Raw genomic sequence first — 115,343 nt, forward strand, 5'->3', positions numbered from 1 at the left:
CGGCGTCATCAACTAATGGCTTGTCACAGTGATTTTGACCGGTTGGGTCAGTCGGTCAGATTAGCTCCGGCAGAGTTCTTGGGATCAACGAGGAGTTCGATACTGCGAGCTGTCCTTGGCAACCTTTTGATAAGTCCGGCGGTCTCGAGCGATCGCACCATTTGGTGAACCGAAGGCGGGCTGACGCGGAAATATTCCTGCATGTCGGCTTCCGCCGGCGGCCTTCGGTGAAGCTTCGTATAGAGGTGAATGAAGGCGAGGTACTGCCCCTGCCTGGGCGTGAAGGTTTTTGCCGAAGGACTTACGCCGGCCATCCGATTTAGTTGTTCGTGCGTGCCTCTCGGGGAGGCAGGCATGAATGTACGCTATCGGGTCGAACTCAGCCAAGTCGAGCGCGGCGAACTCAAGGCGCTGCTCAGCGGCGGCAAGCATGCGTCCCGCAAGCTCAAGCGCGGCCAGATTTTGCTGGCTGCCGATGCCGGGGCCGGCGACGAGGAGATCGCCAGGAGCGTCGGCGTGAGCGGCTCGACCGTGTACCGGACGAAGCGCCGCTTCGTGGAAGGCAATCTGGAACGGGCGCTGAGCGAGGGCCGCGACCCGGGGCGGAACGCAAGCTCACGGGCAAGGAAGAAGCCTTGCTGGTGGCGACCGCCTGTGCGGCCCCTCCAAACGGTCGCGCCCGCTGGACGCTCGATCTGCTGGCGGGTGCGCTCGTCAGGCTCACCGAACACAAAAGCCTGTCGCGCGAGACGATCCGGCGACGTCTGGCGGAGAATGACCTCAAACCCTGGCGCAAGGACATGTGGTGCATTCCACGGGTCGACGGCGAATACGTCGCCCGAATGGAGGACGTGCTCGATCTCTATGCCGAGGCGCCCGATCCGAGCAGGCCGGTGGTGTGCTTCGACGAAAGCCCCGTGCAGCTCATCGGCGAGGTCCGTCGGCCAATTCCGCCAAGGCCGGGCCGGCTCGAACGTTACGACTACGAATACCGGCGCAATGGGACGGTCAATCTCTTCGTTCTCCTCGACGTGCATCGCCCCTGGCGGAAGGTCAAGCTCACCGAACGGCGAACGGCAAAAGACTATGCTCAATGCATGCGCGACCTCGTCGACATCCATTATCCCGATGCCGAGATCATCCGCGTCGTGCAGGATAATTTATCGACCCACTCCGCCGGCGCCCTGTATCAGACGTTCCTGCCCGCTGAGGCACGGCGCATCCTGCGGCGGATCGAGTTCCACTACACCCCCAAGCACGCAAGCTGGCTCAACATGGTTGAGATCGAGATTGGCGTCTTGCGGGGACAGTGCCTCGCCCGCAGGATCGACGACCCCAAGCGGTTGCGCCACGAAATCTCCGCCTGGGAACGGCAGAGAAATGCTGCCCGCTCCCGCATCAAATGGATGTTCACAACAGAAAAGGCCCGCGCCAAAATGGGACGCGCCTACCCAAACGCTTCCAAAGAGTCATAATCACTGTGCAGAAATACTAGTAGTTTCATCGCTTCCGCGGCACTGACGATGCCGCGCCCACCGGCCACGACGAGAACTGGGCATCTCAATTGCCGGAGCACTCGCAAGCGACGGGTGAGACCACTTCCTCGTCAGGGGCATCTGCAGTTCTCGTAAGCCAGTCGACAGACGCCAGCATGCGAGCGAGATTCCACAGACCGCCGTCACAGACCGCTGCGGCCACACGACCGTCAAATGCGGCGAGGTCGGTTGCCAGGGCGGCGGACAGCCCGTCTCCGTAGACGCCAATTCGAGTTGCATCAACGTCAGACCGGGTCGATAAATAGTCCATACAGCAAGACAAGAACATGTCCGATTGACTGCGTCGAGCGTCTGAGAGGTCATCATGAGCGACCACCAGGACGGACATGCCTCTATCCGTCACGACGGGCAACAGCCTTCCGAGCAGTATCGTTGCTGTTTCCTCTTCCGTGCTGATGCAAAGGATTGCTGGGGCGCTTGAGGTGCGATCGCCAGCGGGCAAATAGTAGGCTGGGATCTCACAGTGATCGCAGCACTTAACTTGTATTCGCTCGATGTTCTGTTTCAGCGCGCCAAATTTTTGAATTACGGCGTTGATCGTGCCCGAAACGCCTGCGCTTCCTGAAGAGTTTTCACAAGCTAATCGCCTGGCAACCTCGAGGGCGGTTAGCGCGCATAGCCAATCTTCTGCCGCCTCATCAAGGTTTCCTTTCTCTAAATTCGTATCACCGAGAAGGCGGTGGGCATCTCCGATGTTTGTCCATCTTACGCTCCATTCACTTTGGCTTATGGTTGTGCAGGCGGCCTCGAGATTGTTGAGGAACGCGGCCGCACCCCAGCGCGTCGATGAAAGATCTCCTCTCACCTGAGGCCACGCAGCGCCGTCCATCCCATTTGCCCCATAGTATGGATCATAATGGATAGCCGGCTCTGCCAACGCCAGCTTAGCTCCACGTCTCGCAGATATTACCTGGCAAGGCCGGAGAAACTTCTCATTATTGCGCGCTCTTTCGCCGAAATTCTGCCTTTGCTCGCGAGAGCGCGCAGTTTTTCGTCCGGCCAAGTATCAGCCTTCCACTGCTCGAATCGATCCGAGGCTCAGTAAATTCGAGCGGTTTGGGACAACTGCCTTTGCTAGGAGTGGCAGACGCGAATGATGGCTCCACTTATGAACTTTGGCGCCACCATGAAAGGGGCCTAAAGCGCGCATTAGTTAAGCTGATGGATCGTCTGAACGCCATTTTGTTGATGCCTTCGAGAGTTCTAGGCGAGGCTGCTCTTGGAAGACCCTCGCTCCTGTTCGTTGACGAGCAGGCTTCGAGCCAAAAGCGAACGTGAGAATGCTTCGACGTAGTCCTCTGCGGGTGCGCTCACACAGCGCCAGGCAAGGAAACGGCCTCAGCGGCTCCGGGGGGATATGCTGAGGCCGTCCCTACGCCTCGCGGGCAAGCCGGAGGCGGAGCCAAGTTGACGTTGGACTGCTTTTTTTGTTCGAGCGAGCGAGACTATTCAAGTCGAACGTTCTCGGCGGACATTTTGCCAGCACGTCCAGCCCTTATCTCGTAGCTGATCTTTGCACCCTCTGCCAGCGCGGTATAGCCGGCCTTTTCAACAGCCCGAATGTGCACGAAGACATCGGGGCCGCCATCATCAGGCTTTATGAAGCCGTAGCCCTTAGTCGGGCTAAACCATTTCACGGTACCTACTGCCACCACACCACTCCAAATTGATTAAGCGGGATTTAGCCAGAGTTCCTGCTGAGCATCAAGACCATCTCCAGTGCGAACCTTGTTGTTTGGCCGAGCGGTCTTCGCTAGTGACTGCGGTGAAGACTTCACGCGATCGCCGCGACTGCCGATCTGTCATCTCCGCGCGCAGGCTCAACGAGCAACCGGGGACGCTCTCAGACCGGAATGTTCTGTCTCATGTCAATCGATGTCGCGGCTGCCGCAAACGGCGTTGTCGCATTCTCGACGTTTGCCGCAATCGGGCCGAGCTCCGGCTGACATGCGCGCCTATTAATGTCCGCAAAAGGGATCCTCGCTCGACTCCAATCAAAGGAGAACAAGCTGGTACAAGACTTGCTGTCCTGATTACGGACCGCAACGTTGGAGAAGCGCATGTACAATGTCCTCCGCCGCAACAAGTTTCCCGACGCCGCTCAAGCCAACACACAGCTCGCTACTCTCAGCTATAGAACCACGGACTATCCTATCATTCGATGCACTAACGCTGCGCTCAGCAAGCATACCGCAAAGAGCCGCATGCTCTTCAGGCTAGGCGCTGACCTGCGATGCAGAGATCGGGGCTGTTGCCTGACTCGCGCTAGACTGGCTCGCCCCCGCGGACGATCCGGATCGGCCGAGCTTTGTACAGAGCTTAGGTGCCCATCTCCACTGTCCTGGGAAGTAGCAGGACGGCCACATCACGTCGATCAGCTCCATTTATAGAGCGGATCGGCGCGTTGGACTGTCCTGTCCTGGACTGCGGAGGCTTCGATCCCTAGACGTTGCTTCACGCGAAACGCGGCCGGTGGCGAGAAATGACGCTGTCTCGGATTTAGTGACGGAGAACCAAGAAGCGGGATGGAACTATGTAAAGGAGGCGCATCAAACGACGCAAGTCCAGCCTCCTTATCCGAGGTCATGAGGTCGCTATGAGCATGTTCAGCTTCATCGAATGCGCAAATCGAACGCAATCTCTCCCGCTATTGTTCGACCTTCTTGTGAGCGGCGCGAGCAAGGAGGGTTTCAATGAAGTCGCTTACGCAGCAGTGACCTTTCCCGAGCCGCTTCGCCTGCCCCGCTGCGCGCCGCCCCTCATTGCCGTGAGCTTTTCGGCCGATTGGTGCCACCGCTATCTAGATCGCAAATACTACGCTGTTGATCCGGCGGTCCACCGAGCGCCAATGTTTTCGGGGCCGTTTCTCTGGGAACAACTTCGCCAACGATGTAAATTAAGACCAGACGAGCAACGCGTATTGGAGGAATCCAGACAGGCAGGCCTGAAGCATGGCGTCAGCGTGCCCTTGTTCGGCGCTTTCGGGCGCGTATCTGTGGTGTTATTTGCATCCCAGCTCGACGATGCCGATCCTCAGGGCCAAGTGCCTCGATTAGCGGCGCTGGCCTCTAATTTTCACCTCGCATTTTCGGAGATCGCGCCGCCAGCGGATAGTAGCGGCGATACGGAAGAGATTTTGTCCGAACGGCAAAAAGAGTGCTTGAGCTTGGTGGCTAAAGGCAAGTCGTCCTGGCATATCGGCAAGCACCTGAACATTAGCGAGAATACAGTGAATTTTCACATTAGGAGCGTGCGCCAGAAAATGGGAACAAGGACACGCACGCAAGCGCTCCTTAAAGCCATTCAGCTTGGTCTCATTGACTGCTCCGAAATTGACTCCACCCCAAGCGAACAGGCTAGTCCGCTACGGCGAGGGCGCGTTAACAGGTTCCGGTGATGCCTCTCCTTCTAACGAAGCCGATGTTCTTTGAACATTATCGTCCTATTTTTTCATCTCGATCAATCGCTAACCTTGGTAGTTGACGCCGGAGCTGGATGAAAGCGCCAGGGGCCGACGGCGGCCTCGTCAAGGAGCTGAAGGAACGCGCCTTTCGAACAAAAGTATCAGTATAAGAGACAAACTGACGATTGGACTGTATCTGTTTAGCCAACGCTCTGCGCTTTGCGTGGCACCCGGGGTGGCTGCGAGGTGCTATCAGTCAGCCAATGCGCAGCATCACGTGTGACACCCGCGTGAGGCAGCTCCTTCGCATCGTACCATGGTTGATTCGATCTTTTTCGAAGGACTGCGCCGTAGCTTAAGTCAACATCAACGCGTATATAGATCCCACTATGTTTTTCTTCAACTCGCATACCGATCACCGCGCTTCCCTCCATGCTTCGGACGCCGACATGCTGAGCGTCGAAGCCGCTCGCAAGGTCGAGCACTTTCTTAGGCATCGCGATGGACACAAGGAAACTCCCCTTGTTTCTTTGGCGGGCCTTGCTCGTGGGATCGGAGTTGGTTCGATCCATCTCAAGAATGAAGGTCATCGTCTCGGCCTTGGGAGTTTTAAAGCGCTGGGCGGTTCTTATGCTGTGATCCGCCTAGTGCTCGAGGAAGCAGCTCGGAAGCTCGGTCGCAATGTTGAGCTATCCGAATTGCACGCATCTGACATTCAGGCCGTCGCGCGAACCATGACGGTCTCATGCGCCACGGATGGCAACCATGGCAGATCCGTTGCTTACGGCGCAAAGCTGGTTGGGGCAAAATGCGCCATTTTCGTTCATGCAGGCGTGAGCAACGAGCGCATCGCCGCCATTGCTCGCTTTGGCGCGCAGATGATCCGCGTCGAGGGCAACTATGACAATTCAGTTGCTGAGGCAACTCGAGTTGCGGCAAAAAGCAGTTGGATTACGGTGTCTGACACGTCCTGGCCCGGTTACGAGCGCATCCCGGGGCTGGTGATGCAGGGATATACCGCCCTATTGAGTGAGGCTCTGCGTCAATTGCGTGAACCTCCAACTCATGTGTTCGTTCAGGCCGGCGTTGGTGGACTCGCCGGCGCGATTTCCGGACATTTCTCGATCCTGTTCGGCAAGGCGCGGCCGTTCTTCACGGTTGTCGAGCCCTCACGGGCGGCGTGCCTCCTCGAAAGCGCGCGAGCCGGGCATCCTGTCAAAGTGGATTCCGGGCAACCCACCGTAATGGCAATGCTCGAATGCTACGAACCTTCGCTCATCGCCTGGCGCATCCTTTCGCGCGCAGCTGACGCGTTCATGACCGTCGACGACAAGGACGCAATCAGCGTAATGAAGCGGTTGGCAAATCCGAACGATAGCGATCCAGCTGTTGTTGCTGGCGAAAGCGGTGGTGTTGGCCTTGCAGGGTTAGTCAAGGCTGCGTGCAATCCAACTCTGCGCGCCAAGATTGGGCTTGGACCGAATGCACGAGTTTTCCTGATCAACACCGAGGGTGCGACCGATCCTCGTCTTTACGAAAAGTTGGTTGGCATGGCGCCTGCGCACGTGATCGCCAAAAACAACAGGTCTATCAAGGAAAGGTCGACAAATAACGCAAGCTCGTGAGCCTTTAACGGTCTGCGCGCCTGCTCGCATAGAAGCGGTTGGCCGACTTTTGCTACCGCCACGATAGCAACTTTATTCTCCGAATTGTCCCGAAGGTCTCTCTTTTGCAACCCGCTTACCCTCCTCACGCTGCCGATGAGGAAAGGCGTCGGTGCGCTATAATGGGCAAATAGTGCCCCGGTCGCATAGAACTTCTGACCATTAATGTGATAAGCGTCGCCATCAGGGGTCATCGTCGTCTGGCAAATGCCGATATGCTTGCTTTTGGCTTCTGAGACCGCGTTGCCAAAACGATAGCCTTGCAAGACCTGACCAAACCAGAAGTGCTTCTGCTCTTCCGAGCCAGTCAGTCCCAATAGGTCCAGGACTCTGAGATGACTTTGCGGAATCTACCCAAGCGAGGGATCTGCGGCCGAGATGATCTTGAGCACTTCTGCAACCGTCACGGAGGAGACGCCGGCCCCACCATAAGCCTTCGGTACGGTGATGCCCCAAAGACCGCTTGACGAAAAGCGATCAAGCTCGGCTACCGGCAGATGCGGTTCCCGATCGCGCGCAGCAGCTTCGAGCGCTAGTTCGGCGGCCACTTTGTGCGCAGTGTCAATCGCCTCCGTATCAGAACTGATGAGTTGCGCCCTTGGGACGACATGGAATTCCGGCTCTCGCCCGGCTCGATCGGCACGTTCAACTAGTATAGTCATGAAGAACTCCCAAGGCCGGATAGGTCGCCCCCCGGGCTGGCCGACGCCTTGACCTGCGTTCCTCACCTTAGCCTGATGGCCCATCTGTTGCGGCATGGAGACGTTTCGGAACTGGCGTTCGACCTATTCTCCCCCTTCGTAAAAGAGCTCTAGCGGCAGGCCGACCAGAGATTTTCCGATCCAGTCCCGAGCGATGATGTTCGATGGGCCCATGGCAATGGCCGCGCGCGCGTCGCGAAAGGAACGTTCGATCGGCCCTCGGTGATAGCCGTAGCCTCCGGTCACTGTTAGCGCAGCGGCTGCAACTTTGTTCGCCACCTCGGCGGCATGCACCTTGAACTCGGTTAGCGAGATCAGGATTTCGCTCTGCGGCTTGCCGGCGCGCCAGAGTTCGTCCAGCCTTGTTGCCAGTTCGAGCCGCCACGGCCGCAATGATTCGACGAGCACCTTGGCCGCACCGAGCTCCTGCCGGATCGCTTGGTAATCCGCAAGTCTCTTGTTCCGATCCTTGTGCACGAAACTCTCAGTGTGCTTGACGGCGGCATTCAACGCGCCGCGGGCAAGGCCTTCCCAGACGGCGCCGAGCCCGATCAGATAGACGGGTGAGACACCATTGTAGATGATTTCCTTGCCTTGCCCTTCTGCGCCGAGCCGGTCCCGCCGCTGTACCCGCACGTTGTTGTAGTGGATGGGCCCCGAGTGATTGGCGCGCACGCCGAGGGCGTTCCAAGGCTTCGATTCGATCCCCGGAGACTTGCCGTGCACGATGAAGAGGACAATGTCGGCCTGATCTTTGGCGCCGGGCGTGCGTGTCTGGACCACATAGAAATCGGCCTGACCGGAGCTCGTCGTGAATGATTTCCTCGCATCGAGCAGATAATCGTCGCCATCGCGTGAGGCTTCGGACAGATTGTACCACCAGTGTCCGCCGGTCGCGCGTTCGCTGGTCGAATATGTGCCAAGAAGGGTGCCGTTCTTCGCTTTGAGCCAGCGTTCCTTCTGGTCATCGTTGCCATACAGGTTGACCGTCTGAGCCGCGCCGACATGCATGACGTAGACGAGGCCCGTCGATGCATCGACCTGACCAATGCGATAGGCAGCTTCGGCGAAATCCGCATGGCCTAGGCCAAGACCGCCAAACCGGGTCTCGTTCAAAACGCCGGTCCAACCCGCTTCCGCCAACGCCTTCAGATTCTCTTTTGGAAAGCGGCTTTCGAGATCATTGCGATCAGCATTGGTTCTTACGGTCGCGTCGATGGCAGCATCCAGCCGAGAATAGAGGTCGAAGTTCTGCACCAGCTTGGCTGTAGCCATAGTCAGTCTCTCCTTTTTCCAGCGAATTCAAGCCACGGCGTGCGTCAGCACTTTCCTTCTGCACTCAGTTTGGACAGAGTCCCGAAGTAAGCGCGCCTTAATGTCGTCGCGGGTGCGCAAGGCGATTGATGCGCAGGACAGGACGCTATGGCCGTTCCCGAAAACGACTGCATGGGCCGAAAAGCGTAGCGCGACCGCCGAATTCCGTTCAGCTACCAGGATCGAGAGGCCCCGCTCTTTGTTGAGCTGCTTCGAGGCTAGGAAAATGCTCAACAACGACCTTCAAGCACGGGAACGCCCCGGACCGAACTAACTTAGCGGGCGACGCATGTACGAGGTCGCAACCATCAAAGATGATCCGCCCGCCGGCCACCTGGTCGCATCGCGCCGGCAGGAGTCCCGAGATTGACTGAAGGGTTGTCGCCTTGCCCCCTCCGTCGGCGCCGAGCAGAGCGACGACCTCGCCGCGCCGAACCGCCAACGATGCCTCGGTTGCGGCAGGGATAGCGTTGTTGCACGTCGCCGCCATGAGCGCAAACGTTCCATTCGGCCAACGCTCGCTGCGCCACGTTCTCGCCTCCGGGAACGGAAAGGTTCTTCGGGAGTCCCCTCATCCAGACGAAGCGCACTCTCTTCCGTCACAATCCCAGTCACTTGGCTGCCTCTCCTTGCAGCGCCTATTCGGCAGCCTCAGCGCGCACGAGTTGGTTCGCTTCGAGTTCGCGGACCAGCGGGATTACGTGCTTGCCGAAATACTCGACCTCTTCCTGAAAATGGAGGAATCCGAGCAGGATCAGATCCGCACCAGCGCCCTTGAGCTCGATAATGCGTTCGGCGACCTGTTGCGGGGTGCCAATCAGGTTGGAGCGGAAGCCATCATTGTATTGAACAAGATCCTGAAATGTGGATTTGGCCCAATTGCCCTCGCGCTCCGGGCTGGCATTACCGGCATTCTGAACCTCATGATGGAAGCCACGTACTGCATCGGGGATCGCCTGCTCGATGATCTCACGCAACACCTCCTTCGCCTCGTCTTCCGTTTCTCGGACGATACCGAAGGCGTTGATTCCAATCTTGGTTTGCCAGTTTTTGCCGAAGGCCTTTTCCTTGGTCCTGATGTCCTCAACTTGGGTCTTCAGAGCATCTGGCGTGTTGCCATTGGTGAAATACCAATCGGACACGCGAGCTGCCATGTCCCGGGCTGCCCGCGAGGAGCCACCCTGAAAGATCTCCGGTAACGGATCGAGCGGCTTTGGCTTGAGTGAATAGTCGTTGAACCGATAGAAGTCGCCTTTCAGGGTAAACGTTTCCTCGGTCCAAGTCCCGCGAAGCGCGTTGATGAATTCCTCCGACCGGCGGTAACGCTCGTCATGATCCAACCAAGGCTCGCCGATCGCGTGGAATTCGCCGCGAAACCAGCCCGATACGATGTTGACCGCAACGCGCGCATTGGTGAGCTGGCTGATCGTCGCAATCTGCTTTGCGGCCAGCGCCGGGTTCCAAGGCCCTGGAAGAAGCGCAGCGATAACCTTGAGCTTCTCGGTCGCGGCAAGGAGCGCCTGGGAGAAGCTGACGGACTCGTGCTGATTGTCGGCGCCATAACCTGCAGTGAATCGGATCTGACTCAAAGCATAGTCGAAGCCGGCTTTCTCGGCGATCTGGGCAAGCTTGCGATTGTAATCGATATCCCAGCTGGTTCGTTGCTCAATCGAAGAAATCACAAGGCCGCCGGATACGTTCGGCACCCAGTAAGCGAACTTGATTGGATTCTTGTTCACAGTCATCCTGGTTGTCCCTCAAGATTTAGGCTTGCGCGGAGAAGAGCGACGATCTGAGACGGGCAGCGCCCAGCCGTCACGCCCGTTGAAACGGGCGCGGCTCACGTGCTATTCACAGACGTCGTCTAAGCTATTGGTTCAGGAAGAACGACATTCGCCTCGGACTCAATCCGAGCCGCAATACAATGGCGCCACACGCGTACGCCCAAACGCACCGGCAAGCCGCGGACTCCGTCAAATCACTCGCTTGGTCGACAGTGCTGTTACGCATCAAGAACGTCCCTGGTCGGCATCATTCCTCATTATCCTCTCAGAGAACTTGCGTCCGCGCGAGTCGAAGACAAACTATTTTTCCGGCGGTTGAGATAATCCGATTTTGTAATTCTTCGTCAAACGCGACATTTGTTGCGCGAATGAGACGCTCTCCTTGAATGGAATGCTACATTCTTGTCGCCACGATCGCGACCACAACCAGATTATCGGCGGAAGGAAAGTCGCTCCTCTTTCAACAGCTCGAGTTTGCATCCCTCTTCGCGCTTAAACTTTCTCGCAACTATTCGCTATGCCGCCCTTCGAGGCTCTGCCATCGCCAGCGCGACGAGGGGTAAGGATCATAATTGCTAGATCCAGATCAAGCGCGACTTATTCCGAAGATGTCAGGACTCGAACATTCAAGGAGATGGCCCGAGGCTCGCAAAGTTGGCACGTGTTTTGAACGAGAGACCTCAACCAGAACAGCTCACTGGGAATCGAGGTGTTATCGCACAAGATCAGTGCCTGCCGTCGACCTTGATGTGCGACGCTTACTAACTGCCCGCGATCTCGAACGCAGCTGTTCCTGCCGAGCGTGTCCCAAGAGTTCCTCTCGTTGCAAACTCGAAAAGTTCGCTAGGTCGCTTCCTTCGAGGACTGTTGCAGGCCCGCGACGCCTATCAACGCGAACACACTCGTAGCCTGCTTTAGGGGCGGCGTGATGACGCTCCCAGATCGACGAAGCAGCGAAGCCCGCCAAGGAGATCCGATTGAAGGGTCAACTGGCGAGCGTTCGTTCTGAAGCGGTCGTAAGCGCAACCATGTGAGGGACGAGAAGAGCTTGGAACGGAAACGAAATGCGGCCGACGACACTCCATTGGTGCATCCGCTCTGTGCTCGTTCAGAGGCACCCGGGGTGCGATCTAGTTTTGTAACTTTAGCGCTCAAATAGAGACTTGGAAGAGGCATCATGACAGCGGAGACGGGCATCAAATCTGCGCACGCAAAAACGCAGGCAACCACCGTTTGGACGCTTGTGCTGGGCTTTGCCGCAGACCCATTGGCGCGATGGAGTTGGCCTGAGCCAAACCAATATCTTGCGAGCATGCCTCAGTTCGTTAAGGCCTGCGGCGGACGAGCATTCGAGCATGGAACGGCATACGTGACGGAAGGGATTCGCGCGGCGGCCCTCTGGCTGCCACCCGGCGTGCAGCAAGATGAGGAGGCGCTCGATGCAATTATGGCTCACTCCCTACGCCCGGAGATCACCGAGGATATGGCACAGCTACGGCTGGGAATGGCCGAACATCATCCAGCCGAGCCCCATTGGTATCTGCCTCTCATTGCCACCGATCCGAACTGGGTGGGAACGGGACTTGGCACCCTGCTGATGAAACACGCTCTGAAACGATGTGATTCGGAGGGCACTGCCGCCTATCTCGAAAGTTCAAACCCCGAAAACATTCCCTTTTACGAGCGTCACGGCTTCAAGGTCATTGGTGAGATACAGCATGGCGATTCGCCGCCGCTAACGCCAATGCTCCGGACGGCCCATTGACCGAAATTCGGCGCAGAGAAGCTTCGCGCGCTCCCGTCAACGTTGTTGTTCCGCAATGCCTGACGGTCAGTCGTGTTGGAGGATCTCGCAAGCGGCTTGCAGGTGCTTTCTCCCGGAGAAGGCCCACCCTGGTCTTCCCACAATACGCCAGTAGCAAAGATGGCTTGCCAGCTGTGCGCCAATTCCAGCAATGAGACGCTCCGCGCGCTCGAAGTCGCGACGGCCCGAATGCCTACCGAAGCCTGCCGCCTTCGATATGGCACGCTGCCTGCTCTGTTCACGTCTCACCACGTCCCTCGGCGGGCATAGGGAGGACTCGGCGCTTTATCGTTTCAGGGCGTCAGGTCGGCTCGGGCCTGGTCGGCGCGTCCTACTCAAAAACAGGTGAAACGGTAAGCTCTGGGACCGCGATGGCCGCAAGCTGTCAGCAACTGACCTTTGCACTATGGGGCCGAAGCTGTAAGCCTCTCGTCAGCATGGGCGAGATCCTGAGAAGGTGGCCCTTCATGTAGATGCTAGCAGTGCGGGCGCTCAGATCGGCACGCCCTTCATAGCTAGAGGCTGCAGCCGTTTTTGAGGGCGGATCGTGCGTGGCGCCCATCACAGCTCAAAAGGACATCTTCGAGGCTAGCACCCCAGGGAGCAACGACAACGCGCAGATCTCTGAGGCCCGACTATCACGGAGCGAAGTCGAGGATAACTGCCTTCAGTCGGCGTGTCCTTTGCTGGCACAGCAATGTTTGTCGTGGATCTGTTCAGGCCGGCCAAGTGCCTGGATTTCGGCTGCGACAGCAACTTGTTTCTTTTCAATCGGAATCACTGGCGCTCGACGATTTTCGTTCCTCGAACGTCGCGTCAATGATCTGATAAAACGCCATAGGGCTATTGGCGACCTCCCACACCGCCAAAATGATGTGATAGCCGCTGCGTTTGGGTAGCTCACACGTGTGCACGGTGAGCTTCGGAGGCATCAGATTGGCATTCGGATCCCAGAACGGCTGGCCGAGATGCTCAATCGTGCAGAATGGCTTCAGCTCGAACTGCGCGCGCGTGAGAGGGATTGATGGATTCCAGCCTATCCGTGTGATGAAGTAGTTCCAACGACGTGTTAGTCGAACCGTGCTGTATTCCCACTTGAAATTCTGCTTCGCGCCCGAGCGCAGCCGAATCTTCTCCCAGCGCGTTGGCGTCTGCTCATCGAGCAACGGCACATCACCGCGAACGCTACTACCGGCGATGTGGCCATCCTTTGGTGGCGTCGCGTTTTGCACGTCGGTCGGTGCGATCGAGTCGAGCAGCCCCCCGTCCACGGCCGGAAGAACTTGCCGCTTTCCATGGCATTTGCTCTCCACAGATTAATTGGACAATCTTTGTTCCTGTGCTGGGTACACAGCACAACGCGTGAGGCTGGTTCGGTGAGACGACCTTGTGCGTACGCGCTCGTAACGGCGAGCAGCGATACGGCGCTAGTCAAAAGTGTACTGGACCGGTGTCGAATTACATAGCTCATGGTTCTTCTCGCAATTGACGAGTTTGTCTTTGAAGAATGGCCGCGAAACTGAAGAAGGTGGCCGCGGGTAAGCAACAGCAGTTGCCCGGCAGTGTCGCCGCCGCTGCAGATCCTTAGCGCGCACGTCGCGATCGCAGCGCGCATGGTGAACCGCGCGCTCAGCTCTCGTGTCACCCTAGAGCTTTTCTGATGACTGCGCGCGTGCTGGTCAGCTTGGCAGTACAACGCTTGGGGTAATGGCTTCATGTACTTCTCTTTAGCCATAAGGAACTCTCGATCAGCTCTCCTTCACTTAAGAATCAGCGTGAGTTTTGGGTTCGGCGCCCTGTCGGATGACAAGCCACCTGGAATGTCGCGGTGCGGGGCGACCACGGCGGGTCACCATGCATTGAGGCAGACGGGAAGCTAAGTCTTCTCGCACTTTCGCGAAGCTCGGCCACGTTTCAGTCTGGCAGTCATAGCCGCCGCCTTCTCCACGCAAAAGCCCCAAGCCAGTAATTGAAGGTGACCGCGGTGCAGTGGCGAAATCTTCCCAGGTTCGATCGGCCAGACAAAACGATAGTGCGACATCTATGGCATCGGTTTGAACCCAATTGAGCAATCGTCATCTGAATTCGTCTGACAAGTGCCGCTGATGTTCTCGCTGCAACTAGCGTGCCGTTGGCGCTTTGCGGCTGCTATACGAGCGATGTCACGACATGTTTCACGCTGCGCCGAACCCACTTTGTGTCGGTCCGCCCGCATAGTGGCACGAAGCCGACGTCGACCAGGGAGAGACCAGCGGCGATGCACTCGCGCGGGATGGCTCAGTTCCTGCATGGCGGCAGGCCATCATGTAGCGAGCGCTCTCTAAAGAATAGTGCTTGGTAGTCGTATTGAAAGAGTCGGAAGTCTCACGTGATGCGCAAGGCGTCTATTGCTGCTGTTGCAGTGTTCGTCTCATTCCATGCTATTGCAGATGACAATTTGATGACGGCAGCCAGACAGAGTTTGAAGCCGATTCCCTCTGCGACCCCCACGGTTAAGGACAATCCTGTCACTGCCCAGAAGGTCGAACTCGGTAAGATGTTATTCTTCGATCCTCGCCTTTCGGCAAGCGGGATCATTAGCTGCAAGACCTGCCATAATCTTGGCACCGGTGGGGTCGACGTCGGTCCGACCTCAGTTGGCCACGGCTGGCAAAAGGGAGCGCGTCGCGCGCCAACCGTCTACAATTCGGTGTTTAATGTCGCGCAGTTCTGGGACGGACGCGCGCCGGATCTCAAGGCACAAGCCAAGGGACCCGTTCAGGCGAGCGTCGAAATGAATGCGACTCCGGATCACGTGTTGAACACGTTAAACTCGATGAAAGACTATGTCAGGATGTTCAAGCAAGCGTTTCCGGATGATACACCAGCTATTAGTTTTGACAATTTTGCGAAAGCACTTGAGGCTTTTGAAGCAACTCTCACAACGCCGGCGGCTCCGTTCGATCAGTACCTTAATGGTGCCGTCGACGCGCTGGATGATCAGCAGAAAGAGGGATTAAAGCTGTTCATGGAGAAGGGATGCGCTTCTTGCCACAACGGAATCAATATCGGTGGGCAGGACTTCGTACCGTTTGGTGTGCTTGAAAAACCCGACAGCAAACTGCTTCCCGCGGCCGACAAGGGACGGTTCGCAGTCACCAAGGTCCTCAGCGACGAGTACGTATTCCGCGTTGCACCCTTGCGCAACGTCGCTTTGCGGGCTCCCTACTTCCATTCGGGTCAGGTTTGGACGCTCAAGGAAGCCGTAGGTGTTATGAGTGAAGTCCAGCTCGGTGCCAAGCTCAGCGAGAAGGAGAACAGCGATATTGTTGCTTTTCTCAATTCACTGAGCGGGCGCCCACCCAAGATCGCGTATCCGATATTGCCGACGCGCCCAACGGAGACACCGTCCCCATCATTAGGCCCATAGTGTCGTTCTCCGTACTCCACGATCACGATCACGCAGGTTATCAAATGAATATGCGTCAGGTCGATCCTCCCAACTGTCTCGTTTGGCGCGACCGCTAGTCTCAGCGAGCCGCAGGCCCCAACTGCTGTTCTGGCTTCTCAAGGAGCCGCACTGGATGTTGATAACGAACTGAACAGCATCGCACGATGGATTGCGAGCTGGTCAACGGAGGTCGGATGAGCACGGTCATTAAAAATCTGCTTGCCCGAAAGCAGAAGCTTATCGAGCAGCTTGATTCGGCCCAAGATGTTCGGCAGCGCGAAAGGATCGAGCAACAGCTCGAGCAGATAAGAACCGCCCTGGATTTTCTTGATCGGCCTAATCAGGTGAGCAAGTGAAGCCGCGAGACCGAAGCCGAGCGAAATCTGATATGGAGTTTTGGCTTTCAAGCCAGGGCTTGTTCTGATCACGTCCGCCGTGCCTCAGCACGTCATCACTCCCCTGATAGGCCATATGCCGCCGAAGACGTGCTGCCAACATTAGCTGAGCCTTTCCCGAATTAACTCGCTGCGGCGACATCAAGCTTAATGCAGGCGTTTGGTTGCGGCGGTTCTGAGGGGCGCTAGGCTCCGCAGACCGGTCATTGCTCGTCCGGGTCCAGCCGAGCCGAGGTCGCCGCGCCATATACTCGGCGCGGCGCTTCGTTCGTTGGAAGGCGTTATCGGGCGAGCTGCTGTTCCTTACTCGGGCTGGTCGCCCTGGGGCAACCCGCAGGGACAGGGAGCGGCGGAGCCGCTACAGTTGCGCGACAACTGAATGGTCGGGCGCCCAATCACTCTGGCGCGATCATCGCAAGGCCAGCTTCGATTACTGAGATTTCTTGGGTTATCTGCTCGACGGCTTGTCTTGGATCGATGCCCGTGACGCTTCTTAGTTGCCTCAGCAGCTCCCGCCGATGCGCAAGAAGGTCCTCTAGCGCGTCACGATCCCTTAGCCTGACATAGCCCTTGACAATTAACTCAACCGAAAGCGACATCTATCTCTCAAACAAACAGTTGCTTTGAATGGCCCATTTACCAGGTCACGACAGTAGCATGCAGCATTGCACAGCGGAAACCATAACCGGTAATGCTAACGAGCGAAGCTCGTTGTCCCGCATATCGAGGGCGCTCATTGTGCTGCAGCCGCGGAGCTGCCTATGTTTCGCGTAGCCGGCTGCTTCGCGGCAAGGGGCCGCCGCTTTCAGAGGCGGTGGCCCCGCCAACGCGAGCGACCATTGCACAACGACAACCAATGACATGGGTCGGCGCCATTCTATCGTTCGCAACTCCTCTGTCGAAAGGCGCTGGCATACGGCTCAACGAAAGGAAGCACCTGCGTCCTGACATATGTCCTTCTCACTCGAAATCAGCCGCAGGGCGGGTTTGGTCGCCGTTCTCCGCACCACGCGAGGGTCAAATCAGTTCAATCTGCACTTACCATGCAGTAAAGCTAGGCCTTCGCGTTTCCTCCCGCTTAAGCCGACGGAGGTCTTTCAGCTTTAGACGGCTCTGCTGGGTACGCGATCGTATTGATCCATGACATTGTGGCTAGCCCGACCTGTATCCAGCACGAAGCCGCGGTCAGCAGGGCTGCGAGTCCAACAGGAGCAAGATCTTTCCTATCATGCCCAACGAAGGCACGCTGGTTGCGGAAAGGGATGGCGATGTCTGTTAGGTGACAGAGTCGGTAGCAATCGTAGCCGCAATATTCTCTCCGCGTTGCTACATCTCGCAGGTAACCAGGACCTAACGGCCGAGAACAGGTCGTGCAGGTTTGCTCGCCGTACGGGGTTCGGTCATTCACCAGGATGGCTTTCATGGTATAGCCCATTAGGGTAGTCCGTCCGGCCTGAGATTTTGCAACGATTCGAGTTTCGAAAGCGTGCCAATCTCGGGCGACCGCAGATCACATGCGGAAGCGCAGGGTTGACGCGTATTCCTCGACTGTCGCGCAGTAACACCGCCTATGGCCCGGGTGGACGCTCAAGACGCATCGCGGCAATGCAATCTCCCCCAAGGTCTGTGTACACGGGGATTAATTAGGCCGCTCGCAACCAGCGAAGCCATTCTTGATCGGCCTCTCGCCGCGCCTTGAACCGCGTGATGCATTTCTTGGAACAAAGCGGCGTTCGCCAGCAGTAGTAGCGGATCAGACCGAACCTTCCACCGCAGACAGCACAGCAAATTCCTGGATCATGTTCTGAATGATGGAAGCCATTACGCATTCTCGCCTCCTATGGCGGTATTAGGTGGATATCCTTGCCCGGCGTTTCAGCACTACGCGCGCAGGCAACGTCGGCCGACGCCAAGCTGCCGGACGGTACGGAGGTCCGCGCAAGCGTTTGATGTGCATCGATTTGACGAAGCAACCACTCCATGGAACGGCTTCGCCGAGGTTAGTGACTATAAGCGCGATCCGATCTTGATTGCTGCAATCCGGCGCGAATTTGAGCCTAAATCCTGCGGCTCAAAGCCGATTTCTGGCGAATTTTAACTTGAATTGAAATGACGTGCATTTTGCCTGCACTAGAGGAAGTAAGCGCCAACTCGCACTGTCAAAGGGCAGCAAACCAATTGCCGTCCCAAGCTGCTCGATCAGCGTCATCACTGCGGGCAGCTGAGATGTGACCGCTGTGTTTGATGTGGCGAACTCAAGTGCATGCCTTACTGAGGAAGACGGACGGCAAGTCGTATGAAATTATGGCGTGGCGTTTTGTGTCGCAGCGCTCAGAAAAGGTGAGATTGCGGACGGCAGACAAATTGCCGCACAACCACCACACGACAAGATTGGCCGGATCGGACAGAAACAGGACGGCCACCCCTCGATTGGCACTTGTTTCGCTATGCGCAGAGTCGGGACGCCCGCGCTCTTGTTCAGCAGTGATCTTCGCGCGTGATGATCATCCCGTTTTACCACGCGGCGTCGTGGCGGTCGATGTGGTCGCTAGAGCTTGATCGCCCCTATGACGTGCTCACTTACGGCTTAAGAAGTAGGTTATCGATCAGCCGTGTCGACCCGACGTAAGCCGCAGCGCATAGAGCCGCAGGATGGCTCAGGGGACTCGAGGCCGGCTCAAGCGTGTCGGCATCGACCAGCTCGAGGTACTGCAGCCGGTCGACTTCGTCCAAATGCCGCCTAGCGATCGCGACGAGCTTCTCGCATTGGCGCTCGCCGACACGAAATTCAGCCTCCGCAGCGAACAGACCGCGACTGATCGCAAGAGCCCTCCGGCGCTCTTCTTTATTGAGGTATCGATTGCGGCTGCTCATGGCGAGCCTGTCCGGCTCCCGAACGGTTGGCACGGTGACGATCTCGATCGGAAGATTGAGATCAATTACCATCCGCCGCACGACAGCGCATTGCTGGAAATCCTTCTGTCCGAAAAATGCGATATCCGGCTGCACCATGTTGAACAGCTTGCAGACGACGGTTGCGACACCTCGAAAGTGTCCCGGCCTGAACGCCCCGCACAATGATTTTGCTAGTTCGCCGGGTTCAAGAAAGGTCTCAAACTGAACCGGATAGACCTCCCGTGCCTCTGGAGCGAAGACGATCGCGACACCGGCATCGCGACACAGCTTTTCATCGCGCAAAAAGTCGCGCGGATAGGTGCTGAGGTCCTCGGTCGGCCCGAACTGAGTGGGGTTGACGAAGATACTTACGACCGTGACGTCGCACTGTGCACGACTTGCCTCGACCAACGCCAAGTGGCCGTCATGCAGATAGCCCATTGTCGGCACGAAGCCGACACGTTTGTCACGCGCTTTTGCAAGAGCGTCACGAAGCTCAGCGACCGTCGTAATCGTTTGCATGTTCGAGCTTGACATCAGGTTGGATCGGAAGGCGCCCAATTTGCGATCGCATCGCTCAACCCTACAGGAAGCCGATACGATTCTTGTGCCGCCGGGAATGCACCATTGCGGACATCTGCGGCCCAGCGGGACAGCGCCTCCTGCAATAGCCGAAAACCCTCGACATAGGCGCGGACGAATTTGGGCCGATGACTTTCGGTCAAGCCGAGCACATCATGGAATACAAGCACCTGGCCGGAACAACTGGGACCAGCCCCGATCCCGATCGTCGGTATCGTCAGGGACTCGGTCGCTCGAGCGGCGAGCTCGGCCGGGATGCCCTCCAGGACGAGAGCGAAGCATCCGGCCTCCTGCAGACTGTGGGCGTCGTCGAGCAGACGCAAGGCATCATCGGCTTTCCGGCCCTGCACCTTGAAACCACCCATCATATTGACGCTCTGCGGCGTCAGGCCGAGATGGCCCATCACTGGAATCTCGCAATCGATCAAGGCGCGTACCGTGTCGGCACGCTTTGCTCCACCCTCGAGTTTCACGGCATCGGCCCCCCGCTGCAGGAAGCCTCCGGCGCTGCGAATCGTCTCCTCGGGACTGAGGTGAAAGCTTAGAAAGGGCATATCGGCAACAAGCAAGGCATGAGGCCTTGTGCGCGCCACGGCTTCGAGGTGATGGTTCATCATCGCCATACTGACCGGTAGCGTATTGTCGAAACCGAGGCAGACATTGCCAACGCTATCCCCGACAAGGAGAATGTCGACAATGGGGTCGGCGATGCGAGCCGTGACCGCATCGTAAGCGGTGGTCATAGCAACACGCCGCCCCTCGCCTTTCCACTGCTGCAGCACTGGAATCGTGACGCGTTCAATAGGCCGGTCCGAAATGTGGCTCATCTTAAGTTTGATCCGTCAGCCGATCCGCATAGCTGGAGTCGTCGCTTGTCAGGAAGACAGCAGAAAACCGCCAGTGGCGAGCCGAAAAGACAAATGTGCGCCTCAAAAGTCAAGAACAGACGCAGCTAAACATCCAAATGGTAGCGCGATCATCAAAGGAAGGTCCTGCTCGCCATCGGATAAGGTCGGCCCGGTTCGTGGCGCGCGTCCATCTGCCAGAGAAGAAGCGGTCCCCCTCACTCGCACTGAGGACTCCGCCAAGGCGCGAGGTTGAGGTCGAGACATCTCTCACTTCCCTATATGAAATTGAGCTGCAGGTGCGAGCGCCAAACTCGACCTCGATGACTTGGGTCTTCATGCGCGGCGCAGGAGGTGAAGACGAGGACGTCGGAGAAGAGGGCGATGCCGGGGACAGCGTAAAGGCACTGCCGGAACATGCGCAGCGGCGGCCTTAGCGCACCAACCGGCAGCACGCGAACAATTGGCTCGCGTACAGCCCTTCACGCCGCGTTTACGGCCACCAATCGTCGGCGCGTCGTAGTTTTCGGCGACGCGCCGCTGCTTTTCCTACGATATCCGACGGCGCCAAGTACCCGTCGAGACACTCCAGCCTAAAAAGTTCGCAGCTCTGCCGTGCGAAGGGCTTGGATACGAGTACCACTATTAGGCCCGGCGGCTGGCCGAATTCGTTTCCTGATGGAGAAGCGTCCATGAAGTTCACTGTACCCTGCGCTACTCTGTCAGCCGATGGCTGCGTATCGTTGGCCCTGGGGCTCGACCGACTTGTGCAGCTTTGTCATTACGCTCCATACCGGCAGATGGTAAGACGCCGCGGTTCGTTCAGAGGGACGTGGTGCAGCGCCTCGATGAGAAATGAAGCCAAGGCCGCACAGGAAGCCGCGTGTTTGGCCCTTCCATGTGGCTTCGCCATCCGGTCTTTCTCAGGTGAAGCGGTCATTGAGGTCCTCTTCGATGACCCCCGCTGCGTATAACTGATCGAGCAGGTCCGCGACCGCAAGTACGCTGGTTGCGTCTGTCGTGACCCGCCTAACCAGCTCCGACGCGGTGCAGTTGCCGCACGCAATGAGCTCCCCAACGGAGATCGGACCGACGTCGTCGAGCACCCGGTGTTCCTTGTTACGTGAGCGGAGATGAAAGTACTGGTTTCCTGGTTCGTATTGCAAATCCCTGCGGAAGCGGATCGGCAGGTCTGGGGCTGGGCTATCGAGCATATGTTGATCGATCATACTCTGCATCCCCTCCTTAAACTCGTCAGGCGTCCTGAAGAAATGTTGACCCAGGATGCGGTACCCGAGGGGCCAGCGTTCGCTACCCGGTACCGGCGTGACCAGTTGTAAACGCCCCTGCCGCATATTGACGAGGAAGCCCGAAACACACGCGATGGTCGTGTGATCGCGCTCCAGGATGGCGATTGCATCATCTTTGTCGACGACCCTGAGCTTCTCCTTCCGCTCGAGCGCACGTCCTGTCAGAGCCTTTGCGATCGGCGCCTGCTTGCCCTGCAGGATGAGTTCGACTCGCATCAGTTCCTCAGGCGAAAATGCCGAGTGGATCTCATTGAGATGTCTTGTGCTCAGCACGGAAAAACGATTCGTCGTAGTTCCATGCAGGTTGAACAGTTCGAGCACTCGCCTCGTGAGGGCCTCATCCTTGAGCGGGACTGCCGTCGTTGTTTGCGGCAATGTGCCCGTGATCTGATAGTAGTCGAACAGAAATCGGTCGTAGTGTGGATTGTCCATAGGCTCTGTGGCCCAGTAGCAGAAGCCAGTACGGGCCGCCGGACCAAACATCTCGCTCGCGACGCCGACCACGCCGCGCCAAAGCTCTGCATGCTCTTTGCTATACTCGTAATAGCCTTGAAAGCTATCGGCCGAGAGTCCGCAGAACCAACAACCGACGCTGCAGCCTTCGCTCAGCTCGAAAGCGAGAATGGGATGGGTGACCGCCGGCGCCGATTTGCCCAATTCGTCGCTGCAACGCCGAATTTGGCGCTCACGCCAAGCATGAAAGCGAGGATTGATCGTCGACATTCCGCCTTGGTCGCGCAGGAGGTCGCGATGACGCAACATCTCGCCCATATGCTCGTCCCACATCATCGCCAGCGGCCACGGGGCCGACTCCGGCTTAAAGCGATATTTGACGTAACCCTCGCGCCAGAGCGGCAGCATCTCCATCGGGTCAACCTCGATGCCGTAGCGCTCTGTTACAGCCCGGGGGGCGTCGGTGTTCTCCGAAAGTGCCCTACGGAACTCTAGGTCACCGGCCAGCCGCTCCATGAAGCGCTTGACGTGCGAAAACGCGTGTCGCCGCTCGGGGGTGAGCCGGTCAACAATCTGTCGACAGTGTTCGCTTTGACCGTACGGGTGCGCCCCTAAACCGTCATCTTGTAGGCCTGACCGCATGATCTCACCCCCGACGAGGTTTCCTTTCATGCGACCGAGACAACAATAACAACAATAAGGACGACCGCAGCGAAGCTCGGGAACACTTCCGCCACTTGCATAGTGCTCGTCGGCAGGTCCATAGCGCAATTAGCCAAATCACGGGTTTGTACAAGACTGCTCAATGCTTCAGCGCCGGAACAGTGCTTGCGGCCCGCAATAGATTTTGGCTTCTTTTCCCTCGACTTCTGTCGGCGGTCCACCCGGATGTAGCTCTTAACGTCATCAAGGGTGAAATCGTAGTCGAGGCTCTTTGCCATCGCTACAATCGGTGCAAGACCCGTAGCAACTGGTTTGATACTTTTAAGCAGAGTACCTTTTTTTCCTAAATCGTTGACGAAATGCTCGACGTCGGTTTGCGACATAACTTAGCTCCGCGCCTTTGCTCGAAATTGCCGATCGACCTGGCCCCGCTCTCGAAAACAATCGGTATGGCGCCCTAAACAAAGCAAGTCGCGTGCCGGCCTGAATTGTCAATTTATTGCGCTCTGGTTGACCGTACCCATCGTCAACTTACCGAAATTTCGTCGCGAACCGACAATCCGCCACCACGCAGGATGAGGTGTCGATGTCATGTGGATGAGGTCGGTACGCCGATCTTGGCCGGTGATCCGAGACGTTGCATCTTTGTAGGTCCGCTGGGACAGGCGACGAACAGCCACGGTTCAGATCAGCGTTCGTAATTTGCGGGCTGGCTGAACGTATAGCGGGTTGCGTCGGCCCGGATCGGACGCGCGCCAATTTCAGCGCTTTCTCAGTCCTCTACTGACGCCTACGGCAGGGTCGGGTTTTGGCGATTGCGATCATCCCAACAGCGCCGAGAGGTTAATAACGCTCGCTTTCGCGTTCTATGCCCGCAGTGCTTCCTTTCCAGCCAGCGCATCCGCGGCATCCCAGATGCCAGCATAGATTTCATCGAGATCTGCCGCAGTCGCGCAGTACGGCGGCATCACGTAGACCGTATTGCCGAGCGGCCGCAGCAGCAGATTTCGATTCTTGAAGAAGGCGTGAAGCTTGGACCTATGTCCGCAAGATAACCCGAATCGCTCGTCTTCAGATCAAGTGCTGTAATCGTGCCGGTTCGACGAACATTTTCGAAGCGTGCATCGGCCCGGAACGGTTCAAGTGCCTGTTCTTGCATCACGGCGATCGCCGCCGCGCGTTGGCGAGTATTGGGATCTTGCCAGAGCTCCAGATTGGCTCTTGCGGCCGCGCAGGCCACAGGATTTGCGGTATATGAGCTCGAATGAAAGAAAGTACGCGTGCGATCTTTCGAGTAGTGGGCATCGAAAATATCCGCGCGACAGAGTGTTACCGCGAGGGGAAGCGCTCCTCCGGTAATGCCCTTGGAATAACAGACGATATCCGGTGTGATATTGGCTTGCTCGCAGGCGAAGAGTGTTCCCGTGCGGCCCCAGCCGGTCATGACCTCATCGGCAATGAACAGGACGTCCGATGCCTCGCAGATCCGCTTCATCTCCCTGAGTACCCAGGCTGGATACATCAGCATTCCGCCGGCCCCTAAGATCAGAGGCTCCGCAATAAAGGCTGCCGGAATCTCGTTTCGACATGCGGACTCAAGGGCGTCCAACGTCTCCTGTTCACGACCTGTTGCGGGAAACGGGACTGAGGTGACGTCGAACAGCAAGGGTCCGTACGCCTCGTTGAAGACACCGCGGGCTCCGACCGACATCCCACCTATTGTGTCGCCATGATAGGAATGTTGCATCACGACGATGCGGATTCGTTGCTTGCCTACATTATGCCAATAGCCAAGCGCCATTTTTAGCGCGACTTCGACGCTTGCTGAGCCGCTGTCCGAGAAAAAGACATGCTCGAGCCCGCGGGGCGCCAGCTTCAGAAGCTGCGCGGCAACTTCCTCCGCAGGATCGTGGGTATGACCGGCAAAGATAATCTGATTGAGCTTGCCTGCCTGTTCCTGAATTGCGCGCACAATATGTGGATGGCAATGACCATGCGTCACCACCCACCAGGATGAGATTGCATCGATGATACGGCGACCATCCGAAGTGTGGAGATAGGCACCACTTCCACGAACAACCCTCGTCATTTCGTCTTGAAGAGCGTGTTGCGTGAACGGATGCCAGATCGGAGACTTATTCTTTGGCATGCAAGTTGAAACTATCTGCCCGAAATGAGGTTATGAACGCCGCCTGCAGCGTATCGGGGGTGAGGGGAGAGAGCCATGGCAATCGTCCTAGCCAACGCACCCGGCCCATCTCGCGGATGACGGTCTGAGTTTCGGCGTTTCTTTCGCCAATGAAGGCCATCCCGAGAATGGGGATCTCACGTTTTCGGAGAGCCTCTATCGAGAGCAGTGAGTGATTGATAGTGCCCAGCTCTGTACTCGCGCAGAGCACAACAGGAAGCCGCCAGCGCTCGAACACATCGATGTAAAGTGTATCGCCACTCAGCGGCACCATCAGCCCGCCCGCGCCCTCGATGACCAATGGCTGTCCCCCGTGTCCGGCACCTCGAGCGAATTTGCATCAAGGCGAATTCCATCGACCTCAGCAGAGTAGTGGGGCGAAGCGGGGGTTCGAAGGCGGTAGCACTCTGGGATGATGCGAGCGGCCGACAAGCCGCCTAACCGTGCGACTGTCTCGGTATCGGACTCTCCGTCGAGGCCAGCCTGGATCGGTTTCCAATAATTTGCGCCGAGAAGGTTCGCGAGCCCAGCAGAAAACACCGTCTTTCCGATCCCGGTATCTGTGCCCGTCACCACGATCCTTGAACTCATTGAAGTCTACCTTCCGTCTCCTCGACCAGAGCATCGAGCATTGCGCGTACGTCACTCTCGGCGACATTGAGCGTCAGCGACACTCGCAGGCGGGCCGTGCCCGTCGGCACGGTTGGCGGGCGGATTCCACGGATGTCGAAGCCGCGAGCCTGCAGCGCAGAGGCAAGCCGCATCGCACGCGCGTTGTCGCCCACGATGTATGGCACGATCTGCGAGTCCGACGGACTTGTCCAACCGCGCTGCTTGATCTGCCCATGTGTGAACGCGACCAGTTCGCTGAGGCGCTGCTGACGCTCGGGTTCCTGCTGCAGGATCAGAATCGCCTCTCGAACGGCGACTGCGAGCAACGGCGAGGGAGCGGTGGCGAAGATAAATGGACGGCACCGATTGACCATGAAGTCTCGCAGAATGCCGGATGCCGTGACAAGCGCCCCCGCAGCGCCGAGCGCCTTGCCGCAAGTATGAACGATCAGGAGATTTTCTCGTCCCTCGTAGGAGGCGGTGAGCCCCCGTCCCTTCGCACCGTAAACACCTGTGGCATGGGCCTCATCCACCATCAGGAACGCATCATGCCGGTCGGCGAGCGCAACCAGCTCTTTGAGCGGCGCGAAATCGCCGTCCATGCTGTAGAGACTTTCGGCCACGATCCAGATGCGGCCAACTCCGCCCTTTGCCCGCCAGTCACGAATCGTGCTTTCAACCGACTCTGGGTCGTTATGCGTGCTCATCCGAAAGTCAGCGCGGCCGGCTCGCGCACCTTCATGGATGCTCGCGTGCACCAGAGAATCGAGAACGAGCAGATCGCCTTTCTGCGGCACCGTCGTCAGGACTGCAAAATTTGCGACATAACCGCTGCCAAAGAAGAGCGCTGCTTCGGCACCAAAGAAATTGGCAGCTTCGGCTTCCAGACTTTCGTGTTCCTCGCAATTGCCGCGCAGCAGCCGCGAACCGCCGGCCCCGATCGGTGTGCCGGCTTCGATCGCTGCCAAGACGGCGTTCTTCATGCGCGGCGCGCTCGCGAGCGCCAAATAGTCGTTTGACGTGAAATCGATTCCTGCACGCGGATTGAGGCTCCGCAACCGGTGGGCTTCTTTCAGGACGTTCAAGGCCGAAATATATGGGGCAGCTTTTCCCGGGTGGACCGAGTTCATTGTGCACTCCCAGGGCTTTGAAATCGCGCAAAATTCTGGCCAGCACGCAGAAAATCGGCTTCGGTTGGCCGATTGGCGATCAAACCGGCACTGTTCGATTTTCTCGATCGACGAGCACAATGCGGGGTCTGAACGTCTGGGCCTCCGCCTCATCGAGCAAGACGTAGGCAAGGATGCTGATTTTGTCTCCGGGCAAGGCAAGTCGCGCAGCCGCACCGTTCAAGTCTACGGTACCCGAGCCGCGCGGCGCTTCGGTGACAAAAGTGGCGAACCGCGAGCCGGTTTCGACGTTATGAATTTCCACGCGTTCGTTCACCAGGAACCCTGCCGCGTCCAGCAGCGCGCGATCAATTGAGATTGACCCCTCATAGTGCAGATCGGCTTCGGTCACCGATGCGCAGTGAATTTTTCCTTTCAACAAAGTAATCTGCATTTCTCACCTAATCTTGAAGGTCTTTACACGAAGCGCTCGCTGCCCGTATGATTCAGGCCAGGGCGGATGTGATGCCGAGCTTGGTCAGCAACTTTGCGTCGCGGTCCACTTTCTGATTTTTCGTGGTCAACAGCACGTCGCCGATAAAAATTGAATTTGCACCTGCCAAAAAGCACAAGGCGTGCAATTCGTCGGTCATGTCATGTCGCCCGGCGGACAATCGAATCACGCTGTGCGGCATCATGATCCGGGCGGTTGCGACCAGACGCACCAGCGCGATCGGATCGGGAGCCGCCGCGGTATCAATGACAGGAACCCCCTTGACCTCGTTCCAAAGATTGATCGGCACGCTTTCCGGAGGCTCTCGGAGGTTGGCGAGCAGGACGAGCATGTCGAGGCGGTCCTCAACACGCTCGCCCATACCGATAATGCCGCCGCAGCAGATCTTGATGCCCGCTTCGCGTACGTGCTCAAGCGTGTCAATCCGGTCCTGCAGCGTGCGGGTGGTGATGATCCTGCGGTAAAAATCAGGCGAGGTGTCCACGTTGTGATTGTAGAAGTCGAGCCCCGCCTCGGAGAGCAGCGTCGCCTGTTTCGGCGTCAGCATGCCGAGCGTGACGCAGGTCTCCATGCCAAGATCCTTGACCGCGATGACCATCTCGCAGACCCTATCGAGATCGCGGTCCTTAGGACTTCGCCAAGCCGCAGCCATGCAGAAGCGGGTCGCGCCCGCCTCCTTGGCACGCTGCGCAGCCGCAACCACGTCGGCGCAATCCATCAGGCGGGTTGCTTTCACCCCTGTCTCGTAGTGCGCGCTCTGCGCGCAGTAGCCGCAGTCTTCCGGGCAGCCGCCGGTCTTGACGCTGAGCAGGCTCGCTGTTTCGACGTGGTTTGGATCGAAGTTGTTGCGATGAACGCTTTGCGCTCGAAACATCAGCTCAGCGAAAGGCAGATGATAGAGCGCCTCGGCCGCGGCGCGCTGCCATTCCCCGTCCACCTGCACGAGCTCGCAGCCTCCGTTTCGGTCAACTCCCGCACAAACGTTCATAAGCATCGAGCCCATAATCATAGATAATCGCGCGAATTATCTATCGTCAGCGACATTGGATTGATGCTAGTCGATGCATTGTCGGGGCGCACGCATTTTTCCAGTAGATAATCTATGATGAGCGAGAACAGGACGACCGCAGGACGCATCGCCGAATCGATTGGTGAGCGCATTATCAACGGCGCGCTGCAGCCAGACTCCCCACTTCGGCAGGATCATGTCGCGCGGGAATTCAACTCAAGTCACGTCCCGGTGCGCGAGGCTTTTCGACAATTGGAGGCTCAACATCTTGTTGTGAGTGCGCCTCGCCGCGGCGTGCGGGTTGCTCCGCTCGACACGAATTCGGTGAAGGAGATCGCCGAGATGCGTGCTGCACTCGAGGTGGTCGCGCTGCGCAATGCAGCTCCAAAGCTCTCATCGGTCCACCTGGCACGCATCGAACTCGCCCTCATTGAAGGTGACAATGCCAAGACCATTGAGGATTTCGAGATGGCCAATCGGGCCTTTCACTACGCTCTGGTTGCACCCTGTGCGATGCCGCGACTGCTCGCCAGCCTTGACGAACTACAGCTTGCGAACTCTAGGCTAGTGTTCGCGATGGCGCGGACGGCCGGCTGGCGCCCACGGTCCAACCAAGATCACCGCCTCATCTTGCAGGCCCTGCGAGGGCGCAACCTTGACCAAGCCTGTAATCTGCTCGCGCGTCACATTCAAACCATTGAGCGCCTGGCCCATCCTCCTGATCAAGAAACGCCCCTGCCGAGGTGAGTTACGGAGTGCGGGGTACAACAGCGAACAATTTATCATCAAGCAACGATGCAGCAGAGTGCATTGCGCAGCGCACGATCCCAAGTTAGTTATGCGCCGCATCCCTAATAGCACTCCTAGAGCCAACCATGATCCGTCACATCGTTCTATTCACCGCCAAGGATGAGGCGCACATTGACCGGATCATCGAAGGCCTATCGGTTCTCACGAATATCCCGCATGCAAACCGGCTGGAGGTTGCTCGCAACCGCAAGAGCGACCAGCTCGGTAACGACATCGACGTTATCGTTTATGGTGAGTTCGAGAGCGAGGCGGCACTCGCAGCCTACAAGGCGCATGATCTTTACCAGGAATTGATCAGGCGAGTACGGCCGCTGCGCGAACTGCGGTTCGCGGCAGACTATTGTGTATCGACCGATGTGCGGCTCCTCACTCGCCGCTCGGTCTCTGCTGGCTGAGGCTAAGCTGACCGCCGGTCTCACGAACTTGCCTCCGATCGAACCTCGCTCTCGCTTGGCGGGTCACAATCGGAGGCGCGCGAACACCACTCGCTGGTGACTGATAGCCAATGCATGTCCAAGAGCTGCAATGGATCGCCCCTGTCACGGCAATGCGCCGCCTCGCCCGCCGCTCCCATCTTACATTTCTTGATAGCGCATCAAGCCACGGGATCCTTGGGCGCTACTCGTATCTGACCTGCGATCCGTTCGGCACCTATATGGTCGCGGACGGACGGGCAAGTTGGAACGAGCGAGCTCTTGACGGTGATCCATGGGACGTCCTTCGCACGCTGCTTGCTAACTATCCGCAAAAGCATCGCCCTGATCTGCCGCCATTTCAGGGCGGGGCGGCCGGATACTTTGGTTACGACCTGAACAGGACGTTGGAGCGATTGCCAGTTCCGGCAGCCTCCGAACACCGCTTGCCGCAATCCATTCTGCATTTTTATGACGTGGTCGTCAGCTACGATCACCACGAGAACAGATGCTGGATCGTTTCTACAGGGTGGCCGGAGCAGGATCCCGCGCGCCGAGCTGCGCGTGCACGCCATCGAGCCAATGAGTTCGCAGCTCTTCTTGCTACCTCAAATCCGGCGCGGAATGACGCCTATGGCGCGGTCGGACCATGGCACTCGAACTTCAGCCGCGAGGGCTACATGGCGGCGGTCCAACGCGTGATCGACCTGATTCAGGCCGGAGACGTCTTTCAAGTCAACATCGCGCAGCGTTTTAGCGCGCGCTTGCCGACCTCATTTGATCCCGTTGCCTTCTACTGCCAACTGCGGTCATTGAACCCGGCACCGTTTGCAGCGCTTCTGCGCTACGGCACTCTCACCATTGCATCGAGCTCGCCGGAGCGTTTCCTGAAGCTCGACGGGCGAGGGGTGGAAACGCGCCCCATCAAAGGCACGAGCGCGCGGTCTACCGATTCCAAGGAAGATAAGCGTCGGGCTCAACTCCTGGTCACCTCGGACAAAGATCGTGCCGAGAACATCATGATCGTCGACCTCTTACGAAGTGATCTGTCACGTGTATGCACTTCGCATTCAGTTGACGTTCCAGCGCTGTGCAATCTCGAATCCTACGCCTCGGTGCACCACCTCGTGTCGGTCGTTACGGGTGAACTCGAAAAAAGCCAAGATGCGGTTGCCCTTCTTCGCGCCTGCTTTCCGGGCGGCTCCATCACCGGAGCGCCGAAGGTGAGATCGATGGAAATTATTACCGAAATCGAGCGAGTGGCGCGAGAGGTCTATTGCGGGGCGATCGGCTTCATCGCCTTCAACGGCCACATGGATACGAATATTGCAATCCGCACTGTCACGATCGATGGCGGCTTGGCTGTGTTTCACGCAGGGGGCGGGATAACGGCGATGTCGGATCCAGCGGCCGAATACGAGGAGACAATCGTAAAGGCACAGCGAATGTTTGACGCATTTGCCACAGATTCTACCGGTGATCCTTGATTGTCATCATCGACAACTACGATTCCTTCGTCTTCAACATTGCCCGCTACTTCCGCAGGCTCGGTGAAGCAACGGAAGTGGTCCGAAATGACGTGATCGGCGTCGGTGATATTGCTCGTCTCAAGCCGAGCGCCGTGGTCATTTCCCCCGGCCCCTGCTCCCCATCAGAGGCGGGAATATCTACCTCGATCGTTCGCGAACTTTCAGGCCGTGTCCCGATCTTCGGCATTTGCCTTGGACACCAGTGCATCGGGAGTGTGTTCGGCGCACAGGTGGCACGTGCACGTCGCCCCATGCACGGCCGGTCCTCATACGTCACGCATGGCGGCGCAGGGCTATTCGAAGGACTGCCTTCTCCTCTCTGCGTGGGGCGCTACCATTCCCTTATTGTTGAGATCGATCAGTCACACATCTCACACCTCATAGTAACGGCGCGCTCGGACGAGGGCGAGATCATGGCCATTGCGCATCGCGATCAACCGACTTTTGGCGTCCAGTTCCATCCTGAATCGATACTGACCCCACAAGGGGATGCTCTGCTGAAGAACTTTTTGCGACTAACAAAGAGCTTTCGAGCTTGAGGATAGGCTTTTCTATCGCACGCCTCGCCTCACTCAGACAGCGGCAGCCGCAACACCTCAAGTCGTATCGCATTCTCAGCAAGCTGTGTCCGCCAGCAGCCAAAAGAGAACGCTTTCAGCAGACGCGACAGTCGTTTACATCGCTTGGGCGCGGCCGGTCACTATTACGCACATGTCCTGGCATGGCTTTATGCCGATCTACGTCTTTTCGCCGATGAGACTCGTCCGTATGTGAGACGCAGTTAGCGAGGAGAGGCGGCACCTCACTCAAAACATTCGGTACGGAAGACGACAAAACATCTTGCATCTCACGCGGCGTCAGATTGTAGGCTTTCATACGCGGCAACTGACAATCTTCCTCAAGCGGGACCTTACAAAAGCGTGAGAGAAAACTTCGTGGATTCGCTGGATGTCATCGGCGTCGGAATCGGTCCGTTCAATCTCAGCCTAGCAGCGCTGATTGAACCTACACCTCTACGCGCACTATTCCTGGAGAAGCGCGAAGCATTCTGCTGGCATCCGGGGATGGCGCTTCCAAACAGCCGCCTACAAGTATCGCCGTTCAAGGATTGCGTGACCTTGGTAAGCCCTACCAGTCCCTATTCTTTCCTAAATTACCTCGCACACCACGGGCGGCTCTACAGTTTCATCAACAAACGCAACGGCTCGACTTCGCGGCGGGAGTTCACTGACTATTATCGGTGGGTCGCACGTCAACTCGGCACGGTCCGCTTCAACGAAGAAGTCTTAGACGTTGCCCCCTTCAGGGACGCCTATCGCGTCAGTACGAGCACAACTTCATACCTGGCGCGCGCCGTGGTGATAGCAGTTGGCGTTGAGCCAAAGATCCCCCCGTGCGCTAAACCGTACATTGGCGACAGCGTCTACCATGCGGCCGATTATCTTGACCGTGGCTCACCTCGACCGGACGAGCATGTGCTCATTGTGGGAGGTGGTCAGAGCGGCGCGGAGATTGCCGAGCACATGCTCAATCGCGCCGATTCTCCTCGGATAACCTGGGTCACTTCGCGCTCAAACCTGTTTGCGATGGACGATACCAGTTTCGTCAACGAGGCCTATATGCCCCGTTACAGCCGGCGCTTTCACGCCCTGCCGCTTCAGCACCGCCGTGCCATCATCGACAATGAAAAGCTGACAAGCGATGGCATTTCAGCCGAATTGTGCAATCGGCTCTATGACGTTCTGTATGAACGAGAGGTGGAAGGTGCATTGTCTGAGAGTTTCCATTTACTCCCCAGTGTCGTCGTCAAGCACATCACGCCGCTCAACAAGCGCTGGCAAGTAGATCTGACCGGTCTCACGAAGCAGCAGCATCACAGGATCGTCGTTGATCGCATAGTCCTCGCTACGGGCTTTCGGCCGCGCACTCCCCTCTTTTTGCAGTCGCTCCTTAGCAACGCGCACATGGAGGACGACCTGCCCGTGCTCGGCCCTGACTACGCGGTCAGCTTCACGCAGAACATGCCAGGACCGGTCGATTTGCAGAATCAAAGTCGTCTCCAGCACGGATTACAGAGCGCAAACCTGTCGCTGGTGGCTTACCGCAATAGCCTCATTATCAACAGCCTCCTCGGACAGCCATTCTATGTCGATCAATCGGGGCAACTCCTCGGCGGCCACGAGAGTCCGGCCGAGCAGAACGCCGTGTTCGATGCAATGACAATGGCAGAAAAGATGAGCGCGATCATATGAGCACGGCACGGTCCTCTATCTTGCGTATCGCCGATGTGCCCCCTGCAGCTGCAGACCGCCTCGCTTGCAGACTGCCCTACCGCGCTTCCGGACCATTTTTGCTCGCATCGAGCGTCATTGCTGCAGCCTATGGCACGAGCTTCATATTGCCGGAATATATGGAAATGCTCGGTATGGAGCGTGACGTCGTGGGCTCCATTATTTCAAGTGGCATGGTTACAACAATCGTGTGTTGCTGCCTGGCAGGTCGCCTGGCTCAGCGTATTGGAATTATGCCGACGATAGCTGCCGCCTCGATCGTGATGGCGCTGGCCATGGCAGCCTTTGCCGCTGCAGTCGTCGACGCGCGAATCGCCTATGCAGGCGGCATGCTCGTTGGCGTGGGGTGGTCCGTATTGTTCATCCTGTCGCCGCTGCAGATCATCCGTCATCTACACCCCACGGCGCGTATCCAACATCTGACGATCTTGTCGGGCGCGCAGATGGCCGGCCTTGGCCTAGCAGCTCCGCTCGGCCACTTCTTGGCAGAATACACAGGCTCAATGGCGATCATGTACGTACTGTTCGCGATCGCCTGCGTCATCGCAGCCATCTGCGTAGGCGTGGCGCGACGCGCCATGTTGAGCATCCCCTCAGTACCTATGCCGCACATCGAGGTCACCTTGACCACGGCTGTCGCTCTGCTTCGACACGCGACGGCCGCACCGATCGTCATGATAGTGGTTGCGGCCTGTATCTTCTCGGGGCTGTCAACCTATCAGAGCGCCTATGCAGCATCACGTCGGCTTAATCCCGACCTCTTCTTCCTGGTATTCACCCTTACCAGCGTGGCGCTTCGGTTTTCTGTCGCCCACATGCTGGACCGCATGCCTGTACACCGCCTTGCGCTCACGCTCTTTATCGCGACCGGCGCCTCATTGGCGTTGTTAATTGTCAATACTGAGAACAGTCTGCTCTATATCCTGGCCGCCACAATCTTCGCCACAGGATACGGGCTCAGCTATTCCACCCTTAACGGAATGGCCGTCAATCTCGCCGGCGAGCGTGGGCTCTCCGTACCAGTTACCTCACAGATCTTCACCTTAGCCTATTTTCTCGGGTTGTTCGGCTTTCCGTTCCTTGGAGGGCAGTTGATCCGCGAATTTGGCCCCGATGCGATGTTGCTCACGCTATTGGGTGCGACCGCCTTCAACGGAGTGCTGGCAACCACACTCCGCCCAAAGGCAAGAATTGGCTCTCTGTAACCTCAAAAAAGGAGCTCGCAAAATGCTGACCGACGCACAAAAGGCGAAATGGAATCAGGATGGATATCTTCGGCTCGAAGGCTTCTTTGATGCACCTACGCGCGACAATATTTCTGATTTCGTCGAGGACGTCTCGCGCTGGGACGTAAGCGTCGACAAATGGATGATGTGGTTCGAGAAGACCGGTGATGATCGCAAAATCGTCTCAAAGGTCGAAAACTTCTTGGAATACCATGACGCTCTACGCCAGACGCTCCTTGCCGACGGTCGTATCTTCAGCGCGATCGAGAAGTTACTCGATGAAGACACGCGGATGCTCAAAGAGCTGCTGATCTTCAAGTATCCTGATAGCGGCGGGTACCGCCCACATCAGGACATATATCATATCCCCCACAAGCTCCCGGAGCGAATGGTGCATGCCATAGCAGCCATTGCGATCGACGATTCGGATCCCGACAATGGAGGTTTGTTCTTCACTCCGGGGCGCCATAAGGAGGGTGTTTTTCCCATGGATGCGGGCGGCGTCATCAACCCGGACGTGGCCGAGAGCTTCGAATGGGAACCGGTGCCGTGGAAGGCCGGCGATGTGTTTATTTTCGACGACTACGCGCCCCACTACTCACTACCGAACAAGAGCGATCGCTCTCGCCGCACGCTCTATTTGGTGTTCCAGCGGGCGTCTACTGGGGGGCCTGATCGTGCCGAATACAACCGTATGAAGCGTGCCTATAACCCGCCTGAGGGCAAGGTATCCGAGCTTGAAGATCTGAAAACGCCTAACGGCATATTCTATCGCGAGTGATCGCAACTCATAAGGAAAGACGACGTGTATACGAAGCAGATCGATCGCTCCCTAATGCGAACCGAATATGGCGTGCTGGTTTGTCGCCTGCTGGAGCATTTGCCGGATGATCTCAGCCCCGAGTTTGGTACCTCGGTCGTTGAGGTCGCACCCGGCGGCGCGGTCGATCTGCACGCGCACCACGAGCACGAATTGTGGGTTCTGATTTCCGGTGAGGGAGAATTCGAAGCTGGAGGTCAGACTCGCTCGGTGAAGGACGTGACCTTGTTCTACATGCCACCACATCAGATGCACGCTATCCGCAATCGCAGCCAGGAGAACACCCTGAAATTCCTCTCTATCTGGTGGGATTGACATGCGCACCTATTTCGTATGTCCAGCCCCCCTTGCCCTAACGGCAAACTACATCTCGGTCACATCGGCGGTGTGTACTTGCTCGCCGATATCTTCGTGCGCTTTCAACGGATGGCCGGCCATCGCGCGCACTACATCACGGGCGCAGATGAGCACGGCACGTATACGCTCGTAAAGGCGCGAAAGCTTGGGCAGCCCGTTAGCGAGGTCGCGCAAAAGCACATCGACGAGATCCTACAGTGCCTGCGTTCGGTGCACATCACGCCTGATGTGTTCGTTCGGACGTCCAGCGAGGTCCACAAGGACAATGCTCTGGCGATTTTCCGCGAGTTGCAGGAGGCCGGGTACGTCCAAATCCACGAGGGTGTCCAACTCTATTGCGAGCACTGCGATGAATTTGTCGCGGACTCCCTGGCAGCCGGGAATTGTCCGGCATGCAACTCCGCCACCGACAGTAATCTGTGTGAGAACTGTGGCCTGGCAATTCGCCACGACACGTTATGCAACGCCCGGCATACGACGTGCGGCCATAATCTTGTACTAAGGCGCATCGAGCAGGCCGTGTTCGATACGCCCCGCCTTGCCCGGGCGCTCGACACAGCCATCGGACAAAGCGCCTGGCCCGAGCCCATACGGGATAAGGCGCGAGCTTGGCTTGCCGGCGATGCGCATGGTTTACCGATGTCGCGTCACTTCAGTCATGGTGTAGAGCTGCTGCATCCCGATGATTTGTTCGGCCAAACCCTGCTCACATGGTTTGAAGGCTTATGGTGCTTCGAGACCGGAATTCGCGAGCAATGCGCCAATGACTTTCTGAGCGCAAAATCAACCATGCACGACCCTAGCACCCGACTTGTATTTTTCATGGGCCAGGACAACCGCTTCTACTACACGATAGGTGTGTCCGGCGCCCTGCTCGCGCGTGGCTATCCCATTCCCACAAACCACTCGATCCAGGATTTCTACAAGATCGAGGGCGAGAAGTTTTCCACCAGTCGCGACCATGCGCTTTGGGCCGACGAGGTAGCGCGCGAAGTGGACTCCAATGTACTTCGTTACGCGCTCGCTCGGATTGCACGACCATTCGGCCGAGGCGAAAACGAGTTCGATGTTGACGGGTTGGTCACGGCGGCATCCCACCTTCGGATTTGGGAAGATGCACTGCGCCAATATGCCAACAACGCCAAAACATTGGACACTAGACGTCTCCGATCTCGTCTACGCATCCTTGCTCAGCGCTACGCGGACGCAATCGAGGAACTCCGATTTTGGGATGCGCTTGATATCGTCGATAGGTACTTCGAGCTAGCCGATTTTGCGCGTGACGACAGCGGCCTGTGGAACGCCATGGAGATTTCGCTGTTCCTGAGCCTACTGTATCCTGTGGTACCTGAGCTTTCGATCCGATATGGCCGGCATTTCTTCGGTGCAGCCTGGCAGCCGTCCTTCAACAAACTGGCAGCCAAAGCTGGCCTGCCACCAAGGATCGACTTTCCATGCCTCAGCGCCGCGGTGCCCACGCATTTTATCGCATCGTACAATGAGCGTTTTCGCAAGCGCCAAGCCGAGCAATATCAATGAACGAGGAAGCAATGAACCTGCGTATCTCGGCCCGCAGCTCCCTCGCTCAGGGCTTTGCGCCGTTCAACTACTCACGTGCGAAGCACGCCATCAATTTCGGGTACGGGCTCCCCGATCCGATGATGTTCTCGCAACTTGCTTGGCCGGATGCATTTGACCCAGATACGGGTGTCGCCCCTACCGATCTGCCTCAGTATACGGATGCGATGGGCTTGCCCGAGCTCCGAACAAAGCTCGCGCAGCGCTATGGTGTGCAGCATGAGGAGGTTATCCTCACCGGTGGTGCTTCACAGGCCTTGCAGTTGCTTGCCGAAGCTTGTCTCGATCCGGGCGATGTCGTTTTGACCGAGGACCCCTCTTATTTGGGCGCACTGCGCATCTTTTCGATCATGGGGGCAACCATCCTCCAGCTCGGTATGAGCGCCGAGGGTGTCGATCTGGATGAGCTTGAAACGACGTTACGTCGCAATGGCCGGGTAAAGCTCTTCTACACGACTCCAGCATTTCACAATCCGACTGGGCGCCAGATATCGCGCGCCCATATGGCACGGGTTGCGGCGATGCTAGCCCAGCACGGGGTGGCGTTGGTACAGGATCTCGTCTATTCGGAGTTGCCATACAACGATATAGCTGATTGGCTGCCACCGGGCGGCAATGTCATAAATGTACACAGCATCTCCAAGGTCGCCGGACCGGGGTTACGGGTCGGCTGGGTGCTTGCAGATTCCGATGTAATCAACAGACTGGCACACCTCAAATGCGACGGCGGCGTCAGCCCTATCGCCAGCAATATCGTCCTATCCTTGCTGCAGTCGGACGCACTTGATACGCACATTGCGCGATTGCGCCAGCATTATCGTGCCAGGCGGGACAGCATGCACACGCTACTGCAGGGTAGCGGCCTTTGCGAACCAAAATATCTCGTTCCAAGCGGTGGTTTCTCGTTTTGGGTACGCCTCGCCCCTGGAATTCAGGCTGAGACTTTCATTGAGGCTGCGCGCTGCGAGCACGACGTGCACCTCGTGCACGGACGTCATTATGGCCCACGAAGTTGCCAGCAGGTACGCCTGTGCTTTAGCTACCTGCCGATGAATGTAATTGAAGAGGGACTGGCGAGGTTGGATAAGCTGCATGCTAGGCAGTACGGCAGATCCTTATGAACGCTCGCCGAAAACGGGCGATTCGAAGTGTGACGTAACCGCTTTTCTGCCTAGCGGTCACGCGCCAATTCAATACGTATGCGAGTTCCAGAAATGGTAACAATAATATCCGTGCAAGTAGCCCCTGCGTCCCGAACGGTAGGATGACGTCTAACGGTCCGGGCAATGATTGGCTTCCGCTATGAGCGAAGCGACCGGCCGAGCAAAGCCCAGCTAGGCCAACCAGCTCGGCGAACACCAGCGCAGGATTGTGGGCGATCGCACCGACGGTGCATCGAGTGCAACCAGTCGCGGAGGGTTCAAGATGGCAGCGGCCAAGATGCCGCCGACTTGACGCGACCAATCTACGGATTCGATCGAAGAGTGGCCTGAGCTCGCGTTTCATTACGCCAAAGAGACGGCACTTCTGGCCGACGATCAAGACGCGGCGCTGCCCCGATAAACCAGCTCCTCGTCGTAACAGTGCGCTCGATAATGTGGCCGGCAAGATGCCAGTCGCTGCTTTTCGATGACGCCGCCGAGCGTGTCATCGTCCTACGCTCGCCAGCACCGCCCTGCTTGCAGCACGAGCTGGCGCCAGGGGCACAGCCGGTAGATGGTGGCGACGAGTGCAGACATCAAGCTCAGATAACGCTGAGCTTTGGTTTCCGATGTAGTCGTTTGGGGTGCTTCCGCGCGCCCCTTCCATCCACGCGGCGCGCTGACTACCGTCGGTGTCCGAGCGGGATGCCTAGTTTTCGCGCCTTCTGACGCAGCGATCCGGCCGTTCGCTTTGTAAGCTTTGCGATTTTCGTAACGGGTGTTTTCGCCTTCGAGTGTGCACGCAGTTCCTTCACGTCCGTCTTCGTGTACTCGCGACGTACAACCTTCTTAGTCAGCGTCTTGGGCATAGCAACTCCGTTGGCATTCTGTGCACAGATCTAGCAGGGATGAAGTGGAGCTGCCAAGCATGCGTAGGTTGTATGCGCAAGGCCTCCTACCCATCGGATACCCCTTACTTTCTTCGGAGTTTAGCGACGGCCCATCTAGATACGAGCCAATTTTGTAGATGGGCCACGCGAATATGTCACTGGTAAGTAAAAATCTGGGCGATACATATTGATTGCGCACGGACCAAATCTCGAACAGCGTTCCGAAAAATACTGCTCTAGAGAAGTCTGCGCTCGATTCGGACCTCGCGCTGGTCCAGGTCCCCTAAAGATCCGGCCAGCAATTTCACGCTGGTCTTTGCGAGATCGAATGTGCGAGTTCGCTTACGCCTTCTTCAGCCAGCCAATCTTGCTTTTCAGGAATTGGAAGCCCAGCACCTGAAAGGCGGCATGTTCCTTGTTGTCCCTGCCATAGCCGTGACCGCCAGCCTCCGGCTCGTAGAGATAAGCCTCATATCCCCTGAAGCTTGGCGACCATCTTACGGGCGTGTCCGGGATGGACGCCTTCGTCCCGGCGTGTGGTGGCGATCAGGATCGGCGGATAGTCCTGCCCGGGCTTGGCAATATGGTAGGCGGAATAAGTCTTGAGCCATTCCCATTCCTCGGGCTTGTCAGGATCGCCAAATTCCGCGATCCAACTCGCGCCCGCGAGCAGCTTCGTGTAACGACGCATTTCAATCAGCGGGATGGTGCAGAACAGCGCGCCGAAACGCTCAGGGTACCGCGCCAGCATATTGCTGATGAGAATGCCGCCGTTCGATCCGCCCTCGGCCGCGATCCGCTTTGCGTGTGTGACACCGCGGCGGACGAGATCGGCGGCCACCGCCGCGAAATCATCATGGGAGAGCCGCTTGCCGGCGAGGCGTCCAGCATCGTGCCACCGCGTGCCGAACTCGCCGCCGCCGCGCAAATGCGCCTGCACAGTGGTGCCCCCGCGCTCAAGCCAGAGCTTGCCGAGCGCGGAATTGTAGTACGGCTTCACTGAGATGCCGAACCCGCCATAACCGCTCATATGGACGGGCGCTTCGCCGGTCTCCCGTTTCGGACCGGTCTGCACATAGGGAATACGCTCGCCGTCGACCGAGATCGCCTCGTGCTGGGTGACCACGAGACCATCAGCCATAAAAGCTTTCGGCGCCTCCTTCAGCACGGCTGGACTGGCGACGCCCTGCTCCAAGAGCATCAGTAACGGGGCGTGAGCGGATCCTGGATCTTTGCGAGCAAGTCACCATTGCTCTCGGATGGATCGCGATCAAGCGGCCAGACATCTACGTGGCCTATATCGGGGAGCATGCTTAGCTGCTCGCGGCTCCAAGTCGCGGTAGATGGTGTGCAGATCTCGAACACGGGCCGCTGCTCGTCCAGGATGGAGAGCACAAGCTTACCGCCCGACCAGAAAAATCCCTGCAGGGCTCGCCGCGGGCTCGCCACAAAAAGGACCGCGAAATTGCGCTTCCCATCGAGAAAGGCGGTCAAGGATATGCCGACCAGGGTATCGGCCGGGTAGATCACTCCGGCGATTGTCGCAGCCGAGCGGAGCTTCACCGCGAGCCAGTTCTGATGTGCCTGCAGCCAGATATCGGTAGGAAGATCGAGCTTGATGTGCGCCCCTGACTCGCCATGTCTGGGAATTGAAGAAATTGAGCCGATCAGCGAACCAGACGCGTTGCTCTTGTCCGGTACGATCGATCCCGCAGCTGACGCCCATACCATCGGACGACGTCTCGAACACCACGGTCGCGCGCTCGATGAGTTCACCTCGACGCCACAACCGGACGGTCCTCGCATAGCCCGACACTGTCGCCATGCCTTCGCCATAGGCGCTGGACAACAGCAGCGTGTCCTGATCGACCCAAGTGGCACTACTCTTGGCTTCCTCAAGCACAAAACCATCAGGCACAAAACTCTTCGTAGCCATGTCGAACTCGCGCAGAGCCACAGCATCGCTGCCGCCTCGTGACAGAGCGAGTATCACTTGCGAGCTACCAGGCAGCATGCCAATCCAGCCTACAAGCCAGTCCTCGCCTTCAATTGCCGCGAGCCGATCCACATCGAGTAAAACGTCCCATGACGGCTTGGGCTTTCGAAATTCTTCCAAAGTGTCCGCCGCCAGAGGCCGCGCGGATTATTGGCATCTTTCCAGAGATCGTAGAGATGCTCGCCGTGCCGGCTGACATAGGGTATCTTATCCGCCCGGTCGTAGATCGAAGCCAACGCCTCGCGGTCCCTCGTGAATGTTCCTCCGCCGAAGACCTGTAAAGTTTGGCCATTCTGCTGCGCGACAAAGTCGAGCGCCCGCGCGCCTTCTATCTCTTTCAGCCACAGATAGGGATCATCATCTGGAGCGGAGAGCGTTGGCTTTCCACGAACTGTCTGTTCTATCGGCGAGCACGCTTCAGACACAATTCACTCCATCGTTAGCACCAACCGCGCTCCGATACGCCGCCGATGCATGCTTTCTCGAGCCTTCGGTCTACAACCTGACGCGCCAGCAGCTTCAAGCTCATTCATTCGAACAAATAGCAGGCAAGGTCCGCGTCTCAAACTTTGCACGACCTGAGGAGCGAATCATCACCGCATCAAGAGAGGATTGAGGCTGATGATCGTTTAGATCGTCGCTTTATGTGAGGGGACAGCTGGCGGGAAGGTTAGGGAGGCGCTGCGAGCCTTGCCCCCTTGTGCTCAAACGTGGCGAACGACCGGTTCTCGATGGGCGGCCGAGTACGAAATTTCTGCAGCCGGAGCGCCGACGACGCTGATCGAGAGTGTCTTTCCGCCAGTAGCGTGTGCGATCCCAGAAGGACCGACGACTCTCATCTCTCCTCAAGTTGATTAAGAGACTGCTCGCGCCTCATTCATTCCGTCAGGTCGAGACATCAACAGACGATCGCGGCCGGGACCGAAAGCGAGATCTTGCCGCATCAGCGGGGTTCCTTCGTGAAACTGAAGGCAGCAATGACTGACCATCGACCCCTCACGATGGTCAGCAGGGCCCGGCCGCACCGCCGTGCGGGCATCACCGACCGCCATGAGCGATTCAAAAACCCTGGACTGAGCGCATCAAGCGCAATGACCAGGTCGAATTCCGCGCATGCTAACTCGGCCACCGGCGCATTGAGCCATGAAGCGGTACCGGAGCATTCGACACCGACTTGCCATAGGGGCGCACCATCGTCAAATCTTCGCGCGAGCGCGGCGCGGGGTGGCTCATAGGTGCCCATCTTACCAGCCGTAATTCAGTGACTACGGCGATGTCAGAAATCCAACAAGTCTCAGCATTCTCCCTTTGGGACGGTCGCTGGCACGCGCGTTCTCTCGTCAGGCAAGATGCGCCCCTCTTCCGCGATCGGCACGCCTTTTGCTGGGATGAGACGAACGCCCCGCGACCAATGCTTGCTCGCACCGCACTGCGCCTGGAGTTCACCATGAGACCTGCTCGTTGTCATATCGTTCTGACGATAATCACACCAGACTTCCCTTGGATGCACTCCGATCTCTGCACACGATGGGTAGCCTTTGTTGATGATCATCGAGGCATTTGACCGCACAAGCTGCATCACGGACGTATCTGGAGGACCGCGCGGCTTTGATCGCGTGATTTTCAAATTCCTCACCGCCACGCGGCCCTTGGCTGGCCGTTTTCCTGAAAGCGTAGTCAATCCATGCTTAAAGTGACATCCATAAGCCAGGCTTCCCAGAACTCGATCGTTACGATTGATCGTTTTTCTCTATGGCTTGCTTGCTTACGCGGCCTTTCTCGTCACGATCGTCTACGCTGTCGGATTCGTAAGTCGCATAGGCGTACCGAAGACAATTGACACGGGGCCTGACACGTCGGCGATCAATGCGCTTTGCATAAACACGTTGTTGATGGCTCTATTTGCCATCCAGCACACTGGCATGGCACGCAAGTGGTTCAAGAACCGGTGGGCGCGATATGTGCCGAACTGCATTGAACGAAGTACTTACGTGCTCATGGCGAGCCTCTGCCTCATGTTGCTATTCTGGAAGTGGAGGCCCCTTCCGGCCGTTGTTTGGCAGGTCGACGACCCCGACGTATTCGTAATGATCACGACGCTATCGTTCATAGGCTGGGCGACGGTGTTCGCCAGTACGTTTCTCATCGATCATTTCGAACTGTTCGGACTGCGTGACGTCATCGCCAATCTCAGGGGTCTGGGCATACCGGCGCCGCAGTTCAAAACGCCGCTTTACTACAAGTTCGTGCGACATCCCATCTATCTCGGTTTTATCATCGCGTTCTGGGCCGCGCCGGTCATGACAATCGGGCATCTACTGTTTGCTATTGTGACCACCATCTACATCTTTATCGGGATTTTCTTCGAAGAGCGGGATCTTCTCAAGCAGTTCGGGGACCAGTACGGTCAATACAAAAGACAAGTCGGCATGCTCATCCCTCGGCGCAAATCGGGCTGATAGGGACCAGACAGAGAATGGGAGCTCGCTACCAAAAGTGCATCACCAAATTCACGATCCACAAGGAGACCAGTGAGCTCGCGCGGACGATCTCAGGCGCCCTGTCCGAAGTGGCTGAAGGCGCACCGTACCTTGAGCACTCTGACGTTCGCTGCTGCGCAGGCAACAAGGCATCGCCGATGGGGTCACGCTCAGCATAGCAAATTGTTTCGGAGTGTTCCCGCCACAGTGCTGTAGACGCCGTCAGGATATCGCGCGCCACTCTGAATGGGCCGATCGCCTATACGGCATCCCCGCTTATTCTATCGCAGATGAGCACGACAGCTTCGAGGAAAGCACACTTGCTGTCGTCGCGCATTCAAACGCATTCGTGCCACACTCCAGTTGTTGTCCGACGCGAAAGCATGCGGGCGCTCAACGTCCATTAACGAGCTTCGACACAGCCACCTACCTCCATTGTCGAAGCTACCGCACGCATCCGCCCCAGATCGACGCGTGAGGTGTCGTAACGTTTAAGCGTACAACCTGACGCAGCGTGCGAATCAAGCGGATTCTTCCAGAGTGAATGTTGCAGAGCAGTTACAGCAATTTGCGTTGGCGCTGTTATGACGCGCGCAGGCAGGGGCCACTAAAGGAAATGAAGCTCGAAATGAAGAACTTGTTGCTTATGACTGCGAGCATCGTCGCACTCACCGCTGCAGCGCCTGCATTCGCCGCGGATCTCGCTGCACAACCCGTCTACACGAAGGCGCCACCGCCGCCGGTCGCGGTCGCGCTCTACGACTGGAGCGGCTTCTATGCTGGTATCAACGGCGGCTGGGGTTCGAGCCATAACTCCTGGGATTTTGCAGGCACGAACCCTGAGGGCTCCCACGACGCAAGCGGCGGCACGGTCGGTGGGCAGATCGGTTATCGCTGGCAGATCGGCCAGACAGTGCTTGGCGTCGAAGGCCAGGGCAACTGGGCCGATTTCAACGGCTCCAATGTCAGCACTGCCTTTCCAACCAACAGGAACCAGACAAAGATCAACGCGTTCGGCTTGATCACTGGTCAGATCGGGTATGCCGTAAGCAACGTACTGCTTTACGCCAAAGCTGGCACCGCGATCGTTGGCAGCAGCTATCAGGTTAACTCCGTTGCTTCAGGCACGCAGCTTGGGAGCGCGGACACGACACGTTGGGGCGGCGTCGTTGGCGCCGGATTCGAGGTCAACTTGACGCCGAACTGGTCAGCTGGCCTCGAGTACGACCATGTGTTCATGCCGACGAGCGACGTGAACTTCACCGCTGCGGGTGGTGGCACGTTTGGGAACGATCGCATCCGCCAGGATTTTGATCTCGTGACGGCGCGTCTCAATTACAAGTTTGGCTGGCCCGTAGTTCTCAAATAACAATCTCCTCACCTCCAAACGGCAATCGAGAGCTCCGGCCCTTTGGCCGGGCTCTTTCTTTAGTTTAATTTAAGCGCGCAAGGTCACCTAAGCGCCTCTATTTCTTCGAAAGCTGGCGGCTCAAAGGTATCGCCTGTTCGTTCTGACGGTTGAAGGATGCGTTTGCCTTGGTGTGAGCGCACGGAGTGCGCAAGGCGCTATAGTGTCCATCAACAACTACGCTAGAGGCGTGTTACTACCACTCTCTGCTAAAGCTTGAACTTCCTGCGTCCAGCTAAAATGGTCCGCACACCACGACTGGCGGCTTCTTCTACCTTGATAGCATCAATCCCGATGATGTGGCTTTTGGCAATGACGGCACACAACTGAGGACATTCCCGGTATGCCTGCGAGCCACGGCTACACCGCCTCTTCGGGGTGATCTACAAGCGCGACGATGTGTGATCTGCATTATGGGCCCGCGCTCGATTGGAACGAGAGCACGTCAATGTCGCTGATCGCTCGCGCATGTTGGATCGAGCTTGCGGCCATCATCTCGCAACAAAATCGACCCGCGCAACTTAAGGCACATTTCACAGCGTGACGCATTTTACGTATCCCTTCGGCGGCGATCGCCTTGTTCGGTTCGACAAGCTGCCTGAGGGTGTGACCTTAAGTTTAGCCTTAAGGTCATGTGGCGAATGCAGGTGAAGGTATTGGGCGTCGAACGTCGGCGCCGCTGGAGTTACGACGAGAAGGTTCGTCTGGTCGAAGAGACCGTGCAGGCCGGCGAGACTGTTTGTGGGGTGGCGCGGCGGCATGGCGTGGCACCGAGCCTATTGTTCACATGGCGTCGGCAGGCACGCCAGGGCCGCCTGGGCGGTGATGCCGTGCCAGCTCTCGTTCCTGTCGAGATCACACCTACGCCGGCTCCGGTATTGATCAGCACGCCGCAACCGGCGTCTTCACCGCCTGCACAGCGCGCAAGGGCTGGAATCATCGAGATCGAGCTTGGCGGTGGCTGGTGTTCGCGTTGACCGGGACGTCGACGGTGAGGCGCTGCAGCGGGTTGTTGAGCTTTTGAGACGGCGATGATCCCGATTCCGAGCGGCGTCAGGGTTTGGATCGCAACAGGCCACACCGACATGCGCCGCGGCATGCAAAGCCTGACTCTTACGGTTCAGGAGAGCTTGAAGCGCGATCCCCATGTCGGCGATCTCTATATCTTCCGGGGTCGTCGCGGTGACCTGGTCAAGATTCTCTGGCACGACGGATTAGGCATGTCGCTCTATGCCAAACGCCTGGACCGCGGCAAGTTCATTTGGCCGGCGGCGTCGGCCGGCGCGGTATCGATCTCGGCGGCGCAAATGGCTTACATGCTCAAGGGCATCGACTGGAGGAATCCCCAGCTAAGCTGGCGGCCGCAGAGCGCAGGTTGATCCAGAAAAATCTCCCGGCTGCCGGCATTTTGGGGAGTCCAAACGCATTCAATCTGTGATTCACTGCGTCGCATGGATGCCGACCGCGACGCTGATCCGGATGACGTTGCCGCGCTGAAAGAGGCGCTCGCTGTCGAGCGCGCGAAGGGTTTGGAGATCGCCGCCGAGCTCGCGGTCGCCCGCGCGAAAGCGTCGGAAGACGAAGCGCTGATCGCACAGCAGCAGTTGCAGATCGCCAAGCTGAAACACCAGATCTATGGGCAACGGTCGGAACGTTCGGCGCGGCTGATCGAGCAGTTGGCGCTGACGTTCGAAGAGCTGGAAGCCGACGCCACCGAGGACGAGCTGGCGGCGGAACGAGCCGTGGCCAAGACGACGACGGTGCGCGGATTTACGCGCAAGTGCGCCGAGCGCCAGACCTTCCCTGAGCACCTTCCCCGGGAGCGGGTGGTGATCGAAGGACCTACGGCTTGTGAATGCTGCGGCAGCAATCGCCTGCGCAAGCTCGGCGAGGACGTGACGCGGACGCTGGAAGTGGTGCCGCGCCAGTGGAAGGTGATCGAGACGGTCCGGGAGAAGTTCTCCTGCCGCGACTGCGAGAAGATCAGCCAGCCGCCGGCGCCATTCCATGCCATCGCCCGGGGATGGCCGGCCCGAGCCTCCTGGCCATGATCATGTTCGAGAAGTTCGGCCAGCATCAGCCCTTGAACCGCCAGGCCGAGCGCTATGCCCTGGAAGGCGTGCCGATCGCACTGTCGACCATGGCGGATGCCGTTGGGGCGGTCTGTGCCTCGCTAGATCCGTTGCTGCGCCGCCTTGAGGCCCATGTGATGGCGGCCGCGCGTCTTCATGCCGATGATACGACCGTGCCGGTGCTGGCCAAGGGCAAGACCGATACGGGCCGCTGCTGGATCTACGTCCGGGACGACCGGCCGTTTGGGGGCACGGACCCGCCGGCGGCGATGTTCTATTACTCACGCGACCGCAAGGGCGAGCATCCCCAGGGGCATCTGGCCCGGTATGCCGGCATCCTGCAGGCCGACGCCTATGACGGCTACAACCAGCTCTATCTGGCCGGGCGCCAGCCCGAACCGATCCGGGAAGCTGCCTGCTGGTCGCATGGAAGGCGCCCGTTCTTCGCCATGGCCGACATCGAAGAGAATGCGCGGCGCAAGGGCGTCGGAAAAAAGGAAATCCCGCTCTCTCCGATCGCGATTGAGGTCGTGCGGCGGATCGACGCGCTGTTCGAGATCGAACGCTCGATCAACGGCAAGAGCGCCGAGGAGCGCCTTCAGGTGCGGCAGACGTTGAGCCGGCCCGTGATCGAAGACCTGCAGGTCTATATGCGCGAACAGCTCGCCAAACTGTCCCGCGGCCATGACCTGGCCAAGGCGTTCAACTACATCCTCAAGCGTTGGGCGAGCTTCACGCTGTTCCTGGAGGACGGGCGAGTTTGCCTCTCGAACAACGCCGCCGAGCGAGGCTTGCGAGGCATCGCACTTGGCCGGAAGTCCTGGCTGTTCTGCGGATCTGATCGCGGAGGGCGGCGCGCCGCAGCCATGTACAGCCTCATCGTCACAGCGCTATGCCGAGTGCGGCATAGTAGAGAGCGTTTTTAGATTGGCGGCGCGTGGTTCGGTACCCAACACGAGCACTCGCGAGGGGCGCCGGTAATCTAAAAACGTGTTGGACGAAGCCGCGGGCACGCCGCTGCAGCTATGGGTGTTGAATCACTGCGCCGTTATTTGTGAAGCGTCGTGATCTGGACTGGAGACAAGTCCAAAGCGGATATTATCCCGAAAGTACTGGGTGGAAGCGACATCTGGGAAACGAAGTAACCGAAAAATGCGAAGCGCCGGAGGTTTGACGTCGGAAGAACGACAACAGGGCATCTATCGGCTGCCACGGCGGCCGGAAGAATTGCGAAATGGAAGGTGGCGGTTCTTGGTTGATCGAGGTCTCGCATCAAGAAGTGTCCGGTGAGCGAACGGCACTGAACGAACCTGGCTGCAAGACCTCGACGCACACCATGTGGCCTTGATGACAGGATGGACATTGACGCAAGGAAGCGGCATTGCAGTGCTCAGCCTTCTCGGGGCAATCGGATTGCTCTTCCGGCTCCGAATGAGCATCTGCGGATATCAATCCGAGCAGTTCACGGCAGCGAGCGAGCTTTTGCTTGCGGTAGCGGTTACCCAGAAATCCATAGTAGCGAATACGTTTGAAGCCTTCGGGCAGGACATGGATGAGGAAACGCCGAATGAACTCCCCGGCGTCCAGCGTCATTACTTTCTGCTGGCTTCCGTGGCGGTAATCCTTCCATCGAAAGCGTACTTTGCCGTCTTCGATATCGATGACACGGCTGTTGCTGATCGCTACCCGATGCGTATAGCGGCCGACATAGTGCACAACCTGTTCGGCGCTGCCAAATGGCGGCTTGGCGTAGATAACCCAATTGATTCTGCGGACATCGTTCAGATAACGCTGAAACGCAGCCGGATCACGCAACGGTTCCAGCGACGAGAAGAATTGTAGCTCGCCGGTATCGAACGACTTTTGCAAGGCGCTGAGAAATAGGCGCCGGAACAGACGGGAAAGCACGGCCACGGGAAGAAGAAGCCGGGCCGGCACGCGATCCAGCGGCTACCATCCGGGGACAGTCCTCCTCCAGGAACGACGCAATGGAGGTGGGGATGGTGAAGGAGGTTCTGGCCCCAAGTATGAAGGACAGAAAAGAACCCGATCTCCGCACCGAGGTGCTTGGGGTCGGCAGCGATAGTCCGCAAAGTCTCTGCAGCTGTGCGGAACATAATATCGTACACGGTGCCGGCATTCTGGAATGCGATCGCTGCGATTTGGTCGGGTATGGTGAAAACAACGTGAAAATACTGCGTATCGAGAAGCTCCGCTTGTCGGTCCTCGATCCATTCTGCCCGCGCGAGCGATTGGCACTTGGGGCAGTTGCGCGAGCGGCAGCTATTGTAGGAGATCCGCCGCTCTCCGCAGTGATCGCACTGCTCGACATGGCCACCGAGCGCGGCCGTTCGGCAGCGCTCGATCGCCGTCATTGCTGCACGCCGTTCGGTCGATAGAGACCTCCAGTGCTGCTCGCGCCAGGCAGCACCATAGCGGCGGAAGATATCCGCCACTTCCGGACCTGAGCGTCCCATGGGGCCGCCGTCAGAAATGTTCAGGCGGCGGCGGTGGTGGTGCCTTAGGGATTGGTCGCGGCAGCAGCTCCAGCGGGCTGGTCGCCGCGCAGACTTTGTTCGTGGCTATCCGGAGATATTGCGCGGTTGTGGACAGGCTGCGATGGCCAAGCAAGAGCTGGATGGTGCGAAGATCGGTGCCGGCCTCGAGTAGATGAACGGCGAAGGCATGCCGCAGCGAATGCGGCGTCACGGGCTTGGCAAGGCCGGCTAACCGATGCGCCTTGCTGCAGGCGTCCTGCACCGCGTTGGTCGATATCGGCTCGTTGGGGATACCGCCGGGAAACATCCACGTCCTCGGCCGGACGGCGCGCCAATAGTCGGTCAGTGTCTCCAGCAACCGTGCCGAGAGCATGACGTAACGGTCCTTCTTCCCCTTGCCTTGATCGACACGTAGCACCATCCGCTGTCGGTCGATGGCCCCCGGCTTTAGGCGTACCGCTTCGGAAATGCGCAGACCGGCGGCGTAGCATGTTGTCAGGATCACTTGATGCTTGCGGCTCTCCACGCAGCCGAGGAAGTGCAGCACCTCTTCGGGGCTGAGGATGACGGCGAGTGTCTTGGGCGCCTTTGGACACGGAATGATGAGGTCGAAATCCCATTCGAAGCCGAGCGTGACACGGTACAAGAAACGGAGCGCTGAGACGGTCACGTGGATCGACTTCGGCGCCAACTTCTTCTCGTTCGTCAGATAGACTTGGTAGGCGCGGACATCTTCCGGCCCAAGCAAAGCCGGCGACTTCGCAAAATGGCGGGCGAACTGCGAAACCTGCAGCAGATAGGAATCCTGCGTATGCGGTGACAAGTTGCGGATCTGCATGTCGTTTATCATGCGTAACCGAAGCGGGGTCATTGAAGGCTCCTTGGCAAAAAAACGAAAACTGCCCGAGGGCAGCAACGCCATCTTGCTCGAAGCCAAGCTTATGAACGCTGCAAATTACGTCTCACCATGGCACGCCAAAGCAGTTACAGTTGCTTCAGCCGCATTCCTTCATCCGACGATGGGCCACTCTTGCCGAGTGTTCTGCCGCGGAGCGGCTTCGTCCAACGCTGTTTATGCCGCCCGCCGAACTATGCCGAACGGGTTTGGTATGGCACGTCGTTGTCACGGTGGCGTCGTCGATCGCGTGCACGGCAGCCCCATTCCATTCGGCATAGTCTGGTCGTTCAAAGCGCCTCGAGGAAGGCGAGTAGGCGGTCGTTCGGCTGGAATGCGGGTTCGCTTGCCGCGCTCGTACGGCTTGAGCTTCGCCAGAGCAGCTTCCTTGAGGGCGAGGTGGGCGTGCAGGTACGTCTGCGTCGTCTCGACCGATTCATGACCGAGCCACAGCGCCGATCACGGAGCAGTCGACGCCGGCTTGCAGCAGTCCCATCGCAGCGCTGTGCCTCAGCACGTGCGGCGACACGCTCTTGGCCTTCAAAGACGGGCAACTCTTGTGAGCGACACGAACATGCTTTCCCAGCAGCGACTGGACGCTGTCGGCACTGAGCCGGCCCCCGTGCACGTTGGGGAACAACGCTGTTGCTCCTTTCCGCAACGGTTCCTTGAGCCATGCCTGGAGCGCACACCGAGCGAGTGTGGTCAGCGGAGTGGTCCGCTCCTTCCGCCCTTTACCGACGCATCGTACGTGTGCGCCAGACCCGAGGTGGACGGCATCCCGGTCAAGGCCAGTGAGCTCTGAGAGGCGTAAGCCCGTCTGGGCCGCGACCAGCAGCAAGGTGTGATCGCGGCCGCCAAGCCACGTCGTTCGATCGGGCGCGGCGAGAACCGCCTCGATCTCGGGGCGCGTCGGGAAGTGCACCTGTCGCTTGTCGTGGCGCTTGCTCGGTATGGCGAGCACGCGCTGGATCAGCGCACTGTGTGCCGGTTCCTCGAAGGACACGAACCTGAAGAAGGATCGGATGGCGGTCAGACGCAGGTTACGCGTCTTTGCGCTGGCGCCACGCCTTACCTCGAGATCGGTAAGGAACGCGCCGATGAACGTTGCATCCAGATCGGCGAGCGTCAGGGCCGATGGGGACTTCCGCAGCCGCACCTGTGCGAACATGAACAGCAGCCGGAACGTGTCCCTGTAGGAGGCGATCGTGTTGCCGCTAACATTGCGCTGGCGCATGAGGCGCTCGGTGAAGGAGCGCTCGATCAACGTGGCGACATTGCAGGCGGGCTTCATGGCGTCACCTCCCATCGCCGATCGAGACGCCGCGCCGCTTCTTCCATCAACTCGGGGCAGGCCGAGAGATACCAGTAAGTATCGCGCACGCAGGCGTGGCCGAGGTAAGTGGAGAGTACTGGGAGTTGCTGCTCGACATCCTTGCCTTCGCGATACCAGTCGAGCAGCGTCCGGATGGCGAAGCGATGACGGAAGTCGTGCACGCGTGGCCCGGTACGATCACCTGGGCGCCGCAGCCCGATCTCTCGGGACAATCGCCAGAAGACGCGATGAACGTACTGGTGCAGCAAGCGGCCTCCCTGTTCGGCAACGAAGAAGGTCTAGCCGCAGCGTGATCCAAGCAGCGCGTCGCGCCGGTGGGCGTAGTCGCGCAGCGCGGTTCTCGTCGTCAGATGCAATGGCACGAGCCGCGACTTGCCGAACTTGGTCAGCCGGACCGTCAGCACGCCGGCGTCGAGGTCGACGTCATCACGCTCCAGGCCCATCGCCTCGGATATACGCATGCCCGTCACCGCGATCAGCCCGAACAAGGTATGGTAGGTCCATCGGCGCCCGTCCGCTGGCGGCAGAGTCAGCACTGCCGTCAGCAACGCGTCGATCTCCGCGTCGCTGTAGACATAGGGCTTGGCGCGGTTCCATCCCGGCAGCATGCCGACGGGCGGCACCTCCGTTCTCGGATCGAAGTTGGCGACATGGTGCGCGAACCCGCGCACGTCGCTCAATCGCAGCGCCCAGGGATGCATGACGATCCGGCGGCAGCGTTGCCCATTCCATTGCCAGCTTCGTCGTGATGATCCTGGCTTTGCTTCTCCAGGAAGGCGACGAAGTCGGCGAGCCGACGGGTCTGGTGCTCGTACTTGTATCCCAGTCCCTTGCGCATGCTCAGGTACTTATCGAGTACGGAGCGCAGATTGGTCATTGCACGCCTCCCGGCCAGGGCAGGCTCAATGTTCTCAGCGCATCGATGTCGACCTTCGCGTAGATCCGGGTAGTGTCGTGGTTCTCGTGCCGCAGCAACTGTCCTATCTCCGACAAGGTCGCGCCAGATCGGAGAAGCTCGGTAGCGAGACTGTGTCGGAAGATATGGGCGCCGCGGTGTGCGCAACCTTCGATTCCAACGCGATCGAGAGCGGCCTTGGCGATCATGGTGATCGCACATCCGGAAGCAAAGCCTACGTGTGGCGCGAGTGTGCGGACGAACAACCGTCGGCACGATGACTTTGGGCGGCCATTGCGCAGATATGCAACGATGGCCGCGCCAACGTCTGGCGGTATCGGCATCCGTGCACGCTGTCGGCCCTTGGCGCGAACGAGCATCTCGCTGGCGCGCCAGTCGATATCATCGAGGGTGAGCGTCGCGACCTCGTCGGCCCGCAGGCCGAGCTCGGCCAGCAACAACAGAATGGCGTAGTCGCGCCGCCCCATCACCGTCGCTCGGTCGCAACCGTCGAGAGCCTTCCGCACCTGAGCGGCAGGCAGATAGGTCGGCAGAGTTGCGAGCTTCCATCGTCGCATCGATGGAACGCAATCCGCCAACGGGCGCGCGTTCAGCTCCCGATGGTGGAGGTAACGGAGAAAGGCGCGCAACGACCAGCACATCGCCTTGCCTGTTCCCGGGCTCCAATCCTGGGCGTGGCGCTCAATGTAGCGGATCACGTCCTCTTGGCTGATCCTGCACAGGGCGGCGGCGCCGCCGGAGCACACCTCGTGCAGGAACCTGCGGATGACCGGGAGATGGCGGACGATGGACCTCGGGGCCAAGCCGCGCTCTGATCGCAGGTAGGCATCGAACTCCCTGAATATCCGTTCGTGCGGGGTGAGAGGCGGCAGCACCAACGGCGCGATCGCGCCTTCCCCGCGCAACACCGACAGCCATCGCTTGAGCGCGGCCCGGTCACCGGGTTGGATAGACTGCCTCCTGCCTCGATGTCGGAGGTACCGCTCAACGACCTGCTCATTGAGATCGACCAGCTTATAGCGATGGCCCGCGATCCAACTCAGGAGCCCGCCAACCACGTTGAGGCAACGCCACGCGCCGTGCCGAACGAGCTTCTCTTCGACGAGACGAGCGGCGTAGCGCTCGACGAGCTGTCCGTGCGGCCCGCTTCTGAGACGCTGGTACAGCCGGCTTCTGTCCAAGTACTCTTCAATTTCCATCTTCCTGTACTCCGCTGTTGAAAGCGGAGGCACAGAACGAACTATGCCGAACCGACCAAACGCCGGTCAGCGAAAAATCTGGGGAAAACGACCCGAGTCGGCATAGTTCGGCGGGCGGCATAAACGGCGAAAATGAACGGCATCGACCCGCAGGCGTGGCTGACGGATATCCTCGCCCGGATCGCCGCCCATCCGGCTCATCGGCTGGACGAGCTTCTGCCCTGGAATTGGACGTCAGCATCAGCGATCTCCGCTCGAGCGGCATGACCACCCACGTCAACAAGGTCCATCACGTCACCACCATCACCCAGGTCGCGAGGGACCTCGGCGAAGACGAAGATTGGCTGCGAGACGTCGCCAATGAAATGGAGATCGAGGACGGAGCCATATGGGTCTATGGCGTCGGCGAAGACGGTGTCCAGGCGTTCACCGACTTCGGCATCGAACGCCTCATCGAGCTCATCCAAATTTACAAAGAAGATCCGGAGTTGCTTAAGCGCTGGCCGTCAGAATAATCCAACCGAGCCCGCGGCCTACGCCGGATGCGTACCATTTTACGCACCTGACGATCGCACCTCTACAGGTCCATCGCAGGCAAAATTCATCGCGCACGATATGGTCCGAGAATCGTGTTCGATATGCATATCCTCTACCCCGCGTATGGGACAACTTGCTGACGCGTAGTTCGAAAAAACCATGACATGGTTTCACGCTTCTTCGGGGCCTTCAGTGTTGTGCAGGAGGCGACTCTCCCGCGAGCCTAGAATATCGAACGATCTGTATCATAAGCCATTTTCACACGTTCCTCTCGCTCCTATGCGCAAATGCCTCGAAAGACCATTCGTACGCATGTCTTTCAGTACGTGATCTTGTCCAGCGCGCTAGATGTCCACCGGCACGGCACAACTCGTCAGCTCACGAGGCCTTATTGAGTTGCAGCATAATCAGTCGAACTGACTAGTAAGTAGATGTCAGGGGATTGGTGGTAACCTGCACAGCCATTTGAGGGCCCCGGCGGCGCACTCGTTCGTTAACAGAAAATAACTGGCCGCGTTTGTGGCGGCGTCCTGCAAGCGGACGCGATACCAGTCAGGCTACCATCGGCGTGGCCAACGCGGGCTCCGTAAACTCAATAAGCCCAAGACGAATTGCCTTTACTAGACCACTAGTCCGGTTCGCCGTGCCGAGCTTTCGTATTGCGTTCTTAACATGAAAATTCACCGTATTCTCGCTCACGCTCAGTATCTTGCCGATTTCCCAGGACGATTTGCCTTCCGCGACCCACCGCAGGCAATCCTTTTCGCGCTCGGATAGGCTCACTTTTCCGTCTGAGGTGCAGTCCGAGGGCTTTGCGATCTCCTCAAACGCAATATGAAAGTGCCAAGCCAGTGCCTTGAGGCGCCTCACATTCGTCCGAGGATCGGCATCATCAAAACGGGAGGCGAATGAGACCACTGATATTCGTCCTGGTGGCCCAAATAGTGGCACGCCAACACCATTCTTCAGGCCTGCCTCTCTGGCCTCCTGTAGTACACGTTGTTCACATGCCTGAAGTCGATATTCTTTGGCGAGCTCATCCCATAGAAATGGCCCCGCAAACATCGGAGTCCGTCGGACCACCGGATCGATGGTGTAGTACTTGCGCTCCAAATAGCGCTGGCACCAGTCGGGCGGAACTTTCATGGCCACCAGAGGTGGTGGACATCCCGCTAGACGGAGCGGCTCCGCAAAAGTAAGTGCTCCGTAGACGATTTCAGTAAATCCCTCTTCGCTTGCAGAGCTCACAAGCAGGTCAAACAGCGCTTTGAGCGATTGCGTTTTGTTAGCGCATTCGACGAAGCCGAAGAGATTCATTGGCGCCTCACGCGATCAAGCCAGAAGGCCGTTGTGCGCCTTTCGATTGAATTTGTTTCAGCCGGAAGTTCGTTGCATTTTTTGCACGCTCCAGCTCGCAATGCGGACGCGCGACTGCGCGGATAGCTACGGTCGGAACGGAGCCTTCAGCGCGGTACCGGCATGGGCACATTGTGGATATGGGCACAATCGGAACGCCTGCGCGTTTTCGCCGGTTTGCATGGCGATGTCCAAGTTTCTTTCGTCGGCGCCCAAATGATGGTGGATCGCGCGGGAGACGCCTGCGCACATATTTCGCGCTAGACTGAATGGCGTTGTTGGACTTCCCGCTATGCCAAACAAACATCAGTCGGCTGTTCAATTGCCCGTGGGGAGAGATCCAGAGTTCCGGCGTCAGCCAGGCTTCTGAGCAGCAGTGCACAGATCGGGTTGATGATGCCGCGCTCCAGTTCCTTGATGCCACGATCAAGGGCCCGCTTGCGGGCGAAGATGAGTTCGTCTGGACTGTATCGCCATTTGATTCATGCGTATCTCGACGACGAGCGTATAGCTTATCGGCAGCGAGCCGACATCGGCCAACACGCGATCTTCGAGGCGATCGGTGGTCTCGAATCCAAACAAACCAAGTTCGGGTAGATAACGCGGTGCATTTGCTGCACTCATTGTCTTGCCGTCGAACGACTCGCGCACGTCCACCGCCCCGTTCAATACGGGCCGATCGAATCGGTTGACACTGGTCACTGTCCTTGCGCCTGCAGACATGGGCGACAAGCTGCACGGCGGTTCGGGCAAGGTCCGGAAACCGATCGATGTAGATGACACTGAGCATCCGTTTCTCCAAGAACTTTGAAGGACCGAAACAAGCTCAGCAAGTGTCATACCACTCGCGCTCCGGGGGACTAGCCGTCAAGACAAGCACTTGAAGAGATTGACGCGTCCTAAGAGTTGATGCACTGCGACATCCGTCCGATTTACAACAGCGCTGTTTGCACCAACCACGACACCCTAGGTGCAGATCAAGGAATCTCGAGGTACCGAGCGGTTTACGATCTCCTCCCGCACCAAAAGCTGAACGAGTGGGCTAGGCAATGCACGCACGCGAGCGACCGAAGCTCTTTCGATTTGCGCCGGACGATGCAGGTATTGCCGATCCAGTATCTCATCGCCAGGTCCGTGACAAAACCTGTCGCCGATAACGTGCGCGGCGGCAGCTTTCAGCGGTCCCATGATCGAGACGAAAAGGCCACGGCAGCATCCTGGTCAACAGGATCATCGACGCTTCGCGATTTGGGCGGTCGTGCGTTACGTATTGAATTGTTTGCCGCAGAGTTGCGCTGACGTTCATCGATCAACGATGTGAGCGCTCGACGCTCAAGCCTTCGCTCCAGCTCCGCCAACCCTGCTTTACATTCGGCGACAACCGATTGGGCGCGAAGCAGCTTGATCTTGAGCTCGTCCTGTTGCCTTGGTATTTTCTCAAGATCCCAATCGTCCTGCATCAGCTCATTGATCATCTGGAAAGCACCGATTGAAGTCCGCCGCTTAGCTTCACGAACCCAGGCTCCGCATGTCGCAGATGCCCCGCCCTACCGGGCTAAAAGCGACGCAAACGATCGTTCTGAGGACGCCTTTACGCTGGCGCGCACCATCTTTGAGGACCGCCACTCGTTGCGAGCTCCTTACACTGCCCGGCAAACCGGAGCGCGATCCGAAGATGGCAGAGTTCGCGACGCAGGCGCACGGCTTGGAAAGCGCATCAGGAGACCTCTGCAAGTTTCGTCTGAACACCTGGATCGGGTGCCGAACGAGCATCATGGTCACAAGTGGTTTCGTCACATCTTCAAGCAACCGGCATGCCAATGCCGGTTGAGCGTTTTATGAAGAAGCGATGTCTGTTTTCCCGCAGCACGTAGTTGCAGGCGGTGCTGTTGTCGCGCTTGAAACAAACGACGTCTTGAACGAGACAGCCAACGCCGCAACCACAACTCACTATGGCAACGGTCAATTTAGAGAGAAAGATTTTGCGGACCTCGGCCCGAATGCTCTCACCATTTTTGAGCGGTGCGTTGTTGTGTGAGACCATGCTATCGCCCGCCATGGCGCCGATGATGCGAACGCGACCGCAGCGATAAGATCGTGTCAGCGAGGGCAAAGGAAGCTGAAGCGCGCAATCCGGGGCAGCGTATTCATGAGGAAGACAGCAGAAAAAACGCCCGCATCGCGGCCTCGTCGGTTGGCGAAATGGGTAGCTGGCCGTCAACTCACCGACGAACTCGCCGCAACTGCAACACTCGCCACCCCGATCGCGCTCACGCAGGTCGGACAGATCGCGATGATGGCGACGGATCTGGCCTGGATCGGCCATATCGGCACTGAGGCAGTGGCGGCAGCCGCGCTTGCCGGCATGATCTTGTCGGTCGGCGTGACCTTCGCAGCCGGTGTGACCTCGGCGGTGGGCCCGCTGGCGGCCCAAGCATGTGGTGCCGCGGACGGAGCTCTGGTACGGCGCTCGGTGCGCATGGGGCTATGGGCACGTCGCCCCGGAACAGGATGTCGAGCGCCTCCGAGCAGCCATTTCGCCCCTCTTGCGGCGAAGGACTTCTCGGCCGCGGAGAGCTCGTCGGAGACGCGCCCGATGTCGGCCCCGGCGACGGCGGTCAGAAGCCGCTCAAGCGCAGGAACGAAGTCCTCGAAACCGTCGGCGCACATCGCGCGTAGCGGCTCCAGGCGACGGATGTTCTCGATGCGAGCCTTGAAGTCCGCCGAGGCGCGGTGCGCCGCCTGCCCAGCCACATCGGCGTCTGCTGCAGGGACTTTCTGCCGGTCTCGGCATCGTGCTCGGCGATCGCGGCCGTGAGACGTTCGATCTCGTTATCGATGGCCTTGACGTCCTCGTCGATGAATTCGAGTTCTTTTGCTGCGGCGTCCCGGCGCGCCATCTCGGTACGCCGCTTGGTCTTGAAGTCCAGGTTTGTCGCGCGCGCCGCGAGCCAAGTCGCGCGTTTTGCGATCCACTCCTCCCTGATTTTGGCGCTTCTTCAAGGGTGCCGAGGACGACCCGAAGCGCCCTCAGAGCTTCGAGCCTGAGGCGCATCTTTCGGATGGTTTCGCTGATGTTGCGGTATGTCTGGATCGACTCGCGCAGCTCCTTGATGCCGATCGGACTGTCCTCGAGGATGTAGTTCCGCACGAACTGCGTGGCCGTCTGGTTGTGGTCGAGCGTCATCGCGTTGACGATTGATTTCTGCAGGGCGCTGGCGTTCTGCTCGCCATAGGGCGAATGCGGCAGAAGATGGCGCATGTACTCGCGGACGTAGTCGCTCGCCCGGTCGCGATGATTGACGAAGTTGCCTTCGCCGACCGCCGCGACGATCCGGGCTCGCACGTCTTCCCACTGCGCCGGGAACTGCGACTTCCCTCGCTGTTCGATGAAGTCCTTCGAGCTCAGAACGGCTCCGACGGCGACGAACAGCGCCAGCACGGTTTCCCTGCTGTCGGACTTGCGCTTCAAGCGCCATGCCGATCGTGACCGGCGGTCGATCGCCTTCCTTGTCTTCGAAGCCTGCCTGGCATGCTGCTCTTGCGCGACCGGCCGCACGTTGAAATTGTCCACGTGCACCTCATTAGGCTGCCTGAAAGGCCGTAACTACCGGGCCATCCTTTCGAGAAGCTGACGAGCCAGGCCATCTCTGCAAAGCGCCTGGACGAAAAAAAGCCCAGGCTATCTGTATCGCCCCCGTGCTGGCAATTGAGGCTAGCAGCGGCGTGACGCGCCTTGCCTGTTCTGGCAAAGCGCTGCCCTACCGTGCGCCGCCAACTTCAACGAACCTCTAACGCGCCTAATTCTCAAAAGCTGGCGAGACCCGCCGCAATTCACAAAACCTAAATCGATCCGTGTGGACCGCTTGTCGTCGAAGCCGAGGAAGGACGCAACCTTGTTAGGGCGGGGGGGCGCACTCGAGTTGTCAGGTTTGAATTGGCTGGGATGCTTCGCTCACGTTCGGCGGCAGCGGCGCCCTTTGCGATGCACTGGATGGTCGCTCTGAGCCGCGCCGGCTTGTGGATGAGCCGTCACGCCTTCATGTCTGGGCGGCGCTCGAGGCTGATGCATGTGACAAAAGGAATAACGCCAGGACCAGCATCCTCGTGCAACAAGCTTAGCTGGGCGCGCAGTTTCCTTCTATTCCTCGATGGATCGCAAGTTCAACCGGATCTACTGCGGCATTCTTCCATTGTTCATCACGAAGCTTTTGGCTGCCATCCATCATTGAAGCGCTACTCCTGAACTTTTCGCGCACCCACCGTTTCGCAAAAATTCGGGGCGGTGAACTGCAAGCGACGGGCTGCTTGCCAGGGGCGGCAGCTCGCGCCGCGACAAGCACATTGTACTTGCAAATAGCCGTTCATCCGGGCTGAACCGATTGCCGCTCGACCACCCTGGGAACATGAGGCGCGCGTGACCGCCTGGACTTCTGCATTCAGGGGGCGACGGAGAAGCTGTCGGCACTTGATTGTCAGCATTGAAACCATTGTCAGCAAGTTGACGCGACAAACTCTTACGAATTCCTGCAAAACATACGAACTGAGTTCGGCATGCGGCTTGCTCTGTTTCTGACACCACCACCAATCGCAGGGCGGTGATCTTCGGGTCGGACCAGGCGCGCGTTGCCGCAGTGTCTGCCCCGACGATTTGCCGTGCGGCGATACTTTAAGGAGCCGGCTGTAGACCGGCAAAGTGCAAGGCAATCTTTGATGCGATCCAGAGTTCTTTTTTGGAGTGCTACGACAATGGCGCTCGTTGCAAGCGGTGCAGCCAGGGCGAACTTTGAGCGAGAAGTGCAACTGCCGCCGGCGGTATGGAACTGGTCTGGAGCCTACATTGGCGGACACGTCGGCGGTGGGTACGGCCGAACCTCCTTCAGCAATCCATACGGTCCATCAATCTATGGCGGCGCCGTCGATCTCCCATCGTTTGTCGCAGGTGGCCAGATCGGCTATAATTGGCAGACCAACAGCTGGGTGTTTGGCATCGAGCTGGATGCCAGCGGTGCTGTCTCCGAGGGCACAAATACATGCCTTGCCCCTTCGGGCTTCGTTGTGAGCGCAAACTGCAAGGCAGGTCCGAGCCTCTTCGCCACCGGGACCGGTCGCGTCGGTTATGCCTTTGGCGCGCTCGGGCACACCCTGGCCTATCTCAAAGCAGGCGTAGCCTGGCAAAACAATCGGGGCGATGTGGTCAACAACTATGAAGGCGGCTGGCCACAGGGCAAAACGCATTTCGACGATGGTCGTCTCGGTGGCGTCATCGGTCTGGGCGTCGAGCAAGCCTTTACGCCTGCATGGTCGGTGAACGTCGAGTATGACTATCTGCATTTTGGCGGACCGCGTGTCGCGACCGCTTCGACAGTCCAGTTTCCGCCGTTTGCAATTCTGCCGGCGAACACAACCAGCCTGACCAGCAACTATCACATCGGAAAGATTGGCCTGAACTACCACTTTGGTGCGGACCCAGAGGCCGCACAATGGTCCGATGCGCCGCTGTATGCGAAATCAGCCGGCAGCGTACCACCCATTTCCTACGCGCCCGGCTGGTCGTTCGAAGGCGGCTCGCGGCTCTGGCTGAGCCGCGGACAATTCCAGTGGGATCACAGCGCAGTGCCGTATGGCTGGCCTAAAGACCCCAGTGTACTGGTATCGAGGCTCACTTATCATGGACTGGACGGATTTTCCGGCGAGCTATTCGGCCGTGTTGACAGTCCCTGGAGCGTGTTCCTGAAGAGCAATCTGGGTATCGGGCGCTTCGACAAAGGGAAGATGAACGATGAAGATTGGCTGCCCCACAAGGGACGGTCCTACCAGGACACCCTTTCAGGTCAGTCAAATGGAAGGTTCGCGTATTATGCGGCCGACGTCGGTTACGATTTCCTGCGCGGTACCGACTACAAGGTCGGTGGATTCTTAGGCTGGACCTATTACGGTCAGAGTTCGGACACGAGTGGTTGCGTTGAGTTCGCTAATCCGCGGAATCGATGTCTGAAGCCGGGTGACAACAGGATCGTTGGCAGCGAGGATACTCAATGGAATGCGCCTCGAATCGGCCTGAGCGCCGAAACCATGCTGACCGAGCGCTGGCGTTTGAGCGCCGACGTCGCCTACCTGCCATGGACCGGTTTCAAGGGGCGTGACTATCATCTCTTGCGCCCCAAGACCACCTTTGACGAACAACGCGGCAATGGTGGTGGCGAAGTCCAGATTGAGGGCGTCTTGTCCTATTTCCTCACCCAGAACATCAGCGTCGGGGTCGGTGGCCGCTATTGGGCCATGTGGACCAAAAAACGAGGTGACTCTCTGTGCAGCAGCCACGGCTGCATGGGTGATCCGTCCGTATATTGGGAAGTACAGCATGGAGCGCTGGGGTACATTCTTCCAGGCCTCTTATAAGTTCGATTGAAAGGTCCACCAAAGCCAAGCTCCAGATTCCTCTCGACCCATCCGAAGCCGGCTCGCGAGTAACGACGTCGGCGCCAGAATTGGCGCCGATGCCATTGGTATGGCGCGACCACGCACAGCATCGAGCGTAAGAGTGGAGACCCGATCTTGATCAACAGCATGAGCACGCGAGCGCAACAGCGCCTGCGCTCGTCCCAAAGACCGTCGCGTCGCACAACAGAATACTCGTCAATCTGTCGATCAACGGCGCGTCATTGCACGAGGAGCTGCGGTAGGCTGATTGAGGATCTCCGCAATGCGCCGGATGAGCACGGGCCGATACTCCTCGCCGCAAGGCTAGGCGGCAGCGGATCAACGATATGAATCCGAGCGTTGCGATGGACGCCGCTGGCATACCACTAGGAGCCCACGCGCAGCTCCGATCCGCGGAGCAAACCGCTGGACTTGTCGCGCTGGCCGTTCTTTGAGCCTGCCGCTGTCGGTTAAGATCAATATGTAACGGGCAAGCGCATCCCGGAAAATACACCATCGGGATCGCCGTCCGGTGGTCATCCCTGAGATGACGAAAGCCGGATGGGCGACCTCTGTGCCGGCAGATCAGCGCGACCTCGATCCGCTTTTTTGCCTGAGCAACGCGCCGTTCGTAGTTGGCGGTCAGCTGCAACAAGCGCTTCTTGATGAACGGGTCAGCTTGCGCTGCAAGTTCCTGCACGGTCCGCACCCTCTCTCTACAGAACTCGTCGTCCATCGCGCGCCCTAAAATTGCCCTCCACTACTGCCGATTGGGAAATATTGAGCTGCATATGACGCAGGTCACATTGCAAGAGATTTTTTTCCGGGGTTCCCTGGCCCCTGGAAGCAAGCGCTCGCGTCATTCAGTAATAAGCACGACGCTTATCCTTGCCCCGTTCCCGCCAGACGGCTTTGCACGAGCCGGTCCTGTTCGGCGGGATGATCACCGTCAGGGGTGGGCGAGGGAGAGCCGCCCTTCAATGCTGCACCCTCCGCTGCGATACCTCAAAGGCGCAGCACAGTGACAGCCGACCAAATCTGATTACGACCTTATCTAGCGACGATTACGCGCACGCTTTCTCAGCTCGGAAAGACAATCATTCCGGGCCCATCAACAATCGCTGTCGATTTGATCGATGCTGCGCGAGAACGATAGCACTTTACCTGAAATAAGTGCCGCGCGCGTTCGCAGCCGGGGTGGCAGTCGAGGCGACTGCTGCGTCACGCTGTGCGTCGATTGGATCCGCCTTTCCTGCGTCGCCGCGGCCTCTGACGGCGGCTGCGCGGAGGAATGAGTGATTTTTGTAGCATCCGTGACCGTTTGCGCAGCGACTTCGCTGGACGAGAAATCGATGGTTGATTGGGGCCGCGCTCTTTGACCGGCGACGGCCTTTTCGATCGCAGACAGGAATTGCCGCCCGTCTTGCGTAATTTCCCAGCCGAGAGCATCGCGAAACACAAAATTCGCACCAGTCGTGGGGCGCCCTGGGATTTGACCTCGCCGCGCCGCATCAAGCCAATGCGGTTTTGTTTACACCGGCCCTCGAAGGCCAACGGCATCAGCGTAGCAGAAATAGACCTGCAGCCGCAGCGCAGCCGGACAGTATGGTCCATAACGGACGAACCCGGTTGTGCGAGCACCTTCATGAGCTACATGCATCGTGCCTGGAAAGGGGAGGACCAGCCCGTGCATTGTTAGCTGCGACGACGCGCGGCGTGCACTTCCCGGCGTGTTGGTCTCGAGCGTACGGTTCGGACCGTTCGTGGCCCGCTGGCAGGAATATCTTGCCACGCCCACACTGCGACCGGGCTGGCAAACTCCTGTAACTCTGGCGGCAGTGATCGGCCCACGGCTTGAGGAGATCAAGGCTGTCATGCGGTTTGCGAGACAGCCTCATGCTGGAAGAGACGGTCAAAAGACCAAACAGTTCGGCGTGCCGTGACAAGGCATCGCCCCACGGGTGCGAGAACACGCTTTGCAGAGAGTAGTTTCCGAAGACGAGTCGGATCAGCCAACCCGGAGATCCTCAGCTGACATCTTGCCCGAACGCCCGGCCTTGAGCTGATAACTTACCCGTGCCCCCTCTTCGACGGTGGTGTAGCCGGCCTTTTCGACGGCACTGATGTGCACGAAGACATCGGGACCTCCGTCCCCAGGCCTGATGAACCCATAACCTTTGGTCGAATTGAACCACTTCACAATACCCATTGCCACCGCGGCATCTCCATAGTGAACCGTTTTGATCTAGCGAAAAGTCTCCCGGCTATCAAGACGGGCGGCAAGAGACGCCCGGCGTCGGTGCGCAGGTCACGTGCTCGTTTTTTTGTCGCGTGGCTCTAGCTGCCGCCGGATTGTGCAAACGACAGAAAGCGCCCTGACGTCGACGACACTTCGCTTCAAGGCTTCGGGATCCGGATAACGTTTTGACCTTCGCTTCACTCGTCGCGCGCTACCGGCTCACAGAAGAGCGGCAGAGCCTCGAACGCGCCGCGCTCAGCCGAGCTGCCCGATGGGTTTGATCGACGTTGAACAACAGGGCGGTCGTGAACTCCTTCGCACAGCCTGGAGCAGGATTACCAATCCGCGCCATGCCTGCATTGAAGCTACGTGGCATACTCTCTCAAGCGCGAAGACACTCGCAGGGCTGCGCTTTGGCTGTTCGCCTTTGGATGTCAGCCGCACGCCGGGCATGTCGGACGAACAGGGGTCTGTCGAGACAATCCTCAAGGAATCGCATCTGGCAACTTACCGCCCGCTCGTCATGTTGTGTTTGGGAAGCCAGGAAACCCGCTCGCCACCGGTGGCGGCTGTTCAAATCGGTAACTTGCGCTCTGACGAGCTTCATTGCGCCGCCGACGCTCGTCAGCTCTCTCGCCTTGGGTTCGATGAATTGAGCTAAGCAACGTGAAGACGTTGAGATAACGAATGGTCTCGATTCTATTTGCTTCGATCAGCCCGTCCAACGAATTTACTCAGAACAAAGCCGCCTCGATGCATAGGTGTATTCAAGGGCCAGCCGACGCGCGAGTTCGATGAGATTGGCCGCGGCGCTGTGTCCCCCGTCGATGTTCTCGTAGTAGAAGTAAGGCTGGCCTAGCGCGGCGAGCCTCGCGGCGGCCTTGCGGCCGTGCGCGGGATGCACGCGGTCGTCCTTGGTGGAGGTAAGAATTAAGGGAGCGGGATAGGTCTTGCCCGCAACCAGCTTCTGGTAAGGCGAGTAGGCTTCGATCCACGCACGCTGCTCGGCAATGGCGGGGTCACCGTACTCGCCGATCCAGGAGGAGCCCGCGCCCAATTTGGTGTATCGAAGCATGTCGAACAGCGGCACCTGGATGATCGCCGCGTTGAAGAGTTCGGGACGTTGGGTGATTGCCGTGCCAACGAGCAGGCCGCCCTGGCTGCCGCCAATCGCGCCGAGCCGGCGCGGACTCGTGATCTTCCGGCGGATCAGGTCCTCGGCAACGGCAATGAAATCATCCCATGTCGTCTGCTTCGTTGCCCCCTGGGCCGTTTGATGCCATTGTGGACCAAACTCGCCGCCCCCACGCAGGTTTGCAACGACATAGGCATTGCCTTGTTCAAGCCAGAGCCGCCCCACCGGTCCCAGATAAGAGGGCAGAAGCGAAGCCTGGAACCCGCCATAACCATAAAGAAGTGTCGGAATGGCGCCGTCAAACCTTGCGTTCTTCGGTCGCACCAGGAAGTAAGGAATTGACGTGCCATCACGCGAAGTCGCTTCGAACTGCTCTACGACATGATTGGACGCATCAAAGGCAGTAGGTGTCGTCTTCAATTCCTCAAGGCTTTTGCTTTCGGCATCAAAATACCAGACTGACGTCGGTCTGAGATAGCTCGAGACGGCGAACATGGCCTGGTCCGCTTCATCGGAGGCGGCTGACAGGCTGACATTTGTATGTTCCGGCAGCGGGATCGGCGTCGCCGACCAAGCTCCCTGATCGTACTTATAAACGAACGCTTTGCTCTGAACGTTTTCAAGGATCGTCAGGATCAACAAATTCTTTGTAGCGCTTAACCCGCTCAGGGCCTGGCGGGGCCCAGGTTGAAAGACAAGCGAGGCCTTAGCGCGGAGCGGATCCTGTTTCCATTCGGCCAGGTCATACGAAATCAGCGATCCGGCGGCGAAGCTGATATCGCCGGGCGGCGTCCATTCTTCATCAAGCTTCACAAGCAGGCGACTACCCACTAGTCCTCTCATCGCGGCCTTCTTCGGCAGATTGAGCTTGACGGACCCCTCAGGGCGGAAGACCACATACTCGTACTCGAAAGAGCTGATCACGCGGGTCGCGCCGGTCGCATGAATATGACCCTCCCTGTCACGAAGCACGAAGGGGTGCGTCTGAACGTCGGTGGGCTCGCCACGAAAGATCTCGCAAGCCTCACTGAGCGGCTGAGCGCGTTTGAGCTCCTTCACGACAAAGGGGTAGCCGGCTTGCGTCAAAGTCCCCTCGCCCCAGTCCCTTGCAACAAGGAGTGTGTCACCATCGACCCAACTAACGTGCTGCTTGCCCTCTGGAAGATAAAAGCCGTCCGCAACGAAGGTCTTGGCGTCGCGGTCGAACTCTCGTATGGACGCGGCATCCTTGCCGCCGTCGGAAAGAAAAAGCAGGCAGAGGCGCTCTTCAGGCGGAAGGTAGCAGCGACCTTTAAAGACCCAATTCCTGTTCTCGGCGACAGCCAGCGCGTCGATATCGAGGATGGTCTCCCATCGCGGGTTCTGGCTGCGATAGCTCTCAAGCGTGGTGCGCCGCCAGATGCCGCGCACCTGGTGATCATCTCGCCAGAAATTTTCCAGTCCGTGCCGTCCCAACGAGACGTACGCGATCCGATCCTTGGCCTGCAGGATGCTGAGCGCCTGTTCGTAGAAGTGCCGATAGCGAGGATCTGACTGGAGCACCCCGAGCGTCTTCTCGTTCTCGGCGCGAACCCAAGCCAATGCGCCTTGTCCTTCGATGTCCTCGAGCCAGAGGAATGGATCATCCGTCGTCGCCAATGTCGTTCGCTCCCGTGAAAGCGCCGTGGACGTGGCGCTGGCAGCCCAAGGCAACACCGCGGAGAAGGGTGGTGCTGTGTTCATAGACTTTCTCCCGATGAGATCGGCGGCCACGCTCGCACGCTTGCCGCGTCAAGCAGAAGGAGCGAAAAGCACGCAAGCGCATGACATAGCGTAGCTTGCGCCATGTTGCGGACCATTCACTGCAAACCGCGTGCCGGCTAAAGAGCCGCAAGTTTCAGCCACTCCGGCTGCAGCGCCATGTCCGCTTCCCGACACTGGTTGCCAAGCAGATACCGACAAAGTATCGGCCGGACAGTCCGTCAGACAGCACCGGTTTTTCGGCTTCAGCGGCTAAGCACGGAACACGCCCCGCTCCAATCGCAACGTGTACCTCCAATGAGGTAAATTCCTCCGAGCGAGTTCATTTGGCAGACTTGTCGACGGGGGTGATCATGACAAAGAGCAGCGCGTTGCTTAGAGGATTTCACTCAAGACGATGAGGGCAGAAGCAACGACTACGGCTCTAAGCAGCAACGCGTCTTGAGGTCGAGCCTCTAGCCAAACGAGTTCAAGCGCCGGGTCCAGGTTCTATCTTTCGGTAAGATGACGAACCGAAGCCGTCATCAGCAGCTCTTATGGTCGCTAGGGTCAGGCTCAATGATCCTGAATCTACCGCGGCAACCGGCGCACGAGCCCGTGATCCTTCATCGAAGGCGTACTACGCGGGCGAGATGTCGATCGAGAATGCCAGCTGCTGGCGGAGCAGCTTGGCAGGCGCGAGGCGAGTGCGAGCCATGCTGCTCTGTTCTAACGGTGCTGTTGCGGCCCTCCATTGCTACAGGCAGCCGCCACTTTCCGGCGCGGAACGACCAAAAGCTCGCTGGTGCCGACGCCACTTAAGAAGCGTCGTTCACGGGTACGGAACAACGCGTTGGCTGCACACCTCTCGTTCCATTATGGAGCACTCGCGTGATACCTTGATGCAGCTCGTTCAACATTCCCGGTCATCATCCAGGCTGGCGCAACCTGCAAGAACCGCGTCAGCGCTAAAGATCTGGATTGTTCCTCTGTGCTGCTGCAGAACAGCGTAATCTGCCGTACTGTGCTCCTCGTCTGCTCAGTCCTCCCCGGCACCGGGCTCTTGTTCGGGACGACCGCTGAGCGAAGCTGTGGGTATCGGCAGATCCCAGAGTCTGCGCTGTGTATGCATCAGTCGGGCCTCTAACGCCTCATAGGCCCTCTTCTCGTCTGCATAGGCAGCCTCGTTCAGGGCGACATCCGTGGGGTCGATCTCGTTATAGGTGGCCAGCGCCTCGGCATGGTTCCGGTACAGCGGCATGTGAGCCACGTTGGTCCAGCCGAGACCGAGATGGAGGCACTGATCAGCCGGAACAGTGACACGGCTTCTGTCCAGTTCCCAGACGTAGTCCGCCGACCAGTCGTGGATGGTATAGGATTCAAGCTTGTCCATCATCGACCGCCAGCGCTTGACTCGCTCCTCAAGCGGCATGTTGGCCGCTTCTGAAATAGCATCTGCGATCTCTTTGGGATCGTTTGGATCCACCAGCAGCGCCTCATCGTCGTTGAAGTCTTCAGCCGCCCCCGCAAACTTCGATAACACCAGAACGCCCGGATCCTGCGGATCTTGTGCAGCAACATATTCTTTCGCGACCAGATTCATGCCGTCCCGCAGCGGCGTGACCACACCTACCTTTGCCGCGCGGTAAAGACGCGCGAGCGCAGCCTGGCTGAACAAATCGTTCGTGTAGTGGATCGGCCTCCACTCGTCTGTGCCATGATCGGCATTGACGTGGTTAATCGCATTCTCCACGCCCTCCTTGTATTTCTGATACTCTTCGACGTCGGCGCGAGGATGGGGCGATCTGCAAAAGCGAGATGCTCTGCGGCTCTTTCGTTAAAAGCTCATTGAACGCTTCGACCCGTTTATCGATGCCTTTCGTGTAGTCGAGCCGGTCTACGCCGATCGCAAACTTGGCGCCTTGGAAGTTTTGCAATAATGACGAGACTTTTTCTTGCTCTGCGGGAGAGAGGTCTGCCGCAAGATACGCTGCGAACTGCTCGGGATCGATACCGATTGGGAACTTTTGAAGTCGGATCTGGCCACGTTCCGTGGTCACAACGCCATCCTCGCTCTCCAGCCCGAAATGGGTTCGCAGGCAGGCCAGGAAATTGTTCAGATCCCCGTTCGTCTGAAAGCCGAGCAGATCGTACTTCAGCATCGATTTCATCAGTTCGCGATGGTTGGGTACGCACTCTATCATGTCGGGCGTGGGCCATGGCGTATGGAGGAAAAAGCCGGTTGGCCGCTCAATGCCGAGGTCATGCAGATCGGCCCGAGCGGGAGCAGATGATAATCATGCACCCAGAATGCGTCCCGATCTCGTACGTCGAAAGCCGCGCGCGCGATGAAGTCGTTGATCCTTCGATAGCTGCCATAATCCTCTTCCGAGCCCGACATCCGGTCCGGCAGGGAGTGCAATGCTGGCCACAGCGTTGAATTCGAATAACCTCGATAGTAGCCAGGGTGGTCTGCGGCCGGCAGATCGAGCCTGGCGACGTGGCCTGCACCAGTCGGCACCAGTGGCAGGGGCCGCTCGATCCCGTCGCCTGGGGTCTCCGAAGACCCTATCCAAACCGCGCCGGAACGTTCCACCACCGGCTCGAGAGCCGCGGCGAGCCCGCCGGTCTGGGGTTTATTGGGGTCGAAGGGTGCAACGCGGTTCGAAATGACGACAAGCTTCAAATCGGGTTGCTGATCGACGGCATCAAGGCGATCCTCCACCTCGTCCGATACACTAGGATCGGAAGGACCTGCACTAGCCTGTTGCTCTTGCGGTCTCTCATCCAGGTGCTGGTCAAAGGCCGCCTGACCTATGGTTTCATCTTGCCCAGTGGCGGCCGATGTGCTGCCGGAGTCTAACGTTGCCGTATCGAGCGTGTCTTGGATTTGAACCATCTCGCAACTCCGTTTGAGGATGTTTACGTTTGGTGCAGTCGCAGATCAGCCCCGAGATATCTCCACTTCGCCAGGATGGTAGGTCTAGCTTTCGAGAAGCTGACCGGTCGAGCAAAATGGAATGAGCTGCGGGTCGCCTGTTATCGAGCTGCAGGACGAAGTCGACCCAAAGGTTCACCTCTCGGAGGCAAAACAGCGCCTTGTCGTGCGCTCGTCAGCGGGCGAGTGGCTGGCTAACCTCAATCAAGAGGCCGTTTCCGCACGAATTTATCACGCGGCACGGCTCGGCCGCGCTTCGGTTTCGCTTTGGTTCACATCTTTGTCGAAAACGAAGGCCCGGATCTCATCCGAAGGCCGGCTTTGTGGCTTCGCCCCCTGCCGCGCCGCAGAATGCCGACGGCACGGCCCCCTCATCCCTACTCTGATAGTGCTATGCGACAATCCCATCCAAGTTGGGCCTTTGTCACGGAAGATTTCCTCGTATTTTCACCCTCGAGGATTTCCTGCGCGAAGTGGTTATCTCGCGGCGAAATACGTCTCAGGCTGGGAGGTGGTTATGCAGTACGACCGGATAGATGCCCGCATTCTCGATATCGTGCAAAAGAATAACCGTCTGACTTCAGATGTGATTGGCGAGATGGCCGGGCTTTCTCCTACCGCGTGCCAACGACGGTTGAAGAGGCTGCGCTCGGAGGGCATCATCCAGGCCGACGTGTCGGTTGTATCGCCGAGGGCGGTCGGACGACCTATTCAAGTGCTTGCACTGGTGACCTTGGAGCGGGAAAGCGCCGATATCATCGATAGATTTAAGAAAGCAATCAAATCATCAATCGACGTCGTCAACGGCTTTTACGTCACGGGCGATGCCGACTTCGTCCTGTATATTACCGCGCGGTCCATGGAGGAGTACGAGGAGTTCACGCGGCGCTTCTTCTACGAAAATCGCGACATCAAGGGCTTCAAGAGCATGGTCATATTGGATCGCGTAAAGGTTGGATTTGCTGTTCCGGTTGAGCTTCCCCAGACGATTGATTGCACCGATGCAGGCGATCGTCTCGCGCCCGCAATCAAGGTGTTGATCTGACCGTTCCACTCTCCGGTTGCTTTTTGGGATCTCAACCAGGATAGCGAGAAAAGACGCACCTAGAGCCCGGTCATACGGCAATGTCGTGGACGCAATCATCGTATCGCTAACGACAAGGTGCAAATGCAAGAATGTGGCGCGTTGAGTCCGAGCCGGCGCGAGCGCCTCCATTCGCTTGGTCGAAATTCGTCGAAGACAGGCCCCTCAACGCGGGATTTGGGCGCCGTTGAGTTACTCGTTGCATCAATCAAGATGAAGATGTTGCTATAGTCGTAATCACGTTCTCGTTACGGTCAGGCGCAGGCTAGCAAAGGCCTCCTGCCGGGAGAGGGACCATGACCGATCGCGTGCCCGCCGTCCTCGAAGTGCCTGACTGCTCAGAAGATAGAGCTCTCAAGCAGCTGCCTGGCACACGACCGGAGCCTCTGCGTTCTCTTCCGGTGCGTCCTGCGAAACGCCCCTTTGTGAAGAACGTAATCTTGGCGCGTCTTTCTATCCAACAGCTTGCGGCAATAGGGGACTGCGTCGAGCCGGTCGTCTTGAAAGAACGGATGGTTCTGCAAGAGCCAAAAAGGCCGGTCGAGCACGTCTATTTTGTCGAGAGCGGCCTCGTCTCGCTCAGAGTTGTTGCCGCGGGCAGTATGCTCGAAACGGCAGTCATAGGCTATCGGGGCGCGGTCGGCACTTCTTTCTTATGGGGAGGACATCTTTCAACCCATCAATCTGTCGTCGTTTTCCCCGGAAGCGCGCACAGAATTCGTGTCGAGGATCTTCGTCGGATCATGAAGGCGCATCCAGAGGTCCGCGACCATCTGTTTGAGTTCGTTCAAGCGCTGACATTCCAGTGCGTCCAGACCGGATTGTGCGGGGTTCGGCACCATCGTGAACAGCGCCTCGCGAGCTGGATGTGCCTTGCCAGTGAAGCTGTTGACGCCCGCGTGCTGCCAGTCACACACGATTATCTTTCCTCAGTGCTGGGGCTCCGCCGCGCAGGGGTAACGGAAACGTTGATTCGCTTCGAGGAGCAAGGGCTAATTCGCAAGATGCGGGGCGTCTTGCAGATCGACAACCCCAAATCGCTCGAAGAAAAGGCATGCTGTTGCTACAAGCTTGTCTCAGGTGCCTATGCCTTGTCATCAATGCGCAGCCTCAGCGAAGAACAGGCGAGTTAACAACTTCCAAGCTGCGTTCTGCATCAGCTGCTCTGGCTATTTATCGTGGGGCGCAGATGAACCAGATTCGAGGGCTAGCTGAGCAGTTCATATGATCGCTCAATGGAGGCTCAGCACGAGGGCTGATGTTATCGGCGGGCTGATCCAAAGCGGGGGACGTGCATCTTGAGACGCCCCCTCCAGGAGGACGCGGTCAAAGCCGGCGAACCGTCTTGCACGCCCATCGGGTCATTCCCTACCAGCCTGCGGCCGCTTCGATAAGCTAAGCTGACCGACGTGTGATGGCGAGATGACCATCACCTAAGCTTATTGGGTTAGGCCACACGTCCTTCGAACCTACTCAAGACAAAGCTGCCTGGACGCATAGGTGTATTCGAGGGCTAGCTGACGGGCAACTTCGACGAGATTGGCTGCGGTGCTAGCGCAGCGAGCCTGGCAGCGGCCTTGCGCTGGATACACGCGATCGTCACCTTCGTAGAGGTAAGTCGGCGACAGCCAACGCGTCGATGTCGCGGATGGTCTGAATCCCCATTGCCACGGCACCGGCACGATCTCCAAATTGCACGGACTGTGATCTAACGAACAGCCTTGCTGTCATCAAGCTGCGCGGCAAGTGCGTCAATGGTGCTTGAGCCCTAGATGCAGCGAGCAGCGCTGCGAGTCAACCGCTCGCTCAATCCGCCGCCGTTGAGCTATCGGCCTGGCAGACCCGTTGTTCGGCTGTGCCGAACGCCTACCATCAGGATCATGGTCGCGTCCCCTAAGGAGCTTCCTTCCATAATCAAGGGGCCAAACTGCACGAATGGTCCAATACCCGCAGATTCTCTGCGAGCATCGCCCTCATGAGCAGCATTCCAGCTTTAGACATCGCGTATCGAAATGACATTAACAAGTCCGCCCGATTTGGACCGTTCAGTGATATCCAATTACTACTCCGGAGTGCGACGTGAGAATTCGAGCGGTTCGCGTACAAAATTTCAGAGGCTTTGAAGACGAGACAGTTTCATTCGGCTCATGCACATGTTTGGTTGGCCCCAACGGCGCAGGAAAATCGACGATCCTGTCCGCACTTAACGTGTTCTTTCAAGAAGCGAGCAGTGCAACGGATGTAGCAACGCTCACGACAGAAGATTTCCATGGTGGGAACACGGACGTTCCCATTCAAATCACCGTCACGTTCGATCAGCTCAGCGAGGCAGCTAAAGAGGCGCTATCGCACTACGTGCGCCATGGCGAGCTGGTGATCACATCAGTTGCGGTTTTCGATCCTCAAACAGCTAAGGCTCCTGTCATCCAGTGGGGAGAACGGCTCGTTTTCAAGCAATTCGCTCCGTTCTTTGAGGACGATAAGAACAAAACGACTGTCGAGCCACTTCGCGCCCGCTTCTTCGAGATAACCAAGGGATTGGCTGATTTTCCCGATATCGGGAAAAAGCCCGCCAAGGCCGCCATGATCGATGCTCTTCGATCTTACGAGGAGGCCCGCCCAGAAATTTGTGAAACTCAGCGAAGTAGCGATCATTTCTACGGCGTCGGCAAGATCAAGGGAAAGCTTGAGCCCTTCGTGCAGTGGATTTATCTACCGGCCGTCAAGGACGCGTCTGCAGAAGCCGAAGAAGCCGGAAACACCGCGTTGGGCAAACTGCTCCAACGAACGGTGCGTCAGAAGGTCAACTTTGACGATGCATTGGAGGCTCTGCGCACGCGCGTCCGCGCCGAGTACGACGCCCTACTCGAGGCGGAGCAGGGCACGCTTCAGGAAATCTCAGACAGCTTGGCCAAGCGGCTAGCCGTCTTCGCGCATCCAGATGCTAGTCTCATGGTCGAGTGGCTGCAGGGCAGTGAGAAGTCTGTTTCCATCGGGGAGCCCAGGGCAACCATCAAAGCTAGGGAAGGCCTATTCAAAGGAAGCATCTTGCGCTTCGGTCACGGCTTGCAGCGGTCGTTCCTCTTAGCAATTCTGCAAGAGCTGGCTTCCGTCGAAAGCGCGTCAACAGCGCAAGACGGCCACGAAAAACCAACCTTGGTTCTGGGCTGCGAGGAACCCGAGCTCTACCAGCACCCGCCGCAAGCAAAGCACCTATCGACTGTGCTGAGAGAGTTGGCCTCCCTTGGCAATCAGGTTATGCTTACGACTCACAGCCCTTATTTTGTATCGGGCGAGGAGTTCGACGAGATCCGGCTTGTTCGTCGGGCGGCGAAATCGGGCGAGTCGAACGTAAAATCTACTGACTTCGACAGGTTTGCCCTGCGCATCGCTAAAGCGACTGGTAGGAAGCCGGATAAGAACCCGGTTGCAAGGGCCAAGCTGCTTGCCGCGCTCAGGCCCGAGCCGTCTGAATTGTACTTTAGCCAACGCTTGGTGCTTGTCGAAGGCATTGCCGACCGCGCCTATCTCTCAGCGGCCCTTCATCTGGATGGTCAGTGGAACGCAATGCGAAGGGCCGGGCTGCATATTCTGCCGACCGAGGGAAAGTCGAACATCCTTCAGTTGCTGACGATTGCTCAAGAGCTGGAAATTCCCGCTTTTGTCATATTCGATGCCGATGGCGATGAAACACGTCCTGGCCCTCGTCGCCACCATGAGATCGACAATACGGCTTTGCTCACAGCTCTCCAGTTAGGGTGTGGCGCCTTCCCGCCGGAGATCGTGTGGGACGACTGCTGTGCGATTTGGCCTAACAACATCGAAGATTCGGTTAGGCTGTGTTTTGACGGTGCGGATTGGGACAGGATCAACAATGAGGCTCGGCGCGCCATCGATCCGTCTGCCGGAGGTCTTGGGAAAAATCCAGCATTGATTGGCGAGCTGCTTGCCGTGGCGTGGGCTGAGGGTAAAAGGCCGGACGTTTTGGTGGAGCTCATGAGGCGGCTCAATGCATTTGGCGACCAGAAGGAAGCCGCAGCATGATGAGAACACCGGTCCGGTCGGCGACATTGGTCTCGGTGGGCTACGATGAAACCAAACAACTGCTAGAAATCGAATTTCAAAAGAATTCCGTCTATCAATACTCGGGGGTGCCAAAGTCGGTTTACAAGCAGCTGATGGCCGCCTCATCGAAGGGAAGATTTTTCGACCGGCGTATCCGAAACCAATTCAAGACATTGAGAATCTCATAGTCCGAATTGCTTGGACCGCCATCTCACAAGCCGCTGAACTTATCCGGACGGCGCACGGCCCTGCAGAGCTCAGGGTAAGTTGTTCGAACATTACGAAGCCGGCCGTTAGCGATGCAAGCTAGATCGGCGGAGACCTCTCTTATTGCTGCGAAGTGCATTTCGAACGCCTTTCCTTGCTTTTTGATCGCTAGCCCGCTCGGGCCGGGCATTCTCGCGAATCTCGCATTTTGCCAGAACTGGTAGGAGAAGCTCGCTCGCATTCGTCGTATTCATTGCGAGCTCGGTGCGCGGCATACGCCTAGCTCCATAGCCTGTGTGGACCCTGGCGAAAACGAGGTTGATGTCACTCCATCCTAGTAAGTCGCCTGACAATTCAGCAACTGTTCGTGATGCGAGTTGGCATGCCTCCGCTACGGACTTCGTCACATGAGCCTCAGCCGTCGTTCCACGAGGGGACACGATGACTCCGCTCCTCGAGTCCACTTCGCGTGGCTCCGCCACACGGACCGTTCTTGTTGGCAGGAATCGGGCCGGTTACTGGGTCGCCCTTGAACAAGGGGGCTCCTTTGGCGGCCTGTTTGTCAACCGCACCCAAGCCCTGAAATATGCGCTGTTCGAGAATGGGGGCCATCCAGAGAGCATCATCGAGGTCACGCGTGAGATTGAATTGGAGATTCGCACCAGCTCATGAGCGCCGTAGCGCCAGATTTCGCAAACAGATATCCTTGAAGGGGCGAGCCGGAGATTGGCCTAAAACGACCTCAGCCCAATGCGGGCTTGCCACACCGCCGCTCGCGTCCATGCAATACGCTAGTACGGGGTTAGACCTTAAGCACAGGTCCGGAGCAATCCGCCTTAACTGCCGACTCGCATCCATAGCGAAATGCCCGCTTTTTATTCCCGTTTCACCTACCAATTCTAGCGATTGATCGAGTTGTCAGAAACATGTCACTTGGCGAGCAATGAACACAGACCGATCGGTGCGCCCGGAGTCTGCATGCAAGATCACTCAAATTCTCTCCTCGCCGACGGCAGTGGTCGAGAAGTCGATTCTTCCCGTGCTGATACGCTGCGCAGAGAGGTCTGCTCCAGCGCCGAACTCTCTTTCCTGATGGAAGCACATGATGGCCTCTCGGCTGCAATCGCCGAGCGCGCAGGCTTCAAGGGTCTTTGGGCGTCCGGTCTATCGATTGCCTGCTCTCTGGGCTATCGTGACGCGAACGAAGCATCGTGGAGCCAGCTTGTTGACGCGGTTGAACGCATTGTAGATTCGAGTCAACTGCCCGTGCTGGTCGACGGCGACGGCGGTTTCGGGAACTTCAACAATGCTCGCCTGCTGGCTCGTAAACTCTGCGAGCGCGGCGTTGCGGGTATTGCGCTGGAAGACAGCTGCTTTCCGAAGCTAAACTCGTTTGTTGGCAACCGTCATCCCCTCGCCGACATTCACGAATTCTGTGGACGCTTGCGCGCCGTGAAGGACACGGTTGCGAACGAGCTCGTTCTTGTGGCCCGGATCGAAGCGCTAATCGCCGGACAGGGAATGCACGAAGCAATCGCACGGGCTCACGCATACCGGGAAGCCGGAGCCGATGCGATCCTGATTCACTCGCGAAGCAGCTCCGCAGACGAAATCCTTTCGTTCGCAAATGCTTGGCAGAACAGGTTGCCGGTCGTGATCGTTCCAACGAAATACTATCGGACACCGACCTGCGAGTATCGTCGCGCCGACATCTCGACGGTCATTTGGGCCAATCACTCCATGCGAGCGGCAGTCGCCGCAATGGCTCGGGTCTGCGGCCGCATCTTCGCTGAAGAGAACGTTGCGAACATCGAGCCCGATATCGCCCCCCTTGAAGATATTTTTGAGCTGTTCAGCTACGATGAACTCACCGAGGCTGAAGCGCGGTACCTCCATCCTAACAACCTGCAGCATTAGGGTCATTCGCGGTCCAAGTCAGGTGGCTTAGGCCAGCCAACAATGGCTACGCTTGCTGCTCAAACTACTGCACCAGATGTGCGTCGAATAGACTAACGCTTTGGACCAAACACGTACACCTCGGCGGCTGATGCGATCAAATGACTATGAGCGGTCCCAAGAACGCGATCATTCTCGCCGCCGGCATCGGCTCTCGCCTTCGACCGCTGACCGTCCTTCGGCCGAAGCCTTTGGTCGAGGTCAACGGCACGCCGATTCTCTACAACGCCCTTCGAAATCTAGAAGCCGTCGGCGTCAAAGAGGTGACGCTCGTGGTCGGTTATCGCAAGCACGCTATTCAATACGCGTGCGCGCATCGCTTTGGCACGCTTGCGATCAACTATGTGGAATCATCGGCTTTCGACCGTACCGGAAGCGCATATTCGCTGTGGCTCGCGCGTGACGCGCTGCTTTCCGGAGATTGCTTTCTCCTGGAGGGCGATGTGTTCTTCGAGGAGGACGCGCTGCAACATCTGCTGCACAGCGCCGCAACCGACGTGGCCGCAATCGTTCCCTTCGAGGAATCGATGGAAGGCTCGGCAGTCCTGTTGACGGATAGCGGCCTCATCTCGGAGTTCCGTATGAGGCAAACCGGAGAAAACCTAGCCGCGAATGGTCCACGGCTTTTCAAAACGATGAACCTATTGCGACTTTCAGCGTCGACACTCAAGGCGACGATTGTTCCAGCGCTGGACCAGATCATAGGGTCCGGAGTGACCCAGGCCTACACTGAGGAGCTTCTTTCATACCTTGTTAAACTGCGCGGCCTGCAGCTCGCCACTACGCGGTGCGACCATGTCAGATGGTACGAAATCGACACCACTGAAGATCTGCAAGTCGCAGAGCGACTTTTCAGGGGAGTGCAAGGCCGAGGCACGCCTCGCAAAAGGTGAACTTTTGATGCTCAAATATCTCTGGGATCCGGCGAACGCTATAACAACTGGGGGCCTTCTCTTTTCGTCCGTCAGTCTGTTTCTTGTCCTGTCCAATCGCCTTGAACTGTCGATAGCGACAGCACTTTGGGCTGTCCTGTCCGACCACCTCGACGGAATAGTGGCAGCTCACACGAAAAATCGCCACCCAGATGTTGCCAAGATGGGAAAGAGCCTCGACGGGTTTGCTGACCTCATCTACGGAGCCGTCTTGCCGGCGGCAATCCTAATCCAACTCAGCGGAGCCTCGGGTTTTGCCCTAGTCACCGCGACCGCCCTGCTCGCAGCGGGAGCAATTAGGCTCAGCTACTTTGACAACTTCGGCCGCTTACGCGACGGCCGTTTTCTAGGGCTCCCATTATCATACGACATTCCTGTGATGGCGATCACTTTCCTTGCTCGACCGTTGGTTTCAGATAAGCTTTTCGTACACTTCACGCTCAGCACTTTCATCCTACTCGCAGGACTACACGTCGCGCCGATTCGCGTCCCAGCGCCGAATATGACCATGTACGTCGCAATCTCAATATTCGTCGTCATCGCTTCATCGGCTCTGGGATTGCGAGGTCTAAGCTAACCAGCGTGGCGCAGGTGGTATCGGTACGGAGCTCCAGATCTTCGCAAGTTCATCCCCAGACTTAGCTGGCCGAGAGACGTCAGGCGGCGGTTTGGGCCGCTTAAGCAGCCGAAAGGAGAGCTGGATGTTAGCAAGTAGCATCTTTGAGGGAGCAGCGTTTTACTATGCTCGCTATCAACCTGAGTATCCGCACGAACTCTTCAGGTCGCTTAGCGAACATCTTCTTCTAACCCCTGAAAGTCGCGTACTCGATCTTGGATGTGGTACCGGACAGATCGGACTTGGACTTGCTCCCGGCGTTGGACATGTGGACTGCGTCGATCCAAATCGCGCCATGCTGGGCGAGGCCGACCGACTTTCCTCCGAACGCGGCCTGCTCAATATTTCGCTGATCGAAAGCACGGCCGAGGAGATGGATTCGGGCTTGACCGGCTACCAAGGGGCCACGATCGCGAGTGCCTTTCACTGGATGGACCGCTCGCTCGTTCTGGAGACGCTTGATCGTCGTCTGCTATCGTCCGGCAAGGTAGCGATCATCACAAGAATTCGCGACGAAACCGCACCGAGTGATTGGTGGAACAGGATCTGGGACTTCGTGCACACCTGGTGGGGAGGCTATTTCCCGCCGGACGTGGCGATAAGCGCCGCGAATTACGTGTGGATCACGACGCTGTTCTGCGCCGATCGACGTTTTCGAACGTCACAAGGAGCCACATCCCTTACATGGTATCATGGACCTCCGAGAAACTCGTTCAATATATGTATTCCACATCAAAGGCCTGTCCAGGTGTACTAACGCAGAGACGAGATGAGTTCGACGAGCAGTTGCGCTCACTACTTCACCAACTGTCGCCGGCTGATACGTTTATCGAAAGATGCCATTTAGATATCTTTTACGCCGGCCGCTACTAAGCGGCGGAATGCAGCGGAGTTCTTCACGCAATAGGAAAAAGGAAATCCTGCGGAGCTTCCGCATATGGAGATTGTGCTGAATTTCAATCGCCCGAGGTGCACACTTGATCGCCGATCTCGTTCTTTCGCGGCTCGCGATGATAGTCCATTCTGAGCGGCAGAATGACCTCTATGCAGCGGCTCCTACTGGCGAGCAGATTTCCCATGCTTTTGCTGATGAGGTTGGTCATTGCCCGCGGCTCTGGCCGGCGTCATCGAACGAATCCCAGTTACGTGCGAGAGCTCTGATCAGTCTTACAGGCCTGCTGCTGGTCACAGAGCAAACTGCAGCTGACCAGGGAACGCGGCATTTGGGGCAGAAGCGAAACCGTCGATCCCACAATCAACCGCATCGTGGGAAGTCGCCTCCCTGACCTCGCTTCTATAATTTGCCGGCGGAGAGCCGGCCAAAAGCCACAGCTTTGATGTAATGCGGTATTGGTCGCCCGAGGAGAATAAAAATGTCTGTTGGTGACGCGACGGCACCGATTGATATGACGCGGACATGGGCTCCTCAAGTGCCAGCTTTCCGCGAACATGTCGAAAGAAGCCTCATTGCGGCGGCGCGCGCACCGGACCTTGCCAGCACAATACAACGCCATCGCTTCCACGGAAGTGCACGTGACAAAGAGGCCGCCGCCGATTGGTTGAGGAACCGGCTCGGCGCGCCCCCTAGTCCTACCCGCTTATTGATGACAGGTGGCACTCAGAACACGCTAATGGTCCTATTCTCGCGCCTAGCTCCCCAAGGAGCTGCAATTGCCGCTGAAAAGCTGACTTATGCAGCGATCGGCCAACTCGCAATGCTGGGGCGGATTAGCGTTCTACCCGTTGACATAGACGAAGACGGCATGCGTGACGATTCCCTTGAGTCATTGTGCAAAGCTCACAATCTGGCGGCCGTTTACATCAACCCGACAGGTCACAATCCGACGACTTCAATGATGTCGCTTGAGCGCAGACAGAGGGTCGCTCGAGTAGCCCGCAAGTACGCTCTTCCCATTATCGAAGATGACGTACATGGCCTTATAACCAAGAATGCGCCCCCTCCGCTGGCTTCGATCGCCCCCGATCTCACTTGGTACCTGATGAGCGTCTCAAAATGCTTGGGCATCGGATTGAGGACTGCGTATCTTATTGCGCCATCGGGGGACGGCCTTGCCGATCTTCTTCGACCAATACCAAGCGTCTCGAGTTGGTTTGTACCAGGGTTATCCGCGGCCATTATCACTCACCTGATTGAAAGTGGTGCCGCAAGTCACATTGTCGGACAGATATCCAAGGAGATCGCGGCCCGGCAAGACATTGCGCAGGAGATGCTTGGGCATCTAGGGGTGATGCGCACGAACAAATCGTCCTTGCACGTCTGGATCGACTTGCCATCTCCCTGGACAGCAGAGCCATTCATCCAAGCTGCTCGCACGAAGGGCGTAATCCTGAGACATCCGGGAGTGTTTGCGACAGCTGGCATCAACGTCGAGCACAACATCAGAGCATCTCTGATCGCTCCGTCAACTCACGAGGACCTCCGACGTGGACTGAGTGTTCTAGCGGTCTTACTCCTCAGTCGGACTTAACTCGCGGATCGTGGCAACTCAGAACAGGTGTAAGCATAGATGGTGGCGCCAGAATTTGCCTATCTCAACGGCCGAATTGTACCATGGGATGACGCCAGGGTGCATGTATTCTCGCCCGTGGCGAAGTATGGCATTGGTGTTTTCGAAGGAATACGCGGCTATTGGAACGAAAACGTCCAGCAATTGTATCTCTTTCGTCTTGCAGAGCACCTCGAGCGATATGCCTTCTCGCAAAAGGCAATGAGGTTCGATCAGCCGATCTCCAGTTATAAGCTAATCGAGGCACTCATTCACCTCTGTCGTGCAAATGCATTTCGCACGACGGTGCATATTCGGATGATGGCGTTCATTGATGGGCACGGCGATTTGGGAGCAAAAGGACCGGTCGGGACCGCGATTACGGCCTTGCCCCGCGAGGCCACTAGACAATCCATCGAAGGCGCTTCTGCTCAGATCAGTTCTTGGATGCGCATGCCGGACAACGTCATGCCCGCACGCATCAAATGCAATGCAAACTATCACAACGCGCGATTGGCGATGATGCAGGCCCAACTCGATGGATACGATATCGCATTTCTCCTCAATTCAAGGGGAAAACTGGCGGAGGCGCCAGCGATGTGCGTATTTATGGTTCGCGATGGTCAGTTGGTCACGCCAAGCGGAACCAACGACATACTGGAATCGATAACACGCCAGACCGTTATTCAGTTAGCACGTGAATATCTCGGGGTAGATACGGTCGAGCGCGATGTCGATCGGACGGAACTTATCCTCGCCCAGGAGGTGTTCTACTGCGGCACCGGTGCCGAAATCACTCCGGTGACGTCGATCGACCGCATGGTGGTAGGGAGTGGTCAACCTGGAGCGATCACACGGCAGCTAATCGAGATCTACCGGGCGATCGCCACCGGAGCGAATACCGCACACGAGTCATGGCGAACTCCTGCCTTTGAAGAGATTGATGCAAAAGGGACGACCTCACCTTAGCCGCTAGCCGCAGTCAATGATGTCATCATCGTCGAATTGTTGGCGGTTCTCCAACCCACAACTGCCACAATGCCGATCCTAATTCCTTAACGCGCCGCGGACGCTGTTGCGGTCGCTAACCTTCGCCACCAATCGCGAGCGGCGCTATTGGCACCCACAGCGCCAACCTGAATGCGTGCGCACCTCCCCTCTCGCTCTTCACCTACTGGTATTTATAGTCTGCGTTTTGAGCGCTGCTTGATAGGATAGGCGGCGTGATTGATTGCAGACTTGACGAATTCGTCCGCGCTCGGGGCACCCTTGGGGTCTTCGTCGCCCTGAACGTGCGCAAACCATCCCGCAATCAGTTGGATTCGAAGCTACTCCCCGCTCGGCCTCCATCTGCGTGAGGGAACGCCGCTCTCCTTTGTTTAATTCTCCGCTCGAGGATCGCTATGAATGAACGGGTGACATGGCAGCTCTATAACGGCGCCGCTCTGGACTACGACGAGTATAGGCCGAGCTATCCTCACGCGGTCTTTGATCTTCTCACGGACTATCATTCGGCACTTGCGCCACTGCGGTCAGCCGCAGACGTCGGAGCGGGACGGGGATTTTCAGCAGACAGCTGATGGCGTCAGTTCCGAGCATTGAGCGCCTAACCTGTATTGAGCCAAACTGCGATATGGCCGCCGTTGCCAAGGAGCGATCCGCGGCGTTTCGTGGCCTCGACGTCCTCGCCGGGTTTGCTGAGACGCTTCCGCTTCCAGATCATTCATGTGAACTTGTGACGGCAGCAACGGCGGCTAACTGGTTCGATCGGCCTCTATTCTACCAAGAGGCTGCACGGGTGCTGAAGCCTTCCGGAACATTGCTGCTCCTACAGAACAAGCATCGGCACGAGGAAAGCGCTTTTCTCGGTGATTTCGTCAGCCTTCAAGAGCGCTACATCCCTGGATTTCGCCGAGACCACTACTCTGATTTCTGGGGCGGTTATGGGAAAGCTGATTTCGAAGCGGAACTCCGTTCGAGGCACGATCTGGTGGCTGTGGAGCGCTACAAGCTCGAATGGCGCCAGACGACGACCGCAGAGCAGTTTCGCGGCTACTGTCAATCAGGACATTTAAAGAAGGCGATCGCTAGGTCTGGCGCCGTAACGATCGCCAAGGAGGTCGACGCCCTTCTAGACCGGCATCAGGACGCGTCAGGTTATGTCAGTGTTGACTGGCTGACCGATCTCGTTTTGAGCAGAGCCCGGTAGGAGCAACCGCTGCAGAAGCGCTAACTTCCTTTATCCGAATAGCAAGAAGTCCCCGGGTTATCGATGTTTGGCTCACATCTAGGCTCGATGCCGGTCGCGCCGGACTGTTGAGCGCGCCGCAGCAGCTGTGTGCGATCGGTGCAGATGCTTGTCGAGCGATCCTTAAAAGGTGTCTGGCTCGCGCTACTGGCGCTGGAATGGGCCTGCGCTGTCTGCGACACCGCCTAGATCGCGCGCAGAGAAAGAGGCGACTCGCGATCGTGTTCGTCGCCCCAGCTGGCAGCCGACCAAGCCGACTATGAGCTTCCGTGGCATTGATCTCTTCTTCGCGGGATCGCCAACCTGCGGACAACGGCTGCTCCTTGAGCGTGGCCCCGATGCTTTAGACCGGCCAATTCAACCAACCGAGAGTCCTCTTCGCGTAGACAACGGAATGGCACGTTCTCGGCTCGAGGCCGAGATGGATGCGACACCGGACCAAGCCCGAACTTGTCCGATTGCAGCGAGAGCCGTTTCGATTGTCGCCACAAGCGGCTGGCACTGAGCAGAAGTCCGAATAAACGCTTGATTAAATTTGCATCATTCCGGCCGAGGTTATAACGCACCAAGCTTCAACTGCAATGTCGAATAATCCCAAAGGCGATGACCGCCCCGGACAGCCTTCGAATCCGGGCGCCTCACACTTCACCACACTCAGATTGCTCCGCCCGATAACTTGGACGGTCCGCCTGCCTGTAGAGTGATCTCGCTCCGCAGTCGCACGGGTACACCCTCGCAATAGCATCCCAAACAGTCAGCGCCATCGCATCTTACAGGCAATCACATCGAATTATCCGATACCTGTCATCCTCCAGTTGCGGTCGCGATGCCAAACACAGCGCGCAACGGCTCTAACCGCGTCTGGGGAGATTCTATGCGCGTTAAGATGAACAACGATGTACAAAATTATCGGACAAGACCCTCGACATCAGGACATGCGTTTCGCTTTCGAACCATTAGAGAAGCGGAGCTAGCAATTGCATGTATCCTGGCAGCTAGTCTTATTACCGGAACGGCGCTGGCACAAACGACCAATATGCCTTATCAGAAAAGCAACACTCCGACCGAGATCGCCAAGATGAAAGTTCAAAAGAAGATGATCCAACTTGGGAGTGATACTGCTGAAAAACGAACAGTGCGTCCTGGCGCTCGCCCAGCCAAAGCTATCACGCCCCAGCCCGACCAATTCGCAAAGTTCGAAAACCTCCGCATAAAGGGATTGGAGGTCAACTTACCTGGTCCAGCCGATACTTTGGTTCAGGACAAAGGAGGCATCAGATCCGCGCTGGCAGAGATTGGGATCGGATACATTGCTTGGACGCAAAATACCTACGTTAACAACCTTCTGCCGAATGCAGCCAAGAGCACGATCGCCAACCAACTATATAGCGGGCAGAATCCGACCTTCTATACCCTAAATTACATGATGGTGACCTACGATCTCAGCCGGTATGGGATCCCCGACGGTCAGATCATTGTTGGAACCGAGCAGCAATCTTGGACATGGCAGCCCGGAGGCCCGGATAGATGGGGAATCAACACGATCGCCTACTACCAAACCTTTTTCGATCGGAAGCTCGAGCTCAAAGTCGGCTACCTCATGAACTCATATGAGTTAGCCGGCACCGTGGTCGGAGGGAATCCAGGAGCGAACGTCTTCGGCCCCTCGTCGAATGTGCTTTATCAAGGAGGGATGAACTTCGCACCCGCGCCGACACCAACTCTCAACCTGACTTACCATTTCGATGACCGACTGTATAACAAAGTGTCGCTCCAACGCTCTACCAGTCCAGACGGGGTGTTTGCGCACATAACTGCAAATCCAACGGGCTTAGACTGGAGTACGGCGAACGCTGGCATTCTGTTGCTTGACGAGAGCGGGTATCGCAACAGCGCGGCTCCCGGTTTACCCGAGACGTGGTTGCGGGCGGGTATTGGCTTCAACAACAGCCACTACACGAACTTGGCGTATCCAACCCAACCGAGATCTGACGAGAATAGACTCTATTACGTCGCTGCGGATAGGCAACTCTGGCAGAGCCAAGTCCATGACGCCGCATCGCGTGGCATCTATGGTGGATTCTCGATTATGGGAGCTCCGCCTGACCTCAATAAGGTTACTCAGTATTATGAGCTCCGGCTTTACGCGAAGGGACTCTTTGATAGCCGGCCAAGTGATCAAATCTCGCTTGTTGCTACCGACACGGTTTGGAGCAAATTTGCAGTTGATGCTGCGGCGGCTAAAGGAAATCTCGTTCATCGGGACGCGAAAGCAATCTCCGGAACATATACAGCGCATCTTGGCCCCGGAATATACGCGAGCTTGGGGCTGACATATATCGATCACCCGACAAGCATCACATATACGCCCCAAATCGGCCATGCCCTGAATTTCTCAGCGTCTACATCGATATTCTTCTAGCGGAGTAGCTCGCGTTATACGTGATGAAGGCCGCTCAAGAGTGGATAAGCTGAAATCGTAGAGCCCCGGGAGGACTGTGCGACCGGTGATGCGTACGAAGTTAATCTCGGCGTAAGCGAGGGCGACGCCAAAGGCGTCCCCTCGCAGTTGATTGGTTTGGTCGACGCCTGATCCTAGCTTACAGCACTCCAACGAGCGGGTCGCGCGGCGGGTATTTGCGACCTCTGCTTTCGGAGACGAGCTGAACTCCTGCAATTCTTGCCGGGCACTCAAGCCGGCTAGCCACGGCTTGGCCGCTCTCCCAATGCACCAGACCTTGCTACGCGCGGGCGTGTCCTGTGTTCACTTTTCGCCGGTCGCGTTCGGCCGCGAAGATAATTTGCTGTTGTTTCCGCCGACAATCGCAATTCGATGATCATCACGCAAGCCAAGAGCACGCCATGTTCAGATGTTGCGCGATTCTCATATGATTTTTCGATGTATGTCATCTGCATGTCGCTATCCACCTCTTGAAGTCGTTCGCGAGCGCGTTCGAGAGGTCAAGGAATTGATCGTTGCAATGAGATGTGGAGGGCCAATGGCAACGCGTCGTTGACAGCCGAGCGATCGGAAACGCTCAAGCCTGGCGCCTGCTCCTTGGTTCACTGCTGACCGGCGCAAATGCTGCAGAAACACATACCCGCGCCACGAGCGACCGGTTGAGGACGCTTGCTCGCTGTATTCTTTCGATTGGAGACTAACAATGAGACGTCTGCTTGCGGTGGCTTTGTTCTTGGTGCTTTCGATTGTTATCGCCAGACCGAGCATGGTTTACGCGCTGGAACTGCGCGTGAGCTATTCGCCGGCCAATTTTTCCGCGATGTACAATGCAATCGCGGCTGAATTCACGAAAGCGCACCCGGAGATAACAATCAAGTTCGAAACGGCGAAGAGCTACGACGAACTATTGCAAAGTACCTTGCGCGCCCAATTGATCAACGATGCGCCCGACGTCTCGCACCAGGGCCTAAATTATATACGGCTGCTGGCCGATCGTGGCCTTGCCGTACCGCTCGACCGCTTTATCTCGGCCGAACCGGATTGGATTCAGCTGGGTGTTGCCGATGCCATCCGAAACATCGGATCGCCCGGTGACAAGGCCTATGCCGTCCCTTATTCGCTGACGACGCCAGTGCTGTTCTACAATAATGCCCTTCTCGCCCGCGTTGGCGCTGACCCTGCCAACCTCCCCACGACCTGGGACGGCGTTTTCGAATTGGCAAAGAAGATCTCAAAGCTGGAGCCGAACGTCAGCGGGTTCTACATGGAGTACAATGCCAATGGCGCGTGGGGTTTTGAAACACTGCTTTTTGCGCATGGCGGCAGGATGATGACCAAGGGCGAGGACGATATCGCCTTCGACCAGTGGCAAGGGCTTGCCGCTATGACAACCGTAGCGCGCGCCGCAGATTCTGGTATGATTGACTTGTCGCGTGACAACGCCCGTCAGTCCTTTGTCGGCGGCAGGATTGGTATCTACTTGACATCCAGCAGCCTTCTCACAGATTTCGAACAGCAAATCGGTCAGCATTTCATGCTTACGATGACGCCGATCCCTTTGGCTCACGACGGCAAGACGTTAGCCGCCGGCAACGGAATGATGATGTTAACCAAGGACTCCGCTCGGCAGGAAGCAGCGTGGAAATACATCAAGTTCGCCGCAAGCCCGCGGGCGCAGGCGATCATGGCGGCAATGACCGGCTATACACCAATCAACACGGCCGCCCTATCGGATCCACAACTACAGAAGCTTTATCTGGAAAATCCGAACTACATCGTTCCGCTGCGGCAACTCAGCAATCTGGTGGCTTGGTATGCATTTCCGGGCCAGAACAGCACGAAGGCCGCCGCGATGATCGTGGACAAAATGCAACTGGTATTGGCCAGTAAACTCTCGGCGCAGGCGGCGCTCGACGACGCCGCTAAGGAGGCGCGCAAACTCATTCTGAGGAAGTGATGACGTGTACAGGCGCGGCTCCCGCCGCGCTTGTACCGCCTATCTGATCTTTTTTTGTGGACGGCGCGTACTAGCAGCATCGCAGCAGTCCTTCGTTTGACGCCCAGTAACCTCGGCGCGCGGCTTGTTGTGAGGAGACGAGCGCCTCGTCCCGTCCGCCCCAATACGATCGAAAGATCGTCAACCATGTTTGAATTGCGTCGGTAGCGGGCCCGACTGTGATCGAACTAGTCGAGCGACCAGAGGGCCAGCTCGTGATGGCGGACCAGCTTGAGCGACACCTGGTGAAGGGCGCGGGCATTATCAGAGATGCGTATGAATCCAGTGAGTGAGTGAGTGCTTGGGAACGGCTGAAGGCTGTCATTCTATTTTGTTGGTGGTGCCGGTTGATTGCAGACGATGGCCGAGACTTCGGCCTGCAGGAATGCGATTTCAGTTGCGAGATTTGTCAGATGACGTGCTGTTGCTTTGGCGCCGCGCTCACCTACGAAGAAGAAATGACCGCCTGATACAGTACGCGTGAGGCGGCGTGGCAAATCTAACATGAGCGACCGCAACTGCTCCCAAAGCTGGGGAGGGAAAGCGGAAAGACCGGGGCATCCGCTAACGTAGCGCTCGAAGACGTGCTGTGCGTTCAGGAAACCCCAGGTGAGTGAATTGGTCAGCGCGTGGCGCGCATCAGAAGGCCGCGTCGGCGCTATTACACCCGTCAGCGGATGGGAACCAAAATCGAAAGTGCCAAGTTCGTCCGTCACTTCTGCAACCGAGACGACCGCGCTGCGCGATCGCAGATATTGCGGCTCTCCGCGCAGCAGAAGCGGGGTATTTACACGATAGTCGCGTTGATAGACATCTTCGGGGATGACCACGCGCTCGTTGTCGGCCGATTGGGCAGCAAGTTCAACACACCAATTTGCGTGACGCGTTGGAAGACCAGGCTCATCGACCGAGAGATCCCACAAGCCTGCCTCCGTCACCGGCTCGCCCCTCTCGAAGACGGGCACCAGGCCGGGAAACGGAGCGCTCGCAGCGAGCGAGATAAAGCCGATGGGCGGCAAACCGCTTCGGGCGAGCCCTCGAACAGACTGAGCGTGCAACACGGCCTGCCATGCTCCAGCCGGCCACGACCACTCGCCGTGGCGCCGGACACGGGGCCAAAAGGCCGAGGGTGATCGCGGTTACCGATGCTCCCCAGTCGCTCACGGTCATCTCGGGATAGAGCCGGGGAAAGGTGGGATGATCACTGGGATAGGAGACCGCCAGAAGCCCCCATCCGACCTCGCGCAGCCAGAAGTCGAGGAAGTCCCGTGGATCCGCGCCCGGGTGGCCGTATGCGACCCTGGCCAGATGGCCACCGCCAGGCAAGAAAACGACAGTTGGGTTGGTGCCTGTTGGCGGGCGCCAAAACACAATCGAAGGAAACGAGCCGCCATTCATAAACAGCTCGTTCGAAAATAGCGCGGCCGCTGATCTCGGGGCGCGCTCTGAAATTGTCGGCGAACAGGAAACCACCCTACTTCTCCAATGATGGCGCGACTTGTGGTCCGGAAAACGGCCCGCTAGTTTTGGGGGTCTCGGAGCGAAGGTATGCTCGTCTTCGCGGGCATGGATGAATCGCTTACAGGCCGGATGGCACCTCTCACCTGCACTCTGCCGCGATTGTTTCTGCTGCCACTGGGCTCTCGCGACCCAGATTAGGACGCCGATGCATACGGAATCGGTGGTTCGCCCTCCGTCGTGATATGCCATAGGACACGCCGTTCTCGAGAGTCGAACGCCTCACGTCTATGAAGCGTGTAACTGTTATCGAAAACGAAGAGATCATCTACACCTATCACGTCGCCCCATGTATCGTTATAGGCTTCGACGTATGTCCATAGCAGGTCAGAGAGCTTCTCACTCTCTGCGCTCGTCAAGCCCTCGATAAGGCATTGTCGCTGGCGCGGAAGATACAAGGATGGTCTTCCACTATGGGGATTCAGGCGTACGAGCGGAAAGCTGGGTCCAATATGCCGACGATCGGCCCCCTCGGGGAGTGCTGCAATTTGCTCGGCATATTCAGGAGCGAAGTTATACTGGGAATAATGGATGCAACTCAGTCGGCTCAGATAGGACGTCAAGCAGTGAGGCAGGCGATCATGGACATCGGAGAGATTCATGAAAAATGTCTTCGGCGGATTTGTCTTGGGCAACTCGCGTCCGTACAAGAACGTCAACTTGACCGGCTGTGGCAGATAGGTGCCATCGGTGTGCCAGTAATTCTCAGAGGAACCACCGTCACCGATCGGGCGGCCATCATCATTCGCTACGTTCGAGACGACCTTTATTTCAGGATGGCCAGGCAAATGCGCGCTACTTGACGCTGCGGCGCGCTTCAGCGTCTTTGTATGGCCGAAGGCTGACGCAAGCCTGACGAATTCGCTTGGTGACAGATGCTGACCACGAAAGCGAAGCAAAAGGTGCGTTTCAAGCGCTTCACGAAGCGCAGCGACAACGGCGGCGTCTTTCGATTCCGCCAATCTGCCGAGATCAACGTTTGCGACATCCGCGCCGATCGCAGAAGAAAGCTTTGCTATTGTGAACATCGGAGTTCCTTTTCCAACCATAACCATTCCAGCGCTTGCCCGGGCAATGCCTGTGCATGCGACGAGAGGAGAATTTCGATCGCCTCGGCTCGCCTATTGTTTGACGGCCCCTCCGGTCAGTCCCTCAACAAACCAACGTTGGACTGCAAGGAAGGCGATGGTGAGCGGGAGCACCACAAGAGTGGATGCGGCCATCAGAGGACCGTAGTCGCTGCCGGCCTCCTCGTTCTTGAAGACCAGAATACCCAGCGGCGGCGGCATCAGAGACTGATCACGTACGGCGATCAGTGGCCAGAACAGCTCATTCCAGTGCCCGACCACCGAGAAGATTGCAAAGGCGATGACAGCCGGTAGTGCCATTGGCACCATGACCTTCCAGACGATAGCGAGTTCAGAGAGACCGTCGAGACGGGCAGCGTGCACGACGTCATCCGGAATAGTCTTGAAAAACTGCCGAAGCAGAAAGATGCCGAAGGGTGAGACGACATAAGGAAGAATCAGCGCGGCGTAAGTGTTGAGGATGGCGAGCTTGTACCCGAGGATGAATAGCGGCAGCGAAAGCACTTGGTGCGGGAGGATCAGACCGGCAAGCACCATGCCGAAAACGAGGTCGCGACCGAAAAATCGCAGTTTTGCAAGCGCGTAGGCGCAAGGAGCGCATAGGAGAATTTGCAGCGCCAGGATCAGACCGCATACCATCAGGCCGTTGCCCATGTAGCGGAGCAGCGGCGCTTCAGACAGTGCTTTTTCATAGTTTTCGATGCCGTAGAATTGCACGGGCCAAACGGATAAGGACGCGTGGAATATCTCGCCCGGCGCTTTGATCGAGAGTGAAATCATCCACAGGAAGGGAATGAGTATCAACGCTCCTGTGACGAGTAACACGACATGGCGAAGGATCCCGGCAAGCGCGGAAAAGCCTTTGACGGAAGCAACCGCGCTCATTGGTAATGCACCTTTCTATCCATGACGATGGCGTTGATCAGCGTGAGAGTTCCGACCATGGCGAGAAAGACGACGGCGATGGCGGCGCCATATCCGGTGCGCAGATACTCAAAACTCTCTCGATAGAGCGTGTAGAGCAGTACTTCGGAGGCATCTCCAGGGCCGCCCTGCGTCAGTACCTTCACCGCGTCGAAGCATTCCAAGGCCCGCAGTGCCACGACAATGACAACGAACATCGAGACCGGCCCGAGCAAGGGCAGAGTGACGGTGCGCAGCCGGTCAATCCATAAGTCGGCACCATCGACGTCGGCTGCATCGTAGAGATCTCGCGGGATGCTTTTGATGCCAGCGAGAAACAAAACCATCGCATAGCCGAGGTTTTGCCAGATCCCGAGAGCGCCCAACACTGGGAGGACGGTATTTTCATTGCGCAGCCAGTTGGCGGTCGGAAGGCCGACGGCGGCGAACATCTGGTTCACGAGGCCTATCGTGGGATGCAGCAGTGCCTCCCAGACAATGGCCATACTCGTGACCGTCGCCATAAAGGGCAGGAAATGGACGGCCCGATAGAACGAGCGGCAGGATTTTCCGCCTTCGATCAGAAGTGCAACGGTAAGGCCGCCAAGAAGCGTACCCGGCACGACGATCAGAACATAGACAGCGGTGTTGGCAAGGGAGGCCCTAAACGTGGCGTCCGCGAACGCTTCGCGGTAGTTGGCGAGGCCGACGAAGGATAAAGAGCCCGCCCCGAGCTGCCAGTCGGTCAGCGCGATGAAAAACACGCCAACAACCGGCAGCAAGAACAGCACCAGCAGAAAGAAGACCGCAGGGCCAGCCAGCCCGTATCCTGCGAATGCCATCACAACAGCTTGCCGACGAGCTGGAGAGACCGTAAGACATGACGCTCGACGCCCCGTTAAGGACCGATTATAAGCGTTGGAAAAAGCACGGGGCTCGCTCATCCCACCGCCTCGCGGAACGGAGCAACGTGTCTGCGAACAGGATCTGCTTCCCGCCGTAAGCGCCGTCCATCCCGTGTAAACAGAAGAATGCGATCCGGTCTCGCGCCGACATGCAAGGTCTGGCCGGGCGCGATGTGCGGCGCCCGCTCGGGCAGCAGCCTTGCGATCAACGGCTGATCGATGCCGGCAAGATCGAGATGTACGAAGAGATCTGATCCCATGTGCTCGACCATTCGCACCGAACCCGTCAGCACTCCCTGGCCGGCGTGGTCTGCGAGATAAAGAGCCTCCGGACGAATGCCGAGCGAGAGCGGCGTGCCTGCCAGGGCATCGGCTTCGATCGGGATCGTCGAACCAGCCACGTCGATGAGGCCGTGTTCGCGCATCACGCCATCAAGCAGGTTGATCTTGGGTGAGCCGATGAATTCGGCAACGCGGCGATTGTCTGGATCGGAATAGATGCTTTGCGGTGGAGCAACCTGCAACAACTCACCACCGAGCATCACCGCCACGCGGTCCGAAAGGGTCATCGCCTCGGCCTGATCATGCGTAACATAGACGAAGGTGACCCCGAGCCGTTGGTGCAGTTCTTTGATCTCGGCGCGCATCTGCACGCGCAGCTTGGCGTCGAGATTGGATAGGGGCTCGTCCATTAGGAAAACAGCTGGATGGCGTACCATCGCCCGACCAACCGCGACACGCTGGCGCTGGCCGCCCGAGAGTTGCCCCGGTTTGCGCGACAACAGGTGGGCGATCCCGAGGGACTTAGCCGTACGGGAGACTTCCACGCCAATGTCCGCGGCGATCTGCGTCGTTCTTGGTAGAAGACGGCCGAGAAGGGGGAGCCTCTGCAAGGCAGAGAGCCGACGCATCCGCAACGGCAGCGCGATGTTCGACGCGACGCTCATATGGGGATAGAGTGCATAGGACTGGAACACCATTGCGATATCCCGCCGCTTGGGCCGCACTCCGTCCACCACGCGCTCGCCGATGGAGACGGAGCCGGCGTCCTGCACCTCAAGTCCGGCCAGGATGCGGAGCAGCGTCGACTTACCACAGCCCGATGGTCCCAACAGCGTCAGGAATTCACCATCGGCTATCGACAGTGAGACGCTGCGCAGGACCGGCGTTTGACCGTAGTCCTTACTGATACTTTCGATCAAAACCGATGCCATCGCATCACTTCCTCGCTGGCATGAAACTCTTTGTGCAAGCTCCGGACCTTCAAGACCCATCGTGCTACAGCTGGATGACAGGTATCGAATAAGTAGATGGAAGCCCCTGCAATATGCGATAACAGCGGTACTGCAGAGCTAAACAGTGTGGCCCTAAGCAGCGGCGCCAAGGTCGCTTAACAACCGGTCGACCGCAGCGAGCGAGCCTTGACGCTGCTTTCTTAATGGGCGCCGCGCAATTTCTCCGTCGTGAGCCCGAAAGCGCTTCGAGTCCTGTTGATCGTTTCCAGGTGGACAAGAGAATTCACACGTCTGCGCGGCACCGAACGCACAAAGCGCCGAGCAAATTGCTCCGCTGGTGAGGCGCGGCCGCGACACGCGCCGTCGTCTTCCGCGATGCGACGCAAGGCATCGCGACTTGCGATCATTTCATTCAACAAACACGAATGACCGTTTTGTTCGCAACTTCGCCAACGAGTAGAAGCCGTCAACAATGTTGCGTCAAACTTCAGGGCTCCCCATTGTCTCTCGTTGCGGAACGGCTCAAAACTTGTCCGCCCCTCCGAAGCCGAGGCCATGACGGTGCGAGCCGCCGAGCTGCGCGAACAAGGCGCGGACGTGATCACACTCGGTCAGCTCGACAGCGATTTGGAAAACTCATTCCTTGCCCGCGATGCCGGCATCTGCGCAATCCGCGACGGGCCGACGAAATGCACCGCGGGGAGCAGCCAGCTGCGCTGGGGTGCCACGGGATCGCAGGCTCGATTCCAGTATCGTTCAGACCAACGTCTTTTGCGGCGGCAGGTCGTGTTCAACGCGAACTTTGCAAGTCTAGATACCAAGGCAACGGCGATTCGGAGGCTGACGCAATGACTGGCTGGTGCGTTCTGTATGGGCGCAGGACCTTTGACTCTGGTCAAGGCCATCACTCTCGTCCAGAGTCGGACGTTTTTCCACAGAAGCTCGATCGCGCAATATACAGCTGTCGAGGCGCTGTCTGGCGTCCACCGTCATCTGAGGCAATTCGCACGCCTTTCCGTAACGCCGCGAACTCGTGGTCGCTAAGCTGAACCAGGCGGAAGGACCATCGTGCCCCTTACCCGGCGCATTCTACGCTTTTTCCTCCTGCGCCGGTTTGATGGGCAAACGCACGCCGGGCGGCAAGGCGACAGAGACTGACAGCCATGTTCGCCATGCATCTTCTCGATGCGTTTGGGTCCCTGTAGCGCCCCCGGCGGCTTCCTGGCGGCGCCCGACGTTCGCATCTCACATGCTTCCTCGCTTGAGGATCTCACCCGCGCCTGCGATCGGATCATCCCCGCTTGCGCCGCCCTATCTTGAAAGACTTCAGATGTCCCCTGCCAAATGCCTGCGCGCCCGGATGGCCGAAAGCGGTCTTGTCCACATTATGGCAGCTCATAGCCCGCTTTCAGCTATCCTCGCTGAGGAAGCCGGCTTCGATGGGCTGTGGGCCTCCGGTTTCGAACTTTCCGCACTTTATGGCTTGGCTGATATGAGCCTGATCTCGATGGCACAGCATCTGGATATGCTGCGAGCAATCGCCGGGCGCACGACGATACCGATCGTGGCCGACATCGACACAGGCTATGGCAATGCGATCAATGTCATGCATGCCATTGGCGAGTATGAAAGGGCCGGCGCCAGCGCCGTTGTCATAGAGGACAAGACATTCCCCAAGGTGACGAGCCTTGCTGCGGACGGCCGCCAGCAACTGCTGCGCGTCGAGGAATTCCAGGGCAAGATCGAGGCTGCTCTCGCCACAAGACGAGATCCGAATTTTCTTGTGATCGCGAGAACCGAAGCGCTCATCGCTGGCCTTGGCGAAGCTGAAGCCTTAGACCGCGCGCAAGCATATGTGAAGGCTGGTGCCGACATGATCCTGATCCATTCAAAGAAGAAGGATCCTGGCGAGATCAAAAGCTTTTCCCGCGCCTGGACGGGTTCAGTGCCGCTGGCCATTGTGCCAAATGCTTATCCGGACCTGGATGCCCGTCGGGTCAAGGAGTTGGGCAACGTCCAGATGATGATCTATGGCAATTACGGTATCCGGGCCTCAAGCACGGCCTTGAGGGACACCTTCCGCCGCATCATCGCTGATGGCGGCGTCCAGAACGTCCACAAGGATATTCTACCGGTAGAGGAAATCTTCGAACTCCAGAGAATGGACGAGATTAAGGCAGCTGAAACGCGCTTTCTGCGCTGATGCAGGGCTGAAGGCTAACTCGAACCTTGCCTGAACGGCTGTCGCTGCAATCTCGATGGTTTGCGCCGGCTCATTTCATCGGGTGCGGCTCCATTTCGTTGAATGGAGGACCATCGGCTCCCTCTCAGTCAGCATCTTTGCCTTTGGCTCGAGGCCGCTCGCGCAAATTGGGCAGCGGAATCGAACGGCTGCCGAGCCAGCCGAACGGCTGAGCTCCGGTCAGCGCTCGCAAAACCTGCGCCGCCGCGAAATGATAGATGGTCGACATACCAGCGCTTGTGCGGCCCGCCCTCATTAGCGCCGGGGGAATAGCGATTCGGTGACACTCATCGAATAATTCGATCGAAAACCTCCAATTTGGTGATGTTTTTATGTCGGTTATAGCCAGTGGTTTGATGACCATCGAAATGGCTGCCTTCGCGCATGAGAGCTCGTGCGCTTGTGGCTTACAATGTGCGCCGGATCCGCGTCCAGCGCGGTATTCCGCAAGAGCAATTGGCCTATGATGCAGGTGTTGATCGCTCCTATATGAGCGGACTTGAGCGCCAACAGGCGAACCCGACAATCGATCTTCTCGATCGCCTTGCCGAGACGCTCGGCGTAGCTGTATCCGAGCTGTTTGTTCGGCCATCCAAGGGTGCGCCGCCACCCGCTACCTTACCTAAAGGTCGCAAGCCGAAGCGGGCACGCCGCAAAATGACCTAGCCCCCTGACAGCACCGAGCTGTTGACGCAGATCTTGTGCGGTTACTGGACCAAGTATCAATGCGCTCCCACGCGGATTTTGTGCGCAGCGACCCTTGATACGCGGCAATCCCGCTATGGACATCGAATAATGTGATGGATGTTCATTCTGGCGGCGGAGCAGACAATGGCGGCTCAAGACGATGAAGTTCCTTTAAACGCCATCCGTGCTTTTGTGACCGTCGCACGCGAAGGCAGCGTCACGCGCGCAGCCACCGCTTTGGGAACAACGCAGAGTTCGGTCAGCCGCTATTTGTCCGTCCTGCGGGACTATCTGGGTGCGGACCTCATCGAGCGGCGTGGGCGGCGCAGTGATTTGACCGAGTTCGGAAGACTATTTGCTGAACGCAGTCTCTGAACCGCTCGAGACAGTCGGCTTCACCGCAAAGAGAATGCGGCGGCGGGCGGCCGCGGGCACCAATCGGATTGTCGTCCGCACGTCACTATCGACCTTTGCTTTCTCTCTTCTGATTCCAAATCTGCAAGCTTTCTCTTCTGAAGCGGGCGGCGTCATCGTGGACGTCGTGAGCTCCCTCTCGCCGCCGACATCTTCGGATGATTTCGATATTTTGATTACACGCGACCTTTCCGTCATCGAACCCGCCGACAGTTGGGAGATCTACAATGAGGAGCTGGTATGCGTCGGCCCGCCAAATCTGGTCGCGGGCAGAGAGCTCTCGATCGTTCGCTCGACCCCGATACTGAACATCACATCGCGTCCCGACATCCTGCCGACATGGCTGAGGGCCATGAATCTGTCCTCAAACGACATACGAGCGGGCGCGCGCTATGATCACAATTATCTTGCTCTGCCGGCCGTCATGACCGGAAAATGCCTTCTTGTCGCACCAGAAATCATCGTCAGTGATCTGGTGCGAGGGGGCGCTTTGCAAATCATACCCGGCTCACGCGCTCCAAGTGGCATGCAGTATAGGGCCTATGCCGTGGATCGAAGCGAGCATCCCGAGATTGCTCGTTCTTTTTGCCGATGGGTGGCTCGTCTTTGTAAGAAGGCAGCACTTGCGCAGGCTGCCTGACGCCTAGCAGGCGCCCTCAATCCGGTACAACTCGAGATCGATGCATTGCTATTCCAAGTCGATAGCACTCAAGTTGAGAAAATCATCCGAGTAGTGTCGTCAGACCCCGAAGATAGCGCCTCTCTGTTGCAGCAATCCAGACACCAAAAGTGAGAGATCGGAACGCAAAGATTTCATCCTATCCGCAATCGTGCCATATCAGAAGAATTGGCTGCAGAGAGCGGAGGTACGCCATTGATCGAAGAGCTCATGAACTGTCATTCCTGCGTCTACCTTTGTGGAGCAATGCGCGGCAGCGAAGGCGCATGAGGCGCCGCCCCAGCTTAACAAGTCGAATGGTTCGGCTGCGCAAATCGTCTGTTTTCCAGCCCCGGTCCGCAATGCGATGGCTTCCAAACAGGCCTTGCGCGATTTGGCGATAGCTATTTCCTTGCTGCCATCCATCCAGTGCGCGCAGCGCGAGGATCAGCCGACGCCGCTTCAAAGCCGGCAAAGCAAGAGGTGGCGTTCCGAGCGGCCGATGCTCAAGCGCGCGCCAAAATCGACGTGTGGCCTGCAAGCGAAGCTCGAGATTCGCCTCGAGCGGGAGATCGATAGTGACAGCACATCCGCTCGCCGGAAGCTTACTCAGCCAAAGGCGATGCTTCGCGCCCCCGAGCGGCACGATCGCATGCCATCCATCCGGCGCGCGGCGAAGCTCGCTGCCCGGCAGATTGGCGAAATCGAGATGGTAGCTTTTGGGCGCCATGCAGCTGGCCGCCCGCACAGCCAGTACGGTCGACAGCACCTCGGGTGCCCAGAAGACTGCTTGCTTGTCGAAAGTCTTTTGCGGATCAGCTGGAAAACGAGAGCCCCCACTTCCGTCGGAACTGGTCCGTGGTTGCGCTGGATCGTTGGCGGCGAGATAACCGCCTATAATCCTCTTGGTAGTTGCGATCCCGGCGCAGCCACTCCCAGGCCAGGTCGGCAGCCTCTGCCTTCTTGAGGCCGCTGTATGCTTCCTCAGATCTCCAGTCAGTATCCGGCATCGCACCATTTCCCCGCATGATCTACACACGCAGCGGAATGCAGCCAATGATTGTGGCGCTTTACGGTTGCGTGCGTGCCGCTTACCCGCCTTGCATGCACTGAGTCGATGCAATGATCATGTTTTACGATTGCTAGGAATTCCGCAAATCCTGAGATCGGCCGTGTTCATTCCTTTGGCCAACCGCCACGCAGCAGATCACGATAGCCGTGGCCCGCTAGCCACTCGGCCCGAGCCAGATGACTTTCGAAGGTACGTCGCGCACGGTCCGGTTCAACGGTCGGGTCAAGCCCAAGCACAATGCGCGCGATTTCGCGCCAATCTGCCTTGTCAGCGTCGGCATCGAGAAGTCGCATGTAGATGATAGCGTGCTCCTTGTCATATGACGTGAGCTCGTGCGCGCTCGGCGCCAAATCTGCGATCTTCGGATCGGCCGGCACTGCCTGAAACTCCTACCAAGCTGAAAAATCTATCGAAATCGGAGCAACGATACCTGACTTGGGGCCATTTTGGTACCGCTCGTATCGTCGCGGTCCCAAGCTCTTTTTTGCCCAACTTCGTAACTGCGAGCGCATATCGGCTCACAATGACCTGGTGACTCCATTCTGGGCATTTGCTCTTCTCCATCGGCGCTGGATCTACTCGCAGTCCATACCGGTGACTGATCGCGGATTTGCCACACAGCTTAAGTTCTTGCTCTTCACCCTACCGGGAACGGAATGAAGGCCTGTCGTTTGCCGGCGCGCTGGTGAAAAGCCGCGGCCTAAAGGCAGCCAAATGGAAAGAATTCGTTCACCTTTCGAGCTCCAGCTGAACGGTTGTCCTATTTGGTCGCGGCGCCCGGAAAAAGCCGCAGTACCTCTGGGGCCATTTTGCTCACCCGCCAGTAACGCGCTATCGCACCATGAGCCCGCTTGTGCTGGGCCAACGGCAGTCGAAAACGATAAAGTCGACGACATCTGCGTCTCACGGTGACCTGCTTCCTAGAAGCAACAGCCCTAGGACCGCCAACTGCTTGGGTGTGAGCTTATCGTAATAGTCTGGCTATAACCAGTGGTTTCATAATCGTCATAATGGCTGGCTTTGCGCATGAACGCTCGTGCGCTTGTGGCCTGGAATGTGCGCCGGATCCGCGTAGAGCGCGGCATTCCGCAAGAGCAATTGGCCTATGATGCCGGGATCGACCGCTCATATATGGGGCGCATTGAGCAGAAGAAAGAGAACCCGACCATTGACCTCCTAGACCGTATCGCCGCGACCTTAGGTATTCACTTGTCCGAATTGTTCGCTGAGCCGGCCATGGGGGCGACGCCTCCCAAACCGATGTCTAGAGGACGCAAGCCGGCACGCCAGTGCCGGAATAGCAAGTAACTATTTCAGAGAGCCATGTTTGGAGCGCAGACGAGCCGGAGCGGCCTCACGTGCCCGCTTCGAATCTGCGGCGGCGATTCCCACCTCCGGCTCCAGCCGATGCCGCATCAGCACGGTTCCGCTTAAACAGCGCCAGCGCGATCTGCCTCCAAGTAGCCAGAGCATCTTCGAAATGAGCGCTTACGCCGCTCGCGTAAACTGATTGAGTGGCCGCTTGAGCCCGAGGTTTTCTCGAAGAGTCCGTCCGGAGCTTCCCGACCTAAACTTGCCGCGTCGGCGCAATTCCGCGCGAGCCCGATATCAAGCGGACCAGCTGTATCCAGGTTGGGCGGCGGCGATCAAGGTGAGACCTCGCTCTCATCCTGATTGTCGTGCCATACCAGGTCAAATTTTGGCGCGCGAACCATGTGGCATGCCCGATAGCAACCTGGCACAATCACCGGCGGCACATTAAAACTTGCTACCACGCTCGGTAGCCCTTACCGCCGCTCCGGGCTCAAGCGTATGCTCGGCAGCCCCGATGAGCGCCGTTCTTGCCAAAAAGGCTGACATCGACATTACCACGAGGCGCGAGTTCGCTTTCTGAGAACTTCGTAACCAAGCCCAAATCTTTGGCAGCACGTCGAGCGAATAACGACAATGTTGGCGCTCGCTATCAGGCGCGTAGCAAGCGTGAGGCCCCCTCGGGTCTGGTCAGGTCAAGTGTGATGCCATGCTTATTGCGGGTCATCATGCAGAAGCGCATTGTCTTTTCGTACATCTGGCGGCTGATGTAATCAGGCCCGGGCAACTCCGCGCCACCAGTCCGGAAACCGGATCGCTTAGATCTTGATCACGTCAGCACTTAGGTCAGCAAGCGTGCTTCAACATACGGAGCAGATCAAACGGAAGTTCATCCCGAGGCTTGAGGCTACGGATAGCGCAGCAAGGGATCGGCGCCGAGCACTCGAGCGGGATCATCACGCGTCGCCTGGCTATAGCCTGGTCAGCTCCGCCTCGGAACAGCGGATCGTCAGCCCACCACTCCCACCGACATTAATCTGATCACATCGCGCACATGGCGCATCGCACACCTCTCGGTCCGCCTCGCAGATCCAGGCTCTCGATCGCATCCAGTTTGGTCTGCCCATGGAAGGGGCGGCCGGCACCATGACTCACGACTACAGCGTAACAGCACCACGAGCTTGTTCGCGGCAGCTCGCATGTTGGAGGCAAGGTGATCGTGCATCCGACGCAGGCCCCTTAGAGCGTTTCAGGGTTGGCAAGTCTGTGGGGAATCACTTTTCGAACCTTCATCATCTACGGGCGAGACAGGTCGTTGGGAAACGCTGGGAGACGGATGCAAGGCCGCTCGTCGGCGCCGAGACGACTATGCGCCAGCACATATGACAGGAATGGCGGCACTTCTCGCGAACAATGCCCGCCTAATGTCTGGTCCAATCGCGCCCGCGGTTAGCAAGTTCGCGTCTCGTGGACTTCGGGAAGCGGACTTGTAGGCGGACTTGCCTCGTCCTTCACGACCTTCATTCGCTGAATGGCTGGGCCGGCAGGCTAGTGTTGCATATTCAGTGTGATTCGGCTGCAGGTGGATCTTTCAGCTTGCGAGCTCGTCTTCCGGGAGCATCTCTGTACCGATAATGCCCTCCCTTTGTAATTGCGCAACCTCGTTGTCAGAGAGCCCGAGAAGCCCGGAGAGGATCTCTGCGCTTGTTGTCCCAGCGTTGGTGCCGCTGCGCGGATCGCATACGGCTCTTTACCTTCACGAATCCGCATCGAGGGCTGCGGATGCAAGCCAATGAAACGCTTCACCGCCTGCAGGAACCTGCGCGAGCTGAGATGCCGATCCTCGAGCAGATCAATGGGCAGGCGAGCCACGCCAGCCGAAATCCTTGCGTCCTGCAACTCGAACATAGCTTGATCTGCATCTCGCGTGAGCGTCCAGCTTTCGATGCCTCTCTCGATCTCGATCCCGCGACGACCTTCCGCAGATCTTAGCGATGGATCTGCGGCCCATCTGGCCGGCCAATGAGGATGGCAAGCCTCTGCCACATGTCTACGCCCGTCGCTCTACACGTCGGCTGCCCGTCGTCGTCGATGATCGCGACCCGCTTTGGCTCGAATCCGTCCTGGGTGAGAGGCCGCAGCGTCCTCGTGAGGTGGATATGCAGTTTGGCCGCCTCGTCATGATAGACCCCGTCCGCGACCTGCCCACGCGACAGCACTTGCTCGAGCACGGACTGGCGCATCAGCGCGATGCTCTTCACGGCGGGCTGCCTGCTGACCTTGACGTGCGCGCTACGCTGCGCCGGCCGCCAACGCTGACGGGGACCTCGCCATCGATGGCCACGCGACGAACGACGCGCCCTTGGTTGCCGTAATCTTTGACCGCATAATGCATCGTGGCGCGGTTGTCCCAAATAACGACGTCGCCCTGCTTCCAATTCCAGCGAACGGTGTTCTCCGGCGCGGTGATATGAGACTCGAATAGATTGAACAACTGTTGGCCGTCATATTTCGGGATATCAACAAAACGCGTCAAATAAGTACCTAGGACAAGCGTGCGCTCGCCGGTCTCGGGGTGGACCCGTACTACGGGATGCTCAGTCTCGAACCTCGTTTTGGTCAGGAAGTCGTCATAAAGCTTCTTATCGGCTTCGGTGGGGCGGACGGTTACGGCGAAGTCGAACGCGTTGCTGTGAACAGCCCAGAGGTCATCCGCAAGCCGTTGCAGCGGTGGCGGCAGGTCGAGATACGCTGTCGCTGTGTTTGACCATACCGTGTCGCCGCCAACTAGTGGGATCACAACGCCCCGCAGCACCGAAATCTTCGGATAGGCCAGCATGCAGGATATGTCGATGTGCCAACTGTCAGCCCGGACACCTCCGCGTGCGGAATCAAGCTCGAGAATCGCCATCGTTCCCTCGGCAGCGCCTAGCGCCGGCGGCACAAGCTTCCCGAACCGAAGGGCAAAGCGCTCCTGCTCGGCGTCGTCGAGATGGCCCTGATCGCGGAAGAAGATTACCTTATGCTCAAGCAGCAGACCGTTGATGGCAGTAATGGTCTGGTCTGGCAGATCGGCCGACAGCTTGATATCCTTGATTTCGGCGCCAATGCGTGCCGCACGCTTGATGACATGGCAACGCGGAATGACATTATCGATTAGACCCGATTCACTCACGGTATATTCTCCAGGTTGGCAGTTTCGGTGCGATACTACGTGAGAGCCACCTCGATGCACCTAGATGCGCTTTCATGGGCAACCTCGCGTTACCCGCTGATCTAGCACGGACCATGCCAGTGATGACGACAGCGCCTTGAGGCCTGAAATTACGCATGCTGCCAACGATCGCGCAGCCTCGCGCTTCAACTATCATGCTGAATTGTCGCGTACACGACAAGTGCAGGTGGACAGACAACAATCAGAGCGCCGGCCCAAGAAGCGGAACGCCTGATCGCCGCTCCCCTCAAATCCCAGCTGCGGCCGGCTTACGGCATGGAGTAACGCTTGAAGGTGTGCGCTGGAGAAGTCCCGCGCGGCCCCTAAGCTTCAAACTGGAGCTGGAATATCTCGGGCTCTCGGCCGTTGTCCACGAACTTGCAGTCACGTGCGAATTCTCCGTAGCGCCCTGGTGGTTTGGCCATCAAGCGATGCAGGAGCTTCTCGATATTTGCGCCGGCGCAGGTTAGTCAGATTCCCGACAGCCGCCGCGTCACTCACAGCGCATCCGCAAGCGGATCGAGGAGGCATTCGGCTGGATCAAGACGGTCGCCGGGCAAGAGAAGACCAGCTTCCGTGGCCGTGATCGCGTTGCATGGGCCTTTACCTTCGCTGCCATCGCCTACAATCTGGTGCGGCTGCCCAAGCTGATCGCGGAGACCGGCTGATGGCCAAGGTGCCCGGCTTCGCCAAGGCCTTTGCCGGCCGCTGGCGCATCGTCGAGATGAACGTCTGGGACAGCGAGTTCCTCGATCTTGTCGAAGAGGCGCATCTCACCTTCCAGGGCAAGTCCGATGGCGAAATCGCCTTTGGGGCTCTCAAGGGTTTCCTGGACGTGCGCTACGGCACCCGCGACGCATCGGCCTGCGCCGAGTTCTCATGGGAAGGGCACGACGAGAATGATCCGTCCTGTGGTCGCGGATGGGCTATGATCGGTACTGGGCAGGCTCGTCGGCCACTTCTACATCCACAATGGCGACGACTCAGCCTTCGTTTGCGAACGCGGCTGAGTTCTTCAACAGCCTGCTAGTCGCTTGAGGGTAGGCGACTGCCCCTTCTTTCGCAATATTGCTGGGTCTGAGATGGGTCGCGCTTCGCCTAGGATTAACTTATAGCTTTGCACTCGACACGTTTTTTTTGTGTTCACGAGTCAATCGCGCGTTCCATCCGCAGCTGAGCGATAATCAGATCGTCGTATCCGAGTTCTTTTAGTACCTGCTCAGTGTGCTCACCAAGCATGGGACCGGGCGTCGCAGACGTGGTGATAGACTCGCCGTTGATGTTGATGGGACTGCCAACGGTTTTCACTTTGCCGCACTTCTGATGCTCCAACTCCACAATCAATCGCCGCGCCTGTGTATGCGGATGGTCCAGTGCGGCTCCGACGCTGAGAACCGGAGCGTGCGGAATTCCCGCAGCAGCAAAGATCTCGCACCACTGCGCGATGGTCTTGGTCTTCAGGCGCTCGACAAGGGCGGACTCGACCTCCTGCCGTCGCTGTACACGACCTGCGGCACTGGTTAGCTCAGCATTTGCAGCAAGATCTGGTCGTTCAATAGCACGGCACAGAAGCGGCCAGAAATCGTCCCCAAATACGGCGATCGCAATGTAGCCGTCAGACGCGGGGAAAGCGCCGTAGGGAGCGACTTTCGGATCGCCAGAGCCTACTGGCGGGAACAGGAGACCGTCCGCCAAATAGCAGCCTGTGAAATACGGGAATGCGGTAAGAAGAGTATCAAACATGCTGAGATCAATGACGCAACCCTTGCCGGATTTCGTGCGGCCGATCAGCGCCGAGGCAATGGCGACAGCCCCATAAACGCCGGCAAGAATATCCCCGATCGGCACGCCTGCCCGCACCGGAGGCCGCCCTGGTTCGCCAGTCAAGCTCATCACACCGGTCATTGCCTGCGCAACCAGATCGAAGGACTTATGTTCCCGCAGGGGTCCTGTTTGTCCAAAGCCTGAGATGGAGCACACGACGAGAGCAGGATTGAGCTCGCGAAGCCGCTCATAACCAAAACCCAGCGCGTTCGAGCAAGCCGGGACGATAATTCTCGACCAGAACATCCGCGCGTCCCACGAGTTCTTCAAGCGCGCGCTTGGCTCCGTCGCGCTTGAGATCGAGAGCGACGCTGCGCTTATTCCGATTGAGGCCAGCAAAGAAATAGCTCTCCCCGTGACGGAAGGGATCAACTTGGCGAGAGAGATCGCCCACGCCCAGCCGCTCAATCTTTACGACCTCCGCCCCCAAATCCGCCAAGATGGTAGTGCAAGAGGGGCCTGCTAGCACGTGGGTGAGATCAACGACGCGAATGCCTTGTAGCGGTCGATGCGCGATATCCGGCGCGTCTCGGAGCGTCGACGGCTTCGGGTTGCCAAGTCCGGCCTGCTGACGATCCGACATGGGCGAAGTGTCTGTCATGGTGTCACTTTCCATCCATTTGCTCTGGCGAAATGTAGGACACTTCATTTTCTCATTGCTGCAGAAATGCAATCGTTTACGCCATTTTTCATCACTCAGGCCGGATTCTCCGGCGAAGTTCGTCATCGATGGCCATCTCCGACCTCGTCGGCGCCATCGAAGAGGCGTTACTACCGATTGGACGAGAAAGCTCCTGTCGAGATTCTAGTCTCTTCGGCTAGATGGGGCCAGCGCTCCGGATGTTTGGTCTGCCAGCAATCTATCTCGCTACATCGCTGCACGCGCACGCTCGAATTCGAAGTGGTCGGCATCTTCCCAATGAAGATGCCGCCGGCCCTTTGACCGGCGCGATCCTGCTCGAAAAGACGACGAATGGGTGTCCAGCCCGCCCGTTACCTGGCACCAGAAACCATCGCCGTTTAGCGATGATCCCGGTGAGCTTCCCGGCTATCGCCAACTGACCGAGCCGACCTTTGTCGGCCAACCGCGGTGTCGCGCGACCGGTGTCGCCTGGCCATCCGCCCATTTTCGGCTCATTTTCACCGTCTCGGGCCTAAAAACCGCGTCTCCGCGCATGAAAACGCGGGAAAGAACACCGCGGTGAGCGCGTATTATCCAACCTATCCCAGAGGCTAAATCGAGGATTCAAGGAAGCTAAGGTGGAGACAACTCATCCAGTAACGAGCGGTCATCAACCAGCAGCATGGACATTGAGGACCGCATTGGCCGGAGCGCTTAAGGCAGATCGGCGCATTCGCGACTACCTCACCAAGACGCCGATTGTCCGCTCAAGAGAGCTATCTTCTCTTTGCGGTGTGGAAGTGTTTCTCAAGATGGAACATCGACAAAGGACCGGCAGCTTCAAATTGCGTGGCGCGACAAATGCCATGTTGCAGCTGTCAGAGCACGAACTGCGCCGGGGGGTCGCTACAGCGTCGACAGGCAATCACGGTCGCGCCGTTGCCTATGCTGCGAAAGCAGCCGGGTCATCTGCGACGATCTGCATGTCTAGATTGGTTCCGGAGCACAAAGTCTCCGAGATCAGACGCTTGGGCGCGGACGTGCGGATTGTGGGCGATTCTTACGATGACGCGGAGAGAGAGCTCGATCGGCTAGTCGCCGAAGAGGGGCGAGTAATGGTCCATCCGTCCGATGATGCCGCCATCATAGCTGGACAGGCTACGATCGGTCTTGAGATCGTAAAAGCAGTGCCAAATGTCTCTACTGTGCTCGTTCCATTAGGAAGCGGAGGGCTGTCCGCTGGCATCGCGGGAGCAGTGAAAGGCCTGCGGCCAAGCGCTCGCATAATCGGACTAACTATGGAACGAGGGGCAGCTATGAAGGCCAGCCTTGATGCTGGCCATCCCGTGCAGGTTAAAGAGTACGAGAGTTTAGCGGACGCCCTCTGCGGAGGAATAGGCATTAACAACAAGCTGACTTTCTCGATGTGTCGCGCCCTTCTCGACGATGTCATCCTGCTTAGTGAAAGTGAGATCTCGATAGGCATGCGTTATGCTTATGAGCAAGAGCGTGAGGTGGTTGAGGGGCAGGTGCGACAGGCATCGCGACACTGCTCGCGCGTAAAATACCGTTCATACGAGGACCCGTCGCGGTCGTACTATCCGGTCGTAACGTTGATCCGGAGGTGCACCGCAGCGTCATAGAGGGCGCGCTTGCCCCGTTTGGAGAGTAATAGTTATGGTAAAGATCATAACTGAGCAAGAGCTCAGGAAGCTCGTGCCGCTCGACCGAGCGGCTGTACGGTGTGTCGAAGATGCCTTCTGTGCTCTCTCGACAAAACCGGTGGAGATGCCGCCGATACTCCGGCTCAATATACTCGACCATCACGGGGAGGTTGATGTAAAGACTGCTTACATACTTGGCGATGACTATTTCGCCGTGAAGATTGGATCCGGCTTCTTCGAAAATCCGAAAATGGGTCTGCCGAGTGCAAGCGGCATGATAGCACTCTTCTGCAGCAAAACTGGCATTCCTCAGGCTATTTTGCTGGACAATGGTTATCTGACTGACATTCGTACGGCCGCGGCAGGGGCGGTCGCAGCGCAGTACCTCTCACGTGAGCATGCTGCCGTTGCTACGATCATTGGAGCCGGCGTGCAGGCCAGATTGCAGCTGGAGGCACTGATGCTGGTGCGCCCGGTCGAAGAGGCGAGGATCTGGGCTCGCGATTTTTCCAAAGCAAAAGGCCTTGCCGAAGATCTCTCAAGGAAGCTCGGCATATCGGTAATTCCTTACGACGATCCCGGTTTCGCCGTGAGCGGCTCGGATATCATTGTCACGACAACACCTGCCAGCACCCCAGTCCTAAGCGCCACATGGCTCCAGCCAGGACAGCATGTCACAGCGATGGGCTCGGATGCTGAACACAAGAACGAGATAGAGGCCGCCGCGATTGCCCGCGCTGATCTCTACGTGGCGGATAGCTTGCAGCAGACAAGAAGACTTGGTGAATTGCACCACGCATTGGCATCGGGGGCCATCGCCGACACGTCCGCCTGCCTCGAACTTGGAGACATCATTGCCGGAAAAAGTACGGCCCGCTCAAGCAGCGTGCAGATAACTATCGCCGATCTTACCGGTACCGGCATTCAAGACACGGCAATTGCTGCATTTGCCTTTGGGCGTGCGAAAGCTGAAGGGGCTGCCGTCGGCACGACGTGTTAGCCTGACGCCTGTAGCGTGCGCAGAGCGGAGATGAAAAAGATCCAGGTTGGTCCATCCGAACGGCACGTTCGCGAGGCGTCAACTGCAAGGAAATTGACAACATCAAATGCTATTTGCCAGACGCCAACCCCTCCAACACCTGCCTATGCAGCTGATGCGATCTCCAAGCTACCATCTCCTTCCAATCCAGCTCCTGTGGATAGTAGTGTCTTTTCGTAGCATCGCGAATTTTTCGACCGAGCTCCGAGTTCACGTTGTCGGGACTATATGCGAAGAGCCAGTGGTCACGACGAAGCGCTATGCGCCCCCCAGGTAGAGGATAGGTTCCAAACTCCGGCCCAACGTATGTGCCGCGCTCTCCTAATATCCTTTGCCAGAATAGATCTTGTGTGCCCCGCAGCGACACGGACGTTGAGGTGCCGACGTCAGGCGAGGTAACCGAGGCACCGAAAATCCTAACCGCTCGGTCATAGTTCGGCTGTCCTGTTGACTGCTCGCACTGCAACTCGCCATATCCATATGGGCCCAGACCGGTATGGTAGTCTAGAATGATCACCTCGTCGCGTGATGCCACATCATAGTCGGCTGCAATTTTCTCAAGTGTTCTCCTCGCCTCTGTAGGCTGCTTACCTCCATAGAAGATTCCCTCCGGTCGGGAGTATTGGCCCCCCGAATAAGCCAATCGGAATTTCTCAGTGCCGTGGGTCGCCTCGTATGCTGCCAAGATCTCATCCGCGCGCCGCAGGACTTCCTTCGAGGTGTTCACCGGAACCAGGTATTCTGCGAGCTCTTCGTAGCCCGGATTTTGCGGAAGTGGCTTGGAGAAATCTATGAAGTTGCGGTTGAGGTCCACCCCCTCTGCTGTGACGCGGCGATCCCACGCGAAGCCGTAACAATTTAGTGCATGAATGATAAGCACCGCCGTCGCAGATGGTAGTACGTCATGTAATTCGGTCTTGAGAAAAAGAAGTTGGGCAGCGGACCCGCAGTACCCCTCTACACCATGAGTCCCAGATACTAAGACGAGGAGCTTTTTCGCGTTAACAGGTCCAAAGTACGCCACGTCTGTAAATAGGTCCTCGCCATCTGGGCCTTTTACGCTGCATTCATAAGCTTGAGAGCCTGGTGCAATCTCACGAAGTTTCTGGCGAGCTTCGAAATAGTTATCCGAGAAAACAATGAGAGCGGCCTGTGCAGCTACGTCGAGGTTCATTTCTATTTTTCCACAGCACGATGTTGCGTTGCGTCATCCACAATGTAAGGTAGGAGAGCCCCTGTATCCTCAGCTGCCGACAGAGTATCCGTTTATAGAAGCAGAACTACGCGCCTGAAGTCCTTTGAATTGAGGAATCCTGCAAAGATTCAATCGATTCGGCGCGACAACGGCGGCACTACGATCTGAGGCCGTCGTTGGATCACCTCTCAGAGAAGATCTGGTCCGCATAGGAGGGCATTGCGGCGGAAGCGGCGGGCAATCACCCACAAACAGAACGATGCACCCCGCCCGCCGTAGGTTAGTCACGCGCCCCGCATGGCTGTACACGCGCCCGGAAGCCGTTCCCCATGAGGGACGCAGACCGAAGCTTCTCGATCGTCGCACCGTGATGGTGGTGTTGCCCATTTCGGTAAGCGGCAAAGACAGCCGGTCCCTGGCGGAGTGGGTGAGCGATCGGCTGTCGGCTGCTGAGTTTGTGAGTCGATGTGAGCTTCTATGCCTGCGCCTAATCTGGAACTAGAACTTTCCGTGATTGAAGCGTTCGCCGACGGTCTTGAGGGGCGCCGCGGCAGCTCTGCCGACGCCGGTCGGACGAGTTCAAGGCGGGAGTTGTGACAGAGGCGCCTCGAGCCTGGCGCGAGCGTATCGGCGATCACCGCCGGATCGGGATGCACCCGTCTCAGCTATTCGCCTGCCACCGAGATGCTCGGTGATCGAGATTGCCATTGGCAAGGTCGTCGGGCGCGCCGGCGTGGGTGTCGACGAACGCGTTTGCAACTCTTGGCCAGCCATCGAGTTATCCAGTCGATTTCCCCAAGGTATCAATGGCCTAGTCGCGCTGGTGCGCGATGCCGGCTCAGTCCGCTCGACGGCAGGGTTTATGTATTCCGCGCCAAGAGAGCCGACAGAGGAAAGATCGTATGGTGTGATGGCTCCGGCGTGTGCTTCTATTTAAAACGGCTTGAGAAGGCGTGGTTCTGCTGGCCGCCGATCGGGCATCATCGGATGCAGCTGAATCTGCGCAGTTGACAGCCCTGGTCGATGGAATGCACTGGAAGCGGGTCCGGACCGCGGCCGGTCAAGCCGCCGGAGATTGTTGGGTAAAAGCACTGCGAAGTGAAAGGGCAAGAGAAACGAGGCAAAATGTGCTCTGGTCGGGCAATGACGCCGCCCGATCTCAGGCTTCACAATGACATAGAGGCGCTGAAGGCCAGTGCCATGGCCGAGAAAGCGGCCCGCGCCGGTGCCCTGCAGAGTGAAGTCGCCGATCTCTAGGCCCCCAACACCGATCCGATGCGCGCATCGACCGGCTCAGGCAGATCCTAACGGCCTTCGCGCGCGCCTGGTTCGGACGACGATCGGAAAAAACTCGGCTCGGCGATGATGAACAGCAGGCCTTGGTCTTGAGATCGAGACCGGCATTGCCGCGATCAAAGCGCGCGTCAACAAGGGCCGTGAGCAAGCGGACGGCAAACTTTACCGCGTCGTCGCAGCTAACTGCCTGCCGCTCTACCGCAGGAGGCTATCTATGCCCGCGGTCATGTTGAACTCGAGCGCCAGTTGACGGTGCAATGGAGGGGCAAGCTCGGAAGCTCAGCATGGCCTCTAATCTTCGGCGACGTCAAGAAGGCCGAACGGGTGTTTGCCGACGAAACCACTTTGCCGACGCTCGCTCCCGGCTCCCGATCGTCGAAGACGGTATATTTGTGGGCCTACGCGAGGGATGACCGAACACTTGGTCGCAGCGGACCACCCATGGTGGCTTATCAATTCGAAGACAGCCGCTCGGCAGTATGCGGTCCGGCATCTCAGTGGCCATTGCGGTATCCTGCAGGTGGATGGCTACGTCGCCCAGCCCGCGATCCGACCGCGGCAATGATGGCATGACCTTGGCTGGGTGCCGAGTAGGCGGGGATGTTGCTATCCCCGCCCTCACAAACCTGGACGAGCGGATTACCCGCACCCACACGCTGAGCTTCGCTCACCGGACTGCATGCTGCTGGTGGGCGCAGTGCCCCCGGATCACCCGCGACAACTGCGCGTGGTGTTCCCGGAACGGACGATGCAGGTTCGGCCGCCCCATTCCATCGCGAAAGCGGCGCGATCATAACGGTCTTTTGCCGTTATCTGTCGGGCGACATTCTTGCTCTTCCTCGATTGAGCCCATAAATGAGGAAGCCAAGGAAGTTGAATGTGGTCCCCGCAGTCGCGTGATGACGCCACCCGGGCGTTTGAACCGGAAGCTGCCAAGCGGGTCTTGGTCGGATGGAGTTGAAGCTGTACCGAACGAGCCGCTTACCAGCACATTCAGAAATTGCTTGCCAAGCAGACGGTTCTCGAAGGCGATCACCGCGTCTGTCGGACCAGTTGGAATCGTCCTTTGAGTGTCAGGGGCCGAGTGGCCGTTCGGGCCCATCTGCCTTCGGGACGTAATGCCATCGCACCGGCGGTGCGATGTAACGTCGGATTTGATGCATGCCAGGAGATCACCTAGGTTGGCCTCCAGGTTTGCTTCACAGTCCGTCGCCATCACGCGGTCGATGCCGGACGCGCGCTTGCACTCAGCCGACAGGACTCGACTATCCATTCACGATCAATCGGGTGATGCAGCGAGGTCAGCACCCGTTTGGGAGTGTTGCTCGCAGAACCGCTATCCATTGTCGTTTCGTGGAGAGATTCGTTCGAATCAGTGCTCCCTTCCGTGTTTCTCGTCAATGGGTCTTAACGCGTGGCGGCTCCTTTCCCAGCAGTGGGTCCCGATGAGCCCAATTCCCGCCTTGTACTACGAAGCCGCTCGATTTCCCGCAGCGCGCCTTCGTCGGCTTATGTCTTCACCTCCGGATTTGACATCTCTTGCTGCTTCGTGTTCGCGTGCGCGCTCCCGATGCTCGCCAATTCGGTCATCGGGCCTGGAGCGTTGTCGTGGCCAGTGCTCCATGCCTGCTTTCCATGTGGGCACAAACGGCACCTCAGGTTTCCTGGAGGCTCATCCCATGCTTTGCCCTGCTCAGAGACCCGGCCGACCGGTCAGAGTGGCCATAGCGGCTTTCCCAGCTGCCCTCGGATCCAACACGGCGAAGACTTCAGCTGGTCTATGATTTCGAGGCTAGGCGCAGGACTTCGGTACCGGCTGTCCACGTTTCACGAGCGATGTTGCCGTCACCCGTGCGAGAGCCGCTTCCGGCTGGCGGGCTCCTTGTCGGGAAGGCGTCGAACCCTCTGAGTCAGCTTAAAGGTTTCAGATTACATTCCTCCTTTTCAGGACTTATCCTGACGCAAGTTGGTGATACAGCGGGCGCAAGTTCTACGAGCCGAATGTTGCAGGAAGTTCAGCCATGGCAAGGACGACGCTCGAGTGGATGGCGAAGCTCTGGCTCGTCGAGAAGACTGTGCGCGGTCAAAGCCCCAACTGCCGCGTTGTCGCGCCAGCAAGCCTCCGCGGCCGTCGTCGCAGATCTCTCCGATGTCTGGTAATAGACCCTGCGGAAGATCTCCGGCAAATCAAAACTGGCCGAGGCGACCCGCTACGCGATATCGCGCCGTGCTATCTTCGAACGCTTCATGACCGGCGGCGGCATCGAGCTCGACTCCGACGTCGTCGAAGGTGCCGTCAGACCGCAAACGGCTACGAGAACGAATAGCCTCCTCGCGGTCGTGCTGCGCCATTCCGGCTTGCGAAAGAATGGAAAACGCTTTGCGCAATAAATGCGCTGATCAGGAAGCGCCCCTCTGCCAAGCGGTACGTCATCGTGCCAGAGCGTTATCAGTCTGGGGACAGCTACCTTGTTCTTGCGAGCTCGTCTTCCGAGAGCATCGCTGTACCGATGATGCCTTCCCTTTGTAATTGTACAACCTCGTCGTCAGAGAGCCCGAGAAGCCCGGAGAGGATCTCTGCGTTATGTCGCCCAACGTCGGTGCCGCTGCGCGGATCGCATAGGGCTCTTTGCCTTCGCGAATTGGCATCGAGGGCTGCGGATGCAAACCAATGAAATCTCGCTCGACCGCCTGCAGAAACCCGCGCGAGCTGAGATGCCGATCCTCGAGCAGGTCAATCGGAAGACGCGCCACACCGGCCGCAACCCTGGCGTCCTGCAACTCGAACATGGCTTGATCTGCATCACGCGTGAGCGTCCAGGCTTCGATGCCCCTCTCGATCACATTCTCAATGATCCGGCGTCCCTCCGCAGATTTCAGCGATGGATCCGCAGCCCAGTCTGGCCGGCCGATAAGTGTAGCAAGCCTCTGCCACATATCCACGTCCGTCGCGGCTATTACGATCCAATTGTCCTCACCCGCACATCGGAAGCAGCCATGCGGTACAAACTGCGGATGTCGATTGCCATACCTTCTTGGGGGCATATCGTTGATTGAATGGACAGTAATCCATGGCGCCACAAACGGCATCATGCATTCGATCTGCGCAAGATCGATGAACTGTCCTTGCCCGGTAATGCGGGCGTGAGTTAGCGCAACCAGCACCGCAGCGCAGCCGTTCAACCCGCCGACGGCATCCCCGAACGCGATGTGGCTCATCACAGGTGGCTCGCCGGGGTTTCCGATCACTGTCGGCAACCCCGAGCCCTGCTCGAGCGTTGAGCCGTAGGCCCGGCAATTACGATAGACGCTGTTTGTGCCAAACGCTGACATCGACATCACAACGAGGCGAGGATTGAGAGTTTTGAGCGCGTCGTAGCCAAGCCCGAGCTTTGGCAGTACATCGACCGAATAATTGTTGACGGCAATATCAGCTCCTGCCAATAGCCGTTTCGCAAGGGCAAGGCCTTGCGGCCGCGTCAGATCGAGTGTGATGCCGCGCTTATTGCGATTTATCATGCAGAATCGAGCTGTCTTTTCGTACATCTGCCCGTCTACGTAAGCAGCCCGACGGTCAACGCCGCGCCACCAATCCGGATATTGGATGGCCTCGATCTTGATGACATCGGCACCGAGGTCAGCCAATGTACGGGTACACAACGGCCCCGCCCAGCCCATTGAGAAGTCGATGACTCGAATTCCATCCAATGGTAGCCCTCCGATATCGATGCGGCCCGACGATGCCGACGCAGTGCCGGTCACATATCTTCGGATATTCACGACAGGCTGCTGCTCGCCGAGAGCCGGAACCCTTCCGCCGCGGCGCGGCGGCGTCAACGTCAGTCGCTGCATCGAGCCAACGCTCAGACCTTCTTCTTCGCCAAGCAAGACGGGCACAATCGCGCCGCGCTCCTTCTTCTCCGCATCCTGCCGCAGATCGGATATTTCGG

The 115,343-nt window shown here is 57.9% G+C and carries 94 protein-coding genes and 13 pseudogenes (1 of these 107 running past the window's edge); 53 read left to right on the top strand and 54 right to left on the bottom strand.

What is annotated here, in order from left to right:
- Window positions 1–47: 47 nt before the first annotated feature.
- Window positions 48–356, bottom strand: a complete 309-nt coding sequence (locus ACSKB8_RS01850; RefSeq protein WP_438102104.1) for a LexA family protein — start codon at window positions 354–356, stop codon at window positions 48–50.
- Between ACSKB8_RS01850 and ACSKB8_RS01855 the strand changes: the two genes are divergently transcribed.
- Window positions 355–1,475, top strand: a protein-coding gene (locus ACSKB8_RS01855; protein WP_438102106.1) for an IS630 family transposase whose coding sequence is annotated in 2 segments (ribosomal slippage) — window positions 355–589 and window positions 589–1,475 — 1,122 coding nt in all. Because the reading frame shifts where the segments join, the coding sequence is not laid out codon by codon here. The genes ACSKB8_RS01850 and ACSKB8_RS01855 overlap by 2 nt on opposite strands.
- An 85-nt stretch (window positions 1,476–1,560) precedes the next feature.
- Here ACSKB8_RS01855 and ACSKB8_RS01860 read toward each other — a convergent pair.
- Window positions 1,561–2,385: a hypothetical protein gene (locus ACSKB8_RS01860; RefSeq protein WP_438102107.1), complete on the bottom strand. Its 825-nt coding sequence runs from the start codon at window positions 2,383–2,385 to the stop codon at window positions 1,561–1,563.
- Between the two features lie 616 nt (window positions 2,386–3,001).
- Window positions 3,002–3,208 carry a cold-shock protein gene (locus ACSKB8_RS01865; protein ID WP_438102108.1) on the bottom strand — a complete coding sequence of 69 codons (207 nt, stop codon included), beginning with the start codon at window positions 3,206–3,208 and terminating at the stop codon, window positions 3,002–3,004.
- Window positions 3,209–4,152: 944 nt separating this feature from the next.
- On the opposite strand from ACSKB8_RS01865, the gene ACSKB8_RS01870 reads away from it, so the two are divergent.
- A complete protein-coding gene (locus ACSKB8_RS01870) occupies window positions 4,153–4,953 on the top strand; it encodes an autoinducer binding domain-containing protein (protein WP_438102110.1) in 801 nt (266 codons plus the stop codon).
- 395 nt (window positions 4,954–5,348) lie between these two features.
- Window positions 5,349–6,584: a diaminopropionate ammonia-lyase gene (locus ACSKB8_RS01875; protein WP_438102112.1), complete on the top strand. Its 1,236-nt coding sequence runs from the start codon at window positions 5,349–5,351 to the stop codon at window positions 6,582–6,584.
- Window positions 6,585–6,973: 389 nt separating this feature from the next.
- On the opposite strand, the gene ACSKB8_RS01880 is transcribed toward ACSKB8_RS01875, so the two are convergent.
- The 4 genes from ACSKB8_RS01880 to sfnG all read right to left on the bottom strand — a co-directional run bounded on the left by ACSKB8_RS01880 (window position 6,974) and on the right by sfnG (window position 10,383).
- Window positions 6,974–7,381 (bottom strand): acyl-CoA dehydrogenase family protein, encoded by a 408-nt coding sequence (locus ACSKB8_RS01880; protein ID WP_438102114.1) that lies wholly within the window; start codon window positions 7,379–7,381, stop codon window positions 6,974–6,976.
- 27 nt (window positions 7,382–7,408) lie between these two features.
- Window positions 7,409–8,599 carry an acyl-CoA dehydrogenase family protein gene (locus ACSKB8_RS01885; RefSeq protein WP_438102116.1) on the bottom strand — a complete coding sequence of 397 codons (1,191 nt, stop codon included), beginning with the start codon at window positions 8,597–8,599 and terminating at the stop codon, window positions 7,409–7,411.
- A gap of 208 nt (window positions 8,600–8,807) precedes the next feature.
- Complete coding sequence (locus ACSKB8_RS01890) at window positions 8,808–9,128, bottom strand: ATP-binding cassette domain-containing protein (RefSeq protein WP_438102118.1); 321 nt, start codon at window positions 9,126–9,128, stop codon at window positions 8,808–8,810.
- A gap of 148 nt (window positions 9,129–9,276) precedes the next feature.
- Window positions 9,277–10,383 carry a dimethylsulfone monooxygenase SfnG gene (gene sfnG / locus ACSKB8_RS01895; RefSeq protein WP_438102120.1) on the bottom strand — a complete coding sequence of 369 codons (1,107 nt, stop codon included), beginning with the start codon at window positions 10,381–10,383 and terminating at the stop codon, window positions 9,277–9,279.
- 1,216 nt (window positions 10,384–11,599) lie between these two features.
- Here sfnG and ACSKB8_RS01900 point away from each other — a divergent pair.
- On the top strand, window positions 11,600–12,187 hold the full coding sequence (locus ACSKB8_RS01900) for a GNAT family N-acetyltransferase (RefSeq protein WP_438102122.1): 588 nt from the start codon (window positions 11,600–11,602) through the stop codon (window positions 12,185–12,187).
- An 806-nt stretch (window positions 12,188–12,993) separates the two neighbouring features.
- Here the strand turns inward: ACSKB8_RS01900 and ACSKB8_RS01905 are convergent.
- Window positions 12,994–13,497, bottom strand: a complete 504-nt coding sequence (locus ACSKB8_RS01905) for a lytic polysaccharide monooxygenase (protein ID WP_438102124.1) — start codon at window positions 13,495–13,497, stop codon at window positions 12,994–12,996.
- 1,100 nt (window positions 13,498–14,597) lie between these two features.
- Between ACSKB8_RS01905 and ACSKB8_RS01910 the strand changes: the two genes are divergently transcribed.
- On the top strand, window positions 14,598–15,635 hold the full coding sequence (locus tag ACSKB8_RS01910; RefSeq protein ID WP_438110336.1) for a cytochrome-c peroxidase: 1,038 nt from the start codon (window positions 14,598–14,600) through the stop codon (window positions 15,633–15,635).
- A gap of 137 nt (window positions 15,636–15,772) precedes the next feature.
- Here the strand turns inward: ACSKB8_RS01910 and ACSKB8_RS01915 are convergent, their stop codons facing one another.
- The 11 genes and pseudogenes from ACSKB8_RS01915 to bioB all read right to left on the bottom strand — a co-directional run bounded on the left by ACSKB8_RS01915 (window position 15,773) and on the right by bioB (window position 28,210).
- The gene (locus tag ACSKB8_RS01915; RefSeq protein WP_438102126.1) at window positions 15,773–16,063 is read right to left on the bottom strand and encodes a hypothetical protein; all 291 of its coding nucleotides are present in this window, start codon (window positions 16,061–16,063) and stop codon (window positions 15,773–15,775) included.
- Between the two features lie 383 nt (window positions 16,064–16,446).
- Window positions 16,447–16,650, bottom strand: coding sequence for a hypothetical protein (locus tag ACSKB8_RS01920; protein WP_438102128.1), 204 nt, complete (start codon window positions 16,648–16,650; stop codon window positions 16,447–16,449).
- A 1,981-nt stretch (window positions 16,651–18,631) separates the two neighbouring features.
- Window positions 18,632–19,468, bottom strand: a complete 837-nt coding sequence (gene panC / locus ACSKB8_RS01925; RefSeq protein WP_438110338.1) for a pantoate--beta-alanine ligase — start codon at window positions 19,466–19,468, stop codon at window positions 18,632–18,634.
- 14 nt (window positions 19,469–19,482) lie between these two features.
- The gene (panB, locus tag ACSKB8_RS01930) at window positions 19,483–20,355 is read right to left on the bottom strand and encodes a 3-methyl-2-oxobutanoate hydroxymethyltransferase (RefSeq protein WP_438102130.1); all 873 of its coding nucleotides are present in this window, start codon (window positions 20,353–20,355) and stop codon (window positions 19,483–19,485) included.
- A 941-nt stretch (window positions 20,356–21,296) separates the two neighbouring features.
- Window positions 21,297–22,778, bottom strand: coding sequence for a radical SAM family RiPP maturation amino acid epimerase (locus ACSKB8_RS01935; RefSeq protein ID WP_438102132.1), 1,482 nt, complete (start codon window positions 22,776–22,778; stop codon window positions 21,297–21,299).
- A 26-nt stretch (window positions 22,779–22,804) separates the two neighbouring features.
- Window positions 22,805–23,182, bottom strand: a complete 378-nt coding sequence (locus ACSKB8_RS01940) for a Nif11 family protein (protein ID WP_438102134.1) — start codon at window positions 23,180–23,182, stop codon at window positions 22,805–22,807.
- A gap of 483 nt (window positions 23,183–23,665) precedes the next feature.
- A pseudogene (locus ACSKB8_RS01945) lies at window positions 23,666–24,948 on the bottom strand (adenosylmethionine--8-amino-7-oxononanoate transaminase).
- Window positions 24,935–25,578 (bottom strand): annotated as a pseudogene (bioD, locus tag ACSKB8_RS01950) (dethiobiotin synthase). Before bioD ends, ACSKB8_RS01945 begins: the two co-directional pseudogenes overlap by 14 nt.
- Window positions 25,575–26,729, bottom strand: a complete 1,155-nt coding sequence (locus ACSKB8_RS01955) for an 8-amino-7-oxononanoate synthase (protein ID WP_438102135.1) — start codon at window positions 26,727–26,729, stop codon at window positions 25,575–25,577. The pseudogene bioD and the gene ACSKB8_RS01955 overlap by 4 nt, the downstream one beginning before the upstream one ends.
- 79 nt (window positions 26,730–26,808) lie before the next feature.
- Window positions 26,809–27,162, bottom strand: a complete 354-nt coding sequence (panD, locus tag ACSKB8_RS01960; protein ID WP_438102137.1) for an aspartate 1-decarboxylase — start codon at window positions 27,160–27,162, stop codon at window positions 26,809–26,811.
- A gap of 52 nt (window positions 27,163–27,214) precedes the next feature.
- Window positions 27,215–28,210: a biotin synthase BioB gene (gene bioB / locus ACSKB8_RS01965; RefSeq protein WP_438110339.1), complete on the bottom strand. Its 996-nt coding sequence runs from the start codon at window positions 28,208–28,210 to the stop codon at window positions 27,215–27,217.
- A 114-nt stretch (window positions 28,211–28,324) separates the two neighbouring features.
- On the opposite strand from bioB, the gene ACSKB8_RS01970 reads away from it, so the two are divergent.
- From ACSKB8_RS01970 to ACSKB8_RS02015, 10 genes are all read left to right on the top strand, one after another.
- The gene (locus tag ACSKB8_RS01970; protein WP_438102139.1) at window positions 28,325–28,978 is read left to right on the top strand and encodes a GntR family transcriptional regulator; all 654 of its coding nucleotides are present in this window, start codon (window positions 28,325–28,327) and stop codon (window positions 28,976–28,978) included.
- Window positions 28,979–29,106: 128 nt separating this feature from the next.
- Window positions 29,107–29,436: a Dabb family protein gene (locus ACSKB8_RS01975; protein WP_438102141.1), complete on the top strand. Its 330-nt coding sequence runs from the start codon at window positions 29,107–29,109 to the stop codon at window positions 29,434–29,436.
- A gap of 110 nt (window positions 29,437–29,546) precedes the next feature.
- On the top strand, window positions 29,547–30,941 hold the full coding sequence (gene pabB / locus ACSKB8_RS01980) for an aminodeoxychorismate synthase component I (protein ID WP_438102143.1): 1,395 nt from the start codon (window positions 29,547–29,549) through the stop codon (window positions 30,939–30,941).
- A complete protein-coding gene (locus ACSKB8_RS01985; protein WP_438102145.1) occupies window positions 30,938–31,522 on the top strand; it encodes an anthranilate synthase component II in 585 nt (194 codons plus the stop codon). The genes pabB and ACSKB8_RS01985 overlap by 4 nt, the downstream gene beginning before the upstream one ends.
- A 396-nt stretch (window positions 31,523–31,918) precedes the next feature.
- On the top strand, window positions 31,919–33,235 hold the full coding sequence (locus ACSKB8_RS01990) for a lysine N(6)-hydroxylase/L-ornithine N(5)-oxygenase family protein (protein WP_438102147.1): 1,317 nt from the start codon (window positions 31,919–31,921) through the stop codon (window positions 33,233–33,235).
- A gap of 20 nt (window positions 33,236–33,255) precedes the next feature.
- A complete protein-coding gene (locus tag ACSKB8_RS01995; RefSeq protein WP_438102149.1) occupies window positions 33,256–34,479 on the top strand; it encodes an MFS transporter in 1,224 nt (407 codons plus the stop codon).
- Between the two features lie 22 nt (window positions 34,480–34,501).
- Window positions 34,502–35,281 carry a phytanoyl-CoA dioxygenase family protein gene (locus ACSKB8_RS02000; RefSeq protein ID WP_438102151.1) on the top strand — a complete coding sequence of 260 codons (780 nt, stop codon included), beginning with the start codon at window positions 34,502–34,504 and terminating at the stop codon, window positions 35,279–35,281.
- A gap of 24 nt (window positions 35,282–35,305) precedes the next feature.
- On the top strand, window positions 35,306–35,635 hold the full coding sequence (locus tag ACSKB8_RS02005; protein ID WP_438102153.1) for a cupin domain-containing protein: 330 nt from the start codon (window positions 35,306–35,308) through the stop codon (window positions 35,633–35,635).
- A gap of 72 nt (window positions 35,636–35,707) precedes the next feature.
- Window positions 35,708–37,216 (top strand): class I tRNA ligase family protein, encoded by a 1,509-nt coding sequence (locus ACSKB8_RS02010; RefSeq protein WP_438110340.1) that lies wholly within the window; start codon window positions 35,708–35,710, stop codon window positions 37,214–37,216.
- Window positions 37,213–38,376 carry a PLP-dependent aminotransferase family protein gene (locus tag ACSKB8_RS02015; protein WP_438102155.1) on the top strand — a complete coding sequence of 388 codons (1,164 nt, stop codon included), beginning with the start codon at window positions 37,213–37,215 and terminating at the stop codon, window positions 38,374–38,376. The genes ACSKB8_RS02010 and ACSKB8_RS02015 overlap by 4 nt, the downstream gene beginning before the upstream one ends.
- A gap of 1,253 nt (window positions 38,377–39,629) precedes the next feature.
- Here ACSKB8_RS02015 and ACSKB8_RS02020 read toward each other — a convergent pair.
- Window positions 39,630–41,708, bottom strand: a pseudogene (locus ACSKB8_RS02020) (prolyl oligopeptidase family serine peptidase).
- Window positions 41,709–43,019: 1,311 nt separating this feature from the next.
- On the opposite strand from ACSKB8_RS02020, the gene mddA reads away from it, so the two are divergent.
- The 5 genes and pseudogenes from mddA to tnpC form a co-directional block, all read left to right on the top strand.
- Window positions 43,020–43,742 carry a methanethiol S-methyltransferase gene (gene mddA, locus ACSKB8_RS02025; RefSeq protein ID WP_438102157.1) on the top strand — a complete coding sequence of 241 codons (723 nt, stop codon included), beginning with the start codon at window positions 43,020–43,022 and terminating at the stop codon, window positions 43,740–43,742.
- Between the two features lie 649 nt (window positions 43,743–44,391).
- Window positions 44,392–45,132: an outer membrane protein gene (locus ACSKB8_RS02030; protein ID WP_438110342.1), complete on the top strand. Its 741-nt coding sequence runs from the start codon at window positions 44,392–44,394 to the stop codon at window positions 45,130–45,132.
- 671 nt (window positions 45,133–45,803) lie between these two features.
- Window positions 45,804–46,148 carry an IS66-like element accessory protein TnpA gene (gene tnpA / locus ACSKB8_RS02035; protein ID WP_438102159.1) on the top strand — a complete coding sequence of 115 codons (345 nt, stop codon included), beginning with the start codon at window positions 45,804–45,806 and terminating at the stop codon, window positions 46,146–46,148.
- 54 nt (window positions 46,149–46,202) lie between these two features.
- Window positions 46,203–46,550, top strand: coding sequence for an IS66 family insertion sequence element accessory protein TnpB (gene tnpB / locus ACSKB8_RS02040; RefSeq protein WP_438102161.1), 348 nt, complete (start codon window positions 46,203–46,205; stop codon window positions 46,548–46,550).
- 72 nt (window positions 46,551–46,622) lie between these two features.
- Window positions 46,623–48,133, top strand: a pseudogene (tnpC, locus tag ACSKB8_RS02045) (IS66 family transposase); the annotation flags it as partial.
- Window positions 48,134–48,515: 382 nt separating this feature from the next.
- Here tnpC and ACSKB8_RS02050 read toward each other — a convergent pair.
- The 7 genes and pseudogenes from ACSKB8_RS02050 to ACSKB8_RS02080 form a co-directional block, all read right to left on the bottom strand.
- A pseudogene (locus ACSKB8_RS02050) lies at window positions 48,516–49,720 on the bottom strand (IS91 family transposase).
- A gap of 10 nt (window positions 49,721–49,730) precedes the next feature.
- Window positions 49,731–50,612 carry a site-specific integrase gene (locus tag ACSKB8_RS02055; RefSeq protein ID WP_438110344.1) on the bottom strand — a complete coding sequence of 294 codons (882 nt, stop codon included), beginning with the start codon at window positions 50,610–50,612 and terminating at the stop codon, window positions 49,731–49,733.
- A 460-nt stretch (window positions 50,613–51,072) separates the two neighbouring features.
- Entirely contained in the window at window positions 51,073–51,930 is an 858-nt protein-coding gene (locus ACSKB8_RS02060; RefSeq protein WP_438102162.1) for a tyrosine-type recombinase/integrase, read from the bottom strand.
- Window positions 51,927–52,133 (bottom strand): hypothetical protein, encoded by a 207-nt coding sequence (locus tag ACSKB8_RS02065; protein ID WP_438102164.1) that lies wholly within the window; start codon window positions 52,131–52,133, stop codon window positions 51,927–51,929. Before ACSKB8_RS02065 ends, ACSKB8_RS02060 begins: the two co-directional genes overlap by 4 nt.
- Window positions 52,134–52,250: 117 nt before the next feature.
- Complete coding sequence (locus ACSKB8_RS02070) at window positions 52,251–52,643, bottom strand: tyrosine-type recombinase/integrase (protein ID WP_438110346.1); 393 nt, start codon at window positions 52,641–52,643, stop codon at window positions 52,251–52,253.
- A gap of 5 nt (window positions 52,644–52,648) precedes the next feature.
- Entirely contained in the window at window positions 52,649–52,849 is a 201-nt protein-coding gene (locus tag ACSKB8_RS02075) for a hypothetical protein (RefSeq protein WP_438102165.1), read from the bottom strand.
- Entirely contained in the window at window positions 52,846–54,087 is a 1,242-nt protein-coding gene (locus ACSKB8_RS02080; protein WP_438102167.1) for a tyrosine-type recombinase/integrase, read from the bottom strand. The genes ACSKB8_RS02075 and ACSKB8_RS02080 overlap by 4 nt, the downstream gene beginning before the upstream one ends.
- A 123-nt stretch (window positions 54,088–54,210) precedes the next feature.
- Between ACSKB8_RS02080 and ACSKB8_RS02085 the strand changes: the two are divergent.
- Together ACSKB8_RS02085 and ACSKB8_RS02090 are read left to right on the top strand one after the other, a co-directional pair.
- Window positions 54,211–54,354: pseudogene (locus tag ACSKB8_RS02085) on the top strand (transposase domain-containing protein); the annotation flags it as partial.
- On the top strand, window positions 54,351–54,602 hold the full coding sequence (locus ACSKB8_RS02090; protein ID WP_438102169.1) for a hypothetical protein: 252 nt from the start codon (window positions 54,351–54,353) through the stop codon (window positions 54,600–54,602). The pseudogene ACSKB8_RS02085 and the gene ACSKB8_RS02090, both read left to right, overlap by 4 nt.
- Window positions 54,603–55,176: 574 nt before the next feature.
- Here the strand turns inward: ACSKB8_RS02090 and ACSKB8_RS02095 are convergent.
- The 4 genes from ACSKB8_RS02095 to ACSKB8_RS02110 form a co-directional block, all read right to left on the bottom strand.
- Complete coding sequence (locus ACSKB8_RS02095) at window positions 55,177–55,941, bottom strand: autoinducer binding domain-containing protein (RefSeq protein WP_438102171.1); 765 nt, start codon at window positions 55,939–55,941, stop codon at window positions 55,177–55,179.
- A gap of 465 nt (window positions 55,942–56,406) precedes the next feature.
- Entirely contained in the window at window positions 56,407–56,682 is a 276-nt protein-coding gene (locus ACSKB8_RS02100) for a hypothetical protein (protein ID WP_438102172.1), read from the bottom strand.
- Between the two features lie 473 nt (window positions 56,683–57,155).
- On the bottom strand, window positions 57,156–57,455 hold the full coding sequence (locus tag ACSKB8_RS02105) for a hypothetical protein (protein ID WP_438102174.1): 300 nt from the start codon (window positions 57,453–57,455) through the stop codon (window positions 57,156–57,158).
- Between the two features lie 326 nt (window positions 57,456–57,781).
- Window positions 57,782–58,039: a hypothetical protein gene (locus ACSKB8_RS02110; RefSeq protein WP_438102176.1), complete on the bottom strand. Its 258-nt coding sequence runs from the start codon at window positions 58,037–58,039 to the stop codon at window positions 57,782–57,784.
- A 237-nt stretch (window positions 58,040–58,276) separates the two neighbouring features.
- Here ACSKB8_RS02110 and ACSKB8_RS02115 point away from each other — a divergent pair, with 237 nt between their 5' ends.
- From ACSKB8_RS02115 to ACSKB8_RS02130, 4 genes are all read left to right on the top strand, one after another.
- Window positions 58,277–58,798 (top strand): MATE family efflux transporter, encoded by a 522-nt coding sequence (locus ACSKB8_RS02115; protein WP_438110348.1) that lies wholly within the window; start codon window positions 58,277–58,279, stop codon window positions 58,796–58,798.
- Between the two features lie 423 nt (window positions 58,799–59,221).
- Window positions 59,222–59,470, top strand: coding sequence for a hypothetical protein (locus tag ACSKB8_RS02120; RefSeq protein ID WP_438102177.1), 249 nt, complete (start codon window positions 59,222–59,224; stop codon window positions 59,468–59,470).
- 1,259 nt (window positions 59,471–60,729) lie between these two features.
- Window positions 60,730–62,382 (top strand): outer membrane beta-barrel protein, encoded by a 1,653-nt coding sequence (locus tag ACSKB8_RS02125; RefSeq protein WP_438102179.1) that lies wholly within the window; start codon window positions 60,730–60,732, stop codon window positions 62,380–62,382.
- Between the two features lie 553 nt (window positions 62,383–62,935).
- Window positions 62,936–63,151, top strand: a complete 216-nt coding sequence (locus ACSKB8_RS02130) for a hypothetical protein (RefSeq protein WP_438102180.1) — start codon at window positions 62,936–62,938, stop codon at window positions 63,149–63,151.
- A gap of 363 nt (window positions 63,152–63,514) precedes the next feature.
- Here ACSKB8_RS02130 and ACSKB8_RS02135 read toward each other — a convergent pair whose 3' ends face one another.
- Together ACSKB8_RS02135 and ACSKB8_RS02140 are read right to left on the bottom strand one after the other, a co-directional pair.
- Entirely contained in the window at window positions 63,515–63,862 is a 348-nt protein-coding gene (locus ACSKB8_RS02135; protein WP_438102182.1) for a hypothetical protein, read from the bottom strand.
- 549 nt (window positions 63,863–64,411) lie between these two features.
- Window positions 64,412–64,618 (bottom strand): cold-shock protein, encoded by a 207-nt coding sequence (locus ACSKB8_RS02140; RefSeq protein WP_438102183.1) that lies wholly within the window; start codon window positions 64,616–64,618, stop codon window positions 64,412–64,414.
- A 295-nt stretch (window positions 64,619–64,913) separates the two neighbouring features.
- On the opposite strand from ACSKB8_RS02140, the gene ACSKB8_RS02145 reads away from it, so the two are divergent.
- Window positions 64,914–65,303: a hypothetical protein gene (locus tag ACSKB8_RS02145; RefSeq protein WP_438102185.1), complete on the top strand. Its 390-nt coding sequence runs from the start codon at window positions 64,914–64,916 to the stop codon at window positions 65,301–65,303.
- Window positions 65,304–65,372: 69 nt separating this feature from the next.
- On the opposite strand, the gene ACSKB8_RS02150 is transcribed toward ACSKB8_RS02145, so the two are convergent.
- The 3 genes and pseudogenes from ACSKB8_RS02150 to ACSKB8_RS02160 form a co-directional block, all read right to left on the bottom strand.
- Complete coding sequence (locus ACSKB8_RS02150) at window positions 65,373–67,415, bottom strand: prolyl oligopeptidase family serine peptidase (protein ID WP_438102187.1); 2,043 nt, start codon at window positions 67,413–67,415, stop codon at window positions 65,373–65,375.
- Window positions 67,416–68,535: 1,120 nt separating this feature from the next.
- A pseudogene (locus tag ACSKB8_RS02155) lies at window positions 68,536–69,700 on the bottom strand (alpha,alpha-trehalose-phosphate synthase (UDP-forming)).
- Window positions 69,697–70,395 (bottom strand): trehalose-6-phosphate synthase, encoded by a 699-nt coding sequence (locus ACSKB8_RS02160; protein WP_438102189.1) that lies wholly within the window; start codon window positions 70,393–70,395, stop codon window positions 69,697–69,699. The pseudogene ACSKB8_RS02155 and the gene ACSKB8_RS02160 overlap by 4 nt, the downstream one beginning before the upstream one ends.
- A 556-nt stretch (window positions 70,396–70,951) precedes the next feature.
- Here ACSKB8_RS02160 and ACSKB8_RS02165 point away from each other — a divergent pair.
- The 9 genes from ACSKB8_RS02165 (at window position 70,952) to ACSKB8_RS02205 (ending at window position 80,051) form a co-directional block, all read left to right on the top strand.
- On the top strand, window positions 70,952–71,479 hold the full coding sequence (locus ACSKB8_RS02165; RefSeq protein WP_438102190.1) for an Lrp/AsnC family transcriptional regulator: 528 nt from the start codon (window positions 70,952–70,954) through the stop codon (window positions 71,477–71,479).
- Window positions 71,480–71,814: 335 nt separating this feature from the next.
- Window positions 71,815–72,651, top strand: a complete 837-nt coding sequence (locus ACSKB8_RS02170; RefSeq protein WP_438102192.1) for a Crp/Fnr family transcriptional regulator — start codon at window positions 71,815–71,817, stop codon at window positions 72,649–72,651.
- 946 nt (window positions 72,652–73,597) lie between these two features.
- The gene (locus ACSKB8_RS02175) at window positions 73,598–75,562 is read left to right on the top strand and encodes an AAA family ATPase (RefSeq protein WP_438102194.1); all 1,965 of its coding nucleotides are present in this window, start codon (window positions 73,598–73,600) and stop codon (window positions 75,560–75,562) included.
- A complete protein-coding gene (locus ACSKB8_RS02180) occupies window positions 75,562–75,771 on the top strand; it encodes a KTSC domain-containing protein (protein WP_438110350.1) in 210 nt (69 codons plus the stop codon). Before ACSKB8_RS02175 ends, ACSKB8_RS02180 begins: the two co-directional genes overlap by 1 nt.
- Before the next feature lie 460 nt (window positions 75,772–76,231).
- Window positions 76,232–76,462 (top strand): hypothetical protein, encoded by a 231-nt coding sequence (locus tag ACSKB8_RS02185; protein WP_438102196.1) that lies wholly within the window; start codon window positions 76,232–76,234, stop codon window positions 76,460–76,462.
- A gap of 306 nt (window positions 76,463–76,768) precedes the next feature.
- Window positions 76,769–77,707, top strand: a complete 939-nt coding sequence (aepX, locus tag ACSKB8_RS02190) for a phosphoenolpyruvate mutase (RefSeq protein ID WP_438102198.1) — start codon at window positions 76,769–76,771, stop codon at window positions 77,705–77,707.
- A 140-nt stretch (window positions 77,708–77,847) separates the two neighbouring features.
- Window positions 77,848–78,639 carry a phosphocholine cytidylyltransferase family protein gene (locus ACSKB8_RS02195; protein ID WP_438102200.1) on the top strand — a complete coding sequence of 264 codons (792 nt, stop codon included), beginning with the start codon at window positions 77,848–77,850 and terminating at the stop codon, window positions 78,637–78,639.
- A gap of 7 nt (window positions 78,640–78,646) precedes the next feature.
- Window positions 78,647–79,255, top strand: coding sequence for a CDP-alcohol phosphatidyltransferase family protein (locus tag ACSKB8_RS02200; protein ID WP_438102201.1), 609 nt, complete (start codon window positions 78,647–78,649; stop codon window positions 79,253–79,255).
- A 124-nt stretch (window positions 79,256–79,379) separates the two neighbouring features.
- Window positions 79,380–80,051: a class I SAM-dependent methyltransferase gene (locus ACSKB8_RS02205; RefSeq protein ID WP_438102203.1), complete on the top strand. Its 672-nt coding sequence runs from the start codon at window positions 79,380–79,382 to the stop codon at window positions 80,049–80,051.
- Between the two features lie 199 nt (window positions 80,052–80,250).
- On the opposite strand, the gene ACSKB8_RS02210 is transcribed toward ACSKB8_RS02205, so the two are convergent.
- The gene (locus tag ACSKB8_RS02210; RefSeq protein WP_438102205.1) at window positions 80,251–80,397 is read right to left on the bottom strand and encodes a hypothetical protein; all 147 of its coding nucleotides are present in this window, start codon (window positions 80,395–80,397) and stop codon (window positions 80,251–80,253) included.
- 270 nt (window positions 80,398–80,667) lie between these two features.
- Between ACSKB8_RS02210 and ACSKB8_RS02215 the strand changes: the two genes are divergently transcribed.
- The 5 genes from ACSKB8_RS02215 to ACSKB8_RS02235 all read left to right on the top strand — a co-directional run bounded on the left by ACSKB8_RS02215 (window position 80,668) and on the right by ACSKB8_RS02235 (window position 88,467).
- A complete protein-coding gene (locus ACSKB8_RS02215; RefSeq protein ID WP_438102207.1) occupies window positions 80,668–81,783 on the top strand; it encodes an aminotransferase class I/II-fold pyridoxal phosphate-dependent enzyme in 1,116 nt (371 codons plus the stop codon).
- Between the two features lie 39 nt (window positions 81,784–81,822).
- The gene (gene ilvE / locus ACSKB8_RS02220; RefSeq protein ID WP_438102209.1) at window positions 81,823–82,770 is read left to right on the top strand and encodes a branched-chain-amino-acid transaminase; all 948 of its coding nucleotides are present in this window, start codon (window positions 81,823–81,825) and stop codon (window positions 82,768–82,770) included.
- Window positions 82,771–83,362: 592 nt separating this feature from the next.
- Window positions 83,363–84,010 (top strand): class I SAM-dependent methyltransferase, encoded by a 648-nt coding sequence (locus tag ACSKB8_RS02225; protein ID WP_438110352.1) that lies wholly within the window; start codon window positions 83,363–83,365, stop codon window positions 84,008–84,010.
- Window positions 84,011–84,923: 913 nt separating this feature from the next.
- The gene (locus tag ACSKB8_RS02230; protein WP_438102211.1) at window positions 84,924–86,471 is read left to right on the top strand and encodes a carbohydrate porin; all 1,548 of its coding nucleotides are present in this window, start codon (window positions 84,924–84,926) and stop codon (window positions 86,469–86,471) included.
- 742 nt (window positions 86,472–87,213) lie between these two features.
- Complete coding sequence (locus ACSKB8_RS02235; RefSeq protein WP_438102213.1) at window positions 87,214–88,467, top strand: ABC transporter substrate-binding protein; 1,254 nt, start codon at window positions 87,214–87,216, stop codon at window positions 88,465–88,467.
- A 365-nt stretch (window positions 88,468–88,832) separates the two neighbouring features.
- On the opposite strand, the gene ACSKB8_RS02240 is transcribed toward ACSKB8_RS02235, so the two are convergent.
- From ACSKB8_RS02240 to ACSKB8_RS02260, 5 genes are all read right to left on the bottom strand, one after another.
- Window positions 88,833–89,429, bottom strand: a complete 597-nt coding sequence (locus ACSKB8_RS02240) for a hypothetical protein (RefSeq protein WP_438102215.1) — start codon at window positions 89,427–89,429, stop codon at window positions 88,833–88,835.
- A gap of 732 nt (window positions 89,430–90,161) precedes the next feature.
- A complete protein-coding gene (locus ACSKB8_RS02245) occupies window positions 90,162–91,052 on the bottom strand; it encodes a TauD/TfdA dioxygenase family protein (protein ID WP_438102217.1) in 891 nt (296 codons plus the stop codon).
- Between the two features lie 93 nt (window positions 91,053–91,145).
- Window positions 91,146–91,997 (bottom strand): carbohydrate ABC transporter permease, encoded by an 852-nt coding sequence (locus ACSKB8_RS02250; protein WP_438102219.1) that lies wholly within the window; start codon window positions 91,995–91,997, stop codon window positions 91,146–91,148.
- On the bottom strand, window positions 91,994–92,857 hold the full coding sequence (locus ACSKB8_RS02255) for a carbohydrate ABC transporter permease (RefSeq protein ID WP_438102220.1): 864 nt from the start codon (window positions 92,855–92,857) through the stop codon (window positions 91,994–91,996). Before ACSKB8_RS02255 ends, ACSKB8_RS02250 begins: the two co-directional genes overlap by 4 nt.
- A gap of 98 nt (window positions 92,858–92,955) precedes the next feature.
- Window positions 92,956–94,134 carry an ABC transporter ATP-binding protein gene (locus ACSKB8_RS02260; protein ID WP_438102222.1) on the bottom strand — a complete coding sequence of 393 codons (1,179 nt, stop codon included), beginning with the start codon at window positions 94,132–94,134 and terminating at the stop codon, window positions 92,956–92,958.
- 576 nt (window positions 94,135–94,710) lie between these two features.
- Here ACSKB8_RS02260 and ACSKB8_RS02265 point away from each other — a divergent pair.
- On the top strand, window positions 94,711–95,007 hold the full coding sequence (locus ACSKB8_RS02265; RefSeq protein WP_438102224.1) for a hypothetical protein: 297 nt from the start codon (window positions 94,711–94,713) through the stop codon (window positions 95,005–95,007).
- A gap of 478 nt (window positions 95,008–95,485) precedes the next feature.
- Complete coding sequence (locus ACSKB8_RS02270) at window positions 95,486–96,358, top strand: isocitrate lyase/phosphoenolpyruvate mutase family protein (protein WP_438102226.1); 873 nt, start codon at window positions 95,486–95,488, stop codon at window positions 96,356–96,358.
- Window positions 96,359–96,482: 124 nt separating this feature from the next.
- Here the strand turns inward: ACSKB8_RS02270 and ACSKB8_RS02275 are convergent, their stop codons facing one another.
- Window positions 96,483–96,761, bottom strand: coding sequence for a hypothetical protein (locus ACSKB8_RS02275; protein ID WP_438102228.1), 279 nt, complete (start codon window positions 96,759–96,761; stop codon window positions 96,483–96,485).
- A gap of 20 nt (window positions 96,762–96,781) precedes the next feature.
- Here ACSKB8_RS02275 and ACSKB8_RS02280 point away from each other — a divergent pair, with 20 nt between their 5' ends.
- Window positions 96,782–97,063: a helix-turn-helix domain-containing protein gene (locus tag ACSKB8_RS02280; RefSeq protein ID WP_438102229.1), complete on the top strand. Its 282-nt coding sequence runs from the start codon at window positions 96,782–96,784 to the stop codon at window positions 97,061–97,063.
- Between the two features lie 165 nt (window positions 97,064–97,228).
- A pseudogene (locus ACSKB8_RS02285) lies at window positions 97,229–98,138 on the top strand (LysR family transcriptional regulator).
- A gap of 247 nt (window positions 98,139–98,385) precedes the next feature.
- On the opposite strand, the gene ACSKB8_RS02290 reads toward ACSKB8_RS02285, so the two are convergent.
- From ACSKB8_RS02290 to ACSKB8_RS02300, 3 genes are all read right to left on the bottom strand, one after another.
- On the bottom strand, window positions 98,386–98,925 hold the full coding sequence (locus ACSKB8_RS02290) for a DUF2285 domain-containing protein (protein ID WP_438102231.1): 540 nt from the start codon (window positions 98,923–98,925) through the stop codon (window positions 98,386–98,388).
- A 46-nt stretch (window positions 98,926–98,971) separates the two neighbouring features.
- The gene (locus tag ACSKB8_RS02295; protein ID WP_438102233.1) at window positions 98,972–99,184 is read right to left on the bottom strand and encodes a transcriptional regulator domain-containing protein; all 213 of its coding nucleotides are present in this window, start codon (window positions 99,182–99,184) and stop codon (window positions 98,972–98,974) included.
- Between the two features lie 148 nt (window positions 99,185–99,332).
- Window positions 99,333–99,605 (bottom strand): DNA -binding domain-containing protein, encoded by a 273-nt coding sequence (locus ACSKB8_RS02300; protein ID WP_438102235.1) that lies wholly within the window; start codon window positions 99,603–99,605, stop codon window positions 99,333–99,335.
- Between the two features lie 649 nt (window positions 99,606–100,254).
- On the opposite strand from ACSKB8_RS02300, the gene ACSKB8_RS02305 reads away from it, so the two are divergent.
- Window positions 100,255–100,536 carry a helix-turn-helix domain-containing protein gene (locus tag ACSKB8_RS02305; RefSeq protein WP_438102236.1) on the top strand — a complete coding sequence of 94 codons (282 nt, stop codon included), beginning with the start codon at window positions 100,255–100,257 and terminating at the stop codon, window positions 100,534–100,536.
- Between the two features lie 1,551 nt (window positions 100,537–102,087).
- Here the strand turns inward: ACSKB8_RS02305 and ACSKB8_RS02310 are convergent.
- Genes ACSKB8_RS02310 through ACSKB8_RS02320 form a run of 3 tightly spaced genes read right to left on the bottom strand, consistent with a single transcriptional unit; the run spans window position 102,088 to window position 103,714 of the window.
- Window positions 102,088–102,585, bottom strand: coding sequence for a CoA transferase (locus ACSKB8_RS02310; protein WP_438102238.1), 498 nt, complete (start codon window positions 102,583–102,585; stop codon window positions 102,088–102,090).
- Entirely contained in the window at window positions 102,528–102,800 is a 273-nt protein-coding gene (locus ACSKB8_RS02315) for a MobA/MobL family protein (protein ID WP_438102240.1), read from the bottom strand. The genes ACSKB8_RS02310 and ACSKB8_RS02315 overlap by 58 nt, the downstream gene beginning before the upstream one ends.
- Window positions 102,797–103,714 (bottom strand): TauD/TfdA dioxygenase family protein, encoded by a 918-nt coding sequence (locus ACSKB8_RS02320; protein WP_438102242.1) that lies wholly within the window; start codon window positions 103,712–103,714, stop codon window positions 102,797–102,799. The genes ACSKB8_RS02315 and ACSKB8_RS02320 overlap by 4 nt, the downstream gene beginning before the upstream one ends.
- 536 nt (window positions 103,715–104,250) lie before the next feature.
- Between ACSKB8_RS02320 and ACSKB8_RS02325 the strand changes: the two are divergent.
- Both ACSKB8_RS02325 and ACSKB8_RS02330 read left to right on the top strand, forming a co-directional pair.
- Window positions 104,251–104,421, top strand: a pseudogene (locus ACSKB8_RS02325) (transposase); the annotation flags it as partial.
- A pseudogene (locus tag ACSKB8_RS02330) lies at window positions 104,421–104,763 on the top strand (hypothetical protein). The pseudogenes ACSKB8_RS02325 and ACSKB8_RS02330, both read left to right, overlap by 1 nt.
- Before the next feature lie 133 nt (window positions 104,764–104,896).
- On the opposite strand, the gene ACSKB8_RS02335 reads toward ACSKB8_RS02330, so the two are convergent.
- Both ACSKB8_RS02335 and ACSKB8_RS02340 read right to left on the bottom strand, forming a co-directional pair.
- Entirely contained in the window at window positions 104,897–105,823 is a 927-nt protein-coding gene (locus tag ACSKB8_RS02335) for a CaiB/BaiF CoA transferase family protein (protein ID WP_438102244.1), read from the bottom strand.
- Window positions 105,765–106,304 (bottom strand): CoA transferase, encoded by a 540-nt coding sequence (locus ACSKB8_RS02340; protein WP_438102245.1) that lies wholly within the window; start codon window positions 106,302–106,304, stop codon window positions 105,765–105,767. Before ACSKB8_RS02340 ends, ACSKB8_RS02335 begins: the two co-directional genes overlap by 59 nt.
- Window positions 106,305–106,888: 584 nt before the next feature.
- Here ACSKB8_RS02340 and eutB point away from each other — a divergent pair.
- Together eutB and ACSKB8_RS02350 are read left to right on the top strand one after the other, a co-directional pair.
- A pseudogene (gene eutB, locus ACSKB8_RS02345) lies at window positions 106,889–107,871 on the top strand (hydroxyectoine utilization dehydratase EutB).
- A gap of 5 nt (window positions 107,872–107,876) precedes the next feature.
- Entirely contained in the window at window positions 107,877–108,863 is a 987-nt protein-coding gene (locus ACSKB8_RS02350; protein ID WP_438102247.1) for a cyclodeaminase, read from the top strand.
- Window positions 108,864–108,972: 109 nt separating this feature from the next.
- On the opposite strand, the gene ACSKB8_RS02355 is transcribed toward ACSKB8_RS02350, so the two are convergent.
- Window positions 108,973–110,076: a DUF2817 domain-containing protein gene (locus ACSKB8_RS02355; protein ID WP_438102249.1), complete on the bottom strand. Its 1,104-nt coding sequence runs from the start codon at window positions 110,074–110,076 to the stop codon at window positions 108,973–108,975.
- 705 nt (window positions 110,077–110,781) lie between these two features.
- Between ACSKB8_RS02355 and tnpB (ACSKB8_RS02360) the strand changes: the two genes are divergently transcribed.
- Window positions 110,782–111,108 carry an IS66 family insertion sequence element accessory protein TnpB gene (gene tnpB / locus ACSKB8_RS02360; protein ID WP_438102251.1) on the top strand — a complete coding sequence of 109 codons (327 nt, stop codon included), beginning with the start codon at window positions 110,782–110,784 and terminating at the stop codon, window positions 111,106–111,108.
- A 132-nt stretch (window positions 111,109–111,240) separates the two neighbouring features.
- Window positions 111,241–111,980: pseudogene (locus ACSKB8_RS02365) on the top strand (IS66 family transposase); the annotation flags it as partial.
- A gap of 203 nt (window positions 111,981–112,183) precedes the next feature.
- On the opposite strand, the gene ACSKB8_RS02370 reads toward ACSKB8_RS02365, so the two are convergent.
- A complete protein-coding gene (locus ACSKB8_RS02370; RefSeq protein ID WP_438110877.1) occupies window positions 112,184–112,429 on the bottom strand; it encodes a hypothetical protein in 246 nt (81 codons plus the stop codon).
- 937 nt (window positions 112,430–113,366) lie between these two features.
- Between ACSKB8_RS02370 and ACSKB8_RS02375 the strand changes: the two are divergent.
- Window positions 113,367–113,730, top strand: a pseudogene (locus ACSKB8_RS02375) (IS66 family transposase); the annotation flags it as partial.
- Window positions 113,731–113,823: 93 nt separating this feature from the next.
- Here ACSKB8_RS02375 and ACSKB8_RS02380 read toward each other — a convergent pair.
- On the bottom strand, window positions 113,824–115,343 hold the 3' portion of the coding sequence (locus ACSKB8_RS02380; RefSeq protein WP_438102253.1) for a CoA transferase. Its footprint extends 940 nt past the window's final position; 1,520 of the gene's 2,460 nt are visible here — the last part of the coding sequence; its start codon lies off the right edge, out of view; its stop codon occupies window positions 113,824–113,826.

Source organism: Bradyrhizobium sp. BR 1432, assembly GCF_051547705.1.
In the GTDB taxonomy this organism is placed as follows: domain Bacteria; phylum Pseudomonadota; class Alphaproteobacteria; order Rhizobiales; family Xanthobacteraceae; genus Bradyrhizobium; species Bradyrhizobium zhanjiangense.

What these genes read in the sequence shown, in the direction of transcription:
- ACSKB8_RS02090 (WP_438102169.1), top strand. Translation starts at nt 54,351, where the DNA reads ATGACCACCCACGTCAACAAGGTCCATCACGTCACCACCATCACCCAG.
- sfnG (WP_438102120.1), bottom strand. Translation starts at nt 10,383, where the DNA reads ATGACTGTGAACAAGAATCCAATCAAGTTCGCTTACTGGGTGCCGAAC.
- ACSKB8_RS02250 (WP_438102219.1), bottom strand. Translation starts at nt 91,997, where the DNA reads ATGAGCGCGGTTGCTTCCGTCAAAGGCTTTTCCGCGCTTGCCGGGATC.
- ACSKB8_RS02060 (WP_438102162.1), bottom strand. Translation starts at nt 51,930, where the DNA reads ATGAAGCCCGCCTGCAATGTCGCCACGTTGATCGAGCGCTCCTTCACC.
- ACSKB8_RS01975 (WP_438102141.1), top strand. Translation starts at nt 29,107, where the DNA reads ATGATCCGTCACATCGTTCTATTCACCGCCAAGGATGAGGCGCACATT.
- tnpA (WP_438102159.1), top strand. Translation starts at nt 45,804, where the DNA reads ATGTGGCGAATGCAGGTGAAGGTATTGGGCGTCGAACGTCGGCGCCGC.
- ACSKB8_RS01955 (WP_438102135.1), bottom strand. Translation starts at nt 26,729, where the DNA reads ATGAACTCGGTCCACCCGGGAAAAGCTGCCCCATATATTTCGGCCTTG.
- ACSKB8_RS02075 (WP_438102165.1), bottom strand. Translation starts at nt 52,849, where the DNA reads ATGACCAATCTGCGCTCCGTACTCGATAAGTACCTGAGCATGCGCAAG.
- ACSKB8_RS02115 (WP_438110348.1), top strand. Translation starts at nt 58,277, where the DNA reads ATGGCGACGGATCTGGCCTGGATCGGCCATATCGGCACTGAGGCAGTG.
- ACSKB8_RS01875 (WP_438102112.1), top strand. Translation starts at nt 5,349, where the DNA reads ATGTTTTTCTTCAACTCGCATACCGATCACCGCGCTTCCCTCCATGCT.
- pabB (WP_438102143.1), top strand. Translation starts at nt 29,547, where the DNA reads ATGCATGTCCAAGAGCTGCAATGGATCGCCCCTGTCACGGCAATGCGC.
- ACSKB8_RS02215 (WP_438102207.1), top strand. Translation starts at nt 80,668, where the DNA reads ATGTCTGTTGGTGACGCGACGGCACCGATTGATATGACGCGGACATGG.
- ACSKB8_RS02120 (WP_438102177.1), top strand. Translation starts at nt 59,222, where the DNA reads ATGCGGCAGAAGATGGCGCATGTACTCGCGGACGTAGTCGCTCGCCCG.
- ACSKB8_RS02295 (WP_438102233.1), bottom strand. Translation starts at nt 99,184, where the DNA reads ATGCGGGGAAATGGTGCGATGCCGGATACTGACTGGAGATCTGAGGAA.
- ACSKB8_RS02245 (WP_438102217.1), bottom strand. Translation starts at nt 91,052, where the DNA reads ATGTTCACAATAGCAAAGCTTTCTTCTGCGATCGGCGCGGATGTCGCA.
- ACSKB8_RS02305 (WP_438102236.1), top strand. Translation starts at nt 100,255, where the DNA reads ATGAACGCTCGTGCGCTTGTGGCCTGGAATGTGCGCCGGATCCGCGTA.
- ACSKB8_RS01885 (WP_438102116.1), bottom strand. Translation starts at nt 8,599, where the DNA reads ATGGCTACAGCCAAGCTGGTGCAGAACTTCGACCTCTATTCTCGGCTG.
- ACSKB8_RS02180 (WP_438110350.1), top strand. Translation starts at nt 75,562, where the DNA reads ATGAGAACACCGGTCCGGTCGGCGACATTGGTCTCGGTGGGCTACGAT.
- ACSKB8_RS02195 (WP_438102200.1), top strand. Translation starts at nt 77,848, where the DNA reads ATGACTATGAGCGGTCCCAAGAACGCGATCATTCTCGCCGCCGGCATC.
- ACSKB8_RS02160 (WP_438102189.1), bottom strand. Translation starts at nt 70,395, where the DNA reads ATGGTTCAAATCCAAGACACGCTCGATACGGCAACGTTAGACTCCGGC.
- ACSKB8_RS01970 (WP_438102139.1), top strand. Translation starts at nt 28,325, where the DNA reads ATGATGAGCGAGAACAGGACGACCGCAGGACGCATCGCCGAATCGATT.
- panD (WP_438102137.1), bottom strand. Translation starts at nt 27,162, where the DNA reads ATGCAGATTACTTTGTTGAAAGGAAAAATTCACTGCGCATCGGTGACC.
- ACSKB8_RS01920 (WP_438102128.1), bottom strand. Translation starts at nt 16,650, where the DNA reads ATGTCGCTTTCGGTTGAGTTAATTGTCAAGGGCTATGTCAGGCTAAGG.
- ACSKB8_RS02230 (WP_438102211.1), top strand. Translation starts at nt 84,924, where the DNA reads ATGCGCGTTAAGATGAACAACGATGTACAAAATTATCGGACAAGACCC.
- aepX (WP_438102198.1), top strand. Translation starts at nt 76,769, where the DNA reads ATGCAAGATCACTCAAATTCTCTCCTCGCCGACGGCAGTGGTCGAGAA.
- ACSKB8_RS02105 (WP_438102174.1), bottom strand. Translation starts at nt 57,455, where the DNA reads ATGATCAATGAGCTGATGCAGGACGATTGGGATCTTGAGAAAATACCA.
- ACSKB8_RS02170 (WP_438102192.1), top strand. Translation starts at nt 71,815, where the DNA reads ATGACCGATCGCGTGCCCGCCGTCCTCGAAGTGCCTGACTGCTCAGAA.
- ACSKB8_RS01900 (WP_438102122.1), top strand. Translation starts at nt 11,600, where the DNA reads ATGACAGCGGAGACGGGCATCAAATCTGCGCACGCAAAAACGCAGGCA.
- ACSKB8_RS02335 (WP_438102244.1), bottom strand. Translation starts at nt 105,823, where the DNA reads ATGTTCTGGTCGAGAATTATCGTCCCGGCTTGCTCGAACGCGCTGGGT.
- ACSKB8_RS01940 (WP_438102134.1), bottom strand. Translation starts at nt 23,182, where the DNA reads ATGTCGCAAACCGACGTCGAGCATTTCGTCAACGATTTAGGAAAAAAA.
- ACSKB8_RS02095 (WP_438102171.1), bottom strand. Translation starts at nt 55,941, where the DNA reads ATGAATCTCTTCGGCTTCGTCGAATGCGCTAACAAAACGCAATCGCTC.
- ACSKB8_RS02210 (WP_438102205.1), bottom strand. Translation starts at nt 80,397, where the DNA reads ATGACCAACCTCATCAGCAAAAGCATGGGAAATCTGCTCGCCAGTAGG.
- ACSKB8_RS02205 (WP_438102203.1), top strand. Translation starts at nt 79,380, where the DNA reads ATGTTAGCAAGTAGCATCTTTGAGGGAGCAGCGTTTTACTATGCTCGC.
- ACSKB8_RS02265 (WP_438102224.1), top strand. Translation starts at nt 94,711, where the DNA reads ATGACGGTGCGAGCCGCCGAGCTGCGCGAACAAGGCGCGGACGTGATC.
- ACSKB8_RS02055 (WP_438110344.1), bottom strand. Translation starts at nt 50,612, where the DNA reads ATGACCCCGCTTCGGTTACGCATGATAAACGACATGCAGATCCGCAAC.
- ACSKB8_RS02340 (WP_438102245.1), bottom strand. Translation starts at nt 106,304, where the DNA reads ATGACGAACTTCGCCGGAGAATCCGGCCTGAGTGATGAAAAATGGCGT.
- bioB (WP_438110339.1), bottom strand. Translation starts at nt 28,210, where the DNA reads ATGAACGTTTGTGCGGGAGTTGACCGAAACGGAGGCTGCGAGCTCGTG.
- ACSKB8_RS02200 (WP_438102201.1), top strand. Translation starts at nt 78,647, where the DNA reads ATGCTCAAATATCTCTGGGATCCGGCGAACGCTATAACAACTGGGGGC.
- ACSKB8_RS02355 (WP_438102249.1), bottom strand. Translation starts at nt 110,076, where the DNA reads ATGAACCTCGACGTAGCTGCACAGGCCGCTCTCATTGTTTTCTCGGAT.
- ACSKB8_RS01935 (WP_438102132.1), bottom strand. Translation starts at nt 22,778, where the DNA reads ATGCGGTCAGGCCTACAAGATGACGGTTTAGGGGCGCACCCGTACGGT.
- ACSKB8_RS01890 (WP_438102118.1), bottom strand. Translation starts at nt 9,128, where the DNA reads ATGGCGGCGACGTGCAACAACGCTATCCCTGCCGCAACCGAGGCATCG.
- tnpB (WP_438102161.1), top strand. Translation starts at nt 46,203, where the DNA reads ATGATCCCGATTCCGAGCGGCGTCAGGGTTTGGATCGCAACAGGCCAC.
- ACSKB8_RS01910 (WP_438110336.1), top strand. Translation starts at nt 14,598, where the DNA reads ATGCGCAAGGCGTCTATTGCTGCTGTTGCAGTGTTCGTCTCATTCCAT.
- ACSKB8_RS02280 (WP_438102229.1), top strand. Translation starts at nt 96,782, where the DNA reads ATGAGAGCTCGTGCGCTTGTGGCTTACAATGTGCGCCGGATCCGCGTC.
- ACSKB8_RS02350 (WP_438102247.1), top strand. Translation starts at nt 107,877, where the DNA reads ATGGTAAAGATCATAACTGAGCAAGAGCTCAGGAAGCTCGTGCCGCTC.
- ACSKB8_RS01870 (WP_438102110.1), top strand. Translation starts at nt 4,153, where the DNA reads ATGAGCATGTTCAGCTTCATCGAATGCGCAAATCGAACGCAATCTCTC.
- ACSKB8_RS02235 (WP_438102213.1), top strand. Translation starts at nt 87,214, where the DNA reads ATGAGACGTCTGCTTGCGGTGGCTTTGTTCTTGGTGCTTTCGATTGTT.
- ACSKB8_RS02125 (WP_438102179.1), top strand. Translation starts at nt 60,730, where the DNA reads ATGGCGCTCGTTGCAAGCGGTGCAGCCAGGGCGAACTTTGAGCGAGAA.
- ACSKB8_RS02000 (WP_438102151.1), top strand. Translation starts at nt 34,502, where the DNA reads ATGCTGACCGACGCACAAAAGGCGAAATGGAATCAGGATGGATATCTT.
- ACSKB8_RS01880 (WP_438102114.1), bottom strand. Translation starts at nt 7,381, where the DNA reads ATGCCGCAACAGATGGGCCATCAGGCTAAGGTGAGGAACGCAGGTCAA.
- ACSKB8_RS02165 (WP_438102190.1), top strand. Translation starts at nt 70,952, where the DNA reads ATGCAGTACGACCGGATAGATGCCCGCATTCTCGATATCGTGCAAAAG.
- ACSKB8_RS02270 (WP_438102226.1), top strand. Translation starts at nt 95,486, where the DNA reads ATGTCCCCTGCCAAATGCCTGCGCGCCCGGATGGCCGAAAGCGGTCTT.
- ACSKB8_RS02015 (WP_438102155.1), top strand. Translation starts at nt 37,213, where the DNA reads ATGAACGAGGAAGCAATGAACCTGCGTATCTCGGCCCGCAGCTCCCTC.
- panC (WP_438110338.1), bottom strand. Translation starts at nt 19,468, where the DNA reads ATGCAAACGATTACGACGGTCGCTGAGCTTCGTGACGCTCTTGCAAAA.
- ACSKB8_RS02255 (WP_438102220.1), bottom strand. Translation starts at nt 92,857, where the DNA reads ATGGCATTCGCAGGATACGGGCTGGCTGGCCCTGCGGTCTTCTTTCTG.
- ACSKB8_RS02080 (WP_438102167.1), bottom strand. Translation starts at nt 54,087, where the DNA reads ATGGAAATTGAAGAGTACTTGGACAGAAGCCGGCTGTACCAGCGTCTC.
- ACSKB8_RS02275 (WP_438102228.1), bottom strand. Translation starts at nt 96,761, where the DNA reads ATGGTCATCAAACCACTGGCTATAACCGACATAAAAACATCACCAAAT.
- ilvE (WP_438102209.1), top strand. Translation starts at nt 81,823, where the DNA reads ATGGTGGCGCCAGAATTTGCCTATCTCAACGGCCGAATTGTACCATGG.
- ACSKB8_RS02260 (WP_438102222.1), bottom strand. Translation starts at nt 94,134, where the DNA reads ATGGCATCGGTTTTGATCGAAAGTATCAGTAAGGACTACGGTCAAACG.
- ACSKB8_RS01860 (WP_438102107.1), bottom strand. Translation starts at nt 2,385, where the DNA reads ATGGACGGCGCTGCGTGGCCTCAGGTGAGAGGAGATCTTTCATCGACG.
- ACSKB8_RS02030 (WP_438110342.1), top strand. Translation starts at nt 44,392, where the DNA reads ATGAAGAACTTGTTGCTTATGACTGCGAGCATCGTCGCACTCACCGCT.
- ACSKB8_RS02110 (WP_438102176.1), bottom strand. Translation starts at nt 58,039, where the DNA reads ATGGCGGGCGATAGCATGGTCTCACACAACAACGCACCGCTCAAAAAT.
- tnpB (WP_438102251.1), top strand. Translation starts at nt 110,782, where the DNA reads ATGCTCGGTGATCGAGATTGCCATTGGCAAGGTCGTCGGGCGCGCCGG.
- panB (WP_438102130.1), bottom strand. Translation starts at nt 20,355, where the DNA reads ATGAGCCACATTTCGGACCGGCCTATTGAACGCGTCACGATTCCAGTG.
- ACSKB8_RS02145 (WP_438102185.1), top strand. Translation starts at nt 64,914, where the DNA reads ATGGGTTTGATCGACGTTGAACAACAGGGCGGTCGTGAACTCCTTCGC.
- ACSKB8_RS02185 (WP_438102196.1), top strand. Translation starts at nt 76,232, where the DNA reads ATGACTCCGCTCCTCGAGTCCACTTCGCGTGGCTCCGCCACACGGACC.
- ACSKB8_RS01850 (WP_438102104.1), bottom strand. Translation starts at nt 356, where the DNA reads ATGCCTGCCTCCCCGAGAGGCACGCACGAACAACTAAATCGGATGGCC.